The organism is Paraburkholderia sp. BL6665CI2N2, assembly GCF_004366535.1.
GTDB lineage: Bacteria > Pseudomonadota > Gammaproteobacteria > Burkholderiales > Burkholderiaceae > Paraburkholderia.
In genome coordinates, this window is the sequence record NZ_SORC01000001.1 from 2351395 (window position 1) to 2466737 (window position 115343).

At 56.3% G+C, this 115343-nt stretch carries 79 protein-coding genes and 13 pseudogenes (1 of these 92 running past the window's edge); 48 read left to right on the plus strand and 44 right to left on the minus strand.

Translation table 11 applies throughout. The features are described 5' to 3' along the window. The 4 genes in view from B0G81_RS10545 to fabI are tightly spaced (at most 51 nt apart) and all read left to right on the plus strand, a layout consistent with a single transcriptional unit that may run on beyond the window. Positions 1-359, plus strand: the 3' end of a protein-coding gene (locus B0G81_RS10545) for a DUF3141 domain-containing protein (RefSeq protein WP_134143059.1). Its footprint begins 1984 nt before the window's first position; the window shows 359 of its 2343 coding nt (coding positions 1985-2343); the start codon falls outside the window, past its left edge; it ends in the stop codon at positions 357-359. Between the two features lie 51 nt (positions 360-410). Next, complete coding sequence (locus tag B0G81_RS10550; RefSeq protein ID WP_134135084.1) at positions 411-1349, plus strand: phosphate acetyltransferase; 939 nt, start codon at positions 411-413, stop codon at positions 1347-1349. Between the two features lie 4 nt (positions 1350-1353). After that, on the plus strand, positions 1354-2538 hold the full coding sequence (locus B0G81_RS10555; protein WP_134135087.1) for an acetate/propionate family kinase: 1185 nt from the start codon (positions 1354-1356) through the stop codon (positions 2536-2538). Between the two features lie 30 nt (positions 2539-2568). Further along, positions 2569-3351: an enoyl-ACP reductase FabI gene (fabI, locus tag B0G81_RS10560; protein ID WP_134135090.1), complete on the plus strand. Its 783-nt coding sequence runs from the start codon at positions 2569-2571 to the stop codon at positions 3349-3351. Between the two features lie 58 nt (positions 3352-3409). On the opposite strand, the gene B0G81_RS10565 is transcribed toward fabI, so the two are convergent. Further along, a complete protein-coding gene (locus tag B0G81_RS10565; RefSeq protein WP_106277853.1) occupies positions 3410-3913 on the minus strand; it encodes a hypothetical protein in 504 nt (167 codons plus the stop codon). Positions 3914-4091: 178 nt separating this feature from the next. Beyond that, positions 4092-4349: a hypothetical protein gene (locus B0G81_RS10570; RefSeq protein WP_106277851.1), complete on the minus strand. Its 258-nt coding sequence runs from the start codon at positions 4347-4349 to the stop codon at positions 4092-4094. A gap of 501 nt (positions 4350-4850) precedes the next feature. Between B0G81_RS10570 and B0G81_RS10580 the strand changes: the two genes are divergently transcribed. The 3 genes from B0G81_RS10580 to B0G81_RS10590 all read left to right on the plus strand — a co-directional run bounded on the left by B0G81_RS10580 (position 4851) and on the right by B0G81_RS10590 (position 9957). Beyond that, positions 4851-6443 (plus strand): TrkA C-terminal domain-containing protein, encoded by a 1593-nt coding sequence (locus B0G81_RS10580; RefSeq protein WP_134135094.1) that lies wholly within the window; start codon positions 4851-4853, stop codon positions 6441-6443. A gap of 46 nt (positions 6444-6489) precedes the next feature. After that, a complete protein-coding gene (locus B0G81_RS10585) occupies positions 6490-7485 on the plus strand; it encodes a 2-hydroxyacid dehydrogenase (RefSeq protein WP_134135097.1) in 996 nt (331 codons plus the stop codon). Between the two features lie 114 nt (positions 7486-7599). Beyond that, positions 7600-9957, plus strand: a complete 2358-nt coding sequence (locus B0G81_RS10590; protein ID WP_243856755.1) for a mechanosensitive ion channel family protein — start codon at positions 7600-7602, stop codon at positions 9955-9957. Positions 9958-9995: 38 nt separating this feature from the next. On the opposite strand, the gene B0G81_RS10595 is transcribed toward B0G81_RS10590, so the two are convergent. Both B0G81_RS10595 and B0G81_RS10600 read right to left on the minus strand, forming a co-directional pair. Beyond that, positions 9996-10268 (minus strand): hypothetical protein, encoded by a 273-nt coding sequence (locus tag B0G81_RS10595; RefSeq protein ID WP_106277844.1) that lies wholly within the window; start codon positions 10266-10268, stop codon positions 9996-9998. Positions 10269-10454: 186 nt separating this feature from the next. Then, positions 10455-11441 (minus strand): hypothetical protein, encoded by a 987-nt coding sequence (locus tag B0G81_RS10600; RefSeq protein WP_243856756.1) that lies wholly within the window; start codon positions 11439-11441, stop codon positions 10455-10457. 384 nt (positions 11442-11825) lie between these two features. Here B0G81_RS10600 and B0G81_RS10605 point away from each other — a divergent pair, with 384 nt between their 5' ends. The 3 genes from B0G81_RS10605 (at position 11826) to hpnI (ending at position 15839) form a co-directional block, all read left to right on the plus strand. Next, positions 11826-13214, plus strand: coding sequence for a DUF2254 domain-containing protein (locus B0G81_RS10605; protein WP_243856413.1), 1389 nt, complete (start codon positions 11826-11828; stop codon positions 13212-13214). Positions 13215-13231: 17 nt separating this feature from the next. After that, complete coding sequence (locus B0G81_RS10610; RefSeq protein ID WP_106277838.1) at positions 13232-13909, plus strand: carbonic anhydrase; 678 nt, start codon at positions 13232-13234, stop codon at positions 13907-13909. A gap of 757 nt (positions 13910-14666) precedes the next feature. Next, on the plus strand, positions 14667-15839 hold the full coding sequence (gene hpnI, locus B0G81_RS10615; RefSeq protein WP_166678950.1) for a bacteriohopanetetrol glucosamine biosynthesis glycosyltransferase HpnI: 1173 nt from the start codon (positions 14667-14669) through the stop codon (positions 15837-15839). A 177-nt stretch (positions 15840-16016) separates the two neighbouring features. Here the strand turns inward: hpnI and B0G81_RS10620 are convergent, their stop codons facing one another. Continuing rightward, positions 16017-16358 (minus strand): hypothetical protein, encoded by a 342-nt coding sequence (locus B0G81_RS10620; protein ID WP_106277833.1) that lies wholly within the window; start codon positions 16356-16358, stop codon positions 16017-16019. Between the two features lie 623 nt (positions 16359-16981). On the opposite strand from B0G81_RS10620, the gene hpnJ reads away from it, so the two are divergent. Beyond that, positions 16982-18403, plus strand: a complete 1422-nt coding sequence (hpnJ, locus tag B0G81_RS10625) for a hopanoid biosynthesis associated radical SAM protein HpnJ (protein ID WP_134135104.1) — start codon at positions 16982-16984, stop codon at positions 18401-18403. 483 nt (positions 18404-18886) lie between these two features. Here the strand turns inward: hpnJ and B0G81_RS10630 are convergent, their stop codons facing one another. Both B0G81_RS10630 and B0G81_RS10635 read right to left on the minus strand, forming a co-directional pair. Further along, entirely contained in the window at positions 18887-20521 is a 1635-nt protein-coding gene (locus B0G81_RS10630) for a hypothetical protein (protein WP_134135109.1), read from the minus strand. 311 nt (positions 20522-20832) lie between these two features. After that, positions 20833-21261 carry a helix-turn-helix transcriptional regulator gene (locus tag B0G81_RS10635; RefSeq protein ID WP_134135114.1) on the minus strand — a complete coding sequence of 143 codons (429 nt, stop codon included), beginning with the start codon at positions 21259-21261 and terminating at the stop codon, positions 20833-20835. Between the two features lie 248 nt (positions 21262-21509). Here B0G81_RS10635 and B0G81_RS10640 point away from each other — a divergent pair, with 248 nt between their 5' ends. The 4 genes from B0G81_RS10640 to B0G81_RS43560 all read left to right on the plus strand — a co-directional run bounded on the left by B0G81_RS10640 (position 21510) and on the right by B0G81_RS43560 (position 25348). After that, positions 21510-22082 carry a hypothetical protein gene (locus tag B0G81_RS10640; RefSeq protein WP_134135118.1) on the plus strand — a complete coding sequence of 191 codons (573 nt, stop codon included), beginning with the start codon at positions 21510-21512 and terminating at the stop codon, positions 22080-22082. A gap of 24 nt (positions 22083-22106) precedes the next feature. Then, complete coding sequence (locus B0G81_RS10645; protein WP_134135121.1) at positions 22107-22889, plus strand: metallophosphoesterase; 783 nt, start codon at positions 22107-22109, stop codon at positions 22887-22889. 22 nt (positions 22890-22911) lie between these two features. Further along, entirely contained in the window at positions 22912-23790 is an 879-nt protein-coding gene (locus B0G81_RS44135) for a hypothetical protein (RefSeq protein ID WP_208328523.1), read from the plus strand. A 1381-nt stretch (positions 23791-25171) separates the two neighbouring features. Continuing rightward, positions 25172-25348, plus strand: coding sequence for a hypothetical protein (locus tag B0G81_RS43560; protein ID WP_166678951.1), 177 nt, complete (start codon positions 25172-25174; stop codon positions 25346-25348). A 25-nt stretch (positions 25349-25373) separates the two neighbouring features. Here the strand turns inward: B0G81_RS43560 and B0G81_RS10655 are convergent, their stop codons facing one another. Genes B0G81_RS10655 through B0G81_RS10675 form a run of 5 tightly spaced genes read right to left on the minus strand, consistent with a single transcriptional unit; the run spans position 25374 to position 30366 of the window. Continuing rightward, entirely contained in the window at positions 25374-26924 is a 1551-nt protein-coding gene (locus tag B0G81_RS10655) for a class I adenylate-forming enzyme family protein (RefSeq protein WP_134135125.1), read from the minus strand. Then, complete coding sequence (locus tag B0G81_RS10660; protein ID WP_134135127.1) at positions 26921-27655, minus strand: CoA-transferase; 735 nt, start codon at positions 27653-27655, stop codon at positions 26921-26923. The genes B0G81_RS10655 and B0G81_RS10660 overlap by 4 nt, the downstream gene beginning before the upstream one ends. Further along, positions 27648-28481, minus strand: coding sequence for a CoA transferase (locus tag B0G81_RS10665; protein ID WP_134135129.1), 834 nt, complete (start codon positions 28479-28481; stop codon positions 27648-27650). Before B0G81_RS10665 ends, B0G81_RS10660 begins: the two co-directional genes overlap by 8 nt. An 11-nt stretch (positions 28482-28492) precedes the next feature. Then, positions 28493-29221 (minus strand): enoyl-CoA hydratase/isomerase family protein, encoded by a 729-nt coding sequence (locus B0G81_RS10670; protein ID WP_134135131.1) that lies wholly within the window; start codon positions 29219-29221, stop codon positions 28493-28495. Next, positions 29218-30366, minus strand: coding sequence for a CoA transferase (locus B0G81_RS10675; RefSeq protein WP_134143062.1), 1149 nt, complete (start codon positions 30364-30366; stop codon positions 29218-29220). Before B0G81_RS10675 ends, B0G81_RS10670 begins: the two co-directional genes overlap by 4 nt. A 304-nt stretch (positions 30367-30670) precedes the next feature. On the opposite strand from B0G81_RS10675, the gene B0G81_RS10680 reads away from it, so the two are divergent. Beyond that, positions 30671-31432 carry an IclR family transcriptional regulator gene (locus B0G81_RS10680; RefSeq protein ID WP_134135134.1) on the plus strand — a complete coding sequence of 254 codons (762 nt, stop codon included), beginning with the start codon at positions 30671-30673 and terminating at the stop codon, positions 31430-31432. A 97-nt stretch (positions 31433-31529) separates the two neighbouring features. Here the strand turns inward: B0G81_RS10680 and B0G81_RS10685 are convergent, their stop codons facing one another. Next, positions 31530-32825 carry an MFS transporter gene (locus tag B0G81_RS10685; protein WP_134143063.1) on the minus strand — a complete coding sequence of 432 codons (1296 nt, stop codon included), beginning with the start codon at positions 32823-32825 and terminating at the stop codon, positions 31530-31532. Positions 32826-34422: 1597 nt separating this feature from the next. On the opposite strand from B0G81_RS10685, the gene B0G81_RS10700 reads away from it, so the two are divergent. Beyond that, positions 34423-36540: an EAL domain-containing protein gene (locus B0G81_RS10700; RefSeq protein WP_134135143.1), complete on the plus strand. Its 2118-nt coding sequence runs from the start codon at positions 34423-34425 to the stop codon at positions 36538-36540. A gap of 493 nt (positions 36541-37033) precedes the next feature. Here B0G81_RS10700 and B0G81_RS44540 read toward each other — a convergent pair. Together B0G81_RS44540 and B0G81_RS10710 are read right to left on the minus strand one after the other, a co-directional pair. Beyond that, positions 37034-37462, minus strand: a pseudogene (locus B0G81_RS44540) (hypothetical protein); the annotation flags it as partial. Between the two features lie 221 nt (positions 37463-37683). Then, positions 37684-38634: a DJ-1/PfpI family protein gene (locus B0G81_RS10710; protein ID WP_134135148.1), complete on the minus strand. Its 951-nt coding sequence runs from the start codon at positions 38632-38634 to the stop codon at positions 37684-37686. 575 nt (positions 38635-39209) lie between these two features. On the opposite strand from B0G81_RS10710, the gene B0G81_RS45355 reads away from it, so the two are divergent. From B0G81_RS45355 to B0G81_RS10725, 3 genes and pseudogenes are all read left to right on the plus strand, one after another. Continuing rightward, a complete protein-coding gene (locus tag B0G81_RS45355; RefSeq protein ID WP_134135152.1) occupies positions 39210-39605 on the plus strand; it encodes a transposase in 396 nt (131 codons plus the stop codon). Between the two features lie 50 nt (positions 39606-39655). After that, positions 39656-39948, plus strand: a pseudogene (gene tnpB / locus B0G81_RS10720) (IS66 family insertion sequence element accessory protein TnpB). A 51-nt stretch (positions 39949-39999) separates the two neighbouring features. Continuing rightward, positions 40000-41598 carry an IS66 family transposase gene (locus tag B0G81_RS10725; protein ID WP_134135155.1) on the plus strand — a complete coding sequence of 533 codons (1599 nt, stop codon included), beginning with the start codon at positions 40000-40002 and terminating at the stop codon, positions 41596-41598. Between the two features lie 112 nt (positions 41599-41710). Here B0G81_RS10725 and B0G81_RS10730 read toward each other — a convergent pair whose 3' ends face one another. Together B0G81_RS10730 and B0G81_RS10735 are read right to left on the minus strand one after the other, a co-directional pair. Next, a complete protein-coding gene (locus B0G81_RS10730; RefSeq protein WP_134135158.1) occupies positions 41711-41917 on the minus strand; it encodes a hypothetical protein in 207 nt (68 codons plus the stop codon). Positions 41918-42589: 672 nt separating this feature from the next. Beyond that, positions 42590-42883 (minus strand): DUF1272 domain-containing protein, encoded by a 294-nt coding sequence (locus B0G81_RS10735; protein WP_134143064.1) that lies wholly within the window; start codon positions 42881-42883, stop codon positions 42590-42592. 479 nt (positions 42884-43362) lie between these two features. Here B0G81_RS10735 and B0G81_RS10740 point away from each other — a divergent pair, with 479 nt between their 5' ends. After that, positions 43363-43608 (plus strand): hypothetical protein, encoded by a 246-nt coding sequence (locus B0G81_RS10740; protein WP_134135162.1) that lies wholly within the window; start codon positions 43363-43365, stop codon positions 43606-43608. Between the two features lie 166 nt (positions 43609-43774). Here B0G81_RS10740 and B0G81_RS43565 read toward each other — a convergent pair whose 3' ends face one another. Next, on the minus strand, positions 43775-43912 hold the full coding sequence (locus B0G81_RS43565; RefSeq protein WP_166678952.1) for a hypothetical protein: 138 nt from the start codon (positions 43910-43912) through the stop codon (positions 43775-43777). Between the two features lie 44 nt (positions 43913-43956). Between B0G81_RS43565 and B0G81_RS10745 the strand changes: the two genes are divergently transcribed. The 4 genes and pseudogenes from B0G81_RS10745 to B0G81_RS10760 all read left to right on the plus strand — a co-directional run. Beyond that, positions 43957-44427 carry a hypothetical protein gene (locus B0G81_RS10745; protein ID WP_134135166.1) on the plus strand — a complete coding sequence of 157 codons (471 nt, stop codon included), beginning with the start codon at positions 43957-43959 and terminating at the stop codon, positions 44425-44427. Positions 44428-44914: 487 nt separating this feature from the next. Then, entirely contained in the window at positions 44915-45427 is a 513-nt protein-coding gene (locus tag B0G81_RS10750) for an HAD domain-containing protein (protein WP_134135170.1), read from the plus strand. Between the two features lie 292 nt (positions 45428-45719). Continuing rightward, positions 45720-46052, plus strand: a complete 333-nt coding sequence (locus tag B0G81_RS10755; protein ID WP_243856414.1) for a DMT family transporter — start codon at positions 45720-45722, stop codon at positions 46050-46052. A 640-nt stretch (positions 46053-46692) separates the two neighbouring features. Further along, positions 46693-48639: pseudogene (locus B0G81_RS10760) on the plus strand (response regulator); the annotation flags it as partial. Positions 48640-49042: 403 nt separating this feature from the next. Here B0G81_RS10760 and B0G81_RS10765 read toward each other — a convergent pair. Continuing rightward, positions 49043-49996 (minus strand): IS5 family transposase, encoded by a 954-nt coding sequence (locus B0G81_RS10765; RefSeq protein WP_132374016.1) that lies wholly within the window; start codon positions 49994-49996, stop codon positions 49043-49045. Positions 49997-50362: 366 nt separating this feature from the next. Between B0G81_RS10765 and B0G81_RS10770 the strand changes: the two genes are divergently transcribed. From B0G81_RS10770 to istB, 5 genes are all read left to right on the plus strand, one after another. Then, positions 50363-51049, plus strand: coding sequence for a hypothetical protein (locus tag B0G81_RS10770; protein ID WP_134135174.1), 687 nt, complete (start codon positions 50363-50365; stop codon positions 51047-51049). 611 nt (positions 51050-51660) lie between these two features. Further along, the gene (gene ltrA, locus B0G81_RS10780) at positions 51661-53049 is read left to right on the plus strand and encodes a group II intron reverse transcriptase/maturase (RefSeq protein WP_134135176.1); all 1389 of its coding nucleotides are present in this window, start codon (positions 51661-51663) and stop codon (positions 53047-53049) included. Between the two features lie 869 nt (positions 53050-53918). Next, the gene (locus B0G81_RS10790) at positions 53919-55178 is read left to right on the plus strand and encodes a GGDEF domain-containing protein (RefSeq protein WP_243856416.1); all 1260 of its coding nucleotides are present in this window, start codon (positions 53919-53921) and stop codon (positions 55176-55178) included. Between the two features lie 705 nt (positions 55179-55883). Continuing rightward, entirely contained in the window at positions 55884-57410 is a 1527-nt protein-coding gene (gene istA, locus B0G81_RS10795; protein WP_208328607.1) for an IS21 family transposase, read from the plus strand. Between the two features lie 5 nt (positions 57411-57415). Beyond that, positions 57416-58204: an IS21-like element helper ATPase IstB gene (istB, locus tag B0G81_RS10800; RefSeq protein WP_134135178.1), complete on the plus strand. Its 789-nt coding sequence runs from the start codon at positions 57416-57418 to the stop codon at positions 58202-58204. On the opposite strand, the gene B0G81_RS10805 is transcribed toward istB, so the two are convergent. The 3 genes from B0G81_RS10805 to B0G81_RS10810 are packed head-to-tail and all read right to left on the minus strand — an operon-like array spanning position 58088 to position 59807. Beyond that, complete coding sequence (locus B0G81_RS10805) at positions 58088-59050, minus strand: MFS transporter (RefSeq protein ID WP_347877446.1); 963 nt, start codon at positions 59048-59050, stop codon at positions 58088-58090. The two genes, istB and B0G81_RS10805, sit on opposite strands and share 117 nt — an antisense overlap. Then, positions 59051-59218, minus strand: coding sequence for an MFS transporter (locus B0G81_RS43575; RefSeq protein ID WP_166678955.1), 168 nt, complete (start codon positions 59216-59218; stop codon positions 59051-59053). It lies immediately after the preceding gene. Positions 59219-59243: 25 nt separating this feature from the next. Then, positions 59244-59807 carry a DNA cytosine methyltransferase gene (locus B0G81_RS10810; RefSeq protein ID WP_243856417.1) on the minus strand — a complete coding sequence of 188 codons (564 nt, stop codon included), beginning with the start codon at positions 59805-59807 and terminating at the stop codon, positions 59244-59246. A 220-nt stretch (positions 59808-60027) separates the two neighbouring features. Here B0G81_RS10810 and B0G81_RS10815 point away from each other — a divergent pair, with 220 nt between their 5' ends. Then, complete coding sequence (locus B0G81_RS10815) at positions 60028-60435, plus strand: HU family DNA-binding protein (protein ID WP_166678956.1); 408 nt, start codon at positions 60028-60030, stop codon at positions 60433-60435. 89 nt (positions 60436-60524) lie between these two features. On the opposite strand, the gene B0G81_RS10820 is transcribed toward B0G81_RS10815, so the two are convergent. The 5 genes from B0G81_RS10820 to B0G81_RS10840 form a co-directional block, all read right to left on the minus strand. Continuing rightward, the gene (locus tag B0G81_RS10820; protein ID WP_134135190.1) at positions 60525-62102 is read right to left on the minus strand and encodes a hypothetical protein; all 1578 of its coding nucleotides are present in this window, start codon (positions 62100-62102) and stop codon (positions 60525-60527) included. Between the two features lie 687 nt (positions 62103-62789). Beyond that, positions 62790-63863 carry a DUF3800 domain-containing protein gene (locus B0G81_RS10825; protein ID WP_134135194.1) on the minus strand — a complete coding sequence of 358 codons (1074 nt, stop codon included), beginning with the start codon at positions 63861-63863 and terminating at the stop codon, positions 62790-62792. Positions 63864-64300: 437 nt separating this feature from the next. Further along, complete coding sequence (locus B0G81_RS10830; protein ID WP_134135198.1) at positions 64301-64807, minus strand: Mov34/MPN/PAD-1 family protein; 507 nt, start codon at positions 64805-64807, stop codon at positions 64301-64303. Beyond that, entirely contained in the window at positions 64789-66492 is a 1704-nt protein-coding gene (locus B0G81_RS10835; protein ID WP_243856418.1) for a ThiF family adenylyltransferase, read from the minus strand. The genes B0G81_RS10830 and B0G81_RS10835 overlap by 19 nt, the downstream gene beginning before the upstream one ends. Next, positions 66482-67648, minus strand: coding sequence for a cyclic GMP-AMP synthase DncV-like nucleotidyltransferase (locus B0G81_RS10840; RefSeq protein ID WP_134135204.1), 1167 nt, complete (start codon positions 67646-67648; stop codon positions 66482-66484). Before B0G81_RS10840 ends, B0G81_RS10835 begins: the two co-directional genes overlap by 11 nt. A gap of 392 nt (positions 67649-68040) precedes the next feature. On the opposite strand from B0G81_RS10840, the gene B0G81_RS10845 reads away from it, so the two are divergent. Next, positions 68041-69018, plus strand: a complete 978-nt coding sequence (locus B0G81_RS10845) for a patatin-like phospholipase family protein (protein WP_134135207.1) — start codon at positions 68041-68043, stop codon at positions 69016-69018. Next, positions 69015-69398, plus strand: a complete 384-nt coding sequence (locus B0G81_RS10850; protein WP_134135212.1) for a hypothetical protein — start codon at positions 69015-69017, stop codon at positions 69396-69398. Before B0G81_RS10845 ends, B0G81_RS10850 begins: the two co-directional genes overlap by 4 nt. 504 nt (positions 69399-69902) lie before the next feature. On the opposite strand, the gene B0G81_RS10855 is transcribed toward B0G81_RS10850, so the two are convergent. Next, entirely contained in the window at positions 69903-70466 is a 564-nt protein-coding gene (locus tag B0G81_RS10855) for a hypothetical protein (RefSeq protein WP_134135216.1), read from the minus strand. A gap of 160 nt (positions 70467-70626) precedes the next feature. Next, positions 70627-71181, minus strand: a complete 555-nt coding sequence (locus tag B0G81_RS10860) for a hypothetical protein (RefSeq protein WP_134135220.1) — start codon at positions 71179-71181, stop codon at positions 70627-70629. Between the two features lie 557 nt (positions 71182-71738). Between B0G81_RS10860 and B0G81_RS10865 the strand changes: the two genes are divergently transcribed. After that, positions 71739-72044 carry a hypothetical protein gene (locus B0G81_RS10865; RefSeq protein ID WP_134135225.1) on the plus strand — a complete coding sequence of 102 codons (306 nt, stop codon included), beginning with the start codon at positions 71739-71741 and terminating at the stop codon, positions 72042-72044. 972 nt (positions 72045-73016) lie between these two features. Next, positions 73017-74189 (plus strand): hypothetical protein, encoded by a 1173-nt coding sequence (locus B0G81_RS10870; RefSeq protein ID WP_134135229.1) that lies wholly within the window; start codon positions 73017-73019, stop codon positions 74187-74189. Between the two features lie 1218 nt (positions 74190-75407). Here the strand turns inward: B0G81_RS10870 and B0G81_RS10875 are convergent. Both B0G81_RS10875 and B0G81_RS10880 read right to left on the minus strand, forming a co-directional pair. Beyond that, positions 75408-77046 (minus strand): annotated as a pseudogene (locus tag B0G81_RS10875) (AMP-binding protein). Positions 77047-77787: 741 nt separating this feature from the next. After that, positions 77788-78264 (minus strand): hypothetical protein, encoded by a 477-nt coding sequence (locus B0G81_RS10880; protein ID WP_134135233.1) that lies wholly within the window; start codon positions 78262-78264, stop codon positions 77788-77790. A gap of 455 nt (positions 78265-78719) precedes the next feature. Here B0G81_RS10880 and B0G81_RS10885 point away from each other — a divergent pair. The 5 genes and pseudogenes from B0G81_RS10885 to B0G81_RS44555 form a co-directional block, all read left to right on the plus strand. Then, positions 78720-79855, plus strand: a pseudogene (locus tag B0G81_RS10885) (PA0069 family radical SAM protein). Positions 79856-80911: 1056 nt separating this feature from the next. Next, positions 80912-81865, plus strand: a pseudogene (locus B0G81_RS10895) (IS5 family transposase). 997 nt (positions 81866-82862) lie between these two features. Beyond that, positions 82863-84710 carry an FAD-dependent oxidoreductase gene (locus B0G81_RS10900; protein ID WP_243856419.1) on the plus strand — a complete coding sequence of 616 codons (1848 nt, stop codon included), beginning with the start codon at positions 82863-82865 and terminating at the stop codon, positions 84708-84710. Positions 84711-85553: 843 nt separating this feature from the next. Then, positions 85554-85613 (plus strand): annotated as a pseudogene (locus tag B0G81_RS44550) (hypothetical protein); the annotation flags it as partial. Between the two features lie 57 nt (positions 85614-85670). Then, positions 85671-85885 (plus strand): annotated as a pseudogene (locus B0G81_RS44555) (TIGR00366 family protein); the annotation flags it as partial. Between the two features lie 427 nt (positions 85886-86312). Here B0G81_RS44555 and B0G81_RS10910 read toward each other — a convergent pair. Further along, positions 86313-86996: a gamma-glutamylcyclotransferase gene (locus B0G81_RS10910; RefSeq protein ID WP_134135239.1), complete on the minus strand. Its 684-nt coding sequence runs from the start codon at positions 86994-86996 to the stop codon at positions 86313-86315. A gap of 657 nt (positions 86997-87653) precedes the next feature. After that, entirely contained in the window at positions 87654-88301 is a 648-nt protein-coding gene (locus B0G81_RS10915; RefSeq protein WP_134135241.1) for a DNA-3-methyladenine glycosylase I, read from the minus strand. A 224-nt stretch (positions 88302-88525) separates the two neighbouring features. On the opposite strand from B0G81_RS10915, the gene B0G81_RS10920 reads away from it, so the two are divergent. From B0G81_RS10920 to B0G81_RS10935, 4 genes are all read left to right on the plus strand, one after another. Continuing rightward, positions 88526-88840, plus strand: a complete 315-nt coding sequence (locus tag B0G81_RS10920; protein WP_134135243.1) for a hypothetical protein — start codon at positions 88526-88528, stop codon at positions 88838-88840. 1338 nt (positions 88841-90178) lie between these two features. Continuing rightward, complete coding sequence (locus B0G81_RS10925; protein ID WP_243856421.1) at positions 90179-90865, plus strand: haloacid dehalogenase type II; 687 nt, start codon at positions 90179-90181, stop codon at positions 90863-90865. Between the two features lie 1878 nt (positions 90866-92743). Then, the gene (locus tag B0G81_RS10930) at positions 92744-94483 is read left to right on the plus strand and encodes a methyl-accepting chemotaxis protein (protein WP_347877447.1); all 1740 of its coding nucleotides are present in this window, start codon (positions 92744-92746) and stop codon (positions 94481-94483) included. After that, positions 94468-94794 carry a hypothetical protein gene (locus tag B0G81_RS10935; protein ID WP_134135247.1) on the plus strand — a complete coding sequence of 109 codons (327 nt, stop codon included), beginning with the start codon at positions 94468-94470 and terminating at the stop codon, positions 94792-94794. Before B0G81_RS10930 ends, B0G81_RS10935 begins: the two co-directional genes overlap by 16 nt. Before the next feature lie 238 nt (positions 94795-95032). On the opposite strand, the pseudogene B0G81_RS10940 reads toward B0G81_RS10935, so the two are convergent. The 3 pseudogenes from B0G81_RS10940 to B0G81_RS10950 all read right to left on the minus strand — a co-directional run. Further along, positions 95033-95875, minus strand: a pseudogene (locus tag B0G81_RS10940) (hypothetical protein); the annotation flags it as partial. 112 nt (positions 95876-95987) lie between these two features. Next, positions 95988-96411: pseudogene (locus tag B0G81_RS10945) on the minus strand (VOC family protein). An 831-nt stretch (positions 96412-97242) separates the two neighbouring features. Then, positions 97243-98451: pseudogene (locus B0G81_RS10950) on the minus strand (IS3 family transposase). A gap of 92 nt (positions 98452-98543) precedes the next feature. Here B0G81_RS10950 and B0G81_RS44560 point away from each other — a divergent pair. The 3 genes and pseudogenes from B0G81_RS44560 to B0G81_RS43580 all read left to right on the plus strand — a co-directional run. Further along, positions 98544-98753, plus strand: a pseudogene (locus B0G81_RS44560) (hypothetical protein); the annotation flags it as partial. Positions 98754-99002: 249 nt separating this feature from the next. Continuing rightward, on the plus strand, positions 99003-99701 hold the full coding sequence (locus B0G81_RS10955; RefSeq protein ID WP_134135249.1) for a M15 family metallopeptidase: 699 nt from the start codon (positions 99003-99005) through the stop codon (positions 99699-99701). Positions 99702-99937: 236 nt separating this feature from the next. Then, complete coding sequence (locus B0G81_RS43580; RefSeq protein WP_166678958.1) at positions 99938-100141, plus strand: hypothetical protein; 204 nt, start codon at positions 99938-99940, stop codon at positions 100139-100141. A gap of 1549 nt (positions 100142-101690) precedes the next feature. On the opposite strand, the pseudogene B0G81_RS44145 reads toward B0G81_RS43580, so the two are convergent. The 7 genes and pseudogenes from B0G81_RS44145 to B0G81_RS11000 all read right to left on the minus strand — a co-directional run bounded on the left by B0G81_RS44145 (position 101691) and on the right by B0G81_RS11000 (position 113000). Continuing rightward, positions 101691-101953, minus strand: a pseudogene (locus B0G81_RS44145) (DUF1272 domain-containing protein). An 805-nt stretch (positions 101954-102758) separates the two neighbouring features. Further along, the gene (locus B0G81_RS10975) at positions 102759-103196 is read right to left on the minus strand and encodes a MarR family winged helix-turn-helix transcriptional regulator (RefSeq protein WP_134135254.1); all 438 of its coding nucleotides are present in this window, start codon (positions 103194-103196) and stop codon (positions 102759-102761) included. 1313 nt (positions 103197-104509) lie between these two features. Beyond that, positions 104510-105421, minus strand: coding sequence for a LysR family transcriptional regulator (locus tag B0G81_RS10980; RefSeq protein ID WP_134135256.1), 912 nt, complete (start codon positions 105419-105421; stop codon positions 104510-104512). 479 nt (positions 105422-105900) lie between these two features. Continuing rightward, on the minus strand, positions 105901-106647 hold the full coding sequence (locus B0G81_RS10985) for an SDR family oxidoreductase (RefSeq protein ID WP_134135258.1): 747 nt from the start codon (positions 106645-106647) through the stop codon (positions 105901-105903). A gap of 457 nt (positions 106648-107104) precedes the next feature. Continuing rightward, positions 107105-108580 (minus strand): efflux transporter outer membrane subunit, encoded by a 1476-nt coding sequence (locus tag B0G81_RS10990; protein ID WP_134135262.1) that lies wholly within the window; start codon positions 108578-108580, stop codon positions 107105-107107. Then, positions 108577-111753, minus strand: a complete 3177-nt coding sequence (locus B0G81_RS10995; RefSeq protein ID WP_134135264.1) for a multidrug efflux RND transporter permease subunit — start codon at positions 111751-111753, stop codon at positions 108577-108579. The genes B0G81_RS10990 and B0G81_RS10995 overlap by 4 nt, the downstream gene beginning before the upstream one ends. Continuing rightward, on the minus strand, positions 111750-113000 hold the full coding sequence (locus B0G81_RS11000; RefSeq protein ID WP_134135267.1) for an efflux RND transporter periplasmic adaptor subunit: 1251 nt from the start codon (positions 112998-113000) through the stop codon (positions 111750-111752). The genes B0G81_RS10995 and B0G81_RS11000 overlap by 4 nt, the downstream gene beginning before the upstream one ends. Before the next feature lie 384 nt (positions 113001-113384). Between B0G81_RS11000 and B0G81_RS11005 the strand changes: the two genes are divergently transcribed. Next, the gene (locus tag B0G81_RS11005) at positions 113385-113981 is read left to right on the plus strand and encodes a TetR/AcrR family transcriptional regulator (protein ID WP_134135270.1); all 597 of its coding nucleotides are present in this window, start codon (positions 113385-113387) and stop codon (positions 113979-113981) included. A gap of 72 nt (positions 113982-114053) precedes the next feature. Here the strand turns inward: B0G81_RS11005 and B0G81_RS11010 are convergent, their stop codons facing one another. Then, positions 114054-115256 carry an alkene reductase gene (locus B0G81_RS11010; protein ID WP_347877448.1) on the minus strand — a complete coding sequence of 401 codons (1203 nt, stop codon included), beginning with the start codon at positions 115254-115256 and terminating at the stop codon, positions 114054-114056. Positions 115257-115343 lie beyond the last annotated feature (87 nt).

Below are 115343 nucleotides of genomic sequence, written 5' to 3' on the forward strand. Positions count from 1 at the left end.
TGCTGGCGCGGCGAGGCGAAGCACTTCCGCTTGCGCGGCTGGTGTTGCGCCAGCAACTCGCCGAGGATTACGCGGAGTACCTGCCGCAACTTCCGCCGGATCAGTGGCGGCGCATTCGCGGCGAGCAGGAAATCATCGTGTCCTACGAGCCGGATCAGGCGCTTGCGACGCTTCCCGTCCTGCTCGGCGACCGCGAAGATCGCAGCAAACTGCTCGGGCTGATCGCCAAGCTGCTTGCCGATAGCCGCGTGCAAGGCGCAGAGCCAACGCCCGCACAGTTGAGCATGCTAGAAGGCATTCAATCGATTCTACCTGTGAAGGCCCAGCGCGGGCCTCAAGCGTCGGCATCCGCGCGTTAGGTCCTTGACAGCGACGCCAGCCAGCCGGGCCTCCGGCACGAAGGAGATCTCATGGACCGCGAGCATGACAAGTATCAACGGCTCATCGACTTTTGCCGCACGCAGCAGCCAGTCATCACCGCAGTCGCGCACCCATGCGATCGAAGCTCGCTGGAAGGGGTGGTTCAGGCGGCGGAGCTTGGGCTGATCATACCGATTCTCGTTGGGCCGCAGCAGCGCATCCGGACGATCGCCGCGCAAGAGAACCTGGACATCGCGGACTTCACCCTTGTCGATGCATCGCACAGTCACGCCGCCGCTGCAAAGGCAGTCGAACTGGTGCGCGAAGGCAAAGCGGAGGCGCTGATGAAGGGCAGTCTGCACACGGACGAACTGATGGGTGCGGTCGTGAGCCGTGAAAGGGGGCTGCGCACGGCGCGCCGGGTAAGCCATTGTTTCGTGATGGACGTGCCTGGGCACGAGAACGCGCTGATCATCACGGACGCCGCCATTAACATCGCGCCCACGCTTGCGGAGAAAGTCGACATTCTGCAGAACGCCATTGATCTTGGGCACGCGATGCAGATGCCTGAGGTGCGCGTGGCTATCCTGTCGGCGATCGAAACAGTGAGTCCGAAGGTGCCATCGACGATCGAGGCCGCGGCCTTGTGCAAGATGGTCGACCGCCATCAGATCACGGGCGCGCTCGTCGATGGCCCTCTTGCGCTCGACAATGCAATCGATCTCGAAGCGGCACGAACCAAGAAGATCGACTCGGCAGTAGCCGGCCGCGCGAACGTGCTGATGGTACCCGATCTGGAAGCGGGCAACATGCTGGCAAAAAGTCTGTCGTTTCTTGCGGGCGCGGATGCTGCGGGCATCGTGCTCGGCGCGCGCGTGCCGATCATTCTGACGAGTCGCGCGGATTCGGTCAGGACACGGCTAGCGTCCTGTGCGGTCGCGTCGATGGTGGCGCGGATGCGCAAGGAAGAAGCCAGACTCATGGGGTGAAGCGATGGCCGATGTCATTCTCGTACTCAATGCCGGCTCGTCCAGCATCAAATTCAGCGCCTTCGATGCCGGGTCGCAGGATCTGGCGCTGGTGCTGCGTGGCCAGATCGAAGGCCTTTTCTCCGCGCCCCGGTTCCTGGCGTTCGACCAGTCCGGCGAGCAACTCGGCGTCAAAGAGTGGGGCGCTGCCGCACGGCTCGAACATGAAGGCGCGATTGCCTATATCGGTGAGTTCTTGCGCAGCAATCGCGGCGGCAATCGCCTTATCGCAGTGGGGCATCGCGTCGTGCATGGAGGCCAGCATTTCGCGCAACCGGCGCTTGCCACCCCGGACGTACTCGACGAACTCGATAAGCTTGCGCCACTGGCGCCGTTACATCAGGTCCACAATCTGAAGCCGATTCGCATCATCGCGACGCAGAATCCGGCGATGCCTCAGGTGGCCTGTTTCGATACCGCATTTCACGCAACCCAGGGGGAACTCGCTTACGCCTTCGCACTGCCCGAGTCGATTACGTCGTGCGGCGTGCGGCGCTATGGTTTCCACGGTCTTTCATACGAATACATCGCGAAAGCGTTGCCGCACATCTCACCGGAGGCCGCGAAAGGGCGCACCGTGGTCGCGCATCTGGGCAACGGCGCGAGCATGTGCGCCATGTTGGGAGGCCGCAGCATCGCGAGCACGATGGGCTTCACCGCTGTAGACGGACTGCCGATGGGCACGCGCTGCGGCAATCTCGATCCCGGCGTCATCCTGTATCTGTTCGACGAACTGGGCATGAACGCGCGCGAGGTGGAAGACCTGGTGTATCGCCGCTCAGGTCTATTGGGTGTGTCCGGCATATCGAGCGATATGCGCACTCTGCTCGCGAGCGACGACGCCCGCGCGCGTTTTGCGATCGAGCTGTACACGTACCGGATCGGGCGCGAACTCGGATCGCTCGTGGCCGCGCTCGATGGACTCGATGCACTGGTCTTCACGGCCGGCATCGGCGAGCGGTCGGCGGAAATCCGCCGGCGCGTCGCTGAAAAGGCGCGTTGGTGTGGCATCGAACTCGACGAGAACGCAAACGCTGCGGACGGTCCACGCATCAGTGCTGCTTCGAGCAAAGTCAGCGTATTGGTCATTCCCACCAATGAGGAACTGATGATCGCGCGGCACACCCGTAATCTGATTGGCGCTCACTGAACGAGCGTGAGAGTGTAAGGAGATCTTGTGATGAGTCTGGAACATCCACAGCCTGTTCTGCAAGGCGCGAAAGCGCTCGTGACGGGTATTGCGAACGAACACTCGATCGCTTATGGCTGCGCGAAGGCGTTTCGCGAACTGGGCGCCGAACTGGCCATTACCTACGCCGATGAAAAGGCGAAGCCCCATGTCGAACCGCTTGCCACGGGTCTTAACGCGCCGATTTTCATGCCGCTCGACGCGTCGAGCCAGAAAGAGCTGGAAGCAGTATTCGGGCGGATCACGAGTGAATGGAATCATCTGGACATCATGGTGCATTCCATCGCGTGGGCGCCGAAGGCCGACCTTCAGGGAGGGCTGCTCAACAGTTCGTCTGAAGGGTTTGGCGCCGCGATGGATATCTCCTGCCATTCGTTCGTGCGCATGGCGCGGCTTGCCGCACCCTTAATGAAAAATGGAGGCTCGATGTTCACCATGAGCTATCACGGTGCGAACAAGGTCGTCCCGAACTACAACCTGATGGGCCCCGTCAAGGCTGCGCTCGAAGCTTGCGCGCGCTATCTTGCCTATGAACTCGGACCGCAGGGTATCCGCGTACATGCGATCTCGCCGGGCCCGTTGAAGACGCGTGCAGCATCGGGCCTGAAGGACTTCGACCTTCTGCTGACAGAAGCGGCCGAGCGCGCACCGCTCGGCGAGCTGGTCGACATCATGGACGTCGGTTTCACCTGTGCCTTTCTCGCGACGCCGTATGCGCGACGTCTCTCGGGTGAGACGTTATATGTCGATGGAGGGGTGCACATCATGGCGTGATCCGCTCGATGCGGTTAACCTCAAACGCATCGACCTGACAGAGATGATCGGTTTGCCGCTAGAACCGGTTGCGCATGCTGGGATCGAATCTCGGATCGGGCTGTCTCTGCGTCTGCCGCAAGATGCCCTGATCATCGAAGTAGAAGTGGTAGAGCAGATGGTCGATATTGTTCTCCAGATACCGGTATGACCAGACCTCCCGGTTCGTTCGCTTGAAGTAGGCGGTTTCGAAGGGGCGGCCAAAGTTGACGAGCACGTCGTTGCGGGTCCACTTACCTATCTCCGCGCGATGGAACTCATTGTCCTGAAGTACTTGTCGAACACCCAGCACCTTGCCGGAAGCGTCGATGTCGGCTGCGGTAGTCGTCGTACCCATGGGCTGGGTCGGCCACATCAGCCGCTTGCCGCCGTTCGGCAAATCGTAAGTTTCCTTGGGCGGACCCAACCGGCCGATAAGTACGGACTGGTCTGCACCAGCCTCGACCTGCCGGTGCGGTTCCGTGCAAGCCGCGAGAAACAGCGCCGCGGTACATGCCGTTAAAAATGCGAGTCGATTAAGCATGTGAGTGCTCCGGTACGGGTGATCAGACCTGACAGTCTCTGTTCTCACCGAACATTCGCGCCGCGCTTAACAGACGAATGCAGGCATGGGTTGCTATCGGACGTGCTTGCTACGCTCGAAACAACGAGGCTGCGGTAATCTGACGACGCTCAGTTTGGTGACGGGCATCGATCCAGACTCAGTACTTGATGTTTCGGGCCGCCTGGCGTCCCTGCTCCTTGGTGTGTCGCTTGTCCTGCCGGCATTGCGAATTGCTTTGCTGATTGGCGGCGCGGCAATCCTGCTTGGTGTGTCGCGCGCCCTGGCGAGTGTCCTGGCGAACATCGCGTCCGGCGCGGCGTTGCTGCGCCTGCTCCGTCGCCCAGCACGCTCCCGTCGAAGCCGTTAGAAGCGTTGCGACTACAAGCCCGGTGAATCGACGGTTCCATTTAGACATGGCATGACCTCCAGTAGGGTGCGTGGGCCGCTGCTGAAGGACTGGGTTGCGGGGACGTCGGCCGCCTTCGGGGCCGCAGTGTCGAACCGGGACGCATCGATCAGCACGACACGCAGGCGCGTGGCAGCAAGCGCTTCAAACTTCTGGATGTTGGCGCCGCGAGCGCAGCGCGGATGTCGGGCTCGTACTTCTGCGCTTCCACGTCTGGTTTGACGCGCCCTGAATAATAGGCACCGACTTGATGGTTCGTTCCACAAATTAATTCTCTGACTCCGCTTACCATCGTAGTTCAAGCTACGAGTCTGCGCCTGCCGTTAGGGCATCGGACCATGGTCGTATTGTCATTCCAGGCCTTTAAACCTAGATTGAAATTTCGCCTTCAGACAGTCGAAAAGCTTCAATCCCAGCTAATGTGACCGGGCGAGCCTCAAGCGGGTGGAGCGACCAAGGCGCGGCGGTTCGATAGGCCGCAGCGTCCTTGTGCCTCGAAAGGAAACTGTTATGGATGCACTCAGGACGTTGCTCGAAACCCAGCAACTCTTCACGCTGTTTCTGACGGTCGCGTTGGGTTATCTGGTCGGCGAGATCAGCATCAAGGGGGTGTCGCTCGGCGCCGGGGCGGTGCTGTTCGTCGGGTTGGCTATCGGCGGTTTCGCGCCCAAGGCTGCACCGCCCGCGCTGCTCGGCACGCTCGGGCTGCTGCTCTTTCTCTACGGCATCGGCATCCAGTACGGCGACCAGTTCTTCAAGGGCCTGACGAGCATCGAGGGTCTCAAGGCCAATGCGGCTGCGGTGCTCGGGGTGGTGATCGGCGGGCTTGTGTCCGTTGCATTGGTGCCGCTCTTCGGCGTGAAGCTGGAGGAGGCGCTAGGCATGTTCGCGGGCGCGGGCACCAGCACCGCGAGCCTGCAAGCCGCGATGGCCGCCATGAAGAGCGACGGCCCGACGGTGGGCTACAGCGTCGCGTATCCGGTGGGCGTCGCGGGGCCGATCCTCTTCCTGTATGCCCTTAGCGCACTGCTCAAGCCGAACATCGCGCGGCCGCCGCCCAAGCTCGTCGAAACCGCCGAGATCGCCTTGAGAAATCCGGCGTTCATCGGTGTGACGCTGGCGGAGTTCGCGGCACGCATGCCGTCAGGGCTTGGGATCGCCGCGGTTCGCCGCGACCACCACAATCGACCGCCCGCCGACGATCTCGTCCTCGCCGCCGACGATGTCCTTCTCGCCACCGCCACGGACCCCGCCGTGCTGCGCGAGGCCACCTCGATGTCCGGCGAACTGCAGCCCGGCCGCATGGCGAGCCATCGGGAGGATCTCGACTACGCGCGTGTGTTCGCGTCGAGCCGGGGCGTGGTTGGACGCATGTTGCGCGACATCCGTTTCCCCGAGGGCGTCGTCTGCACGATCGCACACGTGCGCCGCGGCGACGCCGACCTCATGCCGAACCCGGAGCTCGTCCTCGAATTCGGCGACCGGGTCGGCGTGCTCGTCAATCGCGCGCATCTCAAGCCGATTCGTGCTCTATTCGGCGATTCCATCAAGGGCACGGCCGAGCTGAACTTCATCTCGATTGGCGCCGGCGCGGCGCTGGGCCTCCTGGTAGGCGCGATTCCGCTCACGATTCCGGGTGTCGGCAAGCTCGCGCTCGGGCTCGCGGCGCTCCTTCTGACGGCGCTCGTCCTCGGCCGCGTGCGGCGCTTCGGGCCGTTCGTCTGGACGATGCCGCTCTCGGCCAATCTCGTACTGCGCAACTTCGGCCTGACTATCTTCCTTGCGCAGGTGGGCATTACCTCTGGCCCAAAATTCTTCGCGACCGTCGGCGTAACGGGCGTGTCGTTTCTGCTCTATGGCGTCGCCATCCTTCTCGCGCTCGTCGTCGTTACGGCGCTTGTCTGCCTATGGATTTTCAGGCTGCCGTTCGACATGACGGTGGGCGTCATCAGCGGCGCGACGGGTAATCCGGCGATCCTCGCATTCGCTAACCGTGTCGCACCGACCGATCGGCCCGACGTCGGCTACGCAATGATTTTCCCGTCGATGACCATTGTGAAAATCCTGTTCGTGCAGGTTGCCGTGCTACTGACGGGCGGATAGTGCGTCAGCCGAACCCCCGAACCTCGACCAGCCACGGAGGCCCTCGATGGACATAGCCGTCTTCAGCGCGAAGCCTTACGACCGCGAGTATCTCAACGCCGCGAACGCGGCGCATCGCCACCGTCTTCAGTACTTCGACGTGCCCCTCGACGTCGAGACGGCGGCGCTCGCCGCAGGGCACGGCGCCGTGTGCATCTTCGTCAATGACCTCGCGGACTCGCCCGTACTTCAGGCGCTAAAGCAGGGCGGTACGAAGCTTGTCGCTTTGCGCTGCACCGGGTTCAACAACGTCGATCTGAAAGCGGCGGAGAGCCTCGGGATCAAGGTGGTTCGCGTGGTGGACTACTCGCCGAACTCGGTGGCCGAGCACGCTGTCGCGCTGCTGATGGCGATCAACCGCAAGATCCACCGCGCCTACAATCGCACGCGCGACTTCAATTTTTCCCTCGACGGTCTGATGGGCTTCGACTTGTGCGGCAAGACGGTCGCCGTCATCGGCACAGGGAAGATCGGGCGGGTCTTCGGTAAGATCATGGTGGGGTTCGGCTGTAACGTGATCGGCTATGACAAGTTTCCGTCGCCGGAATTCGAGGCGTTAGGAGCGCGTTACGCGCTGCCGGGAGAAATCGGCGTGAGCGCGGACATCATCTCGCTGCATTGTCCGCTTACCCCCGAGACTTATCACGTGATAGACGCCGATACGCTTTCGCGCGCGAAGCCCGGCGCGCTGCTGATCAATACGAGCCGCGGCGCGCTCATCGACACCGAGGCGGTGATTGCCGCGCTGAGAACTGGCCAGTTGGGCGGTCTTGCGATCGATGTGTACGAGCAGGAGGCAGAGTTGTTTTTTCGCGACCTGTCCGGCACCATCATCGCGGACGACGTACTGCAGCGGCTCATCACATTCCCGAACGTGATCGTGACGGGACACCAGGCCTTTCTCACGCGCGAGGCGGTCACGACGATCTGCGCAACGACCCTGCAAAGCGTCACGGAGTTCGAGACGGGCAAGCCGCTTTCGAACCAGATTAGCGCGAGCTGAATGCAACCCTCTGCGGACGTAACGTGCGGGCGGGTGAGTTTCGCCTGCTTATGGCTGAGCGTGACAGGCTTTTTCGTTCTGTCGGCGGCGCTCATCAATCCGGCGGCTGCCGCGTTGCCATCCGGGTTGCAAAACCTCGTCGACAATGCGACGGGTGGCTCTGCACCGACCGCCTCGGCGGCACAGGCTGCATCGACGCCAGCGCTCGCGAGTCAGGCCGAATTGGCGCGCTCGCTGGACAGTCTGATCGGCACGCTCGAGAGCGACCCAGAGCGCAAAGCGCTGGTCGCCCAGTTGAAGGGGCTTCGTGCAGGCACCCAAAGTGCCGCACCCGTGGTGCCGGCATCGTCCGCACAGGACAACAGCGATCTGCTCGGCGCGATTGCCTCAGGCATTGCGTCTGTCGAGACGGATTTGAGCGAGGGCCGCACACCGTTGCATTACTGGGCGGCTCGTTCGAGCGCGGCGGCCAACGATCTTGGGACCATTCTCAGAGGCGCAAGCGGCGAGTCGTTCGGCAACGTCCTGCTTGGCCTGATCGGGACGCTTGCGGGCTGGGCCGCGTGCGCCGGCCTGTTGATCTATCTCGGGCGGAGCGTCAGTGCACGTTATGGCTGGAAGGTCACGCTCGAACCGAGTCCAACTTCATTCGAACTTTTGAGTTTTGCATTTTGGCGCACGGCGCCATGGATCGTCGCATTCGTGGCGGTGGCGCTGTTCATGCGAGGCATGCCTGACGCGCTCGGCAGCACGTTAGGGCTTGTGATCGTTTATACAATAGTCGCAGGCTCGATTTTCTCGGCGCTCTGCCTGATCGTGTTCTCGGCGTTCAATACGGCGCACCGGCGTGTCGCGGTTCACCAGTTGCTCGCGCAAAGCCGCTGGCCGCTTTTCGCGATCGGTGCATGTGGCGCGCTCGGCGACGCGACGGCCAATCCGGACGTCACGGGCCTGCTCGGCGTGAATCTCGCCGGGCTCGTGTCGGCATCCGCCAACGTGGCAGCGGCCGTCCTGATCGGTTATTTCGCAATCGCTTACCGCCGGCCGGTCACGCATCTGATACGCAATCGCCCGTATGCGGGAAGGCGTGACCACAAACTCGCCACGGAGGCGCTCGATATCCTCGCATCGCTGTGGCACATCCCGATCCTTTTAATCGCGATCGCTTCGGTCGTTGCGATTATCGATGCGCGCGGTTCGGAAGAAAACGTATTGCAGCCGTCGCTTCTCAGTGCGCTGTTACTCGTGCTCACGCTGTTCGTGTCGGCGCTGCTGATGCACCTGACGCGCCGAAGGGACACCCGCGCGCACCGCCGCGCGCCTCACCTGATGCGACTCTTGCGCTTCGCGAGCACGCTACTCGTTCTTTTGATGTGGCTTGCGTTCATTCAATTCGAACTGGACCTGTGGAGCGGTCCGATTGCGCGGATGATCAAGCACGGCACGATGACACCCAGTTTCAAGCACGCGCTGGTTACAGTCATCGCGACGGTTTTCTGCGCCTGGTTCATATGGATACTTTGCGATACCGCAATCCTTAACGCGCTGGGCCCGAGCAGTTCGCGAAACAAAGCACTCGATCCCGGCGTGCGGGCACGCACGATGTTGCCGCTCGTACGCAACGCTGTTTCCGTGACGGTTGTGACGCTCGCCGCCATCGTTGCCGCTGCCACCCTGGGCGTCAATCTGACACCCCTCCTTGCGGGTGCGGGCGTAATCGGTCTCGCAGTCGGCTTTGGTGCGAAGGCACTCGTCACTGATCTGATCACGGGGCTCTTCATCATTATCGAGGAGACGATCTCGGTCGGCGACTGGATTGAGATTGACGGCAGCCATGCTGGCGCCGTTATGGACCTGACGATCCGCACGGTCCGGTTGCGCGACGGACAAGGTGCGGTTCACACCATTCCCTTCTCGCAGATCAAGATCGTGAAGAACCTCTCGCGCGACTTCGCCAACGCGGTGTTCGAGGTACGGGTGCCCTTCGCCGTTGAACTCGATGACGTCACACGCATGATTGTGGAAGTGGGCGCCGATCTGCAGGAAGATTTTCGCCTGCGCAACGAAATACTTGCGCCCGTCGAAGTGTGGGGGCTAGACCGATTCGAGGCTAACTGGATGGTCGTGAAAGGGCAGATCAAGACGCGGCCGTTGCAGCAGTGGAGCGTGGCGCGCGCTTTTAACGCTCGACTCAAGCGCAAGATGGATGAAGCGGGTATTGAAATTCCTGTACCGCATATGCGGCTTCATACCCCGGCAAACGGGCCCAATGCATCGTCGCAGTCTGACGAGGACGCCGAGAACGACAGCGGGCAAGCGAACGACGCGAACAGTGAGGCAGCGCGCAGTCCGGCCCGTACCGTGCCTGTGGAACCGCGGGTGCTCAAGGAGCCGCCCGCAACTCAGCCCGTGGTCCAGACAGGTTCCAAATCGTCCATCAATTCCCCCGGTAGCGATACCGGACGTCTTTAAGATGCGGTACGTGAGCCATTGAAAAAATCAGAATACTTTTACTGGCTCGTGCCGTGTTGGGCGGCTTCAACCGCAGTGTCACGCTTCTTTTTCGCTTCCGCTTTCTTGTGGTCGTAGACTTTTTTGGCAGCCGCGACCTCACGGTTGTATTCGCGATTCGCTGCGGCAACCTGCTGGTGCATCCTGACGATCTCATCAGGATGTTCAGAGGTTGACGATGAACTCGCGCCGGAACTTTGTTGCGCCCAGGCGCCAGGAAGGGACAACAGTGCAGCGGAAGCCGTAATGACGGCCGCGATGGTGCTTTTCATGAATATCTCCGCGTTGGTCTGCCAGGCAGCGGACTTCAGCCTATACAGATTGAGCGAGATGTTATATAGGACTTTGGTCCAATGAGGCGGGTTGGACCGCCTGCACGCTGTGCGGAGTCGGCCAGCTGCTCGCAACGTGCTGCTGATGCTGACAAACCGGGATTTGAGGGCGACGGTCCAAAAGAGCTAGAAACTCATTGCAAACCCGAATGAAACGCCATGCACGTTGTGTCCGAACACGTACCGCACCATCGCGCGCGTGCGCGTGATGATGATGGGATACCTGCTGCTATCGAGTTCAAGCCCGGCTCCCAACGACGTGAGGTCGTTGAACCCCAGCACGCCGGCGCTGTCGCCGTAATAGTGCGAGTACGCGGCTTCCAGCACATAGCGGATCGGCCGGTCCAGCGCGTGCCAGCCGGTGGGGGCTCGCCAGCGTGTCCACAGGCTCAGTTGCTGCGCCATGGCCGATCCCTGAACTGCCTCCGATGAACCGCCGAAGCTGCGCAGGTAGATGTCGGTGGCACGCAGTTCGGCATCGATTTCGTAGTTTTCGCGATAATGCTCGTAGTCGAGCATGAGTGAGCCACCGTAGCCGTACGCGTCCAGCGAGCCGTTCTCGAGAAACTGTAGATTGCGATCAGTGACGTGATTGAAGATCGACTGCCCCACCTTCAGATCGCTTGAAACACGTCCGATCGTACCGTTCAGGATCGGACGGAACACCAGTTCATTTGTGATCCGGAAATCCCAGCCGAGGCCCACCGTGCCGCTGAAAGTGTTCCATCGTGTCGGCACCGGACGCTGCTCCGCGCCCTCTGTAGCCACAAAGGTCGGATCGTAACGACTATAGGCGAGCGTGCCCTCCATGTACAACGGGAACGACTTGCTGATAGTGAAGCCGCCCCCGAACTGCGTCTGACCGAAGCCGGGATTGCCCGTAGTGCCGTTATTGACCGACAGGTTACTGGTCGTAACGTCGGGCACTGTTGTGTAGGTCATGATGGAGAGCACAGCGTTGGCATGTTGCTTCACATTGCCACCGACCGCGGCACTCCCCGTCGGTTGGTTCGGCGCGGTCTGCGCGTTCGACGGGCACGGCAGCAGGGCGAAGGTCAGAGCGCCGTACACCCATGCAGCGCGGCGGGGCCGACGCGTCGGGAGCGCGGGCATTTCAAGCGACCTCGCCATCGCCCGCACAATTGCAACCTGCCACACAGCGTACCGAACGAGCATGACACACTCCTGTCAGTTAGATCGTTCTGCTTGTCTTCCACGAGACCGCCATTCCGTGCCAGCACAATAGTTCGAGACAACCGACCTGGCGCGTCACGACCGCTCAACCGTTCGCAGCACCAGGAGCAGGCTACATCGAAGCCCGCCCAATTGTATCGCTGAACGAGCCGATAGATTTCAGCGCCAATTACTGTAGCTGAGCTCGACGTCCCTATCCTGTGGGCCTAAGGTCTCATTGACCGGCCTGAAGTTCAGGGAACATATTGTGTCAGGGAGGTCCGTCTGTCCGCCGGTCGCGCACCGCGGCTAGAGAAGGAGGTCATGGACGTTCCCGCAGCGCTGGACTGGACACCGACGGGTGTCCGCTGCAATATGAATCGTAGGGAGATAGCAGGCATGGGCTGGAATCGCTGGTACAGTTTGAAGAGCTATCTGAGATCTTCGCTGTGGACCGTGCCGCTCTTCGCCGTCGCGATCTATGCCGTGGTGAAGCCTGTGGCCGAAATGGTGGGCAGGTGGATGATCAGGCAGGGGAGCCTTGATCCTAAGACCGGCTTTCTTGGGCTGTCCATGACTGGCGCGCGGTCGTTGCTCGGTGACATCGTTTCCGCCGACATGGCGTTTCTGGTGTTTACGTTCGGTTCGCTGCTCGTCGCGATCCAGGTCGCTGGCGGTCAGTACACCCCGCGCATCATCGCGACGACACTGCTGCGCGACAACATCATTCGTGGCATCTCGGGATTATTCGTTTTCACACTGCTGTTTGCAAATAGAACGCTGGCGTGGATGGGGGAAAATGAGGTACACCAGCTTCAGTTGTTCATTGCGGCGCTATTTGGGTTCGCTTCGGTCGTCGCTTTCCTTTTCCTGATTGATTACGCCGCGAAATTTCTGCGTCCCGTGAGTCTTGTGGCTCGCGTCGGAGAGCAGGGGATCGCCGTCATCGAGAGCGTTTATCCAACCCTGACTGCGGACGGAGCGACTCCCGCGAAACGTGACAAAGAGCGAGACGTGCCGGACCACATTGTTCGTCACCAAGGCAAGTCCGGCATCGTTCTGGCCTTGAATCTGAAAATGCTGGTGGCCAAGGCAAGGCGTGCCGACGTAGTCATCGAATTCGTGCCGCAAGTCGGTGATTTCGTTGCGATGGGCGAACCCTTGTTCCATTTGTACGGGAACTCTGGCGCAATCGACGACAGCAGGCTGCGCGCGCTCGTTGCTTTCGGAACGGAGCGCACGATGGAGCAGGACCCTATGTTCGCGTTTCGCATCCTGGTGGATATTGCGCTGAAAGCGCTTTCGGCAGCGATCAACGATCCCACCACAGCGGTGCTTGCGATCGATCAGTTGCACCGGCTATTGCGGGTGGTGGGCAAACGGTCTTTGCACATCGAAGAGATGGTGGATGGATCGGGACGGGTGCGTGTGATCTTGTGGACGCCCAAATGGGAAGACTTCGTGCACATTAGTTTCCGCGAGATACGACAGTGCGGCGCGGGGAGCATTCAAATCGCGCGGCGTCTGCGCGCGGCGATAGAGAACCTCATCCAGAGGCTGCCGGAGCATCGTCATGCCGCGTTGCTCGTCGAGCTGATGCTGCTCGATCGCGCGATCGCGTTGAAGCATCCGTTTCCGGAGGACCTGGCGTTGGCACGTATCCCTGACTCGCAAGGGCTTGGGGGTTCGGCAGCCTCGCCGGCGAACAACTAGCCTTGCGGAGGCAAGCCATGCGCAAACTCATATTGGGTATCGTCGAATTCCGCGAGAAAATGCTGCCGCAATACGCGAAGCAGTTCAGCAAGCTCGCGCTTTCGCAAGCGCCTGACGCGCTCTTCATCACGTGCTCGGACAGCCGGGTTGTACCCGATCTGCTTGCCTCGACCCATCCGGGCGATCTGTTCACGATGCGCAACGTCGGCAACCTGGTACCGCCGGCGACCGCAGAGGGAGTGTCTACCGGGGACCTCTCCGAGGCGAGCGCGATCGAGTACGCAGTGCTGGTGTTGAAAGTCGCGAATATTGTTGTGTGCGGGCATTCCGGGTGCGGCGCGATGAAAGCCGTGTCTACACGCAACGCCAAGCTGAAAACGCCGAACCTCGATAAATGGCTGTGCCACGCCAACACCGCGGCGTTTCGCCTCGAACACGAAGGTCCGCTCGATGACAGGCTGAAACCGCACGATCAATTGTCGCAACTCAACGTACTTGTGCAACTCGAGCATCTCATGACTTACCCGATTGTGCGCCAGCAGGTCACTGCCGGGGCGCTGGTGCTGAGCGGCTGGTGGTTCGACATCGCGACTGGCGACATGTATGCCTACCTGCGCATGAGCCGCTCATTCGAAGTCATCGACCGCGCGATGGCTGACCGGATCATTGAGCGCCTTGCCGCACGGGCACGGTGAATGGTTTTGTCGCAGTACGGTTCGCGGAGTAAAGTCGAATCGATATGCAAAGTATTGCTTGCGTTGCCAGATCGTTAACCGCCGTTCACGCGTTGCTGATAGCCAGTTTGAAATGATGCATCGTATTAGCCCATTTTGGTCTAGGATGTAAAAGCCAGAAAGCGAATGGCCCGGTGTCGGCACGGGTCACAAGCACCGGGAGGCACGCTCAATGGGCTTTGTGTTGTCAGCCGTGATTTTTCTAACGTCGACTGGATTCCTTGTCGACGCTGCGCTAGCGCCGACCCCGCCGGCGGTGATTGTGCCAGCCGCCGCTCCCGGTGCAAGCGAAGGCGGCACCACGGTCCCGCAGTTAAGCCCGGAGGGCTCCGGCGAAGCCACCGCTCCCTAGGCAGGCTCTAGTTTTACCTCCATCTACACGGCGCAGTTCGTCCAGAGCGAGTTTTTACTTGCAAGCATTTCATTGGTCAAAAAAAACTGTAAGCGCACTAGCGGTGCTTACGCGAGGCTTCATGAAAACTTCATTCTTGCAGGCGCCGTTGTACGACGTTTTCGATAAATATTTCGATCCTGCGTTTGCTTTCATCGAGAGGACGGAGGAACCATGTGCAGTGGAGTTTGATGCCCAGCCTGCGTCAGTCGCCGCCGATGCGCAGGTGCTTTGCGCGCCGCGCCGTGTGCGGGCACGACGTTTTGCAACGAGGCGGTGCCTTCGCGAGGGCGTCAGGTTCTTCCACTTCCTGCCTGGCCACGCAGCGTGAGCGCCGTGCGTCTTTTGATCGCGGCCATGGCGGTGGCGTGCGGCGCGGGGGCGGTATTCGGAATCGCCTATACGATCGTCGCGGCCCTGCTAATCAGACGTTTTTTCCGGCGCTCGGCGTGCGTGCCGAGCAGCTATCCGCCAGTCACCATCGTCAAACCGCTGTATGGCGACGAGCGGGGACTGCTCGCCAATCTTTCGAGCTTTTGCCACCAGGACTATCCCGGCCCGGTGCAGTTTCTGTTCGGCGTGAACGACCCGGCGGATCCGGCGCTACTCACGGTCGATGCCCTCCGGCGCCTGCATCCCGAAGCACACGTCACCGTGGTCGCCGATGCGCGGCTGTATGGGCCGAACCGCAAGATCAGCAACATCCTGAACATGATGCCGCAAGCGCGATACGACGTACTGGTGTTCGCTGACAGCGACGTGAGCGTTGCACCGGACTACCTGGGCAAGGTCGTCGGCGAGTTGCAGAAGCCGGGCGTCGGACTCGTCACGTGCATGTATTGCGGCAAACCCGAGGCGGGTTTCTGGCCGCGCCTTTCGGCGAAAGCCACCAACTACCAGTTCCTTCCCGGCGTGGTAATCGCCCTCGAACTGGGCCTCGCGCGGCCGTGTTTTGGGCAGACCATCGCGATGCGACGCACGACGCTCGACAAGATCGGCGGCTTTGAGCAATTCGCCAGGCATCTGGCCGAGGATCATGCAATCGGTGAGGCGGTGCGGCTCGCCGGCGAAAAGGTGTCGATCCCGCCCTTCACGGTCGCGCATGCCTGCGTTGAAAGCAGTGCGTGCCAGCTGATCGCGCACGAACTGCGTTGGAGCCGCACGATCCGCCGTGTCGATCCACTCGGGTATCTAGGGTCGGTGCTCGTTCACCCGCTCGCATTCGCACTGTTTGCCGTGATGTTGTCCGGCGCCGCCGCGTGGTCGTGGCAACTCGTCCTCGCGACAATGGGCGCCAGGCTCGCGCTCGAGCTGGTGTCGGACCGCGTTCTGCGTCATGCACATTGCGACCTATGGCTGTCGCCGCTGTGGGATATCGTTTCCTTTGCGATATTCGTCGCGAGTTTCTGGTCGTCGCGTGTGACATGGCGCGGCTTCCGTTTTGAAGTCGATAGTGACGGCCTGTTGTCGTCCGTTCAGGACGAACGGGTAATCGATTGATGAAGCAAAAGCGATTCGCGCGCACAAGTCGGGCTATGCGGGAGCCGGGTTGCTTCGAAGTGCGGGCATCGCTGCTGCGGCGGGTTCTGATGCGCAAATAGCCCGTACTGACGAACTGTTTGCTATAGATGGGATGGATTATCGAGCCGACGCGCGGACGTTCGTCGAAGAGCGCGTCTACGGGTCCACCTCCAGCGTTACGCCGGCGCATCGAAGCACGTGCAGGTAAGCGACCGTATCCCCGACGGCAGCGGCGGCCTGCTCAGCAAGCATCCGCATGTACGCCGACTTCTCGGCGCGCGCCATCATCGTCTCGAGCGCGTCCGAATCTGCGAATCCGTGAGCTGCCGCTGCCCCGAGTACGGCATCGAGAACGCGTCGGGCCGCAACTCGGGCGGCAATCGGCGCCAGCGGGGCGCGATAGGTAAGAAAGCCTGCCATCAGCAAAAATTCGGTCGGGCTGATGTGCTTGCCATTACCAAGAGGAACACCGTCGGTATTGACTCGATCTTGCATCATGGTTCGTCTCCGGCTTTGCAGCAGCAAGCGCTGTGATTGCGCGAATCCGTGTCGCTATTGCCGCTGGCCGTTCCGTAGGGGATTCGACGACGGCCCGGTGCTGCGCGGCGCCGGACGCCCTTTGATGTCCGGGGTGAGTCTCGGGCGGCGCAGAGATAGTCTAGTACAGGATGAATCGCCAATGCCGTCGAAAGCGGCTAGGATTGCCACAGCGTTGTCTTTTAAGTGTGTGTTTCGCTAAGCTGGGCATCGACACCGAGTTGATACGACCTTCCACTTCCAACGTATTCGCGCCGTGACGACCGGCAGGTTAATAGGTCAATTTTTTTGCCATGCCGACACCCTAAGTCGTAGTATTCTTGTTCCGCCTCCTGCTCCCCAGCTTTAGCCGCTGACTCACTACTTCGCGTCGACTGTCGTGCGGCTCTGAGAATATGATGGTGCGGCGAATCGCTGCACACCAGTTCCCCCGGGGCCCATAGGAGACGACGACGTCCAAAGCAACTCCAGCCATTGTCATCTTTTTGAAGGCTTCGAAACACTTGGCGAACATCGCCGAGGCCTGGCGAGTCCGTGCGGGTGACCGATCCCGGCCACGCAGACTATTCTCTTCGAGGGCATCCATGAAAACGCTGTTTCTGCAGGCACCTTCATATGAAGGCTTCGACGGCGGAGCGGGTTCACGCTTCCAAACGAAGCGCGAGATTCGATCATTCTGGTATCCAACGTGGCTAGTCCAGCCCGCTGCGCTGATTGAGGATAGCCGCGTCGTGGATGCTCCCGCGGACGGCCTGTCGCTGGAAACGACACTCGATATTGCTCAGCAATACGAACTGGTCATTATTCACACAAGCTCCCCATCGTTCCAGAGCGATGTTCAATTCGCAGAGCACTTAAAGCAGCGCAAGCCCTCAATCCTCATCGGGATGATCGGGGCAAAAGTCGCCGTCGATCCTCAGGGCTCATTAGCCGCGAGCGACGCACTCGACTTCGTGTGCCGTGAAGAATTCGACTTCACTTGTCGCGAGATCGCACAGGGCCTCCCGTTCGCATCGATTCTCGGTCTCAGCTATCGCCTGCCTGACGGCGGGATCACGCACAACGAGGCCCGGCCGATTCTCGAAGACATGGACCAGTTACCGTTCGTCTCGCCGATCTACAAGCGCGACCTGACGCCTGAGAACTACTTCAGCGGCTATCTCAAGCATCCGTATCTGTCGCTCTACACAGGGCGAGGCTGCAAATCCAGGTGCACCTTTTGCCTCTGGCCGCATACGGTCGGGGGGCATCGCTACCGCACGCGTTCGGTTGAGAACGTCCTCGCAGAAGTGAAATGGATCAGGGACAACATGCCCGAAATCAGGGAGATCATGTTCGACGACGATACCTTTACGGATCTCAGACCGAGAGCCGAGGAGATCGCTCGTGGTCTTGGCAAGTTAGGGGTGACGTGGTCGTGCAACGCAAAGGCGAACGTGCCGTATTCAACCCTCAAGGTCATGAAAGAAAATGGGCTGCGGCTCCTGCTCGTCGGGTACGAATCCGGCGACGACCAGATTCTCGTGAACGTCAAAAAGGGCTTGCGGACCGATATGGCTCGCCAGTTCAGTGACGATTGCCGCAAGCTCGGCATCAAGATCCACGGCACGTTCATTCTCGGGCTTCCCGGCGAGACGCGCGAAACGATCCAGAAGACGATCGAATACGCGAAAGAGATCAACCCCCACACGATTCAGGTTTCACTCGCTGCGCCCTATCCGGGAACCGTCCTTCATAAGCAGGCGGTCGAGAATGGATGGTTGAATGAAGGGAAGGTCATCGCCCTCATCAATTCGACTGGCACCCAAGCTTCCACTATCGGCTATCCGCATCTGTCGCGCGAAGAGATCTACCTTGGCGTTGAGGAATTCTACAAACGCTTTTATTTCAGACCGACAAAGATCTGGGAAATCGTCCGCGAGATGCTGATAAGTTGGGAGATGATGAAACGGCGCCTGCAGGAAGGCGTAGAGTTTTTCAGATATCTTCACTCGCGCAGGGCATGAAGCGCTATTCTGGTTCTCTAAATCTCCCTACCTAGTTCGCAGAATCCCCATACTCTTCCCGAAAAAACCGCTCTCCGGGGGAAGTCCGGAGATTTCGCGAGCCAAGATCGGCTAGTTTCGACTGGTAAACAATATTTTTGTAAATTTTTCAATGAATTCGCAGACAAAGACTGGAGATTTTGAGAATTGCAATGGTCCGACGGAGGTAGGTTTCGTAGGAAGACGACGTGGAGGATGAGCCAATTCCGGCTCATTGCTTGATCGCCGCACGCAGACCCTCAGGGTAGCCCGGCCAAATCTCTCTCACGGTTTTCTGGCTCGGACGCGCAGAGCCTTATCGGGCGGCCCTTCGGCCGAGCGCTTGACTGTGCGGAGCTAAGCGGTAGGGAGATTTGCAGAACTGAGCGGGGCTGCCTTATTGCGGATGTAGCCAAAAAGATGCGCAATGCTGCCAAATCTTAAGGCAATGGAGCCGAAACGACGTCAGCCGAGCGAGCGGCTGCCCGGGTACAGCCTTTCAATCGGGAAATTCTCTGCGGCAGGCGAAACGACAACGCCCTCGGAATAAAACAGTTGCGAGGCAGGTTCTGTCGCTTCAGGCAGTCGCGCGAAGGGGACGACCTGGTCTGGGGTCAGCCATCTCAATCGAGAACGTTGGAGCGGCTCACATCGCTGCATGGTCATTGCGGACAAGACTATGTTGTAGTAGGCGAGAATGACAGCCTTAACAGGAAGTCGTTGCATTCCGCCAAGCGTTGAGAGCCGGCTGAACTTGTGCCGTACGTCGTCGACTGCTAGCGACTCCCATTCGTGAGAAAAATTTCGCGGACGCTCACAGAACATCCGAACAAAGACGAATGCCATGCTCTTCAACTGTTCGCGCTCGGTTCTGATTATGCTATTCAAATCGAGATCGGTGAAGCTGGCGTCGTCATACATATGTCCGTCATTGGCGAACGATGCAATCGATCGTAAGGCGGATAGATAAACGGATCCAGAAGTCTGCATCCATGAGTTTGAATTTGCCTCGGTTGAGCCTGCTACGTCTTCGCCTGCTGCAAGCCTTAGCGACCATGGCAACGCATAGAGGGGTTGCCTGAGCACGGTCGTGCGCGCCGAGGGGAGTGGATGAAAGCTGTCCACCAGACGTTTTCTGTCGCATCCCCACTGGCCCCAGTCGTATGCTGAATTACGATTCTGTCGTATCAGCTGTTCGACTGGCCACAGCCTGGCTTGGGCCTGCGAAAGCCAGTCCATAGACTGTTGGAAACGTTCACCGGAACTCGCCAGCGACTGACGGAATTCAAGATGAGATCTGTACGACGATGCATTTCCGTAAATCAGCTTTTTGCACCGTCCGCAAACATAAGCCTTGTAGCCCTTTTGTAGGACCGATTCGATTGTGCCGACGGGAGATGCACAGTGAACACAGACTTCCAGAATTGGAGTTGCATGCAACAAGCATGTATCAGCTGTAGCGAGTTGATGGAATGTGCTGTGAAATTGATCTTCGAGGCAATGGCGACAGAAGCGGAAGTTGTCGGGTAGCAGCAGCCCAACGGTGTAGGGCAATTCGAAAGACAGGCGTTGATCGAGAGTTTCGGACCACTCGCGGGCAGTCAATTCCTCGTCGAAAGCGACAATCGCCGGGCGCCAGTGGGGGCCGGGTGATTGTTGCAAGCGCATCCCAATCGCTTCTTCGCCCTGCTTCAGCGAGAAGGCGTTTGACGCGAGAAAGCGAAGCGCAACCGAGAGCGACGATTCAGTTGGTGCTGGCATCTCCGCGCGGCCAACCATACCTGACCGCAAATCCGCAGAGTTAATTCGTTTGGTCACGCTAACTGACCTCAGTGCGTCAGCATGCGTCGTGACGTCCCGTAAACTAATTGCGTGCCCAACCGGAGCATCATTACGCGGGATATCTGACGACGCGCTGCTCCATAGGCTGATGGCCGCATAGACAGCATCGAGCTGGTCTTCTGAGACCGCCCTCATCGCGTCACGCGCCAGTAACTCCAGCGCGGCCGACTCGCCAGTTCGCACTGCAATGTTAGGCAGTAGCTCGTGCTGTAGATTATGGGGAATGCCTGTGCAACGCTCGATTGACGTGGCGGACATACCGCTGCCCCTGAGCCTCAGAGCACGAACGCAGTATTCAAAAGTGGGGTAGAGCGACGGATGCATACTGATGACTCAACGGTTAACCATCAATGTTCACATCTGTTCCCTCAGCATCACTAGCAACTACCATCGAGGTATGGCCGGCGGCATGCTTAGGCCTCCATTGCAACTAGTGAAGCGAGGGTAAGCGCGGAAGCAAACGGTGAAGACCTTCGTGGGTTCCGAGGGGTCGGCCGCAATCGGACTGATCGCGTGCCACCTCTCAAATCGCAGTACGCGGATGGCGCAAACGGGCCGCAACCTCAGCTCTAGAGAAACTCGAGGGGTGAGATGCCCAACGCATTGGCAAATCTCTCGATTGTCTCCAGTGTGACGTTTTTCCTTCCCGACTCCACGACGCTGACACGGTTCCGATCGACTTCGACCTTTTCGGCGAGCTCTCGCTGATTCAGTCCGTTTTCAGCACGCCACTTCCGGATGCGCGTTGCCATGCCTTCGGTTATCTGCTGCGCAGTCTTATCGCTTCTTTCGCCGCCGACCATTTCGCTAACGCTGGTTTTTAAAGCGCTAGCTATAAGGACGGCTTTTGAAATCGAAAGATTGGGTGCGCTCTTCTCGATGCGGCTCACCGCACTTCGGTCAAGTCCTAACGGGACGCCGAAGGCCTCCTGGGTCAGACCCAGGTTGTCCCGACGGATACGCATCTCTTCCGCGAACAGCTTCGCAAGTTCCGCCATGCACAGCCCTGCATTGAAAAGCCGTCATCATTGGGCTTTGCAGGCAATTCGTCTACAACATCGGAATTGTAAAGCTTGATGTTGAAAACTTAAATGTCATAAAGTTTTATGTTGTAGACGTTGAGATTTACAATTTATTTGTCTACAATCGCATCACCAACACCCCTAGGCCAGCGAGTGGCCTCGTCGCACGCCGCCGTCGGTGCGCGGCGACAGGATGTCCATCAGCTTTTGAAGGTCAGATAGATATGGTTCTTGTGTTCATCTGTCTCGACTGGATCGCACCATACGATCCAGCTCAGGCAATCGGAGAAAACGAGCTAGGCGTTCTAAAGCCCGCTGATGCCCGAGAGGAGTGTATTTCCGTGCTCGCCTCCTGTATTGACCAGTTTGCAGGCGCGTACACGGTACTAGCGACGAGACGCATGATGGGCCGCAGGCTTTCGGGAATTCAGGGCACTCTCGGCGAGCTGACTGGGAAAATCCGTGACTCGGTTAACACAGTTGGTGATTCGGCATACGAGTTGATCAGTGACTTCCTGGTGGCTAGTAGCTTTACGACCGGTCAGTCCTTCGAGTGGGTGGCTTTTGTCCACACCGGGGAAGATTTCCCGCAAGAACACCGGCATCGAATTGCGGAATTTAGTGGGCACGCGGAGCGCTTTGCGTCGGCGTGCGGCGAACTGACGCGGCGTATAGCTCGCAGCGGTGACTCGGCATTCACCGAGCCCACCGCGCAGGAGATGTCCGCTCTGCTTGGTGACCGCCGTACGGTTGATGCGATTCGAAAACGTATGACGCGCACGCGAACGTATTCCTGAAATTTCAAACTCCAGATTGTGCTTATGCGAATTCAGATTGCCTCCGATCTTCACCACGAGAGTCCCTCCAGTGACAGTTCGTTAGCACGCGCCTTGACACCAGCGCCGGGAGCCGACGCGTTAGTCCTGGCCGGCGATATTCACGTGGGTACGGCGGCCATGAATCTGTACCAGAACTACGCGATTCTTGTGATCTACGTGCACGGTAACCAGGAGCCGATGCAGAACTGCTATCCGGCGTTGATCGATGAGTTCGAACAGCGTTCGAGCGGGACATCGGTCAGATTTCTCCAGAACGACGAGGTCGTACTCTCAGGGACGCGTTTTCTCGGCGCATGCCTATGGAGCGACTACCTGCTTTTTCCATTGCGTTTTAGCGATTCTCTTGAACACGCTCGACATGCCATTACCGACTACAAGCTGGTACGGAAAGCAGATGGCAAGTCTTTTCGTCCGGAGGATGCGATAGGACATCAGCGAGAAACACTACTCTGGCTGCGAGAGCGGCTAGATGCACCGTTTGCGGGCAAAACGGTGGTCGTAATTCACCATCTGCCAAGCGGCAGGTCTGTAGAACCCAGGCATCGAGAGCACAAACTGGCGCCTGCCTGTGCATCCGATCTCGAACTCCTTGTTGAGAGAGCGGACCTATGGATTCATGGCCATGCTCATTGGTCGGCTGACTACCAGATTGGCAAGTGCCGGGTCGTATGCAACCCGCGAGGACGTCCAGGGCGAAACGGAACCAACTTGGCTACTCGGTACGAAAACGCCCATTTCAACCCGACTCTGACTGTCGACATCTAGACACTTTCTTCGAGGCCACACGATGCCTGTTGGCGTTTATACATGCAGCGACGACGTAGTACTTGAGCGCTGGTCAATCAGAGAAACTGACACTGGTACAAGGCATTTTGTTGGATTCAACATCGTCAATCGAGAGGGAAGGGTGAGTACGCCAATTCTGACGTTCGACCCTGACTCGCGCACGGGAACAACAGAAAGCGGAAGCACCTACACGCTGGTTGGGCGAGCCGGCCGTGACAGCGACGGAGAATATGTGTGGGGCCATGCAGCGAGAGCGTGGAAAGTAAAAAACTGGAGGGACGTTACGCCAGAGTTGGTGCCCGACTGGCGCATGTGGCTGCCAAAATGCAAGCAAAATGACCACGGGGACAGCGAGGGCGAACTTCTGTCGTACTGGGACCTGACTGCGCAGCCCGCTCAATCGAACGACGGATTTCGAGTAGATGCAGTGCGATATCGAGCGAGCATCTACACGCGACGCTATGGTGACAAGGTGAATACTTCCGAGCCGATTTCAATTATTAATGGAAATGGTTCAGTTGTGTTTTTTCGCCCGGTTCCCGCTAATAATAAATTGCAGTTTCTGGTCGCAATGCGAGCTCTGTTGGTGGAAAGATTGAAGCGAGCCCAGTTGATCGACGAGATTTCGCATATGCAGCCCTGCCTGACTGTGATCCTTGAGAATTCGTCTCGTGTGAACGATGAAATCGGCGAGCAGGTAGCCCGACTTAATCTTACCATCCATGACGGAAGCTTAAGCGGACGAATGGTAATCGCGGATCATCTTGACCTGAATTACGGACCTGTATCATTACGCAGACGACGAGGAGTCTGGGATGCAGTGCTCCGGATGCTGCCAGATTGGGGTGACGTTGGCTTGATTTCCCGAATGGATTATTGAATGAATCGCGATCAAGCAGTGTTCTGACGCGCACGCACCTATCAGGGAAGTGTCTTTGGTCCGGAGGTGCCACCACCCATAATTTCAGTGGTCTCAGGTAAGGCCGAACTCACTTCGAGCTCATCGCCGGAAGACTGTTTCAACGAGCATGTCGTCTCTCACGTACGTTGCGCCGTCGAAGCCGCAATCAACTCCGCAGACATGCGCGTGGTCGACGCGGCGGCTCCCTTGAGCCCCTTTATGACGATCGAAATTGATACGTTCACCAGCGAGGCTGAAGAGCACAGAGGAGACTGGAGTCAAGTGGCGCGGCTTGATTTTATTACAGACGGACGTGTCGTTCACGCTGGGATTTGGATGAACGAGGGGCCAGAGAAGCTTCTGCCTACCATCCCTGTGTTAGACGGAGATACGGCCTGGTCCGTATTCGTCCGGTTACTCGAACGGCAGAGTGACTCGTGTACCGACGGTTGACACAATCTGCCGTGAATGACCGAAGGCGCGTTGGCGATCGGCTCCGTTCGAATTAAATCCTACTCGCGAGCCAATTTAGCGTCTTCCTGTTTGGAGCAACTGGAGGCACGATTGAAGGTAGGTCGAAAAGAAAGCACGAAACCACGGACTATTCCTAAATTCAGCTTTGGAGAGAAACGCAGGATTCTGCGTGCCGTCCGGTCGACTCTGACGTCAGCGACAGTTAGAGCAGCGCTTTACGCTTTGTCCGACGAGAAGCTGGGGCGAGAGTTCAAGCGTGCATTGCGGCGAGTGCTTCGAATGTCCAGGCGCTCACGACGGCTTGCCCGACGGGCCAGTATAAGAGCAAGGGTCGACTCAGGAAAGGAGTGACAATGACGATCCCAATCGAGCGCAGCGTTGCAGTGTTAAGAGCACGTGACCTCCTGATTGAGCTGGCAACTAAATCAAACGTTGATAGCAGAAAGGCGTTGCGAGAGCGGGCACGCTCGCTACTCCGGCACTATCCTGAACCGCTTCATCTCAGAATTTCGTCTGCGTGGCTGCCAGAGATTTGGGCGGATCCCGGCTCAAAGTGGCAAGACTGATGGTGCAGGAGCGAACCGTCGCTCTTCATCGAAGGGGGAGGCGACTGCGCGCCGTGAAGATGTCCCTCGACTCTTCGGTGGAAAACGTAGCTGGCCGGGTGATAGCCAGCCAGAGCAGTTACCGCCCAGTTTGCGCCGGAAGAGGCCCAGTCTACGCGGCTGGAACTCAGCAAAAACCCGATGTTCGACGCACAAAGATCTGCAACACTACGGCATCTAAGGCTTGATGAGGGTGGACTTCGCTGATTCGGTCGAATTGCCCAACGAAGGCGGAGTTCGGCGAAGGATGCGTTGCATGCGAATTCTACTGCGTGTAAATCATGTCGTTAGTCAACAAAATTAAGGCGTTCGAAGGCGTCTTTGTCGTGCTCGATGTTTCTTGCATTGATGAGATGGATAGCGATCAGGTACGTTTCAACGTGGATCCTGCTCGATCAATGCTGACATTCGTCGTTTTGTCCCGCTTTGGCGGGAAGAAGGAGTGGCGCTTCCCGTGACTCCCGGAACCATTGCGCGTCTTGCTTACAGCGCTGCCTGCTTTCCATCGTAGAAGCCACTGGCAAGGCGAGCTGAGAGGGTCTTGCGATCAATTTTGCCTACCGCCGTTTCGGGCAGCGAATCCACAAATAGCACCTCGTGTGGCACATAGATGCGCGAGAGGCGTCTTTTCACAGCATCCTGTACTTGTTGCACGCTTGTCGTACCTGGATTTTTCGATACAACGAATGCAACCGGCACTTCGCCGAGATCCTTTTCCGCACGCCCAACCACGCAGCACGAGATAACATCTTCTTCTGCGACGATCACACTTTCGATCAGCAAAGGTGACAGGTTCTCGCCGCCTCGAATGATTACGTCCTTGATGCGACCTGTTACGTAAAGATAGCCGTCGTCATCAAAACGACCGAGGTCGCCTGTGCGCAGCCACCCGTCGATGACGGTGCGGGCGGTGGCATCGTCTGCGCCAAGATATTTGTTCATCAGGTTTGGCCCGGAGATGCAGATTTCACCTTCGACGCCGGGCGTATCGCTGATCGTGCCATCAACGGTGCGCAATCCTACGGTCTGTCCCGACAACACCTTACCGACCGACCCAATGCGCCGTGCGGCTGGCGGATTCAGAGTACTCGTACAGGTCGCCTCCGATAAGCCATACGAAATTACCAGCGGACAGCCAAGCTTCGCTTCCACCTCGCGATGCAAGGCTTCTGTGATCGGTGCCGAGCCGCAGCGAGCCATGCGCAAGGTCGAGAGCGTGTCGGCGTCGAAATGCTGCGCGAGCATGCGCGAGTACATCGTCGGCACTCCGGTGATGACAGTCGGCTTGAAGCGGGCCATCAGATCGGGCATGTCTTCTGCACGAAATCGAGAGCAAAACGCTACCAAAGAGCCAGAGAGTAACGGCGCGAAGAGCTGGTTGTTCACACCGTTTGTGTGATAGATCGGCATAACGTGCAGCAAGCGGTCGTCCGTTGATAGCATGCTTTGTTCGACCACACCGAGGGCGTTGTTCACGAGCGCGGCCTGAGTAAGCTGCACGACCTTTGGCCGACCCGTGCTGCCGGATGTGAAGAGCAGAAGCGCGGGACAATCAGCCGTGACATTGATTGTAGAAAAATACCATGGTTCCGTCAGGCACGCGAAGCTCAGAACCGTAACAACATAGCGTGTCGAAAGTGATTCAACGAAGGCCGTATTCTCCGCATCATGCACGAGGAAGCGCGCACGCGTTTCGACCAGCCGTGCACTCACTTCGCCCGAAGCGAGTCCGGGTTCGAAGATGCAAGGGCACAGTCCAGCGCGAATCGACGCCAGCAGGAGCACTACCGCGTCGAGTGAACGGTCCATCAGGATCGCGACGACATCGCCGGGACTCGCATCGCGGCTCAAAAGCCCCGTTGCAACGGCGTCTGTAGCTTCAGCAAGCTCGGCGTACGTCAGAGTGCGCGTGCCATCGGTCAGTGCAGGGAGGCTCGCCACGCCGCTTGCATGCCAGTACTGGTCGAAAGCTTGTGCAAGGCTCGTCGGTCTGGCGTCCAGGTTCAATGCGGTGAATGTCTTCAATGTCGTCATCTGAGTTGGACGGCTGCATCGCGTTCGAATTTCCCGCGCGGGTCCAGCGAAGTGAGCGCCTCTTGCTCCCTTCGGGTGGGCGGTGTGGTGGGTCCGGCGCCAGACGCGTCAAACGCGAATCCGGTTCGCTCACGCACTTCCTCCAGGCTTGAATTCGGGTGCCATGATTGCAGCGCGAGCCCGCCCTCTCGCTTCACGAATACCGCGATTGGCGTGACGACGCCGTGCATACCGCCCCACGACGTAACGAAGTCGAGCTTCTCCACGAGCGTCCGCTTCGAATGCTCCGTGCGCCACGTACAGGCGCGTTTCGCAGTGGGAAGCATCACCGCCCCGCCTCCACCTCCGGGCAGGCGCACTTTCGGATGCGCCCAGTCCCCGATGCAGGAGTTATTCGCGTTGCCTTGGCCATCAAGTTGCGCCGCGCCCAGGAAAGTCAGGTCCATGCGGCCGCGCGTGCAAAGGTCGTAGAAATCCTCGTTGGCAAAGATCGAGGATGAGCCTTCGGCCAGCAGCGGGTCGGAACTTGATATAGGGATTGAGGAGGGCGACGGGTCGACACCGCCTGCGACGTTGATATAGACGAAGTCCCAGTCATATGCTTTTTTGGCTAGCAGGCATGCGAGCATCGGCAGCGTCGAATTCACGCCGCTGAAGGTAATCTCGTTCGGGCGGATGAAGCGCGAGAGGTTCGTGACAATGTAGGAAAAGCCATTCCATTGCTCAGCCATGTTGACTCACCTCCATCTCAGGTGCTGCGTCGAGATGACGAACCAGTGCTGCCGGGTCTTCATCGAGATATGCTTCGACGGCCGGATAGTCGATTGCATAAGAGGGCCAGCATGAGCCTGGCCACGCACCGTTCTTGACGATCGCGTAGTTCTGCACCATGAAGTAAGGCACAACGGTAAGTTCAGGTTGATCCGCGAAATTTTCCTCGGACACTTCTTCAGCGACGACGAGTACGCTCTTCGCGGCACGACTCATGATGCGGTCCCAGTGATAGGTGCCCGCGACGCGCACATTGCCTAGCCGGTCGACGCTCGATGCGTGTATCGCGGCAAAGTCGGGGGAAATCGCTGGAATTACATAGGTTTTCTGGTCGCTGCCGTAAGGGTCGTCGAGGCACTTCCAGCCGTTGACCCGGACCAGCTCACTGCCGTGCAAGCCACCACACGGCATGAAAGGTACGCCAAACGCCGCCGCGCGCAATCCTGCGGTAAGGCTCGCACACGCATGCTCTTCGAGTTCGAGATGCCCTTTTTCCACTGCACGCCGGTACGAAGGGGCGAGTCCAAAATTCCCTTCCATCGCGACGATGCCGCAGCGCGCACGCGACGCGACACCTGCACGGCACAAAATATCAATGTCATAACCCGGCGACTGTTTGATGATCTCGATGTCGCGCTTTTCCTGACGGATCAATTCGCGCACGAACGCGAAAGGTCCGCGATGCAGGAAGCTGCCGCCCAGCCCCAGCGATGCGCCGTTCGGCACAAGCGCTACGAGCTCGACGAGTGAGAGTTCCTTTTCCTTACTGGCGAATCCCGAGTTCATGTTGATGTCTCCTACACCTTCTTCGACGATGCGAGATAGGCTTCGATGCGTTTATGAATACCGGGCGTGGCGGCCGAACGTACTAGCGCGGCGAGATCTGTATCTGCCTGCTCGGTGTTGAGGGCGCGCTGCAGCAAGGCACGGCTTTCGGCCGACAGGGCGTTTGCGCGCTCTAGGGCGTCCTCGATCACCGTGATGTGCTCTTCCGGGTCCGCGATGCGTTCGATGAAACCGTTCGCGCTGCCGCGCTCGACATCGAATGTCGCGGCCGTTTCGAGAATGCGCTGCGCCTCGAGCGCGCCGACGATGCGGGCGAAGCGCGCCGAGCCGAGCACAAGCCCGAATTTCAATCCAGGCATGCGAAACGTTGACCCCGGCGCGGCGACGCGCAGATTGCATGCTGCAATCAGATCGACGCCCGCGCCAAAGTTGCGGCCATGCGCGAGCGCCACAGTGAAGCAGGAAGAGGTAGCGATCCTGTTTAGCAGCGTCTCGATGCGGATGAAGCGCAGCACGACGTCGCCCTCTGTCTGCGATTGCACTTCGCTCATGTCGAAGCCTGCGCTGAAGCAGCGACCCTCACCCTGAAGTGCGATGAGCGGTGTGTGCGTAGCCTCGGCATCGTCGAGCGCATAAATCAAGTCTTCGACGATATCTGCGGACAGCGCATTCAGTTTGTCAGGGCGATTGAGCGTGATTGTCCAGTGCGTCGGCTGCCTGTCAATGATGACGTTGCTCATACCTCAACCGCCGACTTCGTCAGCAATTCGTCGTTGTGTTCGCCAAGTCCCGGAGGGCGCATGCGGATCTCGGAATTTTGGCCCGAAAATCTGACGGGAGAAGCAAATGTCCTCGTCAGTACGCCATTGGGCAATTCAAGCGGTTGCACCCATTGCATATGCTCGACCTGCGTGTCCGTCAGTACTTGCGAATATGTGTTGATCGGCGCGCATGGTACGCCAGCTTCGCGAAAGCGTGCGATCCAGTGCTCGGCGTCATGATTCGCGAAGATAGATTCGAGTGTATCGCGCAATTCGAGCTGATGCTGCGCGCGCAGCGTGGTGGACGTGTACCGTGCGTCGCCTTCGAGCTCCGGCCGTTCGACGACGCTACACACAGATTTCCACAAGGCATTATTGCCCGCTGCCATGCCGAAATATGTGTCGCGCGCTTTGAACGCTTGATAGGGTGCATTGCGCGGATGGGCCGAGCCGAGCTTCTGCGGGTCGCGTCCGGAGCCAAAATATTCAGAGGTCTGTAGTGCGGCGATGGCGAGTGTTGCGCCGAGCATCGGCACGTCAATGTGCGTACCTTGACCTGTTTGCGCAACGCCGCGTAGCGCGGACGCCACCGAGAATGCGGCATAGAGGCCTGCCGAGAAATCTGCGAGCGGCACGCCGCATTTGACGGGCACGCCGCCAGGCTCTCCGGTGACACTCATGATGCCGCTCATGGCCTGAACAGTCAGGTCGAAGCCACCTTCCTGTGAACGCGGACCGGTTTGTCCATATGCGGAAATCGAGCAATAGACGATGCCAGGTTTCATTGCACGAATGGTTTCGTAGCCGAGACCGAGACGACTCATCACCCCGGGACGATTGTTCTCAATGACAACCTCAGCGGTAGCGATAAGCGCCTTGGCTCGCTCGATATCTTCGGGATTCTTCAGATCCAGTGTGACCGAGCGTTTGTTGCGATTGAGCGAAGCAAAATTCTCGCTATAACCGTCGGAAATTGGCGGCCAGGCGCGCAGCGTATCGCCGCCCTGAGGATGCTCGACCTTGATGACGTCCGCGCCCATGTCTGCGAGCAACATACCGCAATACGGGCCCGCTGCGACATTGCAAAACTCGATGACCCTGATTCCCTGAAGCGGCTGATTCATTCGTTTTCTCCGACAGTCTGTTGGCGTGCGGTGGCGCGTCTCTGCGCTCGTCCGGTTCGGCGCAATTCTCCGAATTCGCTGAGGAGCATTGTGACGTGCAGTTGCACGCATGTAAACTATAAAATGAAACACGCATCCTATAAAATAGGATTTACGGGGTTTGGGAAGCGGTGACTTGGTGTTTAAATATCCACCACGCGCGCCCTTTCACACGGTAGTCGGCAGCACTCATGGCATTGGTAATGCTGGTTATATGCCCGCTGGCACAGTGTAGAATGAGCTTTTAATCCTAAGATTTAGGACCATGGACAAGACGTTGCTGAAGGGCCTGATGCTGCTGGAGGCGCTGGCCGACCAGAACGGCAAGCCAATCCCCATTCCTGTGCTGGCGGAAGAGGTAGGGCTCACTAAAAGCAATACGCACCGCACCTTGCAAACGCTCGCCCACGCGGGCTATGCGACCCGCGACGAGGTCACTGGCAACTATCGCAGCACATTCAAGCTGTTTGAGCTCGGGGCCAAGCAGATGGCGAACATCGACGTGCGGCAGTTTGCGGCGAGTCATATGCGCACGCTAGTCGATCTGACGCAGGAAACGGTGCATCTGTCCATCCTTGATGGTGGCTCAGTCGTCTATGTCGACAAAATTGAGAGCGCGCAGCCCGTGCGTGCATATTCCGTGCTCGGCGGTCATGCTCCCGCCTACTGCGTTGCGACTGGCAAGATCCTTCTCGCGCAGCAGAGTCAGGAGTTTCTGAAACGTCATCTCACGAACCTTGAGGCGTATACGGCTGCGACCATTACGGATCTGCCGATGCTCAAGGCTGAATTGGCGCGCGCGGCGGCCAACGGCTACGCGATGAACCGTGGAGAGTGGCGCGAGAGCGTGGGCGGTGTCGCGGCGCCGATCTTCGATGCGTTCGGCGCGCCCGCTGCCGCCATTGGGATCTCGGGGCCGTTGGAGCGCCTGAGCGCCAAACGGATGAAGGAACTCGCACCCGCCGTGCAGGAGGCGGCATTGAACATCTCCCGTGCGATGGGTTATCGGAAGTCGTCCACCGAGTAGATAAAACACGACGCCGCGACGGATGGCGATTTGCAAAGCCTCATCATCGCATGGGTTCCCTGCATCTGACCCCCGCACGGCTCGCTTCTCATGCCCACTACACGGCTGGCGCTGAGACTTCTCCGATCACATGGTTGCTCCTGCGCACAATCATGAGTGTCGCGAACAACGCGGACAATGCTCCCATTACGAGCCATGCTCCTGGCATCGCCTTGTTCGACGTTGCGTGGATCAGCGCCGTGCAGATGGCCGGCGTGAATCCGCCGAACACTGCTTGAGACAGGCTGTACGCAAGCGAAAAGCCGGTGCCACGTACATTGGCAGGGATGATCTCGGTAAGCGTGACGACAAGCGCAGCCTGATACGACGCGTACAGGAGCGCGAAACCCACTTCAACGACCAGGAGACTCATGAACGACGGCGCAGCGACGAGCCACGTCATCGCGGGCCACGCGACGATTGCAATCGTCAGCGATGCGCCGATCAACAGCGGTCTGCGTCCGACGCGATCGGATACCGCTGCCATCACGGGGATCATCACGAAGGTCGTGAGCGCAACGCAGATTGTCACGTAGAACGTGTCGATGGGCCTGAGGCCGAGTTCCGTGCGACCAAAAGTCGGCGTATACGCGGTAATTAAATAGAACATGATGCTGGTCAGGCTGACGAGCATCGTCGACCACAGAATGACACGCCAGTTAAGTGCAAGCGATCTGAAGATCTCGCCGATGCTTTGGCGTTTCTGTGACGTGAAAACATGCGACTCTGTGACCGAACGGCGAATCCAGAACAGTACCGGTACGATTGAGCATCCGAGCAAAAACGGGATTCGCCAACCCCATGCATCCATCTGCTCGTTCGTCAGTGCGAAGCGCAGCCCGACGCCGAGAACGGCTGCGAGCAACACAGAAACCTGTTGGCTCGCTGACTGCCACGACACGTAAAATCCGCGACGTCCGGGTGGCGCGATTTCAGACAGATAGACCGACACGCCGCCGGATTCCGCACCCGCAGAAAACCCTTGTAACAGGCGCCCGATGATGACCAGCACCGGTGCGAGCGCGCCAATGCTCGCGTACGTCGGCGTGACGGCGATCATCAGCACGCCGATAGACATGAGCGTTAGCGTGAGGATGAGTCCGGCGCGCCGGCCGTGTCTGTCCATATACGAGCCGAGAACAATAGCGCCCAGTGGGCGCATCAGGAAGCCGACGCCAAAAGTGGCCAGTGAGAGCATCAGGGAGATGAACTCGCTGTCGCTGGGAAACATGGCTTTGGCAATCGACGATGCGTAGAAGCCGTAGACCATGAAGTCGTACATCTCAAGGAAGTTGCCGCTCACGACGCGCACTACGTTCGTAACGCTCGCCTGTCCTTTTGCCTCGTTGCTCATTGGGTCTCCTGATTCGGTCTGATAATGACTCTTAAGTCCTAAAAAATAGGATGATAGTTTCAATTTATGAGTTAATGTATGCTTGCACCACACGAAGAGGTGGTCAAGGAACTTCGAAGAAATCGAGGGAATTCCCTGATGAAGCCAGACTGCTACGAGCTTCGACTGCTCGGAAGCGCGAAAGCGGCCCGCAGCGAGGAAGGAAGGGTAGCTACTGGAGCACGTTTGAGTTAATCGAATTGCGCCGGGGCGAAGCGCAGATGGTGCAGATTGACATGCAATAGTTCGCGACAAGCCGCATGCGGGGAACTCGGCGAGATCACAAGGGAAACCGCGCACCTGTCCATTCTGCCTGGCTGTTTTGTTGTCTACAAAGATCAGACTGAGAGCTTGCGCTCGGCGCGCGCATGCGCATATGCGCGGGTATCACATGGAGGCAGGGAAGGTCTGCTGACATATCAGAGGGAGGGGCTTCTCGCGCAGCCTTTGGTGAACCTCGCGGCTTGTACAAAATCTACCAATGCAGATTTTGCTGCGCCGAGAGTGCAACTCGCAAACGCAGCGCACGACAGCTACGCAATCAATCACCGGGAACAAGAAGAACGAGTAGTCAGGGTCGCGACACCCATTTCCGACATGCTCAAGTCGCCTGTTGCAGCCGTTGACAGATCGGGGCTGCTCGAGGCGAAGCGGTGAAACCCATCGGGAGCATACATTCGATGATATGCGGTGTGGTCGGCGACATTTCGCACGCGTTGGAGTGCGTCGAAGTTAAAACCAATGAAAACTAGCACCAGGATGTCCCAGAAGAGGTACATGCCGAACGGCTGTGGGGAATACCTCCAGACGGCTATAAAGAGCGCCAAGCGTATGCTCTATCAGCGATTCTGACTTCACGATATGCGTCGAAGAACGCTGGATCATGGTGACGTTCACGCCTGCCTCCCATAGCGCTCCACATATGTCATCAGGAAATTCAGCAGGTACGCCGCCCGGCGCGACGCGATTGAACACGGGCCTGAAAACGTCGCACTTTGATGTCCTTCGCGACCAGCTTGTCTAACATGCGCGGCTGACTAGGGGAAAAGAAGTCATCTAGAAAAGAGCTTCTCGGCCCAATGCTCCGAATAGCGGACATCGCATCATCTAATCGAAAATGAACAGCTATCAAAATACATAGCGTCCTTTCCTCGTCAGTGTGCAGGCTACTGGAGTTATGCAGTAACGCAATTTTTCTCTGCTGTTTGGTATATTCTCTGTTTGGATTGGCTTATAACGGCAGTTGATGAAGCGTTTGCTAGTCAGTAAAGAAGCTGCTGGATTTTGCTAGAAAAATTTTATTTTATGCAGTAAAAGCGATTACGTGCTCCATGCATCGATTGTGACCAAAATCCTAATAAGATGCAAGAGGATGGGGCGACGGGGTGGCATCATAAATATTTCGCCGGCAATGATCGATTGCAAAATTTAATTAATGAAAAATCGCCTTAAAAGCCAGAAGAGATTCTTGTTTTTATTAACGACGACGTATTGAATGGCATGTGCGCGCGATGGAGAGAATTCGGTTGACTGATTTTAATTAATCGGCGGGGATAATATGAAATATAACGAAGAAAGCGTCCGACAATACATGGCGCTGTACGAGACCACTCCAGCAATACTTCACTCGATTAATAGTGAATTCCGCCTGATCCATGTTAGCGATCTCTGGCTTAAGACGTTTGGTTATGGCAGGGAAGAAATTGTCGGGCAGGTGTGGACTGGAATGCTGACCGATCAATCCAGAAAATACGCCGAAGAGACCGCGCTCCCGGAACTTTTTCGTCTAGGTTACATGGAGGGAGTCGAGTATGAGGTTATGCGGAAAGATGGCAACATTCTGAATGTTGTGGTCTCGTCAGTGATGACGTACGACGCCGCTGGTGTACCTCTCCTATCGATAACGGCGATAACCGATATCACGGCAAACAAGCGATTACGAGCAGCGCTAGAAAACCAGCACGAACATCTGCGGATCACGTTAGATTCTATCAGTGATGGAGTAATCACCGTTTGCAAAGGCGGAAAAATTACTTATCTAAATGCGGCTGCTGAACAACTTACTGGCTGGAAGGCAGCTGATGCGCAAGGACAGCGCTGCGAAAACGTTATTTCAGTTTCAGATCAGATAACCAATCGCTCATCTAAAAGTCTTATAAATAATTGGCTAACTGGCGGAGATGGATTTGCAGCAAGCAAAGAAGTTATTCTGGCTAGTCGTGATGGAAAAAGCGAGTATCACGTCGAAGTTTCAAGTGCCGAAATAAGGTCGATAGCAGGCAACGAAGTTGGTATTGTTATTGTCTTTCGAAATGTGTCGGAGCAGCATCATCTTCAAAAAGAATTGCTTTTTCGCGCCACGCATGACGAACTGACTGGAATTCTGAATCGAGGTGAGTTTGATCGTCGCCTGCATCGAACGCTTCAGGCAATGAGTAACCGGGACGAAACCAGTTCGGCGGTTCTCTATATGGACCTTGATGGTTTTAAAGTGGTAAATGATGCTGCAGGTCATGCTACAGGGGATCGTCTTCTAAAGCAGGTCGTCGGTATTTTGAGTCGAATTGTACGCAAAACAGATACTTTGGCTCGCCTTGGCGGCGATGAATTTGGTGTCGTCTTCGAACACTGTTCGATGTCGGTTGTACGAGGAATAGCGCAGAAGATTTGCGACCAGATCGATGCACTCCGTTTCCAGCATGAGGGCCAACGGTTGCATATCAGTGCCAGCATAGGTCTTGTTCAGATTGACGAGTATTGGCAGTCGGCTGCGAGCGTCCTCGGCGCGGCAGACAGTGCTTGCTACGTCGCGAAAGAGAGCGGGCGAAATCGCGTGCACACATATTCGGTTGACGATCGCATGATCAAAGGGAGATTAAGTGATATGAACTGGGTTCGTAAGATTGAGGCAGCGTTGGATCACGAACGGTTCGTTCTATATTGGCAGGAAATTAAACCTTTAAGTGAGCCGGACAGTGGATACATTCATGGAGAAATCCTACTGCGACTCATCGGTGATGAGAATGAATTGATATTGCCATCTGCGTTTCTCGCCGCTGCAGAAAGATTTCGTATTGTGTCTCGCATTGATAGATGGGTGGTTAGAAAGGTGTTTCGTTGGATGGCCGAACATCACGACGAAATACGGCACGTGCAGACCATGGCAATAAATCTTTCCGGTCTATCAATCAACGATGGAGATTTTCACGCATATGTCTATGAGCTTCTCGATGCTATAGATTTTGATCACCGGAAAATTTGCTTCGAAATAACGGAAACGTCAGCAATTCAGCATCTGGAAGAATCAGTGTCATTTATTGAGTCATTGAACAAATATGGGGTCCGTTTTTCGCTGGATGACTTCGGTAGTGGTGCTTCATCTTTTGGTTACCTGAAAGAGTTGCCTGTGGATTTTCTGAAAATAGATGGGCAATTCATCCGTGGATTGACGGAAGATCCGATCGGACAGGCGACGGTCCGCTGCATAAACGAAGTCGCAAGAATCACAGGTAAGCGAACTATCGCGGAGTTCGTCGAAACGGAGGCAGTGGAGAAATTGCTTAAGCAGATGGGGGTTAATTACACGCAGGGGTATCTCCGACATCGTCCTGCGGAGCTTGATCTCATATTGCGACCATTTTCGCCAGCCGGTGAAACTGCGCGAAGTACGCATTAGGGAACGTATTGGTTGCGATGATCAGACTATTCTTTAGCATGGACGAGGTGTTAGCGAGCACCAGGCGTTTTTCGCACAACGAGTAGTGTGCTTCGAAGCGGGCAGTCATCCGATCTTGCATGTAGGTAAAGGAGGATATGTGAATACGGTCCATTTTATAAGCAGCGGTCCAAAAGTGTCGCTCCAAGATAACCGATCCTCAAAGTTAGAGATCGATGATTTGTGTATGGTTCTCTTTGATAGATGGTGCGAGCGAAGGAGCATTTTACCACTGGCTTATCTGATGCATAGCTGGCCCATGCCAACCAAGGCGTTTCAGGTAATCCAGAGATTATCAGGAACGCTCAAAGAATTGGAATTGTTCCACGCAGACACACTAACCGCCGAGGAGCGGAGACTTCTTGGTGATCTCGTTGATCTGATCACCTTGACACTTCGGCGCACTCTCGAGCAAAACCCTGCGCTCTATAGCTCCGGAGGTCGACCAATCGATTCAGCCTGAATATTGATGTATGGCATCTTCCGGGAACAGGAATCGCGCAGAGCAGTGCGAGTCCCTTATCTTGCACAGTTGGGTAATGATATCTGGTCGATCCTGAACAATTCGCATTATCGGCCGATCAACACACGCTGTTGATACGGCAACGACTGAGTTGAACAAAGCGATGAGAGCGAGGGCGTAAAAAGCCCTCAGCTTCCTGAGGATCATCCGCAGGTTGTACTGCGCCGCACAGCACCGCGTGGACCGCATCACCCCGGCGTGCCTTTAACCTATTTGGATCCATGTTTCCGTCTGTCTTCATTTGCCGAATCGCTGTGTCGTTGCGATTGACACTTTCACGTCGAACTCGTAGGCAATGCATGCCTTCTCATTGGCCAGACACTCGACTTCCGATGCGTGCAGCACATAGAGCTTGTTCTTATGCAGTTGCCGCAGGACGGCTCTCCGTCCGTCGCGAACTATGTGCTTCAGCATCTTGGTCTCTGACGAAAAAGCAGGCAGTTATATCGACAGCTTATTTGTGGTCCTCGACGAAACCAGCGCAGAGCGTTTGCTTGCTTTGTCGCCAGCTGCGCGACTAAGCATCCAAACCGATGTCTGCACATGGTCCATCAAAGATTTTAGTTGGAGAGCCGGCTCCCTCACAGTCTGAATCTTGCTCTTATCTCGCTCGGCGTGATGTGAGCCTGGCGCAGAAAAGCCCGTCGCATACGCTGCTCATCGCCAAATCCGTATCGAGTCGCTATTGCACTGAGCGAGGTATCGCTCTGCTCGATTGATTCGCGAGCCGCCTGCACTCGCATGATCTCAACTGCCTTCGCCGGAGGTAGACCGATACGAGACACGCATGTGCGCGCAAACGTCCTTGAACTCATACCAACTCTCTCCGCCAGAACCTCGGCACGGAGATCAGCCCCAAGATTATTTGCGATCCAAGCGAAGAGCGATTCCAGTGGACCGCCTGCATCCGCTATCTGCCCAGAGAGGACCGTACTGAATTGCGATTGGCCCCCCGGTCGTTTGAGGAAGACCACCAACTCTCGAGCCACCTCAAGCGCAATCGCAATTCCATAATCCTTCTCGATAAGCGCCAAAGTGAGATCCACTCCTGCGCTGACGCCTGCCGAGGACCAGATTGTGCCGTCTTGCACCCAGATTCGATCTCGTTCCAGTTCGATGTCAATAAAACGATCAGCAAACTGATCACAATATCGCCAATGAGTTGCGGCTCGACGTCCTTTTAGTAGGCCTGCTTCTGCAGCAAGGAATGCACCCGTACAGACACACGCAATCCGCCCGGAGCGGGCTGCGAGGCGCTTGACCAGACGTACGAGCGTGGCATCTTTTGCCGCCGTTGGCGCATCGGTACCGCCTGGGATGATAAGGGTGTCAATCGGCCCATTCGCTCTGTCCGCGCGGATGCTTCCGAATGCGAGTCCCTGGCAGTCACTCTCCACAAGTCCGCCCGACACCGAGGTAATGGTCACGCTATACCTGCCACCGCCTGCTGCGGCCAGAGCCCGTGCAGGACCGGCGACATCGTATGAAGCGACTCCCGGATAGATGAGAAAGCAGACCCGATGGGGTTTCACAGTGTCCAGCTTGTCGAAAAATTAACCAGCACCACAATTTAGTCCGAATCACTGAAGACAGGCGAAGCATTTTAGCCCAAAATATTGGACCAAAGGAAATCGTGGTTGCCGTTGAGCCGGTAGATACACGGAGGGCTGGGTCTCGCAATCGTCGGATGCAAGGAAATGACGTTGTGCGGCTGAGTGACACTATGCATAACTATCAGACGCCGAGGATGATTTGATCGAAAATGAAAGACGCACACGTAGCCATTCGATCCAGATGGCGTGCTTCTGGATTGTTGGAATCTGGTTGCGCAGGAGAGTAACGCAAAACATCCAGAGCATCTTTCAGGGAAGTCTGCACATCAACTCTAAGAACTATATCTGCATCAGTAAATTTGGCACCTCATTCGTCAAGCGCTGATTTCATACGACGACTTCCTCGCGGTCGCCAGACACCATTCGATTGCACTGATACGTTGAGAATGCTGATGCGATCAGAGTAACCGTCCGCCCCTGACCGTATAGACGCCTGATGAAGGCGACGCCATGCTTTCCGGGGGCACAAATGTGACTGTGTCCACAAAGGAATCATGGACACAGTGACTGAATTCACCGAAGTCAAAGGCGCCCGGAAATATCGCCGGCGTACCGTGGACGAGAAACGCCAGATCGTCGAAGAGACGTTATCCAGTAGACGTTCGGTGGCGGAGATTGCACGCAGTCACGAAGTGAACGCGAATCAGCTGTTTGACTGGCGCAAGCAGTATCTGGAGGGGCGCCTTGGCGTGAACGGTCGCGAATGCGCCTTGCTGCCGGTCACCGTGAATGAGGCCAGCGACAGCGGCGCGGCCGAACCGGCTGCATCTACGCCTGCGGCACAGGCGCCCGGCACGATCCGGATCCAGTTGCCACGAGGCGAGGTACACGTTGAGGGGAGTGTCGATCCCGACACGCTGCGCGTAGTGATCCAGTGCCTGAGCCGATGATTGGTCCGCTGGCAAACGCGCGCATCTGGGTTGCCGCCGGATTTACGGATATGCGCTGCGGCTTCGACGGCCTGGCCGCGAAGGTGCAGACCGTGCTGGCGAAGGATCCATTCTCTGGTCACATCTTCGTGTTCAGGGGCAAACGTGGCGACCTCATCAATGCCTGTACTGGCGCGACGGCGGCCTATGCCTGTTCGCCAAACGCCTGGAGCGTGGGCGCTTTGCGTGGCCTCGTGCTGACGGCGGTGTTGTTTCGCTGACCAGCGCTCAACTCGGCCTTCTGCTCGAAGGATTCGACTGGCGACAGCCCGTCGATGCAGCGCGCCCCTCCAGCGCTTTGTAAACGTATGTGACAACGCGGGCATAGCGCAATGCACGCGCGTAAACTGCCGGCATGGCATCCAGCGACGCTACCCTTCCGGACGACATCGAGGCCTTGAAGGCTCTCTTGCTCGCGCGTGAGGCGGCGTTACGTGAGCGCGAAGGCGACCTCGCGGATCTGCGTGACACCGTAACGACGCTCCAGAAGACACTCTCCGACCGGGCGCTCGAGATCGAGCACCTGAAGCTGTGGATCGCGAAGCTCCAGCGCATGCAATTCGGGCGCAAGTCGGAGAAGATTGATCGCCAGATCGAGCAACTGGAATTGCGTCTCGAAGATCTGCAGGCCGACGACGGCGCGGCGATGGTCGACACACCGACAAGTTCCCGCTCAGAAGCGGGCAAGCCGACGGGACGCAAGCCACTTCCGGAACATCTGCCGCGCGAAGACGTTGTTCATCAGCCCGACGACGCGAGCTGTCCGCAATGCGGCGGCGCGCTTGGCGATCTCGGCGAGGACGTTTCCGAACAACTCGACTATGTACCGGGGCATTGGCGAGTGATTCGTCACCGGCGACTCAAGAAGGCTTGTACCTGCTGTGACTGCATTGTGCAGGGCGCCGCGCCCAGCCGGCCAATCGATCGCGGCATGCCCGGTCCCGGGTTGCTCGCGCATGTTCTGGTCGCTAAATTCTGTGATCACCTTCCACTGTATCGACAATCAGTGATTTACGCGCGCGACGGCGTGGACCTCAGCCGTTCGACACTCGCGGACTGGGTCGGCCAGTGCAGTGCGTTGCTCCGGCCACTTGTAGAGGTCGTTCGCCGGTACGTGATGGCCGCCTCGAAGATCCACGCGGATGACACGCCGGTACCTGTGCTCGACCCGGGGAACGGCAAGACCCGTACCGCCCGGCTCTGGACGTATGTTCGGGATGACCGGCCAGCTGGTTCGAAGGAGGCGCCGGCGGTCTGGTTCGCATACAGTCCCACGCGGGCTGGTGAATATCCACAAGCCCATCTGAAGGACTTCAGAGGAACATTGCAGGCCGATGCGTTCGCGGGGTACAACGCGATCTACGAGGATGATGATGTGCGCGAGGCTGCATGCATGGCGCACGCGCGCCGTAAATTCCACGATCTGTTCGTCGCACGCAGGAACGAGATCAACACTGAAGCGTTGCGCCGGATCGGCGAACTGTACGCAATTGAGGCCGCGATTCGCGGCAAGCCACCAGACGAACGAAGACGTGTCAGGCAGGAGCAGGCGCGTCCGCTACTCGATGCGTTCGGGATCTGGCTGCGCTCGACATTGGGTACGGTTTCGCAGAAAGGCGATACCGCCAAAGCCATCAACTACGCTCTGAATCAGTGGGCGGCGCTCACGCTGTACGTCGATGACGGCGCCGTGGAAATCGACAACAACGCAGCCGAACGCGCTTTACGTGCCGTCGCTCTCGGCCGAAAAAACTTCCTGCACTTCGGTTCCGACAGCGGCGGCGAACGCGGGGCCGCAATCTACACTCTGGTCGGTACTGCCAAACTGAATGGCCTTGATCCCGAGGCCTACCTGCGCCACGTCATCGCTCGCATCGCCGAGCATCCCGTCAATCGCGTCGACGAACTGTTGCCATGGGTCGTTGCCGATCACCTTCACCACAACATCGCCTGAACTCAACGCGCTGCGTTTAACTGCTCGATATCAACACGCCGTCAAGAACGGTCGCGGTCGGACGGTTACCGATCAGAACGGCTTCCTTCAGGACCAACATGCTTCATGTCGGTCAATGGAAAGTTGGCAAATCTGCTGAAATTCCACAATCGGTGCAATAAAGGTGCACATCCTCCGAACTAGTACCAATCATCACTTTCCGGAAACCCTTCGGTGCTACGAAAGAAATCGGATCGATCTTGCCTTGATCAATTTCGATAGATTTCTCTTCAATAATTGCGATCTTCCCGCAATTCGCGCAGGTAATTGCTATAGACATGGCTTAATATTTCCAAATTAAATTTGATAAAAGTTTCAAGGGAAACTCAGCTGGAACTGGCTTCATTCTTTGCCGGCTATCTGTTCCCCGTCGGTCTATGGAAATATGCAGCTGTTAAAGAAAGCTTACTGGTCCGCAAGCCTAAGGACTATCGTGCAAGCGCCGTCCGGCGATTTTGACGATGGTAGTATTCAATTTCGTATCAGCGCTTCATCGGACAGTCACATATTTGCGAGCGGATGATTGTAAGGAAATCGCAGCACATTCGGATTTCGCGATACTTGTATGCCGAGCCATCAGTCGGTACTTGTCATTGCGTGTTCATGGAACAAAGGCTCTCTTGCTGCGCAAGATACAGAGGAACTTGATGTGAATCGATGTCTCAGTCCTTCTTGCAGACAGCACGTCAGTCTCGTCCAGCATGATCCCGGCGTTCGATACAGCAACATTTGCTCGGCTTGAAAACTCCAACAAAATGGCCAGACGGAATCGGATAGCCGAGAATCAAAGACTCACCCCGTGTCGGGATTTCAGCACCCTGCTGCACAGAACGATTACCGAGCGATTCAGCTTGTCCCAAGCTGTCCACGCATCCAAGTAGACGTGCGTTGCCTGAGTACGGACAGGTGAAATGATGCCGCTGAAGATGAGCTCGATCGGTTATGCACTGCTTTACTCCCAGTTTTCATCGCCCCGGCTTGGGTCTGGAGTCGAAAGACATCCCCCATCCTTCACAACACGCGTCTTCGATGCGGGGTGTTTCTTCAGACCTCCGACCGGCCCTGCGTTTGGTCGTGTCGGCCTGCGCTGAAGGTCACCCAGACAGTTAGGGCAGTGGCCGGACAGCACGCCGGTGGTGCATGTCGGGCAGAAGGTACATTCGTAACTACAGATATAGGCCTCATCCGTAGGGCGTAGGTCCGTGTCACAGCATTCACAATTCGGTCTGAGATCCAATACAGCCATAATGACTTTCTCCAAGATGCCGTTCTAAAAGGCAAACGCTCCAGACCACACTGCCAACACGCCTGTGCATGTATTCGTGGGGCACGATTTCGGGATCCACACCTGTTTGGCCTCTGCTCGTTCCCTCACCAAAGAGGCACTGCTTCAGATGAGAAGGTACCGGGTCGGTGAGTTGGCGTAAAGGTCAAGTAAGCGTCATTTTTTGCCATGACGGGACACGTTGAAATGGTCGCTCTGCGATTGAAACTTGCCTGTGGTGAATTCATTCGCGCGTCCGATCGCGCGCTTATCTTCTGGGCTTTTCATACGCAGTGCTGCCTACGCAAATCTCACCCAGATCGCCTCGTCGTGACTCTTACGTACCTAGTGATTTAGTCATTAAACTTTTCAGCAGGAACGCTGCGCAGTGCAATTCTGCGTTGATCTGCCTGCCAGGGACATCGTCCCTTGGTTCGCGCGCTACCGGGAGGGTTACATCGATGGTTGAGGTGCTTTCGCTGGTTGTTTTGCCGGAAACGACGGACTTTTACGTTACTGCGCTCCAAGGACGGTCTGCCGACGATCCCGGCGTCAGCATTCGTTCGGTAACAAAGGTAGACGCTTTGCCTCCGTCGTTCCTTACGTATACGCTGGACGATGGCAATCAGTTTGCAATTGTTGATGACGGCGAGCCGCACAAAATGCAGATGTGTATCGATATGGATAAAGGTCCGGACCAGTCGTAGATCCAGGAGATTGCCAACGCAAAAGCAGGCGTCGCGAGGCCGATTATTCGGGAGCTAATTTTTCAAGAATGCTAGATAGGAAACTATGATTTATGTTGCAGTTGTAAATCATTGCATATTTTTAACAAATGTTTAGTAATGCTATGGGATGACTAGCGGATACGTGTTATCCGGAGCAGGCGATGACGTCGTGCGCCTGCTGGTGATTGTTCTTGCGCTGCGTCCGCGTGCAATAGAGTGTGGCGACTGCCGTGGCAACGTTGACTTCCTTGCCGACACGAGTGAGGAAAGCTGCAGTGGACACAGTGCAACTACTTTCATACTTTCGAAAGCATAGGAGCTAAGTTGATGGAACAAGTTCGCGTTGCCGAGCGATGCTCGGAACTGACCCGGCAAAGCTTATTGCCCATTAAAGTATCTGATGGCGCTTTTTTTCATGTGCGCTACAGCCGAAACACTGATGATGCTACAGAAAGTGCGTTCATAGCTCACACGTACGATAGCGTGCGAACTTTGCTGGCTGCATCGAACTGCGCCACACCCGCTGTGTATCTTTGCTCAAAGACAGTTGGTGGAGACATGGCCGTCCGGCGAATAGCTCTGATCAGAAAAATCCCACATACCGGCTTGTGCATCCTTGAATTCGAAGACGGGCGAGGCGTGCTTTGGGATGAGAGCAGGTATCTTGGGGCGGTGAGCTGTTACGTCGAAATAGACACGCCGCAGAGCGTGGGGCAATTGGCGACCATTGCTGCGCGTTTGGCAAGCACCAGCAACGCAGAATGCGAACCCAATGACGCGCGTCAAGACGGAGGCTGATTTTTAGTTGCTGCTATGAATGGGAAAAGAGGCAAGGCGGGGAAGGTGGGGTTGAGTCGACAGGTCCTATTTCTCGATTTTGACGGTGTCCTTCACAGGCTCGACACCGTGCGGACGCGGAAAGGCATTTCAAGCACCTCTCTGTGCATTCGACTTCTCGAATTTTCCCCGATTCTTATTGACTATCTTGCGTCCGACGTCAGTGCGAAAATTGTTCTTTCCACGTCGTGGGGGTATCACTTGCGCTACCAACGAGCGAAGAACGCGTTGCCTGCCGAGCTCAGTGAGCGTGTAGTCGGTGCAACGTTTCACTCGAAATATTTCGATGCTGCGACATGGGAATCGAAGCTCCGTGGGGTCAGGTTCTGTGCTATGTCCAGACGCATCGGCTAATGAGACGGCCCGCAATCGACGACGAAATTCACACGATACTCTGCACTCGACTCGCAGAGCATTTCGGTTGACAAAGTTTAAGGAGAGAAGACAAATGCGACGTGTGCTCTTTCTTGATATCGATGGAGTGCTTCATCGAGGTATCGCTCGTCGCTCTGGAAACCGTGTGATGAGCAGTGCGCCTAACATCAAGCTGTTTGAATATGCCGATGTGCTCGATAGCTTGCTACTTCCATATCCTGACGTCGAGATTGTGCTTTCAAGTGACTGGTCGGTGGTCTTCGGAATGGAATCGACGCGTAACGCAATTCCGTCTTCAGGTCTGCGGGACCGCATCACCGGCGCGACGTGGGATGGATTCACATTAGATCCAATTGTTTGGTCGGTTCTCCCACGTGGTGCGCAGGTTCTCGACTACGTCAGAAGGAACAAGCCGCTGAGATGGTTGGCTGTTGACGACCGCGCAGATGGGTTTGAGGCGCACCGACAGAGGCTCGTGCACTGTCAAACCGATGTGGGCTTGGGAGACTCTGCGGTCGTCGAGCAATTCCGCGAGCGTCTACAACAATGCCTCACGCATGCACCGAAATATGAGTCCGAGAACTGACACACATACGAAAGTTAAGGCGCGTAACGAAAGCGCTAGCTCCGTATCTAAGCCAAAACTGGGCCGGCGGGTTGAGAAACAACTCTCCGTAGCAATCGAGCATGGTCTTGCTCTTATCGTAGGAGAGCTGACTCCGCGCCGCTACGTAGAGTGGATGACAACATCGGACGCCGAGATTGGTCGAGCACTCAAGCAAGCCATTTTAGACGTGCAGTTTGAGCGGCGACGGAAGGCAAGATCAAAGGCCGGTTGGTAGCCGGAAACAACGCTGAAAGAGAAAGAATGTCTAACCGTGCTCTTCTTCACGGCCTTTGGGACCGTTGTTACTGGCCTTTCTCTATTATTTGCGTGGCGGACGCCGACCCTCAAGGATCTGTTCATCATGGCGTCAGTGGCAACGTTCTCTACTGCGGACCAACTTCTATTTACTGTTGCAGTAAGGCGCGAAAGCGCCGCACGACTCGCCCCTTACACTTACGCAAGCATCGTCTGGGCAACGCTTTTCGGCTTCTTCGTGTGGGACGAGACGTTAGGCCTCGTGTCAGTCATTGGAATAGCCGCGATCGTCGGCAGCTCGATCGCTGTCGCTGTTCGCGAGGAGCCGCCTGAGGGTCCTGCGTTCTAGAAACGATGTTCGGGGACATTGGACCGGCTTAATCAGTTGGCTCAGTTCACCATCTGATTGCCACCAGCCGGACTGCAGAACCGGCAGGGGTGAACTACCCCGGCCTGAAGGCCGGAGCTTCCCCTTGAAGAGCCATTTTCAATGGAGCCTTGTAAGACTTCGCTACCGGTGTAAGGGATTCAGTTAAACCACCGGTCGCGGGTCGCCATCGCTCAAGCAACGCACCCTTGACCGCCTTGTACTGCATCGGTCTTGGTGAGAGGCGTCCATAAACATAAACTATGTTCAATTCGTCCGGACATGGTCGAGGCGCTGATGGACGGCAGCCAGTTTTGTCGAGTTGGCGACTTGGGGCACCGCCGACAAACGTGCCAAGCGTACTTCCTTGCTAAAATACATTGCTCGTTGCGTCGCTGACCACATGCGACCGGCTCCACGAGAGTGCACTCGGGGCGAGCGCATCATACGATGGGGAAAAGAGCGATGACACCAGCCAGTGACTTTCCGTCTCCCGGCCTTGACGGCCAGGCGCGGGCGGAGTTGCTCTGCTACCTTGTCGCCGCCCAGCTTCTGGGCCGCACCAGAAGCGGCTCGCGGTTACGTACGGACCATCTGGTCGAATCGATGCGGATGTGGGCCAGTAACCGATTACTCAATCTTCATGCTGTCCCGCGAGGGACACGTGACGAACTGGAATCTGGGCGCCGCACGCATCAAGGGCTATCAGGCCAGCGAGGTGATCGGGACGCACTTCCGGCGGTTCTATACACCAGAAGACGCGGCCCAGGGGCTGCCCGAACTTGGCCTGCAGACGGCGACGATAGAAGGGCGGTTCGAGACCGAGGGCTGGCGGGTCCGGAAAGATGGCAGCCGGTTTTGGGCCAATGTGGTCATTGATGCAATCCGGGACGAACAAGGCGAGCTGGTTGGCTTCGCCAAGATCGCCCGCGACATCACGGAGCGCAAGACTGCTCACGAGCAGCTGGAAAAAGCGCGAGCGGCGCTGCTTCAGTCGCAGAAGATGGAGGCGCTCGGGAAGCTGACGGGCGGCGTCGCGCACGATTTCAACAACGTGCTGCAGGTGTTACGCGGCAACCTCGAACTGCTCGAAGGCCGTCACGGGCGCGATGCCTGGACACACGAGCGTCTGTACAAGGCAATCGAAGCCGTCGACCACGGCGCCAAGCTCGCCTCCCAACTGCTCACATTCGGCCGCCGTCAGGCATTGCAGCCGCTTGTCGTGAACCTGGCGGTCATGCTGCGCGGCATGGACGACCTGCTCAGGGGGGCGTTGGGTGAAGTCATTGACGTCGAGACCGTCATCGCGGGCGGGCTGTGGAACACACTGGTCGACCCTAACCATCTCGAGAATGTGGTGTTGAATCTGGCCATCAATGCGCGCGATGCCATGCCCGACGGCGGCAAGCTGACGCTCGAACTGTCCAACGCCATGCTGGACGAGCACTATACCGCCTTGACCGAGGATGTTCGCGACGGACAATACGTGTTAATGGCCGTCACCGACACGGGCACCGGGATGACGCGCGAGGTCCTCGATCGGGCCTTTGATCCCTTCTTTACGACCAAGCCGGAAGGACAGGGCACCGGCCTGGGCCTGAGCATGGCGTACGGTTTCATCAAGCAGAGCGGAGGTCACGTCAGGATTTACAGCGAAGCTGGCCACGGGACAACCGTGAAGATCTACCTGCCCCGCTCGATGGAAAAAGCCGTCGATCTCGAACCTGCTCAGCCCGTCGCGCTCACTGGCGGGGTCGAGACGATTCTTGTTGTCGAAGACGACAGACGCGTCCAGGCCACGGCCGTCGAAACGCTCAGGCAACTGGGTTACACGGTCCTCAAGGCAGATGACGCCCAGAGCGCGCTCGTGATCATTCAAAGCGGGGTGCATATCGATCTGATGTTCACCGACGTGGTGATGCCCGGAACCATGCGCACCACCGAACTCGCCAAACTGGCGACCCGGCTGCTGCCACATCTGAAGGTGCTGTTCACCTCGGGCTATACCCAGAATGCAATCGTCCATGGCGGTCGGCTAGATCCAGGCGTGCAACTGCTGGGCAAGCCCTACAGCCGGGAGCAGCTCGCATCAAAAATCCGCCGGATACTGGGAGCGAACGACACCGCAAGCGCGCAACCGTCGCTTCCCTCGTCGCCGGCCGTCCCGCTTCGACAAGAGCCGTCGCGAGTGCCCGCAAGCCTGACAATCCTCGTCGTGGATGATGACCACAGCTCGCGGGAGGCGACCAGTGAATTGCTCATCAGCATAGGGTACGAAGTGCGTCAGGCTGCCGATGCAGAGACAGGGCTCGGCGTCTTGATGACTGGAAAGATTGACGTGCTTCTGACGGATATCGTCCTGCCTGGACGGTCGGGCGTTGAACTCGCCAAAGAGGCCATTGAACGCCGTCCGGGCATCAGGATAGTCTTTGTATCAGGTGGTACTGCACCGACGCCGGAAGAGGTGGGGTTCGATTGCGCGTCGCTGCGCAAGCCGTTCACGATCGGGCAATTGCATGCGCTTCTCACAGCGATGCAGGGAGCCGGCAGCGAGCGACGAGACAGGTGAGTCGTCGGCAGTCGACCTGGAATATCGCCTGCTGGCCTGCTGGCAGGCATGTCAGGTAAGCTCGATGCTTCGTGAGGTTTTCGCCAGTCGCCCAAGCGGCTGCATGAACAGATGAGTGTTCTTGGTCTCATCGGTGCTCGCAAATGCTGCGAGCGTCTTGCTAACGGCAACCTGCAGATGCTCGTACTCGGTGCGATTGCCGACCACGCCTTTGGCGAGTTCACGTCAGATGGTTTCCGCGCGGGAGATCTAAGGAAGGTCTGCACAACTCGTTTTCAGAGCGCTGATTTTTTGACACTTGGGGCGTATCAGCCGTAAGCGTCTGCTGGCAGGTTGTTCGTCTGGCTTTTCAGGTATGACGACCTCCGTTTGCCGAGACTCACGGCCTTTACCTCCGAGCGTTTCACGCCTTGCGTAATGCCTTGCGTGCCATCCAGAGGTTGCCCAGCGCAAACAGTGTCGTGATCTGCGCGGTGTTCTTCAACAATCCCCGGTACCGCGTCTTCGTATAGCCAAACTGCTGCTTGAGCACGCGGAACGGATGTTCAACCTTGGCGCGCACGCCAGCCTTCAGACGCTCAATCTGGTTGTATATCGCGTCCAGACGATTGTTCAGGTCCAGTTGTCGACGCTTGCCTGGTCGCATCGCTACATGCCAGCGTACCGGGTTCGCCTGACAGCGCTTCTCAATACCCTGATATCCGGCGTCAGCGTACACATCCTTTTCCTGGCCGTGCAACAGCGCTTCGGCCGCAATGATGTCGTGGACGTTGGCCGCCGTACCAATGACGGTGTGGACCAGACCCGACTCCGCGTCCACGCCGATGTGGGCTTTCATCCCGAAGTACCATTGATTTCCCTTCTTCGTCTGGTGCATCTCCGGGTCCCGTGTACCGGAGCCGTTCTTCGTCGAACTGGGTGCGGAAATCAAGGTCGCGTCGACCGCCGACCCTGCCTTCAACATCAAGCCTTTCTCGGTCAGGATCTCATTGACCAGCGTGAGCATCTGCGCGGCCAGGCCGTGCGTTTCGAGAAGGTGCCGGAACCGCAGAATCGTGCTCTCGTCCGGCAAACGCGTCATACCTTCGTTCAGCCCCGCAAACTCGCGATACAGCGGCACGTCATAAAGCGCCTCTTCCATCGCAGGGTCTGACAGACCAAACCACTGCTGCATGAAGTGGATCTGCAGCATCGTCGCAACCGGAAATGGTGGCCTTCCAGTCTTGCCCCTCGGATAGTGCGGTTCGATCAACGCAATCAACCTTGACCATGGCACAACGCGCCTCATCTCATCGAGAAATTCCCGCTTGCGCGTACGTTTCGTTGAAAGATCCAGACCAAGACCGAGCTGTGTCATCGACGAACTCCTTTAACTCGCGTTCTCCCAGGATAGGCCAACCAGACTTCAACGCCAGGACTTTTGCAGACTTTCCCTAAAACAGGATGTACACCGAGAAACGTTTCCCGGTCGTTCGCCCACCCCAGTTGCCAAGCCGCCAGCGAATGCCGTTGGACCGAGATCGGCCAACTATAGCCGTTGGTTCGCGCCTTCACTCGGCCATTGAGACGTCGGCTTCACCCCGCACAACGGACCCATACGTCCCGGTCGTGTGCCCACCTACTGCTGCGCACAAGGCCTGCACGAATTGCTGTCTCTCGCGATATGATCAGTGCGAGACCGATCTCAAACCATAAGACCAATTCTAATTGAAGGGAACCGTCAATGTACGAAGTAACGCGAGATTGGCAAATACTCTTGAAATTTGGGCAACGCCAGCACATCGAATCTTTTCATCGCGAGGGTCTGTTGTACATGAATCCGAGTCACTATTTTTCAATACTCGAAGACGACCATGTTAGAGCGGATCGTTTCGAAAGCACGGATCAAATTCAACAACCACATGACTTTGCACATATTCGTGTCGAAGCTGTCGATGACGGTAAAGTTATTTGGATAAAACCGGAGGATTTGGTCGGGCCGGTTCTTTTCAATTTTGGCCGGCCTGACCACAATATCTTTTGTATGTTTGCAGTTGGACACCCGGGAGATGATTTCATCGTCGATGAGAGGAATTTTGCGTTCGGCGACTCGTTCATTATCGTTCTTAACACTCAAGCGTTTATTGATCGAGTTTGCGCAGCTGCTGTCGTAGCTGGTTTCGAGTGCCAATATGGGCCGATCGAGTACTACGACGTCAACACGCATTCAGGCGAAACGGGCTCGTTCCGGAAACCCTCGCATTTCGCCTATCAGCAGGAATTCCGATTTGCGCTTTCTCCGGGTGTGAAGACGCCAGTCAGACTTACCCTTGGCGATCTATCGGATATTACCAGTCCAATCCATGCCTTATCGGATATTAATACGTTGGTCACTTGGAGCACTGAGCGTTCGCGAGAGGCCGACCTTTAAGCTACGGTTCAAGCGAGCAAGCCGCCATAAATGCTCTAGTAGTTGGCAATCGGTCGTTCATCGGCCATATGCAAAGCTTTCCATATGGCCGACGAAGTGCCGACCGACTCGATGAAATGAATGACCGCAGCGCCCTAAAAGCTGCCAAAGAGGCGTCGCCTGATCCAAGGTCCCTTGAGGGTGTGCGCCGTGAAAAGGCGGCGTTTTCCAGCGGGTGCAAGCCCCGCCCGGCAACCGCTCCAGCCGGAAGCAACTGAAGCAGTCATGGAGGTAACGAAGTGGCTGAAGCCTCTGGTAATGCGTGTCACGAATAGGTGACAGCGCGAGTGTGCAGGCCGTAACGCGAGTGAACGCCGAGCAAACCTCGAAAAGGACGATGCGCAGGCCGACCCGGCAACCCTATCGGGGAAGGCTGATACGACTGGGTGAATGAGCAGGCTGGACGCCCAGTCGCTGCGCCGGGGTAGTGGCGACAGCATGTACACAAGGAAAGCGTACGCAACACGGGAAGTCCCTCGGCGTGGTCAGGGATGACCAACCGGACGCCCGCGAGGGACAGGCCGGGCGCCTTGGGATGACGGAGAGGCCCGTAGTACCGGTGAAGCCGGGTAATGCCGGTGGAGGGAAGGGGCCTCAGTTCAAGACAGACGCAATACGTAGTGAGGACGTGGAGATTGGGCAACCTATCAACTCCGATTCGTGTTCAGAAGCTGCAGATGGCGTTACACGCGAAAGCGAAGGCAGAAGCCGGGTATCGCTTTTACGCGCTGTACGACAAGATCTATCGCGAGGATGTGCTGGCGCATGCGTACGCACAGTGTCGATCGAACAAGGGCGCACCGGGTGTCGATCGACAGGACTTCGCGGAGGTCGAAGCGTACGGGGTGCAGAAGTGCCTCGGCGAACTGGCGCTTGCGCTCAGGCAGGAGACTTACCGGCCGGACCCTATCAGAAGAGTGTTTATCCCGAAGGCCAACGGCAAGCTGAGGCCATTGGGTATCTCGACCCTGCGGGATCGGGTGTGCATGACAGCAGCGATGCTGGTGCTCGAACCGATCTTCGAAGCGGACCTTCCACCGGAGCAGTACGCTTATCGTGCGGGCCGCAATGCCCAGCAGGCGGTGATCGAGGTGGAGGAGCGGTTGCATCGAGGGCAAACGGACGTTGTTGACGCTGATCTCGCGGACTACTTTGGAAGTATTCCGCACGCCGATTTGATGTTGTCGCTCGCGCGACGCATCGTTGATCGGCGTGTGCTGCATCTGATCAGGATGTGGCTGGAATGCCCCGTTGAAGAAACCGATGACCGAGGTCGGCAGAAACGGACGACGGAGGCTCGAGACAATCGGCGCGGGATTCCACAGGGCTCCCCCATCGCACCACTGCTGGCGAATGTTTACATGCGCCGGTTCGTGCTGGCGTGGAAGAAGCTCGGGCTTCAGCGCAGTCTTGGCAGTCGAATAGTGACCTACGCAGACGATCTCGTGATCCTGTGCAAGCGAGGCAAGGCTGAAGAGGCGTTGCTGAAACTGCGCGAGATCATGAGCAAGCTGAAGCTGACGGTCAACGAGGAGAAGACGCGAATCTGCAAGGTGCCAGAAGGTGAGTTCGACTTCCTGGGTTTTACGTTTGGGCGGATGTACTCGGCAACGACTGGTCAGGCCCGTATGGGCATGAAGCCGTCGAAGAAGAGTATCCGGCGCATGGTCGAAAAGATTCATGCAATGACCGCCCTCAGGACGGTATGGCAAGAGACCACGGAGTTGGTGGGCAAGTTGAACCGCACGTTGCGCGGCTGGGCGAATTACTTCCAGGTAGGAAGCGTCAGCCGGGCATACCGAGCAATCGACAGCTACACCGCGACGCGGTTGCGCCGGTGGCTACGCAACAAGTACAAGCTCAGACGTCGCAGGGGCGGGACTTATCCATCCCCGCATCTCTACGGGTACTTCGGTCTCGTACGTCTGAGCGCACGTGGGGGCGTAGCCTGGCGTGTGTGAAGGCGTGATGTCTTGTCCGAGAGCCCAGTGCGGGAGATCTGCACGCTGGGTTCGATGAGCGGGATGTGGAAACGGGGTTACGGCGAGGTTATTGGGGCACCGCCAGACGAAAGCGGCGGTAACAGACAAACCGAGCCTACCGCTACCGCGCCACATCTCGACTCTACCGGTTTGACGCGTTGCCGTTGGGCCGGGTTCGGCGAAGGCGACGAATGCGTACAGTCGGCCAGGAAATCCGTGTGCCGTTCAAGGGCCGTCACCACGTGCTTGAGCTTCCTGCAAGGAAAGCAAGAGATTCGCGTGCGCCCGCCTGGATGGACATTCACAAGGCGTATAGAGGTGAAGGTGCGCGAGCTGTTAAAAGCCACACGGAAAGGCAGAAGCTTGCCGCGCGGCAGTGCGAAAGGCAACCTTGATGGGGGCGTTCACGTCTCTGTCCTTCTGCAGGATCGGCCGCGAGCCAGCGAACAATGTGAACAGATTCGTACACACTAAAACTAGCGGTCGAATATGCCTTTTGCATGGAATCCCGCGCCTGCGAGGATCGATGCGCTCGGTCGTCGGACGCCGGTCGGCGAGGAGCATAGGTCGAGGTTGTCGTTCAGTTTGGCTAACGGGGGCCCGTTTGCCCTCTCTCTATGGCCGCCGTGCGGGAAGGCAATTGCGGCCGGAACTGCTTCAAGCCGGCCAATAAGGGACCTTCGCCGACGACAGAAGAATCGCTGAATCCTGCTCACAACAGTGTCGGACTCGAGGCCCGATGCAACACTCTCGCATTATCCCGAGGGCTCCCCTCACCGGGCGTACAATCCTCTGACCATATCGGGCGCCCACTCAATTTTTGAGGGAGTCGCAAATGACAACTGACGGTGCGCACCCCGAAAACCATCACTCCACAGGCCCTGCGATGTCGTGGCCGGCAGCGGAGAACGAGCCACACGCCCGCTCAGATAACGCCCAATCAAATCGTTCAATTGATCATCCCAGGGATCGCGGCAGTTTTTTCGCTCGGTTTTGCCTGCGCATGGATCTACGATAGGCGACTGCGCTATCTGCGCTTTCTCGCCGCATCATTCGTTGCATTCGCACTTGGCTCAGCGGTGCAGATCTGTCACCTGCCGGATGAATGGCGATTGAACGCGCTTGTATCGGCAACGTTTTATATCTCAAGCATTCAGCTGTTGGCAGAAGGTGTTCTGCGCAGAGCGGGGCTTCACTTGCGGCTAGTGACGCATACGTCGATATTCGTTCTGGTGCTGGGCGGCATGTATTATTTTTCCTTTGTGACGTCGAACCTGCTCGTGCGAGTCTACATCTTGAATCTCAGCGCCGGGGTGCTGATGATGTTGACCGCGCTCCGTTTCAGGAAACACTGCAATGGACGCACTGTCAATCGCGTTCTTCTCTGGGCGCTGCTGATCTTCGGCGCCAGTTTCTTCATCAGCACGCCGCTCACCACGATCCGCCCCCTGCCTCATAGCACTGCACCGTTCGGGCAGACCCTTTTCTGGGTCTTGCTTCAATTGTCGCTCGCTCTGATGGGCGCTGTGTTAGGGCTCGTGCTGCTTGCCGCCGCGATGTCGGATGTGATTGACAGACTGAAGCTTGAGCGTGATCTCGACCCACTTACCGAAACGTTCAACCGGCGTGCGTTCGAACGTCTGGCGCGCCGCTGTGTCGCGGACAAGCAAAGCTATCCGCTCGCGCTGATCGCTTTCGACATCGATAAATTCAAATCCATCAACGACCGTTACGGGCATGCAGCCGGCGACGTAGTACTACGCCAGTTCGCCGCAATCCTGCGCACCGCAGTGCGCGAGAAGGACGTGGTGGCGCGCATCGGCGGCGAGGAGTTTGTGCTGCTGCTGCACGTTGACGACAAACTCGCGTATCAGACCGCCGAGCGCGTGCGTACCGTCCTGGAGTCTTCACGCTTCGATCAAATCGACACTAGGCTGTGCGTCACGACGAGTGCCGGGATTGCCCGGTATCGGCCCGGCGAGGCGGTCGGGGAGTTGCTAGCGCGGGCCGATCACCTGCTCTATGCGGCGAAGCGTGCAGGAAGGAACCGGGTGGTCACGGAGCTGTCAGGTCAGAGGTGGGATGTCCCCGAGCTTGACATCGTGTGATCGCTCCAAGGCCGGCAAGCACTCAAACCGTTCCGTAGGGAGGAGAGGGCATGCGTAAATCGGTTCGCGGTCCAGTTCAGTTGAGTCCTCCTGAGTGCCGTAATTGGGACGTGTCGCCTTGTCAGCTCTTCACGGGCCAGAGCGCGAGGTCACAAAAGGTCCTGCACTATTGCACTAGGTTTCCTGGCTGTTTTTTCGGGCTCTGGCAGGCCAATTGGGACATTCGACTGAGGCAGCAAGACCGTTGACATCTAGCGCAGCGCCTCTACCTTAGGAGCATCGAAGTCCGACGAAGTGTTTTCGGAAGAATCAGTGCGGCTCCCGCGAAGCTCATCGCAGCAACACTTCCAAGCGTCGCCCACGTTTCGAGCGACATCGCGTTCAGGATTAGCCAGCTTCCGGCATAGTAACCGGCTGCGCCACTCAACGCGCCTGCAGCACTCAACACGCCGAAGGACGTGTGTCACTGACCGGCGTTATGGAGCCATTCCGGGATCGGCGTAAAGGAGCCACCCGATGATCGGCGCATAGGCGCCAGCGCAGGATCGGCGTTATGGCGCCAGTCCGTGACCGGCGTAAAGAAGCCAGTCGATGATCGGCGTATAGGCGCCACCCGCGCCGGGTGTTGAATGCGATTCGAACTTTCCAGATGGGTACGCTCCGTTCTTTCTGAACGGAGTGTCCATGACCAACCGGAGGTTCGAATTGTTTGAGTACCGTCAAGTCCTTGTCCGCATGCGGCAAGGCGATTCCGATCGCGACATTGGGCGTAGCGGCCTGATGGGTCGCAAGAAGTTGACCGCTGTTCGTCGTATGGCCGGCGAGCGTGGCTGGCTAAATCCCGGGCAGCCGTTGCCTGACGATACCGTGATCGCCGGCGTGTTCGGCCGCACTCCACACTTGCCGAGCACGTGCGTGTCCACGCTCGAGCCGTTTCGTGAGCAGATCCGTGACTGGCATGACGCCGGCGTGCAGGGCACGACGATTCACCACGCGCTGAAACGCAACCATGGCTATACCGGCAGCTACTCGGCGGTGCGCCGTATCCTGTTGGGCCTGAAGGCCGAACGCGGCGTACCGACCACGACGATCCTTGAGTTCGCGCCGGCTGAGGCCGCACAGGTCGACTTCGGCGCCGGGCCGGTACTGGCGCATGAATCGGGCGCACAGATCAAGACGTGGTTCTTCGTCATGACCCTGTGCTGGTCACGGCACCAGTATGTCGAGCTCGTGCTGGACCAGACCGTTGAGACATGGCTGGCCTGCCACCGTCGCGCCTTTGAGTGGCTTGGCGGCTGCCCGGGCCGCATCATCATCGACAACGCGAAGTGCGCGATCACCAAAGCCTGCATGTACAGCCCGGAGGTCCAGCGCTCATATGCCGCGCTCGCCGAGGGATACGGCTTCCGGATCGACGCGTGCCCACCGCATGACCCACAGAAGAAGGGAATCGTTGAATCGGGCGTCAAGTATGTCAAGAAATCCTTTATGCCGCTGCGCACGTTCCGCGACCTGACCGATGCCAACCGGCAGTTGCGCGAATGGATCATGCAGCAGGCCAGTACCCGCGAGCACGGCACGACACGCGAGCAGCCGCTGGCGCGCTTCGCCATCGAGAAGCCGCTGCTCACGACGCTGCCTGACGTTGCGCCGGTGCTGGCTGTATGGAGCGAGGTCAAGGTGCATACGGACGGACACATCGTCTACAGGAAGGCGCTGTACTCCGCGCCGTTCACGCTGGTTGGCAAGAGCCTGTGGCTCAAGTCCACCGATACGATTGTGCAGCTATTCCACCAGCACGAACTCGTCGCGACCCATCCGCGGCTGCGCAAGCCCGGTGATCGCCACACGGTGCGTGACCATCAGCCGCCGGCGGCGCAGGCGTGGCTCGAACACGATCCGCAGTGGTGCCTGGCCCGGGCGAAGGAGATCGGGCCATCCTGTCACGCGCTGGTCCTTGCGATGTTCAACGACAAGGTGCTGGTCAACCTGCGTGGCGTACAGGGCATCGTCCGTATGCGCGAGAAGTTCGGCGATCAACGACTGGACGCCGCGTGCGAGCGTGCGCTTGCATTCGCGAGCCCGAAGTACCGCACCGTCAAGACCATTCTCGACAAGGGACTGGACAGCCAGCCCGCCGCAGCAGCAGCGCAAACGTCAGCGGCGCCTGCTGACACCTACGTCAACGGCGGCCGCTTCGGTCGTGACCTCCATTCCCTTCTCCTTCACTGACCATCATGAATCCGAGTCCTGAACTCAATACGATCCTCAAGCAACTGCGCCTGTCCGGCGTACTCGACTCGCTCGAGCAGCGCAACCGTCAGGCGATCGACGGACAGCTCGCCTACACCGAATTCCTCGCCATGCTCCTGCATGATGAGGTCGCGCGGCGGGACCAGAAGAAGCTCGGCGCGCGTCTCGTGCGCGCCGGCTTCGGGCTAGGCAAGACGCTGGAGACGTTCAACTTCGACCGGCTGCCGAAGCTCAACCGCGCGCACATCCACGATCTCGCCACCGGTCGTTACATCGACGAGAAGGTGGCAATCCTGATGGTCGGTCAAACGGGCGTCGGCAAGTCCCACATTGCCCAGGCGCTGGGTCACTGCGCTGCGCGTCAGGGGCGTGACGTGCTGTTCGTCACGCAAACCGACCTGATCAGGAAGCTGCATGCGGCCCGCGCCACGGGCCTCTACGAGCGTAAGTTCCAGCAGTTCGTGCGCGTGCCGCTGCTGATCATTGACGACTTCGCGCTCAAACCCCTGCGCGCGCCACACGACGAAGACTTCCACGACCTGGTGGCGGCCAGGTATGAGCGGGCGGCTACCATCCTGACATCCAATCTCGATCTCAGCGAATGGGGCGATGCCTTCCCCGACAACCGGGTTCTCGGCGCCGCGACACTCGACCGGCTACGCCATGGTGCCTATCGCATCGTCATCGAGGGCGAGAGCTTCCGCAAGCCCAAACCGATGCCTGAAAGCGGCGAAAACGCCGTTGCAAAATCCAGTAAAAAACCGCATTCTTGAGGCCGTTCGAATCCGCGTTTGACACCACTTCCAACTGGCGCCATTACGGCGATCATCCCCGGCGTCATTACGCCGATCCGTGACAGACGTGGCCTGATTTCCATCGACCGCTAGCGAGCCGGTCATCGTTTCCAGTGCCGGAAGCATGACTGTCTCGATGATCGTATATCCTGCGATGAATGGCAGAAACCATGCGAGATCATTGCACGCAGCCACGCTGGCGAAGGCGACCGCAGCAGCCAGATAGGCATACATCGTTGAGATCGCTGGGTTTATCCGGGCAAGCCAGCGCTTCGCAGCCAGCATGAATGCCAGTCCGATCACGCCATTCACAACATAGACAGCTGATGCGGCGTACGGACCCGCGAGACGCTCGGCATGCAAGGGAAACGCGACATAAACCTGCGGAAACAGAAAGAACCACGGCAAAGAAACCACGATCAAGCGCCATAGATTGCGATTAGTCGCAGCGGCGCGCAGATTGACCAGAACGGCACGGCGATTCGCTGTCTCGGATGACCCGATTGTTGATCGGGACATAGTCGCACCCAGCACGCCAAATAAAAGTGCACTCGCAGCGAAGGCGAAACGGGCATCGATCAGGGCCGCCATTCCGTCGACCATGGGGCCGACCGCCGTGCCCATGTTCAGCATCTGGTTGTTCGCTGCGAACAGGGCAGAATGCGATGCCTTCGGCTGGCGGCCGAAAGTTCCGTACAGACCAGCCTCGTAACATGCAACGCCCGACCCAGCCGCGAAAGCGAAGCACACCCAGGCGGTCACATCGTTCGTGACGCTGAATCCGAGAAATCCCAATCCTCTCAACCAAAGCCCTAAGGCCAACATTCACCGGGAGCCGAAGCGGTCAGCGACCGCGCCGGCAATCAGCGGCAACGTCTGGGCGGAAAGCAGATTCGCCGACATTACGGTCGCAAGCGCCACGGAGCTGAAGTGCAGCGTCATCGACATGCGCAGCGCAAGAAGCGGAACGGTCATGAAGTGTGAGGCGTTCATCACGCCTTGCATCCGCAACAATGCCCTAATGTCGCGTGAAAAAGTCGGACTGGTCGAATGGGTATTGGCGAGCATCTTGCATCCTTGTAATTGAAAGGATGACCGCAAAGTCCCGATCTCGACACGACGCAGGTGAAGAGAGGATGCGGTCGACGTTCTCAAGGATGAGATATTTGACTGGCGCTCTGTCATCCAGGCGTTGCCTCAGCAGCTTCGCGATGGACCACCACAGGACCCCCTTCTTGCTAGCGAGACCGTCCGACGATGAGAGCGGCTTTGCGACGCTATAGTCCTGACACGGAAATCCGCCAACGACGACATCCGGACGCGCATTGCGGATTGCATCACGACCGGACTCAGATTCGAGAACCTGAAAGATGTCTTCGTTAATGTGCGGGTCTGCTGGCCAGTGCGACCGGTAAATGTCGCTTGCGTGCTGCTTTTTCCTCAAGGGCTCAAACTGGTTGCTCAAGGTGACCTGGAACGGAGCGCCGTGCACGGCTTCCAGTCCCAGACGGAAGCCACCGACACGCGCGAAAAGTTCGATGACGTTGAGCTGTTCATTATTTTGCTGCTTCTGCGCTGACATCCTGTTTCCTTGTAGAGATGGAAACAGGTGCAGCGACCGGGTTTTAGCCGGGACGACTCCTTATTGTGCGGTATCGGCCATTGGCGGCTGGTTCAGGAGCGCGGAAAAACCGGCAGTTGACAGTTCAAAATGGAAGCGTAAGCGACAGGCCGGTACGGCGGTACGTGTCACTGCGCAATGCGGTTATCGCACCTCGCACTGGCTGGAAGCGTGTGTAGAAATGCTCGCGTGGCTGTGGCGTGCCGAGTATGGACTGCACGAGGACGTCTCACTCCATGCACCACATTGCATCGCAAGCTCGATTCGATGTAGTGTTCAACCTGTTCATAAACAACATACTAGAGGAGCGACAATGAACAAGCAGGAGCTGATTGACGCCGTGGCATCTGTCACCGGTGGTGGGAAGGCATTCACCGGTGAAACGATTGATGCGATTGATGCGACGGTGTCGAATGCTGTGTCGAATGGAGAGGCGGTCCAACTGATTGGATTTGGTTCGTTCTCGACGGGAACGCGGGCGGCGCGTACGGAGCGTAATCCGTCCACCGGTGAGAAAATTCATATCCTCGCTGTCAAGACCGTCAAATTTTCGCCGGGTAAGGCATTTAAGAATCCGCTCAACACATAGTGTCAGCCGGCGCAGCGCCACACTGCGCCGTTCGTTCTATCTCTGCGCCGTCAAATACGGAGCGCATACCAACGCGGATTTCATCTGATTCAATTTGTGGTACTTGCGATAGGGTGACTCGCTTCCGGCTTAACGTTCGACGTCAGGTCCCGTACTTCACTAAGAATTACCGGCTTCAATAGCGTACCGTCAGGCAGCGCTGTCAGATAGTCTCTGGCGTGATATCGCCATTCACCTTCCTCGATAGTTGCGCCCGGGAGATGTCGCAGCGGCGTATCGATGACTTTCTGCAAATCGACGAACCGATTAAATTTATAGTTCGCTAACAGGCAGCAAGATTCAAAGACGTAAACGACCGGAAGGCGGCGCGCAAACCTGTAAAGATAAGGAAGCAGTTTCTCTTCGGGCGCCCAGAACGCGCGATTGGGTGTCAGGTTGAGGCGGAATTCGCTTCCACCGGGACTCTGAGACACGATTCGCTGAATACCCATGTTGGCTGAGAGCGTGTCCTGCAGTTGCAGCCACGGCTCGGGTAGCCTGATGACGAGGCAGTGCTTATTGCTCGTATAGACATAGGGTGACCCGAAGAGGTCAGCGGTGTCGACGAGGTAGCACGTTTCAGTTGCTGCAATGTCGTGTCGTATCGAATCAATGTGAGGGGCGTTATCGAGAGGCAACGGTAGAAGCGACGGCGCGTTGTCGAATGTCGGGCCGAGCCGCCGGCAGAACATCCAGTACACGCCGATATGATTGTTGCTTCGTGAGGAAGTGGAATCGTGAGCTTCGAGAAGCGTCTTAATGATGCGCATTGTCTCTCTCGGCCCGGCAGAGGTCGCAAGCAGTGAACGCAGTGGTGCGCCCAGTTCTCGCCATCCCTGTTCGGTTTCACGCATGACATCAAGCTCTTGCAGCAAAACCGCTTTGAGTTCCTCCATGCGGCCGTCTTCCGCAACACGCGCCATGTCAATAGGCAAATCTAGCTCGGCACAGCGCATCAGCACTGATATATCTACGGTCAGCCAATAGTCGGTATGTCGTCCGAAATCTTCATCGACCAGACCCTGCATCATGAAGTCAACTACGGTTTCGACCGGGTCGTCCCCAAGGTAAGGCTCGACCATGGCTGCCCGGAAGAATTCGTACTCGGTCTGGTGGATGCAAACGGCTTCAGCGGCGACGTCGTCATTTGCCGCCGGTATTGGTTCATGGTCGCCCCATTCGATTGTGTCCATCTCCTCGAGCCGGCGCCGGACTCCGGGTATGATGGAACTGAAGATGCTTTTGAATGTGGCACCGACAGGAGCGTCTCTGATGTCCAGAGCAGCCTCAAGGTCATCGAAGATGATCCGTACCGGAAATTCGGAATATCCTGAAGGCTGTACGATGACGCTTCTTCCTCTGAATGCCTGGAACGAGAGGGCGTGTCTGCGGAGCTTTCCGTAATCTGCGATTAACTCTGAGAGAACGGGGCGCAGGTCGCCGTCATTCAGAGTGAGCATGAGGGCCTGATTGGTCTGCTCCATCATCCAAATGATGACCTCAGGGACGACGGGGGAACTTCCCGTGGGCAATGATTCGTCGAAGTCGGCAATCGTTGAGATTGCGACCAGAAGTGCCCGGGAGAGGAGTTCGTCATGTGGAGTTAGCGTCGATTGCATCGTGAGCATGGGGTGGTTAAATGGCCGAGATTCAATCTGTAGCGCCTGTTTTTAGCCGACGCTTTCGCCTTCATTCCGACAAGGTCCACCGGCGCGACATGGCCCGCCGGGACCGAGATAGTCCGGCGTGCGACTCTAACGGCATGGGGAATGCGTGGCGGCGAATAGGGCCGCGCATAAATAGGCCACTGGCCCGGGGCGCGACGAGGCAGCGGCTGATCCGTCGCTACCGAATCAGCTAAATCAGCGGATTCAGCTCGGAATGAGCGAATGAGCAGATACTTCAGGCCTTATTGCCGCACGAAATAAGCGTAGGTGGCTAAGCAGGATTCCGGGCAGGTTTTGCCCTGTGGAGCAGAAAGTGCGGCTCGCCAGGAGTACCACTTTTGCTGGCCGCGATGGACGGCGCGCCCGCCGGATGCATTGGGTGTCCGTTTTCGTGCGGTATGCCCATGACCGGGCGAAGCTGGTCAAGCAGTTCCGTCCGCAGCCGCTGACATACTTCGCGCACGAGGGCTGTATTGCCATCGAACGGTCCGTCCGGCGCGCGTTCGGAGAAGGAAGGCACGACACCCGAATGGTATGCGACGGTGCGAAACCGCCGGTTTAGGGATCGGAGTCTCGTGGTGGTTTTATCGAACCATGATCTCTCTGCCATGCTCGCGACAGACTGCGGACTCAAATGTCTTGCCCTGGTCAATGATCGAAGTAACCAGAATCCCTGAAAAACTGCATCTGGCCATCGACCAGGCTGCCCTCGCCCGGTTGGGGATCAGATGCTGCGCCGCCGATGTTGCTGACGCTCGGCCACATCGGACCAACCACAAGAGCATACGGCGCCTCACGCACCCGTTCCCAGTCTGCCGCCTCGTCTTCCGTGCGCGATGGCGAAAAGGCGGCAACAGCGGCCCCGGCCACTATGTCCGCAAGCTGCAATTGGGAATGAGCCCTCGAATCCCCAAATTCGAGCGTGCTGACTCGCAACGGAAGTTCGGCCTGTCTACCCCTGAAGCCGATTATTCGATTCGATACGTCCCGCCGCATCAGCTGCCGCAGGAAGTCCTCTGGCAGCTTCATTGGTTTCGACTGGTCGTGCGTGATATCAAGATATCCGTCCGACTCGCGCATCCACGCCTGTACCAGTATCGCAAACAGATCTAGAGCGGGATCGAAGGTCGCCGTATTCACGAAGCCTTTCAGGAGTTTTTTTGCCTGAGGCGCCGCCAGCATCAACGGCATCGAAAATTCGGCAGAGTCCGGTATCGCGTTTGATACCGCCAGCGCAGCGGTGCGGTCCAACGCCCGATAGCTTTCGTCCGAAGGGCCGCGAATTGCCCCGAGAAATGCGTTGAGCAACGCGTCCCAATGGCCGTTTGGGAAAATGTGAGATCCGGCAAAGTACAGGACGTTCGCGTACGCGACATGAGCATCCTTCGCGTAGAGGTCGACACCCAGGTCGTAGTGGACAGGCTCGGTCAGCTTGTCGACGTAGTGTGAAATCAGGTAATACCGCTTATCCGCGATTGCGAACTTTGCCGTGCGTGGCGTGAGCGCGTCGGAATCGATGAGCCGAATGACGGCCTGCCTGCCCTCAGCGGTGCGGCGTAGTTTCGAAAATTTGACCTCGGACTGGCCGGGGCGCATCAGTTCAGCGAGCAACCCATTTGCCTCGTCGGCCGATATGTTGATCGACGAAAGTGCGAAAATGGGTTGTTGGGAGTCCGAGAGGTTCGTGCCAGTATTTCCAGATTCGTCGAAAAAGAGCCGCATACCTGTCTTAGGGTTCAAAAAGTGGGCGCAATGAGGCCTCGGTCGCTGCGCATGTTAACGATGGCTCGTATTATGAGCGCGAAAGTCATCATCATACGTGTGCTCTTTCGTCGACCGTACGTCGTCGATAGACTGCGCGAACACTCAATCGGGAGGGAATTTGAAGCGTTTGCCCAGGCAGCCGGAGAGATTTGATGCGTTGGACAGCCGGCACCAGACCGGCTGGTCGAAAAGTGGAGTAGCGAGGCCGGCATCAAATAGCCCAAACCTGTGCGGCGCAAGCGGCAGTCGACGCAGTGAGGCAGTTGGCAAGGGGCAAATTGGGGCGCATGCGCGGGCGCTGTTGGCCGTTGCCCGATCTGTACATCGCGAGTACGGACGCGGCCGTAAAAATGCCCGCCGGAGAAGCGGGCCTCTGTGGACAATGCGCGCGATGTTCAGCGGTCGCAGGCATTCGTCCGGGCTACTGCCGGCGGCGAACAGTTTGTACCCTCCAGTCGCGACCCGCAGCCGACACCGACCCAAACGTGTGACGACCAGCCAAGAATGACGAAGAGCATAGGTACGGCGCGCGGTTCGTAAATCTTGCGCCATTCAGCGGTGTCGAGGCTCGATGGTGATGGCATGCTTTCAGGGTGGGTGTGCCATTCTCCCAGGTAGTCGACTGTCCCTGAGGTCTCTTTCCAGCGCTGAAGAGCGATGTGCTGATGCGATTGTTTTGCGCGAGTAAAGCGGAACCGGGAGCGGCGGTCACCCGGCTGCGGAAAGGTCGCGTCGACAACGTGAAGATGCGCGCCGCGACGATAGCCTAGCAGGATCCCGCCCGCCTCGGTGGCAGCGCTGTGCGCCTGCCGGAAAGGGATGATCGTTTCCCAGACCTGTTGCTCGACCAGTACCTTTCCCGCTCCAAGAAGGGAGTTTTCGGTTACGAACTCGTCTGGCATGCCGGACATCTCTTGATAGGAGGCAGATCCTGATTGGAAAGGCGACGAGTGTTAGCGTTCTCGATATGGCGTGTCCGAAAGCGCGGCGCCGGATTTCCTTTCAGCCAGTCGATTACAACATCGGTGGCGAGTGCGGCTGCTGAAAGCGAACTCGATACCGCGTAAGGAGTGAAAGATGCACAGCCACGAAAACGCGTGACAGGGGCCGACTTCAGAACGGGAAATCGCTCTTCGAGATAGTTTCCACCTTCTCCCTGTCTCAGGCATCTGAAGCAGGCGTGTTGCGGAGAGTCGGACAGCAGCGTTTGCACACATTCTCCGTTCCCCCTGATTCGGACGTAGAGAACCGGACACAGTCGACGCTTCAGGTGGTAGAAGTTGAGCTTCTCGTTGTGAGCTTCGTTACCCGTGGCGTCAATAACGAGGTCAGTTGCGAAGAACTCGTCCGTGTAAGGTCGTTGTTCGCCGCTCGCGACAATATCGAGGTAAGGAAACTGGCTTACGAGCTCAGTTCGAAGTGCCTCAGCCTTATTGCGAAATAACGCTCGAAATCCTAGCGTATGCCGCCCGAGGTTGTCTGGCTCCAAGGTGCCTGGATCACACAGAAAGAGTCGGCCGCCTTTCCCCGTGCCCGCACCAAGGCGTACCAGTGCGGCAGCGAGATACCCGCCGATGGCTCCGCATCCAATAAGCTTTATCCGTTTTCCTGCCAGGCTTTCGAACTCTAGGTTCCGCGAGTGTATATAGGGCGCGCCGATTTCGTCGAGCCTGAGGCGGACGATGGCAGTTTTGCGGCCTTTCTTGCCATGCAGGAAATTGCAATACTCGGCCGGATTCCGTCGAAGCCCCAGCCGATGAACCCGGTCATGCCGGAATTCTGCGCCGAACCGGCCCGACGGGGTCGAAAATGCCAGAACGCAACGTTCCTGTGCGAGATATTCCTTGTGAGATGCCAATCGTGCCCGGATGCTGCGAAGAAGCGGACGGTCCCACGTGCCAATCCATGTGAAGAGCTCGTGTATCGTTCCCGGAAATGCGCCAGCGGGCGCAGCTGGAATTTGCTCTGACGCAAATAGAAGGCAGGTGTAAGCGAGTTCAGTTGTGCGGCTGTAGCCAAGAGCACTGATAAGCCTGCGCGCGTGTTCGGAGTCCTCGCAGATTACGGCATGGTGGTCTTCATCTGGGCCATCGAACGAGAAGTACGACGCTTCACTCGCCTGTGGGGGAAGGTCATCGATAATCACAGACTTCGCCGGTGGCAACTGCCCGAACGACCAGTAGGCGACAAATTCGTTTTCGACATCTGCGCTGGCTTCCTCGTCATCGTTCAGTGCCTTGTTCAGCACGGACTCGATGGCATGAAGACATTGATGGACTGCAATGGATGGTCTGTACCGATCGAGTACTACGGATTCGGGGGTGAAATAGCAGAGCCCGCCCAACGCGTCAACGTGCGCGTAGATACGATGGCCGTCCGGAAATTTGTCAAGAAGGTAGGCTCGGGGATATTTTTCGAAATCCCAGTCGGAGATCTCGAGTCGGATTGGGACGTCGCCACGAACCGTCGCGATCGGGCCTTCGAACGCGCGAATGTTCCCTCGCGCACGCGCCGGACGAAGCCCGTATCTGCGGATTATCTTGACAATTTCTCCGTAGACTTCGCTTGAATATTCTTCAACCTGCACTGGTTGCACCAACGGCAGGCGGAGGCACGCGGCTAGCCGGTACCTGCCGCACGTCATCTGCGCCGGAATCGATTTCGACCCAGTCTGCCCGGTTCGGAATGCGCGGCCCGAGGTGTGTGGTCAGAGTCGAAATTGCCTCGTGTTTCTGTGCGACGTTATAACCGCGTGCTGTCCGAATGGCCTGCCCCAGGCGCGAGGCACGCAAAGCTGGTTCGACTCGTTCGTCAGCATTCAGATTATTGAAATTCGCCTCGCCGCCATCGATTCCATCCTCGCGTACATCCTTGAGTAACTCAATTGACAGGTGCATAGCCGCGCGTTCAACCGCAATATCGTCGCGACCGTCGCATTTTTCGAAATTTCGCGCAACGATTACCATCATCGCCACGGAGGAAGGACCGCCTTCGGGCCATTGCTGGTCGCGCCATGCCTTGACATACCGGGAAACGCGGCGCAACTGTTGGCCATGTTCGTGAATGTGATTTTCGAACCACCTGGCGACATTGTTAGGATCTGAGCGAATCCATTCGCCGGAACGGTTCGCCAGAACGACGCCTTCGAGGTCGTCCCACGTCTGTTCGTCCGCGCTCTCCATCGCTATCTCGAGCGATTTGGTAAGCGCAGAATCCATCACAGCACGTGCTGCGACGGCATGCCTTTCAACGATCTTGACGAATTGCTCCTCGGCTGCAGCGTACAGCGGGACGTCGATGTGAGCGGCCTTCGAAATGCGAACCCGGCTACACGTCTTCTTTGACTTGTCAAGTGTCCAGCCCTTGTCATCGCAAAGCTCTGACAGGAGACCTTCGACGAGATCGAAATACGCTTTAGCCATAGCGCGGGGAGGGCCGTTTTCCTCCCACACGGTCGTAGGGAGGTAGACGCCGAAATCCCAGTCCATCTCCTGTGGCGGGTTAAAGGCTGGACGGACACACGTGTCATAACGCCATGAACCCTGGGTCCGGAAACGGGGAGTTACCGGATGCTCCATACTGAGGACGTTGACGGTTGCCTCGCGGATGCCTTCGCGCAAGTGATCACGAATGGCATTTTTCGCATCCATCAACACATTGCGATCGTCGGCGGTGGGACAGATCCTCGCTGCGAACGTCGTATCCTCGCCGAGCGAATAGAACAGTTTGTTCAGTTTCAGCATGTCTGGTCTCTTGTTTGGCCGGCTCTGCCGGTGCACGACGGTCGTGCCACCCATTGCCCGATCGCACAGTAATCGACGGGTTCGGTTTTACGACTCTATTTCTCAGATTGAAGAAAAGATTACCGAGAAAACGAGAGCGCGTCAAGCATGAATAACAAAATAGCAGGTACAATTACAACAATGACACAATATCTTGTGTTATGGGTGCATTAAAAGGGACGTATCAACTATTGCTTTTGGGACGATTGCTCGCAGCGCAGGCGAGGGTGGTTTTGTTCCCGAGGCCCATCCCCGACCCGGAGACAAGGCAGGCGTGCCTTGTTGCACGTCCTGGACCGAACGAGCGGGATCGCAGGCCTACCAAAGACGAGTGAAAAATAACGGGACCTTCAATGAGTGACGATTCAGGACGCGAGCCGGGGAATACCGGGCTATCTGATGGCAAATGCAGAATCCTTGCGCTGGACGGTGGAGGTGCGAAAGGTTTTTACACGTTAGGAGTGCTCAAGCAGATAGAGCTTATGCTGGGATGCCCTCTCCATGAGCGATTCGACTATGTATACGGCACGAGTACAGGGGCGATCATCGCAACTCTCGTGGCGCTTGGGTATTCCATTGACGCAATACATGAGCTGTACAAGAAGCATGTGCCGACAATCATGTCGTGCCGGAACCCCAAGGATAAGACGGCCGCTCTCGCAAGACTGTCGCAGGAAGTTTTCGGCAAACATAAGGCGAGCGATTTCAAGACGGGGATTGGCGTGGTTGCGACGCGCTGGTTAATGGAGCAGCCGATGATTTTCAAAGGCAGCAAAGATCAGCTACACGGGCGGACGGCCTCATTCTTGCCTTTTCACGGCGTCCCCATTGCCGATGCTGTTCAGGCGTCGTGCTCCGCATATCCCTTCTTTGAGAAGAAGGTTGTTGTAACCGGCCATGGCGATCATGTTGAGCTGATTGATGGAGGCTACTGTGCCAACAATCCGTCGCTTTACGCGATTGCTGATGCCGTTGGGGCACTTGGAATGAAGCAGGAAGACATCCGGCTTGTCAGTATTGGCGTGGGTGTGTACCCGGAGAAGAAGCCAGACCTGAAAACCCGGCTATTCAAGATGCTCCTGAGTGTTCAGCTATTGCAGAAGACGCTGGAAATCAACACACAGTCCATGGACCAGCTACGACGAGTGCTGTTTAAAGGTATTCCGACGGTGCGGATCAACGAGACATTCAACTCACCTGAACTGGCGACGGACTTGCTTGAACACAATCTGACCAAATTGAATTCACTGCGACAGTATGGGGGGAAGTCGTTTGCCGGACACGAGGAACAGGTAAGAGAGTTTTTGATGTGTGCAGTGCCGTTAGCATGAGTCAAGACGAAATCTGGAGTTCGGAGGCGGTCGTCACGCCTGACGAACTGTTCGTCGTTGAGGGCAGCCGAGGTACGGCTGAGAACCGGCGCGCTTACGTCTGGCAGTTCTTTCGGTCAGAGACCAACCGCGAGATCGAATCCATCTTCTGGCCGTTGGTATCGCAGAGTCGAGCGAAGGAGGGCGCGAGCGTTGATCTGGTGGCACGCCTGATTGACGAGCAGAAGATTGGCCAGCGCGAATCACAAGAGACAGGCTGTGTGATGACCGCCCGTCGGGAATACGGATTGAAGCTCACGAATGGCTTCGTAATCATTGAGCAGGACGATCTTCGTGGCCTGAATATCGGTAGTCTATGCTTCAATGAAATAGTCAAATAGGCTCGCCGTGCCGTGCCGCGCCGGACGACGTTGTATCACCGATAACGCTTCTGGAGAGCCATGTCGGCGCTTACGGAGCGCAGAATGTTGAGAGACGATACCGTTTTTACAGGCAGTTTGGGCTCGATTTCGATTTCAAACGTGACACAGAAAATGCGCTAGCAGGCGGGTGGTCTCGACCCGTTGCCGGTCGTGACCTTGTTAGTCGTCCGGGTTCCAAATATTCGAATATTGAAGAGATTGATGTTGTCTCTACTGGCCGAGAAATGGAGCAGGGAAGCTGGAATCGAGCCGAAAAATCAGCAGAACAACCGAGGCGCGAGCACAGGCAATGCAGATGAACAAGATCCGCAGTCCCCACGGCAAGAATGAGCATAGTCTGACCTACTGCTGCGATCCGGCATGCGTCGTATCCGGGTGGAATGAATTGTTGAGCGAGGAAATAGATGAAGAAGCGGAGGGCGTTGCCCTCCGCCGATGGAAAATTTGCTCTGTCGCGGCCCGCTAGACTGCCGTCTCGATAAACGTGAAGCAGTTGAGCACTTCAATCACGCCTGCCTCGGCATCCACGTCGATATTCGCCTCCGCTCCGTAGTCTGTTTCGTGCCGGTGACCATCGGCGACGGACGACACGAGCCAAAGCCGCTGCTCGGTGTCATCTTCATACGGATAGTGACGCATTGCCATTCTGTCCTTAAACACCCAAAGCACAGTGAGCCGCCCCGACGTCAGTGGTTGGGCCTCGTTGAGCGCGTGCGCGTTCACCGCAACCTGGTTGTTGGCGAAGAGCGCGCATGCCACGGGGCTTCCTTTTGGGGTCACGCGTACCTGCTCATTGATATGCGCGACTGAGAGGTCGATAGCCTCGGACGCAAGCTCCGGCAAGACCAAGACGAGGCAACGTTCGTCGGTCTCGACCATCTGGCCCAGGATATCCGAGACGGTAGCAACGTATGAAGTCGGTGTGCCTTCAGCTAGAGTGTGTTGGCGGGCTGACTCAACGAATTCGGCGTTGGCGGTTAGCAGCAGAGCGTGGCCGTTGAGCGTGTGAAATTCAATATCCTGCATACAATTGTCCTGATTGATTTGCGAGTCGGCGTGTGTCAGAACTGACCTGACGATACGTATAGCGACGGCGCGACGTCATGCGTCAAATGAAATCCTGTCACTCTGGCCAACGCCTTTCCACACAAGGTCTTGAACGCCTGGTCTTGGCTCGTGGCCCTGATTAGGCGGTCATACCGACCATTTTTTCACGGATGTAGCGAATCGCTTTCACGCCGTCGAGCTCGAGATACTTGAGGTGCGTCGATTCGCCGGTCCTACGAAGATGGCTGTGAAGCAGGTCGTACACCTCTTCGTCGTCATCCGATGCCAGACCCAGCGGCTGTGAAGCCAGCGAGAGAGCACAAAATTCATCGAATTGCTTCGTGCGAATCGAGTTGATCAGGTCTTCGTGAAACGGCCCGCATCCCCATTGCTCCCATGACGAGACCAAGTCGTCCATATACGCCGGATTTTGATTCTGCAACGCAGCAACGAAACGTTCGGCATCAACATGGAACCAGAACCTCGTCGCCGGCGCAAATGCTCGCTCAATCGCCTCAGTGAAATGGCTCGGCAGTACCTTCGACGGATGAAGGTGAAGCGGAATCGCCCGCTTCGCGAGTTCGGCCTCGGGGATGAAATTCGCGATTGGCGGGTTAGTCGATGTGCTGTCCGACGTCGGTCCAGAAGACTGCTCCAGCGGGGTATCGGAAAAGTGATTTTGCTCGTTATTCATGGCTAGCTGTATAAATTCGTCGAAGGGCGGACCGTGAGTTCATTGATGTCGTCGCCGACGCGTAACACACGGATTCAATGAGCGGGAATTTAATAGATTGGATTCGAGAGAGTCAACGTATAAATTGCCTCCCTTTTGATTTATCATAAGTGAGTTTTTGCATGCCATTGATTCAGTTTGGTTTTCCGTTGTTGGTATAAAAACTTAATGCCAAAATGGAAAAAAGATCTGGTGCTATATTGACTCGGCATTCTCGGATGGAGGGGTGAAAATATTATGGGGTGCGATGGCGTCGAGACACTGGATTGGTCGGCGGAGATTGAGACAGGTCCAGTGAGTTTCACTCCTGTTCATCCAGTATTTGCTGAGATGAGGCTGCGGCGTGCCCGCCAACGGGAGCGTTGCAAAAGAGGATATCTGGTCTCAGTCGGGGGGGCCTGCGAGCAGGATGAAATGTGTCGGGAGTTATCGGCGCTCTGTTAGGGCGATGCCAGTTGCCATGAGGATGGGAGCACCCTGGTCGGAGTGACCGTTCGAACGCTTAAAAGGAGATGGAGATGACGGTGCGCGAACTGATAGCCCTTCTGCAACGGGCTGACCCCGAAAGCGTAGTTTTATTTCTTGACGACTACGCCGACCTGTCGGAGGCGGATGAGCTGTTCGACGTTGTTATTCCAGAGCACGCGTGGACACACGAGCGTGGAAGCTGCGGCGGGGAGGAATACAGTGCACGTTACCCGGATGCATTCGAGCCACGCGACGAGAATTATGTCGATGTCACTCACGATCTGGAGCGTGTTGTGTTGGTCACGAATGGCCCGAGCAACTATCGACGTATGAATCTGCCTGAACGACGAGTCTGACGAAATCTGTTGCCCCGCTGCAGAGAGCCGTTTGGAGGGAGCGTCGCGGTTGTAGCAGAATCTGACGCCGCCTCGGAACGATGACCACATTCACCTTCGTGGTCGGAAAGTGCAGTGTCAACTCGCCAATCGATAGCCAGACGGCGAGCGCTTTATTGCGCGTGGGGTGTCGGATTCGACCAATGTGGAAGCGGTTGAAACACGCTGGAGAGCGCTGGTTGTCTAGTCAGATCATGAACACTACGATTGACATAGACGTGGCGAGGCAGGTTGCTGCGTCGTCAATTGAATCCTCAATAGCTTCGCTGCTCCCGCGAGGAAACGCTTGGCACAATGCTGCTCGGACAGAGTCGCTGCCGTACGACATGTCCACACGCCGCGCGACCGCTTGCTCCTCGGCCTCTTTGAGCCAACCGTTAGTCGTTCTTGGTTCGCTGCGAGGAATAAAAGTCTGCCAAGTCGGCGGGCAAAATATTCGGTAATGCCTGACTCGTCGAGCTGATTCGCGAATCAGGGATGGTTGTCGCGTACCCATGCGAGAAAGGTCGCAACCTCTACTTGTGCGTCGCGATATTCGGAATTTCGACTGCAAAGGTCAGCAAGAAACCTCGCGGCATGTTTGAGCCCAACTCTGATGGTCTCGGTGGTTCCGATATCGGAATTAGGGAGTGCAACTGACATTTGTGAAAAAGTGTTGGTTAACGGTCTGGGCAGTGCGCCATTTTTCGAGAAGACTACGAGAGCGAAACCGATAAATCAATACATTAGCAAAATATCCAACTATTTATTAATCTCACAGCGAAGAGCTTGCCGATGTGAGCGGGGAAGGCAGAGATTGTTGAAAAACAAGAAATTCGATAAAAAGGCTAAAAGAGGGTTCTACACACGATATTCAGACGATGCAATCATGTCACCGCATTGTTCGGGAATGACCCGTATCTGAATATTTATCCAGCTTAATAGGACAAGCAAATGAACTCGATCTACAGCAAAGAATTTCCTGCGCGCCAAGCAAGCACTGTGCCGAAAATCGTGGAGCTATTCCGGCAGCCGTGGATTCCGCGCGCACCGGTGTGCATCATTGACCCCAAGCGCTCGCCGCGCGACAAGAGTGGTGTGATTGATGACCAGAATCTGATTCTCGTAAAGGTTGATGAAGAAAGCTTCGACCTGCTCGTCCAGTATCCGGGTCGCATGAGGGTTGAATTGCATGAAACGATTTTCGGCGAATCAGCGTGTGTCCTTTCTCTCGGGGATGGAGTCGTTCTACTGCCGGCCGAAGAAATCGCAACCTGCTTTTGGGGGCCCGAAATCTGTGAGAGCATCATTGGTTTCGTTAGCGAAACTCGTTACGCGTCTGTACGGTATCAATGTGATGAACCCATCCGTCAGATGTTGAGTGCAGGAATAACGGAGGCGCGTTGCGATGAGCGCCGCAAAAAGGGGACTTCGATTGAGGAGATTGTGCTACGTGATTCGTACGTCAATGGCATTGTCGGCGGGATATTCGCCATTGACCTGGGCAATCTTGACGACGCAGCGCGTCCACTTCACCGAGTTTTTTCAAATACGTTCCAGGAATTTTCGAAATCGTCTTTGGTAAGTAGCGTGGTCGGAGTCCTGCGTGAGTTCCGTTCCTCAGGCATAGAGCTCACCTCCCTGGTCGTCGCGTCTGCAATGGAAGTTGTTTACGACGCGCACTTCTCGACACAGCCCTTTAAGCAAGTTTCGAGGCACTTTTGGCGATATATCCGGTTTGAGGATGTTCTGGATGTACTGGAGGCATTCGACAGCGAGTACGCGCGGGTGCCTGCGCTGCGAGATGAACTCGGGAATTTTAAGGCGGAAATTGCTGCCTTTCTCGTCAAGAATTACTTCGCGGAGCGCTGCGTCGAACTGCTACCGTCTTATCCAAAGTCGAAGGCGTTATGGGCAGCGGGCGCAGACGAGGTGTTGGCCGTGGTTTTACCGGCAATCTCTGGACAGCCGGATGAGCAATTGCTGAGACAGGCCATCGGTCAGTACGGCGCGGGTATCGTTGGTCGCGCGACGGAAATGCAAAGACGTCTCGCTTTGATGGACGCGTGCAATGAATCTGACCAATTGGGGTTCCAGCCCAAGAGCTTCGCAAACTGGTGTCTGTGAGCGTTAGAGGTGCTGTCGTACTAAGCGGCGAGGCGAACTCAAGGGGACGAGCGACCAGTCTGCCGTTCTTTGGGAAGGGCTGAGCGGGTGATGCGCCCAAAGGTCTGAGCTGAATGAGGCACTACTGCGGGAACAGTATGAGCGTTGGTCGGCACTCGGTGGCACACCGAGGAAGTGGGGTGATTCTATTTAAAATTGGGGCTGAGTCATCTGTCAATCGCCTGTAATTGAGGGAGGGAAGTTTAACGGGAGGCGGTGGGACAAGGGTTTTGGTCTTAAGTTGACAGTCTCTGACCAGGAGAAATGATGGCTATTGACTGCCGGCGTGTTACTTCACAAAGAGCTTCACCTTGACGGCCATCCTCATCGCAAGGTAATTCATGAAAGTTTGCGTTCTGCGCAGGGCATCGCTCATACATCTGTTGAGTATTGCAGTACAGTGAACGATCTGAAAGGTAATAGCTGATGAGGCCCAGCTCGCTACGAGGATCACCCGGACACGATCACCACCGTGACGCGCAGAGTGAGATTCGGGCGAGAGATAGATATGAGCAGACCGACTGAAGAATGTGGAACCAGCATTGCGGGAACGGAGGTAGTTCTGGGTTCTTCCAGGCTACTCGCAACACACGAGTTATGGCGCGTTTAACCCCCGGCCTATGATTGGGAACGATTGTAGGTCGTAATTTATGGATCTCGCGCGCGGTTGCGCTGGTTTGGTACCCGCACTGCGCCGCATATCGCGACTCCTCGCTTGCCGCATACCCTACGTAGAAAAGGCAGGTTTTGAGCGCGTTTGAGAAAACCCTGTTACCTTGCATTTGGCGGATTAACCTCCAGGCTGTTGTTCTTGCTCCCGAACAGTCGTCCGCCGTCCTTGTAACCCCGGTATCTAGTGCGTCCGCTGGATACCGGGCTTTTTTTAGTCATCGTGCCATGGACGCATCTGAACATTGTATTTGCGATAGATATTCCATTAAGGAGGCGATTCTGTAGAGCGGATCGTGCTTAGATGTAACAGGAGATAGGCGAACGAAAAAGGCCGCTGTTGATATAGACGACACCATCAGACTTTTGACGAATGCGATAGCCTGGACATGTAGCGCATCGTCTCCGCATCACCTCAGTAGATAGTCCTGTACGCCGAGTACCGCAGCTGTCTGATGTCGCAAAGCTCGTCCAGTACAGTGCGACCCAGCAATCAGGCTATGAAGCGCGTCACGGGTTAGGTGTTTTTTGGGCTTCCATCTGACGCAGAATGAAGCGCTGTACTTTGCCGCTGGGCGTCTTTGGTAGCGCGTCGACAAACTCGATTGCACGTGGGTATGCGTGTGCTGATAACCGTCGCTTTACGTGCTGATTCAGTTCCTCTGCCAGCGCGGGGCTAGCCCAATACTCCCGCAACAGCACAACGAACGCCTTGACGATTTCTGTGCGCTCGGCATCGGGCACTCCGACGACCGCTGCTTCGCTAACGGCCGGGTGCTCGATCAACGCGCTTTCAACATCGAATGAGCCGATGCGATACCCCGACGAGGTGATTACGTCGTCGGCCCGTCCGATAAAGCTGACACTGCCGTCGGGTTCCACCTCGACATTGTCGCCGGTACGGCAGTAGCCGCCCGCGATTGCTGGTGTTTCCTGACGCCAGTATCCGGTGAACCAGAGGAGTGGCGAGCGGGTGATGTCAATCGCGAGCTCTCCTGGCTGGTTCGGCAGAAGTTCGTTGTTACTGCCGTCAAGCACCGTGACACGATAGCCTGGCATCGCAAATCCCGCCGAGCCAGTCCGCATGGGATGCACGAACCCGTGATGATTGTTCACTACCATACCTAGTTCGGTCGGACCGTAATGATCGTGGATGGGCGCAGAGAGTGCCGAATCCAACCAGCGCACAACCTCCGGGTTCAGCGGCTCGCCCGCGCTGCTGACGACACGCAGTTTTCCTTTGATCCGTGCGGCCACATCCGCGCCCGCTGCCATCAAGTGTCGATAAGCTGTCTGAGAGCCGGCAAGGCTGGTGATGTCTAGTCGCTCGATGACCTCGCATGTGCTTTCGACGGTGAAGCTGCCTTCGTATAGCGTAGTTGTATGACCCATCAGCAGCGGTCCAATGATCGCGTAGTAGAGCCCGTAAGTTCAGCCCGGGTCGGCAATGTTTCAGAATCGAGCTTCGGGACGTAGATCTACAGCGTCACGCATATAGGCGCCGAATGCCACCAACGCCCGCAGTGGTACTGGCACGCCCTTAGGGATTCCTGTTATACCTGACGTTGACATCACCAGGAAAGGATCCGTGCTCTTGCGCATAACCAGCCCGAATGTCGCAGATTGCACTTCAAGCGCGTCGTAGAAGTCAATGTCTCCCTCAGGCAGACGTTGACCAAACTCAAGCACCGTCCCCGACCGAGGGCAACTGATAATATCGACAAGCTTGCCCCGGTTAGTTATATCGGTGATGACAAGCTTTGCGCCGCTCATGTGCAGCCGGTGCTCAATCGCTTTTGGTCCGAAAGCGGTGAAAAGCGGCTGATAGACCGCTCCCGCGCGCCACGTACAGAGAATCGTGACAACAAGTTCGGGGGGCGGTAGAAGGCCAACGACCACATCGCCGGGCCTTATGCCGTGTGGAACCAGCGAGTTGGCTACCCGTGCCGAAAGCGCCTGCATCTGCGCGAAGCTGAAACTACGATGATGACCAGCCACGCCGACCCGATTGAGCGACGTTGCGTCGGTGGTTGCGTATCGATCGCAACATTAGACGCACGCGTTCAAGCCGGCGTTCGAGATCACAGCACAGATGCGCGACTGCCGTTTCGATGCTGAACCCGGCCACCGCGTCGGCACAGGCCGGCATGGAACGGATAACTTCTTCTTGACGGGAGTGTCTCCACAAGATTTTCTTCGTGATTTTCGCACTAATGCAACAAACGCAACAGACGCAACAGACGCAACAGACCTGCCTGCGATAGTAGACGGCCCGAATCTTACGATCAACGATTCATGCAAACTCCCGGAGAGGTCGGCCGCACAAGATTTCACTGTGCGCGCGGACCACTGATGGCGAAGCCGTCATTGACGCGGGCTGAAGCATTCGGGCCGCCAAATTCAGTCCACGCAAGCTGCGCAGCCACTCTTGCCGCGAAAACATCAACGGCGGCAGTCGGCGCCGGTTTTTCTAAGACATTTGCTATTCGAAGCCGTGGACGTGCGCACATCCTAGGAAAACCGTTGGTACATTGAGCGTTGGCATTGCGAATGCACAATTTCTGCATCGATGGCGATGGTGTCGAGGCGAACGCGCATGTCGAAGCGTTGATATACGAGCAGCCTCAGCAGGGACAACCGTTTGCCCCGCGAAGACAATCTGCATGTGCAGATTTGTGCACGTTAAAACAGACGGTGCCCGGAAGCATCTCTGGAGACGTAAGGTGAATCAACAAGAAGGCGTTTAAGTGGAGGAGACCGGGAAGCGACCCGAAAGATGAAGAGGGGAAAATCGGCACGGCCCGATACGCAAAGCCGGGCGTGTATTAAAACCGCCGTCGCCAGGAAAGCTGTGGATATGTCAGAGCCGGTCCTCGGGACTTCGATATCGTCAAGCGTAGATCGTTTCTTCGCCACGACGAGTATAGTCCCAACTTGACGCAGCTTCGGCGATCAAGGTTTCAGCAAGCTCGGCAACACGCGCATAGTTACCTCCAGTAGAGAAAGTTGAAATCTGTTCCAATCCCAGGACGACATCCGCGTCTTCGCCGCGCGGCGTTAGTGTCACGGTGAGGATTACGTCTGCGATCTGCCGCGTTGCACCGAAGAAACGTACACCAATAGCAAAGAGCAGTTTTTTGTTTCGAATTGTCGCCAAGTCTTGCGTCGAGTTCACCTCCACCCACGAGTCTCTCCGCCGATCCATCAAGTAGATGGCCGCAGGTAATGTCGCCGGAATGCCTTCAGGAAATAGCTGCGCCTCAAGTGCGTTGAACAGATGTTGAGCAGCTAGTTTCGCAACTTGCTCGGTCAAAGAGAAGATCGAGACATGACGCTGGATCAATGCATCGATGTTTTCATATGGCATAGGTCTTTACATGTCTTGATTGCGTACCAACCCGATTGAGCTGATTGAAGCAAATAAATCGCCAAACTGTTCGTTGAGCGCAAATAATTCAATTGCGCTGTAAATGCAGAATACGATGGCACCGGTAGTTGGACAAGCATTTCAGTTGCACTCAGGCGCAGTCGCCTTTGTGCTGCAGCATGAGATGCAACGGACTCCAGCTTGCGTTAAGCACATATTTCGCCATTCGCGCATGCCCAAACGGCGATGCGCTTACATCCCTTGGTGGCAGTCTGATTATGCAGATTATTAGATTATAAACATAATTCAACTCACAAGATGCTGTGCGGTGACACATTAGCCTGCGGCCAAGTAGCTTTTGCCATGGAGACTAAGCTACTGTCCGATATATATGAATTTGTACAGCATCGAGCATTGTTTGTTATGTACTGGAGCGCCGTCTTTTACAACGTCTTATGACCAAATTCGGCACAAATATTCCAGAGTATCCGATCGCTCCGCCTGTCCGTCGCAAAGGACGGGGTGCGGTGTCCAACATGCGGGGCCGCATTGGGTCGACCAGCGGGAAGCGGTCGACAATGGTTGGGCTTCCTCGGCCGAAGAAGAGAGCGGACGGCCTGCGCTACGAACGCAGGTGTTCGAGGAACAGGCAAAAAACATTTTAACGCACAATCAGTCGCTCGATATTGCGTTTAAGGTGTCGCTGAACCCCTATCTCGGATGTGAGCACGGCTGCATCTATTGCTTCGTGCGTGCAACGCATAGTTATCTGGGGCTGGCTCCAGGCCTGGATTTCGAAAGTCGCATCTATGCGAAAGTCGATGCCCTCGAGCTGCTCGCGCGCGAAATGTCGAAGAAGTCATATGTCCCACAGCCAATTGCCCTGGGCGTCGACACGAATGCGGGGCAACCAGTCGAGCACGACCTGCAGCTGACACGGCGAGTAATTCAGGTTATGAGTAAATACAACCAGCCTTTCGCGGCAATCACAAAAAGCTCGCTGATCGAGCGTGAGATTGACCTGTTGGCGCCGATGGCCGAGCGTGGTCAGATGATGCCCGCAATCACAATCACTACGCTCGACGCCGATATCGCGCGCACGCTCGAACCACGCGCAACCACTCCAGCAAGGCTGGCTACGAACGATTCGCACATTAAGTGAATCGGGCATACCAGTCGGCGTAAGCATAGCGCCGGTAATACCGTTTATCACCGACCAGACCTGAAGCGTGTTCTTGAGGCCTGCGCAGAAGCAGGTGCGAAGAATGCGAGCTACATTGTCTGGCGTTTGCCGTGGGAGGTCGCTCCATTGTTCAAGGATTGGCTGGCCACGTATTTTCCAGATCGAGCAGAGCGCATGATGAATCGCGTACGCGATGTGTGCAGTGGCAAAGATTATGATTCATCGTTTGGCGCTCGGCTAAAAGGGGAGGGTTTGTGGGCGGATCTCCTTAAGCAGCGCTTCGCCAATGCTACGCGGCGGTTGGGGCTAGAGATGCGGTATCACCGGACTTTGGATATGTCGCGCTTTCAGCAGGTCGAAGCACAACGTTCGGTGCCGCAAGACATGTCGCAACTCAGCCTGTTTTGACCGGACAGATCGCCGGCAGGTAGCGCCAAGGGTTTCCTTTCCCGCCGGTCGCACGTGGCAATCATGATCTGATAGCAGAGAGAAGGTCCGCTGGAACGAAATGTTTTCCCGCAAGGTAATCAGAGCTGTCGTCACACGATTGTCGCACTGAGCGACTTTTTGACTTACTCAGGAAATTCTTCGCCACGACGCCGGTCGAAGTGTTTGAATGGGAAAGGGCGCCCGCTTAGCGGGGACCCACCAATTGGTCGGGACGATACCCGAGGAAAACCTCGTGTGCCTGAAGCCACAGTGCGTTGGGCGCATGCGACGACGAGTGCGCGCGGCGGCGGCTGGTAGGCGGCCTGATTGTGGCGCTTGCATCACTTTGAGAGAATCGCTGGGCATTGCTGGCCAGAGACCCGTTGTGGCCGATGATGCCCCCGGACATGGCAATGACGCGGATATGAAAGGAGCCAATCACCAAAGGGGGGCACTCGACGAGAGATCTGGCCGTTGGAGGTGTCGCACTATGCCACTCCAAAAGGCCACCGAAAAATTCCATACGGCACGTCCAGGACGGATCGCGCAACACACACCCCGCCGCAAAGGTATCGTCCTCAAGCGTAAGCGCCCAAAAATCTCCCGCCAGCAGTTTTCTATTCGAATATGGAATAAAGGGAATGCGCGTCGTCGCATGCATCAGGCGGTCCTTCGAGTCGTGGATTTCCTTTGGCGCCAAGCAGGCATGTGACCGCTCGCCGACGTGCTGTTGGGCTTCGAATCAGGGCACGACCAAAATATTGTTGAGCGCGACTTCGCACGTCAAGAGGGGCGCTTGAATTTGTTACTGCATAACGGCGGTGAAGTGGGATGTCCAGCCATCGATAGGTAGCAACGGCGGTTTCGGGTCCGAAGGCACGAGCGCTCAGATTGAGCCACCGGGATTTGGCCCAGCTTTCCATGACATCTGACGAACTTCGGATCTCAACAAGGCTAGGGAAGGTCTGCAAAAGTCCTGGCGTCGACGTACGGGTGGACTATCCAGGTAGATAGGAAGGGTTAAGGGGTTCTTCGATGACGCAACTTGGTCTTGGTCTGGATCTTTCAACGAAACGCACGCGCAAGCGGGAATTTCTCGATGAGATGAGGCGGGTTGTGCCATGGTCGAGGTTGATTGCGTTGATCGAACCGCACTATCCGAAGGGTAAGACTGGAAGGCCGCCGTTTCCGATTGCGACGATGCTGCAGATCCACTTCATGCAGCAATGGTTTGGTCTGTCAGACCCGGCGATGGAAGAGGCGCTTTATGACGTGCCGCTGTATCTTGAGTTTGCGGGGCTGGACGAGGGTATGACGCGTTTGCCTGACGAGAGCACGATTCTCCGGTTCCGTCACCTTCTCGAAACGCACGACCTGGCGGCGCAGATGCTCACGCTGGTCAATGAGATCCTGAGCGGGAAAGGCTTGATGCTTAAAACAGGGTCGGCGGTCGACGCCACCTTGATCGCTGCACCCAGTTCGACGAAGAACGGCTCTGGTACACGAGACCCGGAAATGCACCAGACGAAGAAGGGAAATCAGTGGTACTTCGGGATGAAAGCGCATGTCGGCGTGGACGCAGAGTCGGGGCTGGTGCACACCGTCATCGGTACTGCAGCCAACGTTCACGACATCAATGCGGCCGAAGCGTTGTTGCACGGCCAGGAAACGGATGTGTACGCTGACGCCGGGTATCGATGGTATCGAAAAGCGCTGCAAGGCAAACACGGTTCGCTGGCATGTCGCGATGCGGCCAGGCAGGCGTAGACAACTGGACCTGAATGATCGTCTGGACGCGATATTCGATCAGATTGAACGTCTGGAGGCCGGCATCCGCGCCAAGGTCGAACATCCGTTCCGAGTCCTCAAACAGCAGTTTGGCTACACGAAGACCCGGTACCGGGTGTGATGAAAAACACCGCCCAGATCACGACACTATTTGCGCTGGGCAACCTGTGGATGGCACGCAAGGCTTTGCGGAAAGCGTGAAATGCTCGGAGATTGAGGCCACAAGTCTCAGCAAACAAGGGGCGTCGCGGTTCAAAAGCCGGACGACCAACCTGTCGGCAGATTCTCATCTCTGACTCGGTTCAAGTGGCAAGAAATCGGCGCTCTGAAAACGCGTTGTGCAGACCTTCCCTAGATGGACCGACGGATGAGTTCATCAGGGTACGAATGAAGCTCGGCGCGCCCAGAAAGACCGTGGAAATTGGTCTTTTCGCCAGCGTGGTTACGCTCAGGGCTCCAAGCCGTCACGGCGTCGGCCGCGTCAACAAGACTCTGGTATTCGGTCGGTCGACAGTCAAATTGTCAGGATGCTCGAGTTTTAGCGACACTCTGTCCGTGCGCAGTATCTCTATGCGTTACAAGGCCCGGCGCGGCAATGCCGTATTGGCTGCAAAAAACGCGCGTCCCGTGCGATCGAGTTTGCCACTTTGGATACCTAAAGCGCTCCAAACAGCGAAGCGGTGCCTCAGCCGAATTATCGGTGACCAATCTCCTTTGGCGGCACCAATAAAATAGAATGCGGCGACGCATGCGAGAAGCTTCCTGCTCATCTGATGCCGTTCGGGTGTCTCTATCTATTAAGATTATAAATGAAATCTTAATGGAGAGCGAATGTGCTATCTCGGCATACTTTCTCTGAGTTTTTGAATTTGTCTTTACATAGCGTTGTACCAATCAGGATCGGCAGGCACAGACAAAGGGCTGCAAGAACATTGTCTCGGTACCTGTGGCATGATGCTGGGGCGGCTCCCAAAATGTGAGCTTCGCGGGGCCGATCACTAGCTGAAGAAAATAATCTAAATATTGATATTTGCGCATTCCAAATCTGGTGAATATTTGCTACACCAGCGGTCTCCGACTAAGCTACAACAGATACTGTTTATTTTTAATTTTCAGATTGAGAAGTCCGTTGGTACGTCGGCTGCCGATAGGATATGTAAAAGCTACCTTCTGACTCAATTTCTGCTGAGGCGCACTTATGACTGACTACGACGGATCAGACGGTGAGACGATGACAATCATCGGCACCAGGACCGCCTCGAATGCAGCAGAGCTTCTGACCAAGCGTCATCTAGGCGACGCTTCCAATGTCGTTTTGCGGCATAGCGCTGCGGAAATAGAGGCGATCGAATCAGATGCGGCGTTCTCTCCGCTGTCCTGTCGAATTCATCAGATGTTCCCGTCCCTATCGGCACGCGAAGTTAGCCGAATGCGTCCGTTTGGAACTGAAACTAGGTGGAAGGCCGGGGAGATGCTTTTCAGCATGGGTTTCCCCAGCCCCGGGCTAATAGTTATTCTCGCAGGATTAGTCCGGGTCTCGCGACGAGATGCCATCGGCAAGGTGCATCGTGTGGTTGAACAGCACGCGGGGCACTTTCTAGGGGAGATTGCCCAATTATACGGCCATCCGGCCCTTGGTGATGGCTTGGCCGTCGAGGACACAGAAGGCATCGTCATCTCATCTGCGAATCTACGTAACCTGCTAGTGACCGAGGCCGAACTGGGTGAAAAAATCATGCGCTCGCTCATCCTGCGACGCGTTGGACTTATCGAGAATGGAAGTGGGCCCGTGCTTGTCGGCGACACGACAGATGCACGGATGGTCTCGCTCCAAGGGCTGCTTCAACGCAATGCCTATCCCCACACAGTCATCGACGCCCGCAACGACCCGGAGACGGTCGAGTTGCTAGAGCGTATTTCCGCATCGAAGGCCGATTTTCCGATCGTAATCTGTCTGGACGGAACTATCTTACGATCGCCCGACGAAAACCTTGTGGCAGCGCATCTTGGCTGGCTGCCCGAATTCGATCCAAGTCACACATACGACGTGGCGATTGTTGGCGCAGGGCCAGCTGGTTTGGCCTCAGCAGTCTACGCAGCGTCCGAGGGATTAGCCGTGGTTATTTTCGATAGTCGTGGGCCAGGAGGGCAGGCGAGTGCGAGTGCTCGCATCGAGAACTATCTTGGCTTTCCGACTGGAATTTCCGGTCAGGCACTGACCGGGAGGGCATTCGTACAAGCCCAAAAGTTCGGCGTGGATCTCTGTATTCCCACGCAGATAAAGGCTTTACGGTGCGATCGCACGCCGATTGAAGTCCAGCTGGCTGACGGTAAAACTGTCTCAGCCCATACCGTGGTGATAGCTTCGGGGGCCGCCTACAGGAAGCCTGAGATCGAGGGGCTTGAGCGGTATATCGGGCGTGGGGTTTTCTTCGGTACATCGCCGGTTGAGGCGAAGCTATGCAAGGGTCTCGAGGTCGTGATCGTCGGCGGCGGCAACTCTGCTGGCCAAGGTGTTGTCTATCTGGCATCTCATGCCAATCATGTCCATCTGCTCGTCCGCGCGCGTGGATTGGAATCGACCATGTCGCGATATCTGATTGATCGGATAGCACGGCTGCCGAACGTGACTTTGCACACGTCGACGGAGATTACGTCGCTCGACGGTGATGATGGTGGCCTGTCAAAGGTGAACTGCAAGGCACCAAACGGCAGCTTCTCGTTCGACATACGACATCTTTTCTTGTTCACGGGCGCTGTTCCGAACACCGAGTGGCTTAAAGGTTGTAACGTTACAACGGACGAGAAAGGATTTGTGCTGACAGGTTCACGCGCTCATCAACGGCAGGACGAAGGTGATAAAACACTGGAAACGAGCGTTCCCGGCGTCTTTGCCATCGGCGATGTCCGGTCCGGTTCGACTAAGCGTGTCGCGGCGGCTGTCGGTGAAGGAGCTGCGGTTGTTGGTCAAATTCATGAAGTGTTGCTCGAGCGCCAGCAACTCACGCTTGACAAACAATCTGCTGAGCTTCAGACGATTGGCTAATCCATTGGCTCGCATGTCTGTTCGTCAATTCTCGTTCCAGCGGGGTGTGGTTGTAAAGTGAGTTGCCAGAAACATTTTGCAACACGATTGCACAGACTGCGTGTCGGATACTGACAAAGCTTTCTGCGTACCTGCCGTCATCCGGTGTTTGAACATCAAACCTCAAAAAACTCTTTCAAGGAGTGTTGGCCCTATCTCGAGGCAAAGGCTTTGGCGGCCACCAAGAATTGTGGCCATTCCGAATGGCCATGGGAAAGGCAAGTTCCACCGATTTCTTCCTGCGCGCCCAGGTGGAACCGGGAATTGGAAGAGTTTGTTAGGATCCGTGGTGGGCCTTCGACGGCCCGCTGAGTCAAGCACGGCTGACCGATAACCAGAATCTGGTGCCCACGTGGGTCGCCAGAGACCAACGTTGGAAGTCTCGGTTATCTTGGTACTAGATAGCAGCGCCAATGCATGGCGAGTAGCAGATTCGGTCTGCATTCCTGACGCTGTACGCCCGCAAGACGGCGGGCGGCTGCCTGCCCATGCCACATCAGTTTTCAAACTGAGTCGCATAGCAGATGCGAGCATTGTGTTCCTGACTGCAGTGGCCGGTTGCCCTAGCGAAAAGTCGGAGGCCATCAGGTTCTGAATGCACGAAGTCGTGGCCAACATAACTTACGCATCAATAATATTTATCGAGGCCGAAATCGATTCGCACATATCTCCAGCACTCGATGTCGCTTGGCGACGAAGGAGTAGACGCGGTGCCTGACGCGGCAGAAATTCTTGTTGTGTGAAAAATCTGCGCGCGCGGCTCTCCGCCTATAACAATGACGGCAGACCGAATCCACATGAGTGATGAGTAGTAGACAGTTGATTCAGCGAATTTCCGCCTTTTTTACCCAGGTGGTGCACCGGGTTTTGCCGGATCCCTTGATTTTCGCCATCCTTTTGACCGTTGTGACCTTCACGCCGTCAGCACTTATAAACTTCGCGGCGCCGTCGGGCGGTGGACATTGGGTCGTTCAGGGGCCGTTCGTTATGCCGGCAGCGCAGGCGCTTGGTGCAGATCTCGGCAAGTCAGCCATGGCGATTGCGTATGGAGAGGCGTGGACAAATATGGCGCAGCCGTTCTGGGCGCTGCCTGCACGGGCTATCGCGGGTTTGGGTGTTCGCGACACATGGGCTAATGCGTCACAGCGCTGCTGTTCTCGGGAGTAGTTTTCGTCGCAGGCTTGTACCTGTTCTAGGAAATCCGGCGGCTTGTCTCGCGAGAGAGCGGTCGCCATGCACGCAGTACATATGCATACAGTTAGTCGAAGCGTAGTGCTATCCGCCATCTTTAACATCCTGTCGAATCTCTTCGGGGCCCGACATATCGCCGAGGCTGAAAAACAGATCCGCGAAACGGCCGCGTGCCTGTCTTCAATGCCTTAAAGACTGGTGGAATTTTTCCAATCGCCACGTCGTCAGTCATGCCTTTGCTCGAAATCTGACGGAACAGATTCCAAATTGTTCTTGAATGACACGTCCCCATCGCGTTTGACGCCACCGTGGCATGAAGATCCCTACGATCGTCAAATATGCTGAGAGAGAGTCAGCAGCACGAACGGACGGTCAGGCGTTCTTGGCAGCAGAAAGGCGGTCTAGTTCGGCTGCTAGCGCGTTGACATACGGATCTGGCATGTTGCAGTCCAGCAAAGAAGACTGCAATTTTCGCACGTAGTCTACGTTGGTTCCAATGGGACCCGAGGCAGCGGAAATGAGAGGAGCGATGTGCGAGACGTCCGAATTGGACTCGTGATATGGGTGAGAGGGATCTGCTACGAAGACGAGTGCCTTGATTTTACGCTCATCGACAAGAGTGACGTCTGCCCATGTCGGGCTGTACGCGCCAGTCACCATTTCTCGGATCCAGATCATCCGGAGTTCATCGTCAATGCTTTCTTTGGGCAGACGTAGGGCAACCCCGACCGTGAATCCCCCAGGCTCAAGCGACAACATTCTCCCTGGAGCCTCGGCGGTTCCTCGACCTCCGATCGTACGTAGGCAAAAGCTTCGGTGCCATCCATGGAGGGTTGCCCTTTCCCTGGAGTCGTATTCAAAAAGAGGATTCCAGATTAATGAACCGTATCCGAAAAGCCAGACTTCACCGTTAGCCGGGCGTGATTTCATGGCCGAACCAAGCGACGCGTCAATTTTCTCGAGAGACCACAAGATGCCCTCGGGAACGCCTGCGAAAGCCTCAAAGTATGCCCCCGACAGAATCGATTTTCTAGATAGCACTTTCGACTCCGACATCACTCAGTTCACGTTGTTGTCATTGACGTTGAGGATATCGCAAATTGGTAACTCGGGTCCGCAGTCGTACACATGGACAGTGTTCAAACTTGAAACATCGCGATTGAAACGAGTTAGCGATCACCCTTAGAGCTCAGAAAACGTTTGGCTTGCGCGGATTAGCGTCGTCGACCAGACCGAGTGCAGTCGCTAAATTTCCGGGACATAGCAGGCGTCGATTGCACACACAAAATCAGCTTCGCTAGCAACTATTAGCGAACAGTCGTAGCGCCATGTGTCGCCTGCCCATTGGACATCTACCTGGCTGATGCCAGCTCAAGCGGCGACCGGGATCGGCGCCGTCCAAAGCTTGTTGCAGACTCAGAGTAAAACAAACGACAGGGGTAAGGAGAATAGTGAGCAGCGAAGCCAGCTTTCGCTAATTTTTCAAGGCGAATCAAGAGTGTGCCCATGAGGAGAAATAGCTCTCGCGCATCATCATCGTGGCGATGACGACGCCGTCTTACAGAAGAAATTCCCGTTCTTCGTTCGCCCAGCGCTGCGTCCATAGGCGGAGGGCGGAGGGCGATCAAATCGTTTCTGTGTTCACGACGTCCTGTGTCCGCTCGATAACGCATACGTGGAGCCGTCGGATTAGGGTGCGAATCCCTCAGAACGCTATTTCTTGCTGCGCGCCTGTTTCGGTTTTTCAACGCTCCAGATGCCGGAACTTCCGCGTCTATGGCTTCCAACAAGGTGAGTATCAACGATGCCTATGGCTTCCATGAGAGCGAACATGTTCGTCGGTCCAACAAATTTAAATCCCAGGGCGCGAAGTGCTGCGCTCAGCTCAGTAGATTCCTTCGATGATGTAGGAATATCGCTAAAATTTTGCGGCGCTGGTGTCGTAGCCGGTTTGAACGACCAGATGAACTTGGCAAGGCCGCCGTCTTCGCGTAGGCGCCGGGCTGATGCCGCATTACTGATCGTTGCAGAGATTTTCGCGCCATTGCGAATTATCTCGCTGTTCGACTTCAGCCTTTGAACGTCCGCATCAGTGTATCCGGCCACGATATCGGGATCGAAGCCATCGAATGCGACTCGGAACGCTTCACGTTTTCTCAGGATCGTTGCCCATGAGAGGCCACTCTGAAATACTTCAAGAGAGAGCCTCTCAAACATCCCGCGCTCGTCGTGGACGGGCATTCCCCATTCAGTGTCATAGTACGCTTGTAACATACCTTCAGTGGCCCACGCGGGTCGTGCGAGGCCATCTGATCCGACAATTGGACCGTCAGGGTTTGCCTGGATAGCTAGGTTGCTCATAAGTGAGGGTGGGTAGCTTGAAAGGTTGCCTGAAGAATTGACAACGGGTTCCGCTGCGTGAGCGATGGCAACGTGGGTCAGGATGATTGCGACGTGAGAATTCTATCAAAGTGTGCCTGTCTCGCGCTCGCGGAAGTCCAGATGTGCTGTGAACGAATCTACGCGCCATTTTTGAATACTGCATCTATACTTGATATATATTTGGCGAGCATCCGATTCGACTCATGTCCGAGGGAAAACGAGAGGATTATGCCCAGGAATCCGGCATAGCGTTCAAGCGGCATACTGGGTTGTTTTGCAGCAGCCAGGAAGAGGCGATTTCTCGGGTGCGAGACAGTATGTTTTTCACTCGACGGGGAGATAATATGAAAGTTTGGAACATTCGCGAGAGCAACCCTCACGGCGCATTGCTGGACGTAGTGACGTCTTCCGACGATAAAACCGCCAAAGATGTTTGTGCTGCCTGGGCGGCATCCGCTCAGGCTAAATACATTGCGCACATGCATGCGGTTGCTGTCGCTGCTCCGCATTACGAATGATCCTGTTTTGCAGGGGACGCCTGAAAACCGACGCCCACGGAACGTACTGTTCGTAGATTTGTGGTTCCAGAGCAGTCGAGTGAATCGGTCTAGGACGTCGCTTTTTCTGGTAGGCCCAAGGCTCACGGACCAAGGTCAGTGAGCCTTGGCGAGCGTGAGTCGGCTATCCAACATAGAGCGATGTCAATTAGAGCGCCGACGACGCAACGGGGAAATCTCCAACTCTCTAGGATGGAACTGTTTGCGGGCATCATTCGATATACATTCTTCCGGCCCTTGGAGCCAGTGTCGGGAACTATCACGCTGATCTCTCTACTCGCGGAATTGTCATCATCAAAATCTCGCCATAATTAGAAAGCGGTTGCAAAAGAACTGTCTGTAGCGAAATCGGTACCTCGTTCATGCCCGCGCACTGAAAAGTCTCAAATGACATTCGCTCAAACGTGGGTTCGATCTTCCTAAATTCATAGATCGCGCCTTGATGTACAGCCAGAAGCTCGCTGACACATCGCGCAGCCTCCTGTCCAGGGGGGGGCGGAATCAGTGCGTGCAGGCCAAACTCCGCCACGTAATCGTCTGCAAATACCACCGCCGCTCCTTCCTGTAGCACTGAGCGTCTAATTGGCTCTGTACGGGACAGCAGATGAACACATCCGTAAGCAAGCTCATGGAGTGTCCGTGAAAACGAATCTTCTGTGCGCAACGACAATAGTATTGTCGCCTCCCCGATGCTTCCATCCGAGAACTGAATGCAAAGTCCTCTACGGTCAAGCTCCACATTCAGCAGGGTCCAGTGCTGCTCGGGAGGCCATATCTGCCTTCAAGTTCTTCGAAAATATGGTGCGTTAACGTCGCCATCGAATACTGGCCGACGCGATCGTGGCTGTTAAACCTGTTCGATATCGAAGATTTGTTCGTCCTTGCAAGCTCGAAGACTAAAAGTAGATCGCGGGCGTGACGTGCATGTGAAGTATCTTACGACTGAGGAGGCATTGCTTCAGCGACAGATCTCAGCCCATACATCGTTGAAATTCGGTCGTGATGCGGTTCATTGCGCATCTGGCTGTCCGCCAAGATCGTGTGTAGGGAAAGACGGCGGACAGGATAAAGTCAGATGTCAATCGGTCACTTCGCAACGACATGCGATCGATTCCAGCGTAGATGCGCTGGCGCTTCATATTTGCAAGCGATTACGCTGCATATCGCGGTGAACTGGAATGATGCTGCGGGAGCGGCGGTTCGGAAATTATGAAGGATTGTTTTTTTCTATGATGCGGCGATCTTGACTGTTGGGCTTTGCTGATGTCATATCTGTTCAACAAGCGAAAGGAGACGACGGTGAAATCAGTGAAGATCTGTATCTTTGACGCGTACGGTACGCTATTTGACGTGCACTCAGCAGTCATGCGAAACGCAGAGGAACTCGGCGAATGCTCGGAGGCATTGTCTGCATTGTGGCGTCAAAGACAGCTTGAGTACTCATGGACCCGTACATTGATGTGCAGGTACACCGACTTCTGGGAAATCACGGGGTACTCGCTGGATTTTGCGCTTAAAACTTACAAACTGGAGCGGGTCGAAGGTTTGAAGGGCCGTTTGATGAATGCATACCGGGAGTTGAGTGCGTATCCAGATGCTGCGGAGACACTGCGTGCTTTGAAAGCGATGGATCTCCAGACTGCCATACTGTCAAATGAAACGGCAAGCATGCTCGATGCAGCGCTGAAGGCAAGCAACCTCTCGATACTCCTTGATGCCTGCCTATCAGTTGACAGCTTGAAAATCTACAAGCCCGATCCGGAAGTTTATCAACTGGCGTGCGACAGGTTTCTGGTTCGTCCTGACGAGATTTGCTTCATATCATCCAATGCATGGGATGTAGGTGGCGCTGCTTCTTTTAGATTCAATGCTGTGCGTATCAATCGTCAAGGTGCTCCTCTGGAGTATGAATTTGCACCGTCAAGTGATCAGCTTCAGTCCCTTCATGAACTGCCTGCGCTTTTGCTTCGCAGCAACAGTATCTAGGTCACGTGCGGCTATCCAGATGCTGTTGACGGCATCCTCGCCACCGCTTGTGATCGCTGTACCGCACATGGAGAGAGTCGGGCTCCTTTTGCTGGGCAGCAACGTTCGAGCGCCTGGTTGCTCTACACCGGGACGATGTTGCAATGAAAGTGTGCGTACGCCCACTCTCACATTTCGGCCTCGGCCTGGTTTTTTAGTCGATGCGCCTCTTGCAGCGATAGCACATATTAGGTGAATGCGCCTCCTCCACATCGCGAGGCCTTAGGTCAGCACAAAGCTCGTGAACTGCAACAAGGTGCCACGCGAGCCCGAGCTAGCGTCGGCCACTGTCGTCGCCATCCTTGCATGCAGTGCCTTCGCCAATTCTTACGCGCTACCTGTGGCGGCGCCGCAGGCCAACGGTGCGTTGGTCGCCAAGTGCAGCAAAGTCCTTCGGTCGTGTATCTACACCAACAGAGCTCATAGTGTCGCTGCGGGCGAAGCTCCTGCTTCGGCCTCGATTTCACAGACATTGCCAAACGACCGGCTGCGCATGTCTCCGCAGACGCTGCCGGTGCCTGGTTCATCGTCAGCAAGGCTATAGTTGTTCACAGCGATAGGGTTATCTTGTCAACAACGACGCCTCATTGCGATATTGGACTGCCTTCTCTCGGACGAGATCCGGCCACATGAACGGCGTTTGTCGCCAAATGCCCCGGGAGGCTGCACAAGACAGCATTTTTGTCTTGTGGGGTGGTAACTCTTCAATCGCCGGATGCAGTAACCAGTGAGTTGCCGGGCCTCATCTCCGACATAGGAATTGCCCGATCGGGCACGCTGGGACGACTGGACTGGAATCGCGGTCATGAGGCATGGGATTCGCGCGCGGCGTAATCAGTTCGCCAGGGACGGTGCAGATTATCAGTGGATGAGCCAGGGGCAGCACGCCTGCATCGCAGCGTTTGCCAAAATGCCTACATCCCGCTGTGCCGTGAACGAAACGCACGATAGTCGACGAAAGGGCGGCGTATGTGGTGGTTGCCCGCTTCAATCCAGAAAATTCTCAGGGCAGCGGCGCCATCCTGAATTGGCAGCCGCTCTACTTGTGAAGCATCGTTGCACCAACGGAAAACCGACCGCTTACAGCTTGTGTTCATCGCCGATTCAAGGGCAGCAGTTTTTGCTTCATTTGATCATCTTAGCGCTGACCGAGATTCGTAGAATGCCGAGACAAGAGGAGAGATCGAGAGGGCGATGCAGCGAATTAAAAATTGACTGATGGATTAGATTGAGAAGCTGTACCAAACAATCGATGCAAGTTTCAGCCGAGACGACAACCGAGATTTAGAGGTAACGGTCGAGCAGGGCGAGGTTGAGACCGGGCTCCGAAAGCCAATCATCTCCGTACAGACTCCCGGAATCTGGAAATTTGAGCTGGTCTTGTTACTGCGTAACGGTCGAATGAGATTAAGCGATTGAAAAAGTGCACCGTTAACGAAGTGTCTGCAGACAAATAGATTGACCGTCTTTCAAAAACAGACAGTTGACAATACAAGAATCATCCATGGCACTTTCAAATTCTGAGCGGCAGAGACGATATCGCAAGCGACGTCTCGGACTGGGGGGGAAGCATGAGCGCATTAGTTGCTTGGTGTGCATCTCAACGAAACGAAATCTGGAACGCCTTGCTTGCTATTTCGACTGCACGATCACTGAAATGATCGAGCGTCTGATTAACGAAAGGACGTCCGACGTGCTGAGCAAACTTGATGAGGAAAGTCAAGATCGGTTCCTTGCGCAGGGCGAGCTCGCCGAGGACACCTAGTCAGCAAATTTCGTTCCCTCACTACCGGATGCAAGTCTGCAGAAGAACACTCGCAGATCCACTACTTGATACCTATGAACATGACAATTTCTCGGCGCTTGGTGCTTACGCTGGCCTTTGCCTTAATTTCGATGCTCCTCGTCGGAGCTTTCGGAATCTGGCAACTCAACCGGTCTCAGCAACGATTCGAAAGCTTTCAGAATAACGTTGCGCGTAATGTAGACACCCTATCAGACGCCGTCGCCTCGCTTTACCAGTCCCGCATTCTTGTGTTTCGGTACGCGACCCAGACCGATCCGGGTCTCCGCGCAAAAATTGGCGTGCAGCTGACAAGTGCCGTCGACGGTATGAACTCGTCGTTGGACAAATATGGCCGGGAAGATGTCACAGATGACGATGACAGGAACTTGCTGGAGAAAGATAAGGCAGCCGTTGCGCCGTTTCTCAAAAGCCAGCAGCAATTTCTCGATCTGGTAAAGAATAATGAAATGGCTGCTGCCTATGCCCTGCAAGAGGACGGAGCACCTCTACGCGTCACCGCACTAGCGCTCCAGCAGGCGTTGACGGCACACATCAAACGCAGCTTTCAGTCAGGCGAGAAATTGCGTGCTGAGAACACCTCGGCATATTCGCAGTCCCTATGGGTTCTGATTGAAGCGGTATGCTGCGCGACGCTGTTCAGTGGCGGAATGGGCCTAGTCCTGCAACGAATGATTGGCCGAAGCCTGAGCGGTATACGGCGGGCTCTGACAACTGCACAGGCTAATCTTGATCTCACCTGTCAAGCCCCTGTTGAGAGAATGGACGAGGTGGGACAGACCGCCAGCGCATTCAATGACCTCCAGAGCCGGATCAGGAGCGTTCTCGAATCCGTTCGTCTATCGGCTGACGCAGTTGCAGTAGCGTCAAAAGAGATCGCAAGCGGTAATACAGACCTTTCTTCCCGGACGGAAGAGCAAGCGGCCTCGCTGGAGGAAACCGCCTCAAGCATGACTCAGTTGACCGAGACCGTTAAACAGAATGCCGATAGTGCCCGGCAGGCAAATATGCTCGCCGGCAACGCGACGGAACTCGCAGATTCGGGTGACGTGTCGGTGACCGCGATGGTCGATACCATTCGCAGGATCACTGAGAGCTCCGGCAAGATATCGGAAATTACAGGCGTCATTGAAGGCATCGCATTCCAGACCAACATACTTGCGTTGAATGCGGCAGTAGAAGCCGCGCGTGCTGGCGAGCAAGGGCGCGGTTTCGCGGTTGTGGCGAGCGAAGTGCGTAGCCTTGCGCAGAGGTCATCAACTGCTGCGAAGGAAATCAAAGGGTTGATTGAGGCGTCTGCAGCTACGGTGCACGGAGGCGCGCAGCAGGCCACGGAAGTGGGAGTGACCATGGGGAAAGTCAAACACGCTATCAAGCAGGTATCCGATATCGTCGGCGATATTGCTGCGGCCTCGGAAGAGCAGAGTGCTGGGATCGAGCAGATAAATCGGGCAGTTAGCCAGATGGATGAAGTTACGCAGCAGAATGCGGCGCTTGTTGAACAGGCAGCTGCCGCTGCGCAATCTCTGGAGACGCAGGCCAGCGCTCTCAATGACTCCGTCGGCCAGTTCAAGCTGGGAGACAGTCGGACATTTGGCCAGCCAGCGCGAGCCGTACCTCTCGAGCCGCGCAGGGCTATCCCTGTGAAAGCGATCTCGCGTCTGCCTGTCGCGCAAGAGACTACCCCGGCCCCACGTCTAGCAGCAGCGGGGAATTCCCGACGGGGCGGCACTAATGTAAGCGCTGAGTCGACTGGTGAATGGCAGTCATTTTGAGGGGGCGTAAAATGCAGGACATTGATGGGTTGGTAGAGTCGGTAAACAATCTTGCGGCGCACAGCAAGCGGGTATCGTCGTCGTTGGGTGCGCGTGCGCTGGTATTGGGAAAATTTTTGGAGGTAGCGACGCCGCACCTCACCATTGCGCAGTGCAGCGTGATCGGTCAGGCGTTTAAGCGAGGTATTGAAGATGTCATGGCGTTGATGGATGACACTGCGCTTCCCCAAGAATTCCATTCTGAGCTTTTATCGTTGACGAACACGATCGCTGCAGATTTGGAGGGGCAATCTGGGCGCGCCGGGCGCTGAGTTGCGCATCGGGACGACAGATCGCTTTTGCGAGACTCCGGCCTTCTTCATGAATCAGTTCGCGTGTGCCATCGATGAGGCCCTGTATCTCGACGGCCGGCGCATTGAACATGCGCGCGGAAATGTCGTACTGCCGACAGCAGGGCGCCGTCTTGTGCGATTACGCCTTGCGGCTGCCGGCCTCAACCACGCGTAAAGCTTGATTGCGTTGGACTTCCGCGAGGCTAATTTTCTCATATCAAACTCTGCGGCATGGTCCTTTACAATGGCCAACCGAAGTTGGAGCGCGCTCATGCGAATTGTTCGCCCTCGCACGGAGCGCTCCGAATGCAACCGATTGGGCGTTCACGAATCTCTTATGCGGCAGAACGAAAGATGCCACGAAGGAGATGACAATGTTGATTGAGAGTGCGATCAGACCTATGTCCAGCGGCCATGCTTCACCGCCAGCATGGAGCGGATACACTGGCTTTAGCCCCTGTGAAATGGCGAGACCTGTTCCCAGAACAATCTCTGCCAGCCAGCCAAGAAACAGACCCGGCGTGCCAAGGCAGCGAGTGTAGAGCGAGAAGACGATGGCAGGAAAAATCTGCAGAATCCAGACACCACCTAGTAACTGCAGATCAATCGCATACTGCGTCGGCAGAAATACAATGAAGAGCAGCGACCCGAATTTCACAACCAGAGAAACAATCTTTGCCGTCGCTGCTTCCTGCGCCGATCCCATGTCAGGTGAGAAGAGCGGTCTCCATAGATTGCGCGTGAAAAGATTGGCGGCGCCTATGGACATGATCGCCGCCGGCACTAGCGCACTGATCGCGATCGCGGCTGCAGCAAAGCCGACGAACCATGACGGAAACAGGGTATTGAACAACGCCGGCACGATATCTGATGCCGACCTCACACGCACGCCCGCCGCGATTGCCATATAACCAAGCAGCGCAATCAGATCCAGCAGCAGTGTGTACGCCGTTAGGAAAATTGCATTCTTGCGAACTGTGCTCGCCGACGATGAAGATAGCACCGCCGTCATCGTGTGCGGATACATAAAGGCGGCAAGTGCGGAACCTAGGAGTGAGGCAAGTACCACGAGCGACGGTGGCAACGCCGTCCTCCTCAGCAGGGACTACCGTTACACCTGCGACAACAATCTGCATGTGCAGGTTTGTGCACCATTAAGCTAACGGGACATGTCAACGAGCCTTGGCACCCGGATTGAAATCGAACTCCAGCCGAATGCCGCCTGGTTCGTAGATCATCGTGTGCTTCTTGGGGTCCTTCCCAAGAAGCTCGGGCGCAAATTCAATTCTTGCGCCTGGCCATTTAGAGACCCGATCGAAGATTTCGTTTAACGCATCTTCACTCTCAACGCGCAGTGCCAAATGATGAAGGCCGATATTGGATGATCGATCAAAATCCACTAGTCCGCCATGATTTTTGACTTCTCAAAGAGTCAGCTTGATATGTCCGTCAGATACAAAAAAGGCAGGATAGTCTGGTGCGTCGCCAACTTTTTTCCAACCGAGGCACTCTGTAAAAAAACCCATAGGTTTGTTCCAGATTCCGAACCGTCAATCCGATGTGATCGATCCCGCAAGTAATCGAAGTGGTTGTCATCGTCGCGTTCCTGTTTGATTGCATTATTAGAGCATTGGATGCTTGAGCGGTCACACGTCTTGTTGGCTGGCAAGAATTCTCTGGCAACCGATTTCATGCCTCCCTTGCTCGATCGGTGTTCCTTTCCGTTGTCGGTCATCATTCTGCAAAAAATGAAGATCGATCTGGACGCCGACCGGCATTCGCGAGAACCCGTCGGAAGACGCATGGTGTCGGGGATACTTTTGTATTCAGATTCGACAGCGCTACAGGGCAGCGTAGCAGGCGTAATGCTCGATCTGAGTCTAGTCTCGTCAATGCCAAGCAGTCAAGATAGCAAAGGGAGGATTCGGTTCTCAGAATGGCAACCCCTTCCGGATACTGACTATTGAGATCGGTACGCAGAGTTCGCGACTAGTACTCCTGACGAGCTGCCAGCAACTCTGCTTGGCACGAATCCCATTGAAGAGCTCGTCGAATTCAGCGCTTGGAGGTATCGTGACACGCAGAGTGTCCGGCCTGCCTGAGGAGCGAACCGATCCTTGATTGACTCGGCCTGATACGTCGACCATAGGTGCGATGAAATACATAGGGTGACAGGGCTGTAGTGTGCTTGCTGCTGCAGCGAGCCTCATCGCGCGTCGCGGGACAGAAGTTAACTGAACGTCTGCCACGTGCCGGTAGTCGCAAGTAAGTCCTAGAGAGACACTATTCTCAAGCTTCATGAAAATGGACACATAGTGAATTTGTCCACTGGTTCCGGATATCACATCAAAGACCGGTAGATGCCGTTGCGCTGGAGGCCGGACGCGGGAAAGGTATGGATTTGCCCCCGTACTTCCGGACACCGCCTCACACTTGAGTTGATGAATCGGTTCTGCGCCTGAACTCGCGTGGCAAGCGATATATCAGTGCACTGTGGGGATGCTGCTCGTTGTAATGCTCGAACGCGACGGCGAGGTTGCACGCTGCGGTTGCGGCGTCCGGCTTGGGCATGAATGCCACGTAGTCACGCTTCATCGTCTTCACGAAGCTTTCTGCCATGCCGTTACTTTGCGGGTTGTACACCGGTGTAGTCAATGGCTTCAGGCCAATGCCAGACGCGAAGGCCCTGGTCCTTTCCGCCGTGTACCCCGAGCCGTTGTCCGTCAGCCATTCGATTTCCGACGGCGCCTTAAGGACGTTGCCAAAGCGATTCTCGACGGCAGCCAGCATCACGTCACGCACCACATCGCCGCTGTGGCCGCCGGTCGTCGTCGCCCAACTCATTGCTTCACGGTCACAGCAATCCAGCGCAAACGTCACGCGCAATGGTTCGCCGTTGTCGCAACGAAACTCAAAGCCGTCAGAACACCAGCGCTGGTTGCTCTTCGCCACTGCGACCTTGCCATCATGCCGACGTTGAGGTCGTGGGGGAGCGGTCTGCGTTGTAGCAGCAAGCCGTGAACGCACATCACCCGATACACACGTTTGGCATTGACGGGAGCAGCACCTCGGCCCTCCCGCTGACGACGCAACATGCCCCAGACTCGACGATAACCATAGCTCGGCAGGTCAGTGACGGTCAGCCGTATATCTTCGAGCAGCCCGGCATCGTCCGTCTTCCTGGTGCTGCGTCCATCCTGCCAGTCGGCAGGACGTGCAAGCCTCGCCGTCACGTTTGAGCGCGCTACACCGAGAACGTCGCAGACCTGCTTCACTGGTCGCCCCCGGCAATGATGGTGAGCGCGCAATCCATTTTCGCGACTTCGCTACCTCCACCGCTTCACGAAGAATCTCGTTCTCCATGGTCTTCTTTCCCAGCAAGCGCTGCAGTTCCCTGATTTGTTTCAGCGCATCGCTCAACTCGGACGCCAGGACCACTTCCTCGCCGGCGCTGACTGCCGACAGGCTGCCGTCCTGATACAGCTTGCGCCAGTGAAACAGCTGATTCGGATTTACGCCGTGCTGGCGTGCAACCATCGAGACCGATTTGCCCGGCCCGAAACTCTCTCGTATCATCGTCAGCTTTTCTTCCGCTGACCATCGCCGCCGGCGCTCCGGCCCCGTCAACACTTCCATCACTTCTTGTTTGTTGTTAGTCAAAAACACAGTCGTATGCCTACCCGCTATTGTAAGTGCGAGACTGTGTCCGGAGTTTCAGGGGGCCGCTCCAGCGGCAACGCCCGCTTCAACATCAAAGCGGGGGTTGGATCAGCTATCTTATGACGCGTAACGGGCCTGAGCCGATCGAGGCCGTCACAGCTCCCATTGACTATGATCATTACATTACTCGTCAATTGCAGCCAGTCGCCGACGCGATTCTTCTTTTGGTCGCTGATAGCTTTAGCTCGCTGGTCGATGAGCAGGGTAGTCTGTTTTAGCCATGTGACGGCGGGAAGCATTCTGCGCTATTTGTTCCCGAACACGATAGATTCGAGCCGATGCGGCCGCCAAACCCTATGTAACGGCGGTGTAAAAATTGGCGTATAAATAGCTGATATAACTAGTCATGCCGTGCTAGATTCTCGCGTATGCGGGGGGGCATCGTAGTACGCCCAAATGCGCAATGTTCCCAAGGCCTGTGGCGTTGCATTCCAACGCTGCGCGACGACGCTTGCCGGATCCCGACTATGTCACGAACGCTAGATGAACGGGAGCTTACTGGACGCACACGGACACATGTCGTTCAGTTTTCTGAGCCCAGATTCGCAGTACAGCCCGAGGTCGGTAAGGCATTTTTAGCAATGCGTGCAGACGCACGACGCGCCGGAATTGATTTGCTTCCATACAGCAGTTTCAGGGATTTTCATGCCCAATTGCGGATTTGGAACGGTAAATTCAGCGGGAAAAAGCCACTGTACGATATCGATGGCCGCCCACGCGATTTCGGTTCGCTGTCGCCATCCGAGATTATTGATTGCATTCTCAACTGGTCGGCACTACCAGGAGGCAGCCGTCACCAGTGGGGTACTGAAATCGATGTAGTTGACGGCGCGACCATGCCGGAAGGATATGTTGTGAAATTGCTCCCGGAGGAAGTGACGTCCGACGGGGTATTTGCACGTCTGCATGGCTGGCTTGACGATAACGCGTACGGATATGGTTTTTTTAGGCCTTACAAAGTCTACAAAGGCGGCATGTACCCCGAACCATGGCATCTCAGCTATGGGGCGCTATCAATGCCGGCGATGCGGCAGGTAACACCGGAACTGCTTACCGAGGTCGTTCGACGATCGAGCATCCTTGGAAAAGAGCTGATCCTTGAGAGGATTCAATGTGTCTATCAAAACCACATTCTTAATATCTCACTGCCAGTGGAGCAGTGGTGAATCAGTTTCAGACGAAGCATGCATCTCCGGCAATGGTCATTTCCTCGGGAAACACCTTGTTCAATCAGTTGTTGTCTCAAAACATGCCGGACGATACCAGGGAGTGAGATTCGGTTGCGTTTTTCCACATGGCACTCGCCGCGAACTCATCGGTCAGCAAATAGCGAGTCGGGGCATGCGGTAATCGGCGCTTCTCAGGGTCATGATGTAGCGGACGCTCCAGCGTCGATCCTGCTTTGCAACTCCTCGGCCGCGAGCACGATCCGTTCACCGCTAACTGGGAGGCCTCTCTGCTGAACTGCGTGAAGAAGCCGCCTTCGGCCAAGCTCGAAGGCGAGCATCAGTTGCTTTGGCGAGTCATTCGCAGCACCGAGCTGGTCGCACGTGATATTTGCTGGAAGTTCAAAGGAACAATATCCCCAGCCGAATCCATATGCTGAAAACCACAGGGCAGAATCGGGTGATAGAAGCGGATCGGTGAGCTTGGTGTTGCTCGATTCCATAGTTCTTGCATCCTGTGGGAAGTGGATGACTTTGCCGAGCGATGCGTTGAAGCACCGGAGTCTCGCAACCGTCCTTACCCTGCTTGCTGCTGGCGGAACTTCTTGCTCTGCGCTTCTTCTGCGTGTCTCTACACGTATCCGATATTCATAGAATATAGTCGAAATGTTGCCGAGCATAAATATTCTCTACGTGGATGCCCGGTAGAGTGGGGACCGTGGGCCGGCTGGTCGCAGCAAGAGGCAGTCGGCACGGGTGCCTAGCGGCTGACATAACACGCTTTCGCATTAGAACTGGTGGCGACGTAGATGATGCATGCAATCAATGACGATTACGACTCGATGCGATCTTTCTCGAGGAAATCGATACGTTCTTGAGTTGGACAGCGTCCGTAGGTAGCGTTGCACAACGCACAGGTGCGAGCATATCCAGATTGTTTGACGTTGAGGCCATTCGAGTTCGTGTGCAGATTGGTGCCCAGAAGCTTTGCGCAGGAAGGGGCTGGTCGATCTGTCTCGAAGACGTTTCTGTTCATTCAACCTATCGGGGGTTCGGGTTTCTCACAATGCTCCTGAATGCAATCGTCGGAGACGCAAACATCCCGTTCGACCGCGTCGAGATTGAGTCTCGGTGTAACGATCGGTTTTCAGCCTGGCTGGTAAGGCGTGGATTTGAAATTGACGGGACGTCAGAAACAAGGAGATCGAAGAAATCCCTGAAATAGGTCGCTCTTTTTCAGATGCATCGCAAGGCTTTGACGTGATTGCTGAGACTTTGCTGTCGCATTGCCTGGACAAGAAATGGGTATGACAAGGCACAGATGAGTCGATGGGAGGTTCGAGGAGCTATCGTGGCCAAGGCCCGCTGCGCGTGTGGACTGGCAAGATTTCGCGGATTAAGCCGGTCCGACGGAGCCAATTTCCGATACATAAGCCAGAGTCTCTCCCAGATTCAGCATCGGGCCACTTGCCCGTATTCTCGGAAAGACCTTGGTATTCAGGTCAATATTGAAAGGCATCCTGTCGGCGTCGAAATCATCTAGCACTTCGTGGTCCGCTCAGGCCTGGAGAGTGACCACGCGCGGATTTTTGAAAGAGACGGATCCTTGGTCATCGAGGACGTGGCTGCTCCTAGCGAGGCGAAACCGCTGTGACCAGTGGTTGCGTTGTTGCGTCACTCGCTGGCACTACGTCAGATGGGACAAGCGGGGGTGTTGCCGCGCTCTTCGCTGTAGCGGCTGGTTTCACAGCATCGACAATAGCGGGCGCCGCAACGTAGGGAACAAACGCCGCTACAGCAACCATGATGACGAATGCAAACATGTCGATTCACCTATCATTCCGGTTGTGCGATCGCGATCAGGAGGACCGCCCTGATCCAATCGTGATGCCCTCGTGTGAGTATGTCCCTGGATTGAACCGTACAGTATTTCGTACGGACGGTCTAATTGAGGGGAGGGCTGGAGTTCTCACATCACATCTAATGCCATTAATGCCTCTTGCTGGCAGCGTGCTGCTCTTGGCACGTCGGGTTGAAAACCCGATCTTTTGATACTGGAAACTTCTCTAAGTTGCCGCTCAGACGCCTGGGGCGTGCTACCAGTTAGCCTTCATAGTTTGGACATCTGCCCCTAACAGATTTTCCGTGCAGTGGCCGCAAAAAGTGCGGTCGACCGAGCAAATAAATGCATCTGCGGAATCAAATGGCAGGTCTTTATCGCAGCATTCACAATTAGGTCGTATGTCGAGCATCTTCCGTCTCCTTGAGTCAGCATTGACGTTTAAGAAAGCCGCCGGTCTCCAGGAAGAAGAGCGCGACGACGCACCATCCAAAAAGATACTTAACATCATCCAGAAAGTGTCAGTATGCTACCTACCGCGCGCACGAGCTTCGATCATATCGGTAAGTGAAAAAACTTGCGTCGCAAGCGTTCTTTTGCGAACTGTCGACTTTTGAAAATCAGGGTCTGCAGCAGTAATCGTTGAGTCTGCGCGAACCTGAACATGGCATTTAAGAACGGGTCTTACACCCGGTATCCTAGTGGAGTTACCGGATGCGACTTCTATCAATTGGCGAGACGGCGGCAGAACTGGGCATAGCGGTGTGCACGCTGCGACGCTGGCATCGACAGGGCCTGTTGATGCCTTTCGTCCGGACTGTCGGCTGCCATCGGCGATGCTAGCGTGACACGGTACGCGCCGCCCTGGGCATCGGGTCGGCTACCGCAGGCAGGATCGTCTGCTGCGCCTATGTTTCCTCGCACGACCAGGCTGGGCAGATGAAGACGCAGGCGACCCGACTCGAGCGCCATCGCATCAATTCAGGTTCCGCTGATGTCGAGGTCATTACCGACCCAGGCAGTGGTCTGATTTACCGTAAAAAATGGTTGCGCTGGCTATTGACCGACATTCCCGTGGGCAGGTGGCGCGTCTCATACCGGTCACGAAGGATTGGTTGCTGCGCTTTGATAGCGAATTGGATGCTCATCTACTGTCGGCCAATGTTTTCCAATAGGCAACAGTCGGCGGTGCAAACCGCTAGTTTGAAAAAATAGACTTAAATAATTGAATCTGACTCTGGGCGCGATGCGTTAGCGACGGGTAACAAGCTGTCGCGAATTGTCAGAATGCAATGACGCGCGAATATCCCCTCAATCTCCGACTCCGCAGATCGGATGAAAGCTGAAGCGGCCTCCACATGTTGATGTCCTTTGTCTGCGAGTTGATACAACAAACGCTTCTTGCGAGACGGGTCGGCCATCGACTGAACAAAACCTGCTGCAATGAGGGGCTTCACCGATCGGAGCAATGCCGTCCGTTCAATCACAAGTCGCTCGGCAAGGTCTTGCACGACAATTGGACCGGACTGCGCGATCGACACTAGAATGCCATATTGACTAACTGTCAGGGATACATCTGCGAGGTGACGGTTGTATATCCGCGAGATATAACGGGTAGCGCGCGCAAACACAAAGCCATATCCTTCGTAATGCATGGTCGTCTCCAATTACGAACGTCTTAAATGCCAAATGCGCTGGTTTGCTTTTCTTGGCTGCGCAATCTCTACCGAGTGCATTTGAAGACCGGGCGAGGAGCTGCTAGCTGCAGTGGTTTGTGTTCAGTGAGCTGAGACGAGCCACACTTCAGTCTCGATCTCATAACGGGAAACATGCGGTCCGTCAGAACTGGCATCAGCGCATTTGCGAGCCCGAGAAAAATATTCGGCTGCGCAATTGTCACGAACTCAATAAACGCAATTGCTCTCATGATGCTCAACAATACTTGCTTGCGCGAAAAACGCGTCGAACGTGCGGCAATGACAGGCGCCCAAAGTGCGCGCAGAAAAGCGTAAACGGGCAGTTTCTGCTCAGTTCTGGTGACGCGACGAAGAACGCTCCGAACCAGCGAGGGAAAGACCCGGAGAAAGACAGTGTTGTCAATTCTCAGCGTGGGAATCACTGAGGAAAGAAGTAGAACAAAGAGGTACATAGTGATTTCTCTTGCCGTGAATTGCGCGATGCAATGGTGTGTATAGACTATAGAAAAACTGGCGTGAACGCGCTACTGGGACAATCTGGGAAAGAGCTCCCCAGAATTTGGGCAAGGCTTGACAGCGGTGGGTCGGGAAAGCCTGCGGACAAGAGAACGGAAATGTGCCATGCAACGCACTGTGTGAGCATGACATCAATAGGTAGCGGGACGCTGTCGCGATTGGCAATGACCAATGAGCATGAAGAAATCCCTTCCTTGCGAGCCTGAAGGACGCCGGGAGGAAATCCGCATTTTGGAGGCCAAGAAGGAGAGCCTATGTAGGTGCCGCATTTGAGATGGCGCCAATCTCGCCACACAGCTGACGCAGAGGAATATATCTAGCGCAAAAAACGTATCTAATAATTTGCTATCCGTAATGCTAAGATCAGCCTGATCAGGTATTTGCAGTTTCCTCCAGTTCTGGTGAAGACTGTCAGCCAGGGAATTCAGCCGGCCCGCGAGGCGGGTTTTTTGTGGCGTCGCGAGTCGTATCACTAAAGGCCGAGCAGAAGTCGGTATTACAATGCATCGAGGGCTGCTAACCTAGGCTTGTTGTATCAGTAGGGCTGTTAGTCGTCAGAGTACGGAGACTGGAGCAGTCTGTCGACAAATGCCCAGATCAGATTTAATGGCGCTCCAATCAGTGTGGGCAGCGGCGGTGATCGGCCGGTTTCGCAGTCGCGAGAACAGCAGCTCCCGACTTTTTCACGGAGAGCTAGCCTCAGCGGGTGCGTGATTATTTGCCATGAGAGCGCAGTTTCGGCGTCTTTGATGAGGTTATTGCTTACCGAACCGAGACAGTGATTCTCGAAGCTTTGGAGCGGCGAAATCAATAAAATGGCGCAACTTGATTGTCATTATGCTGCGCGATACATGAACGATATGGACCGGAATTGGCTCTATCTCGAATTCCTGGAGCACGATCTGAAGCTGCCCCGACCGAATTGCCTCGTCTGCGTCGTGTTCCAACACAAGCGTAATACCGACGCCGTCAACAGCTGCGGCGACTGCCGCGTCCGGTGCGGAGACCTGAAGCCGAGGTTCTACCGTTAGAGTAAGCGGCGTGCGCGTCGTCGGCATGCGGAAACGCCAAGGCGACAGGTAAGGGCTGTTGAACACGACGCACGGTAGCTTTTTGAGATCGTCTAGTTCGCGGGGAACCCCGTGCTTATCCAGAAACGCAGGGCTAGCGCAGACAATCGTGCGCAGCGAGCCGATACGGGTTGCGATCATGCTGCTGTCGGCCAATTGTCCAATACGTACCGCAAGGTCAGCGTGTGCATCGATCAGATCGAGATTGCGATCGGACTGGAGCAAGCGGACTGTGATATCTGGAAACAGGGTCAGAAACTGGTTGATGACCGGCAACACATGCTGACGACCGAGCTGCACGGGCGTCGTCACGACTAATTCGCCCCGTGCGGTAGTGAATTCTCCCGTCGCGGCTCGTTCCTGGTCGGCGACTAAACTTAGTATATTCCGCGCTGCAGCAATGTACTCAACACCCGCATCCGTTAGCGTCAGCTTGCGCGTGGTACGCATGAGCAATCTTGTGCCCAGGAGCTCTTCGAGCTCGGTTACCTTACGGGTAAGCGTTGACACTGGGATTTTCAGTTCACGCGCCGCAGCCGAGAGGCTGCCCTTGTCAACTGCGCTTAGCAACAACTCCATGGCTTCAAGGCGGTCCAAGTCATTCTTCCGTCGACTGTGAGACGCCATTGTAGGGGATTTATCCACGGCTTGGCCTGATAACCTCGGCCTTCAGGCCGGGGATGAAAGGCGGGTGTAGACAGCGCAGCGCGGATGTCGTGATTATTTAACATGGAATTCGAGGTATGCCTATACGGAGAAACAACCGTATCGGCACATGCAGCAGACCACCCGCGTACTCCACCTCCGACTTAAAGACTGGCACGCCCGTGCGCTGCAGGAGCAAGCATCTTCTTTCTACAACTCGCATGCTCCAAGACGATGCATCTTCTTTGGTTTCAAGGCGGATTGCAACAACGAAAGAGTCGCCAAAAAAGCTGGCGACTTTTCTTTGGGCAAAATTGCGCTCATATCTTTGCCGATCAGTTACGTCCGCCGGCGGTGCGTTTAAGCGCGCAGGTCGTTCGTGTCAATCGTCCCGGAGAAGTACGCGCACCGGGACGACTAGGCCGAGCACGTTAGAACTGGGTCAACCCACCATCAACCACCAGCTCAGTGCCGGTCGTGTATGACGAATCATCGCTCGCGAGGAACAGGACTGTTTTCGCAAGTTCAGCTGCGTGACCAAAGCGTTTCAGTGCGACTTTTTCCTGAAGCCCGGCGGCAACTGCCGACAACTGATCTTCACTCAGACCGACTTTGCCGTAGAACGGCGTCGAAATCGCACCTGGGCTGATAGCGTTCACACGGATGCCACGCGGAGCGAGCTCCGCGCCCAGTGTCCGAACCAACGAGCGCGCAGCGGCTTTAGTCGCGGCGAGGATCGACAGACCAGGCATTCCGATGGTATTCAGAAACGACGTCGTCACAATGATGCTCCCGCCGCTGGGGATGAGCGGGGCGGTCTTCTGGATCGTGAAGAACGTTCCAGTGAAGTTCAAAGTCAGATTGTCTTCAATATATTCCGGCGTCACAGCTTCGAGCGGAACGACGGTGGAAGCACCAGCATTTGCGAAGACGATGTCGATCCGACCGAATTTTGCGCGCGTTTCCTCGACGGCGAGCTCGATGTCTGAAACCTTGCGCAAATCTGCCTGAATCAGCAGCGCCTCATCGCCAAGTTCCTTCCCGGCTGCTTTCAGGCGTTCGGCGTTAGAACCCAGGATAACTACCTTAGCACCTTCTGCACGGAAAAGCTTTGCGGTCTCCAATCCGATTCCTGACGTGCCACCAGTGATGAAAGCAACCTTGTTACTCAGTTTCATGTCAATCTCCTCAAAGCAAGAAAAATATGGATGGAAAACAGATGAGAGCCTTCGGTTTCGACTGCGTCCAAAGATCCAAAGCGCAAGTCAAGTGCCTAAAATCACGAGAAAAAAACATAAGTACAGCTAACGGCGAAACCAAGACATCAACCTCAATTTCAGCTTGTGGACAGCGTAACGCGCATGTGGTCGAGCCTCGTAGCCTTAGCTCGCACGCCCAGTTTCGTCACGCTTACCGCATTTGCCTGAGGAGAATCATGCCTCCCGGCAGGCTTTTGCGGAAGTCGTCGAAACTGGGCAACATCTAACCAAAAAGTGGTTAATCGGAGTTCAGATATCTCAAGCGAGCCCCCGGTCGGTCTGAACAGGGCCTCAAAGCTCGACTAGCGCTCGCCTGTTGACTATGCCCAGAGCGTCCGTCTCCGCATAATCAGCGCATAGACGGACTTTCCGACTGTCAATTCGCTTGGGCGACCTGCTGTGGCAAGTCCCAGCCACCTCCCAGTGCGCGGAATGTACGGACGGCTGCTCGGGCCGCGTCTGCCTTGGTGGCATCAAGATCGTCTCGCGCGACAAGAAGCTGTCGGTCTGCGTCCAGCACATCCGTAAGCGTGATAGAGCCGGCACGGTACGCTCTTTCGGACAGATCACGGGCGCGCGTAAGCGCCACGACCTCCTGCTGGAGCTCCTGCGACCGAATTTCCGTTTGAGAGAGGGCCATGAACGCATTCTCCACATCCTCTGTGGCCTCAAGCGCTGCTTCCTTGTACTGTGCCAGCGCCTCGCCATACGCGCCACGAGCCTGCTTGACCTCGGCATCCACCTTGCCAAAGTCAAACAGTCGCCATTGAAGCGCACCGGTGCCGACGGGCTGGAATGACTTGGCACTAAAAAGATGATTGCTCGTTATGCTGTCAAAGCCCAGCGCTCCAGATAAGGATATCTTCGGATAGTAGTCGGCAATCGCGACGCCGATTTGTTCATTGGACGCGGCGAGATGACGCTCCGCCGCGATGATATCCGGACGTCGACGCAGAACATCGACAGGCTGATCTCCCGTCCCAATTGCGGGCACATCAGGGATAACGGCCGCGTTCTCGCCCAGCTCTGTTGCATACGTTCCGGGCTGTGCGCCCATCAGCACATCGAGCCGGTTCAACTGAGCTTCAAGAGATACCCGCAGTGAGGGCATCGATGAACGGGCCTGTCGCATCAAAGCCTCGGCCTGTGCGACCTCGCGCTCGTCGGCTGCACCCAGACGCTTTCGCGCCTGCACGAGTTCCAGAAGACGCGCATCGGTATCGATCTGGTCCTGCGTGACTGCAATTCTTGCCTGCAGCCCCCTGACCTGCAGATAGGCATCTGCCGCATCGGCCGCAACCGTGATGCGTGTTCCAAGCTGGGCTGCCTCTGCGGCTTGCTCCTCGTCCCGTGCGGCTGCATGGGCACGTCTGAGTCCGCCTGCCAGATCAATCTCCCAGCTTGCCGTTGCGCCGACGATGTACTCCTTCTGGTCTCGACTGTAGTTCGGGAATGCGCTGGCCAATGCTCCAAGTGGGCTTGTCGTGCTCTGATGCATCGCTGTGGCAGACGCGCCGGCGTCAACCGTGGGAAGGAGTTGAGCACCAACTGCCTGGGCGGCCGCTCGAGCCTGTGCCACCCGCGCGAGCGCTGCCTGGAGGCTAAGGTTCTGATCAAGCGCACGCTGGACAACCTTTTCCAACATCGGATCATTGAACCCGGTCCACCAGTTGTCCAGGTGAGGGGCCGCTAACGTTGTTTGCCGGTTAGCGACTGCATCCGTATTGTGAAACGGCGCCAACTCCGTCTTCGGCGCGACGTAGTCGGGTCCGACGGCGCAGCCGGCCAGGGCCGCACCGACAATCAGACTGCCTATGACCGCCTTAGATGTTCGGGATAGAAAGTGGGTCATTTGGTCTCTCCGCTACCAAGCTTCTGGGGCAGGGGTGAAATGTCCTTGGTACCGAGGTTGCGGACAAAGGTGTAGAACGCCGGCGTGAAGAGCAGGCCGAAAATGGTCACTCCGAGCATGCCAAAGAACACTGTGGTTCCGAGCGATTGCCGCATCTCTGCGCCCGCGCCGGTGGCCACGGCGAGCGGTGCGACACCCGCGATGAAGGCGAAAGAAGTCATCAAGATCGGCCGCAATCGCACATGTGCCGAATGCACCGCTGCTTCCTCTGCTTCAACTCCATCCTCGTCCTGCCGCTGCTTTGCAAACTCTACGATCAGGATTGCGTTTTTGGCCGCAAGTCCGACAAGCACCACAAATCCGATCTGCGCGAGGATGTCGATCGGCATACCTCGAATATCAAGACCGATCGCGGATGCAAGCAGACACATAGGTACGATCAGCACGATTGCCAGCGGTGTCTTCCAGCTCTCGTACTGAGCTGCGAGTACGAGGAACACAAACAGCGCGGAAGCCGCAAAAATCATCAACGGAGACGTGCTCTGCTGTTCCTGCTGATGAGCGAGGTCTGTCCATTCGAAAGTGACGCCGTTCGGAAGCACCTGTGCAGCGAGTTCTTCCATACGCTTTATTGCATCACCCGACGCAATCCCCGGAGCAGCTGCACCCATGATCTCGGCCGCTGGGTAAAGATTGTAGCGAGGCACACGATACGGGGCAGTCGTGTCTTTGAATGTCGCCACCGTGCCAATCGGTACCATCTCGCCAGAAGCGTTACGCACTTTGAGTCGGGATATATCCTCAGGTGTCTTCCGGAACGCCTCGTCGCCCTGAACGAGCACCTGATAGGTGCGGCCCAGATAGTTGAAATCATTCACGTATTGCGACCCGAGGTAGAGTTGCAAGGTCGAAAATACGTCGGTCGGAGTCAGCCCAACTTTTTCAGCTTTCAGGCGGTCGATGTCCGTGTAGACCGAAGGTGCACCGGCGTTGTAAAGGGTGAACACCCCCCCGAACGCCTTGTCCTTGTTGGCTGCAGCGACCAGTGTGTTGGCAGCATTAGCAAGCGCCTGAGGTCCAAGACCAGCGCGATCTTCCAGCATCATCTTGAAGCCCCCGGCAGCGCCCAAGCCCTGAACCGCTGGTGGGTTGATCACAATGACAACAGCGTCCTTGATGCCTGATAGACGTTGACGCAACTTCACTAGCATCGTCGCGGCCGTAATACCGGGGATGTGCTTGCCGTACAACGATGGTAAAGCTGTGAAGATCGTACCAACGTTGGGTGCTATCGTGCTGGTCGTGACATCAAAGCCCGTTGTCGGCGAAGTGTGTTCGATGCCCGGTGTTTTAAGAATGATATCGTTCACTTCTCGAACAACCTTGTCGGTGCGCTCAAGGCTTGAACCGGGCGGCAGAAAGACAATAACTGCCTGATAACCGATATCCTGATCAGGAATAAAGCCTGTAGACATCCTAGACATCTGCAGCCCTGTTGCAGCGATCAAGCCAGCATAGATCACCAGCATGACAGTCGTAGCACGGACGAAGCGTCCTGTCATCTTGCCATAGCGCGACGATAGCCAATCAAAAGCTACGTTGAATCGACCAAATATTGCATCGTGAATGCGGCCGATTCCGTGCGATTCGCCGTGTGTCTTCCCAATCTCATGCGGCTTTAGAAGAACTGCGCATAGAGCAGGGCTCAACGTAAGTGAGACGAAACACGATATCACTGTGGAGGCTGCGATAGTGATTGCGAATTGCTTGAAGAACAGCCCCGTGATGCCAGACATAAGTGCTGCCGGTCCGAACACTGCGCACAGCGTGAGCGCGATGGCGATGAGCGCAGTCGATACCTCGTTCATCGTCTGGTGGGCGGCCTCCCTTGGTGACATGCCAAGCGCCATATTCCGTTCGACGTTCTCAACAACCACGATGGCATCGTCCACGACAATCCCCACCGCCAGCACCAGGCCGAACAACGACAGATTGTTAATTGATGCGCCGAAGATAGCAAGAATGGAGAAGGTGCCGATCAGCGATACTGGTATGGCAACGACTGGAATCAGAGTTGCCCGCCAGTTTTGCAGGAACAGGTAGACGACGCCAACAACAAGCAGCACTGCAATGAAAATCGTTTTGATGACCTCTTCGATGGAACGGCTAACAAAAGTGGTCGGATCGTAGATGTTGATGTAATCCATACCGGGCGGAAATTTCTTCTTGAGCTCGGCCATCTTGTCCCACACTGCGTGCTCAACCTGCACGACATTCGCACCGGGCGTGGCAATGACCCACCAGGGAGCTGATACATAGCGGTCTGCATAGGCTTTGGAACCGTAATCCACCGAACCTAATTCAACGCGGCCAATGTCACGAATGCGCGTAACCCGTCCCTGTGTGTCTGACTTTACGATGATGTTGCCGAACTGCTCAGGCGTGGAAAGACGACCAAGCGCTTCAACGTTGATCTGATAGGCTGCGCTACTGGCAACTGGAGGCTGATTCAGCACGCCCGCCGAGACCTGGGCGTTTTGTGCCCTTAGTACGCCAAGAATTTCGCTCGCACTGATGTTATACGAAGCGGCCTTGTCGGGATCAATCCATATGCGCATGGCGAATTGCCGGTCGCCCAATACCCAGAAGTCAGCTACGCCAGGCAGTCGTGCAATTTCGTCCCTGACATGAAGCATGTAGTTGGACATATATTCAGCACTGCGCGATCCGTCCGGGGAATAGACGTGCACACCCAGCAACAAGGCCTGGATCGTCTTCTTGACCTGGACACCTTGCAGCTGGACTTCCTGGGGCAGCCGCGACAGCGTATCCTGCACGCGGTTGCGAGTCAGCATGAGGGCGACGTTTGGGTCCGTGCCGACCTTGAAGATCACTGTAATCGTGAGCTGACCATTCCCAGTCGATTGGCTGGTGATGTAATCCATGTTCTCGACGCCGTTCACTGACTGTTCGAGCGGGGTCGCCACGGTTCGGGCAATCGTCTCGGCAGATGCGCCAGGATAAGTAGTGGTTATCTGTACGGTTGTGGGAACAATATTCGGATACTGCGCAACCGGTAGGGACACCATGGTTGCCAGACCCAACAGGACAAGGAAAATATTGAGCACCGCCGCGAAGCGCGGATGTTCAATGAAAAAGTGGGTCAATTTCATGATTTCGCCCCGCCGTCGTTTTGCTCAGATGTGAACTGAACCGACCCGGGATGCGGCGATACTTTGGAGCCCGGTCTGACAGTAGGAATACCGTCGATGATTACCTTGTCGGTCGGAGCGAGGCCCGATCGGATGACTCGCAGCCCTCCGCGAAGATCGCCAATCTCGACCTGCTTCGACGTTGCAACATCGTCCGGACCCACGACGAAGACCATGTGTTCTGATTGATCCGCGAGCACGGCAGCATCAGGTACGAGCAAAGTCGGCTGAGGCGCCGATACTGCCAGTCGAACCCGGGCAAAGCCGCCTGGCGTCAGGAACAGGTCACTGTTCGGCACAGTGGCCCGTGCGTGAATGGTGCCGCTGGAGCGATCGAGCGCGTTATCGATGAAGTTGAGCGTGCCCTGCCGATTGAAATCTTTTTCGTCGCCCAGTGAAATCTTCACAGAGTTAGCGAGCACACCCTTTTCATTTTCACGCGCTCTCTGGAACGCGATGTAGTCGGCCTCGCTCATGTCGAAGTCAAGATAGATGGGATCGATCGAGACGATTGTCGCGAGGAGCGTAGTGGGGCTCGTGGCGGCCCGGCTACCTGCTACAAGATTTCCAATCGAGACGAGGTGGGTGCCAATGCGCCCAGTGAACGGCGCCGTGACTTTGCAATGGTCCAGGTCAAACCGCGCATCGTGAACTAGTGCTTTTGCGCCATCGACCGCAGCTTCGGCTGCATGCTGCTCCGCTACCCGTTGATCTACATTTTCGACGGTTCCGGCGTCAGCCTTCTGTAATTCTTGCGCACGCGCCAACTGCCGAGTCGCAAGCGACAGCCGTGCATTCGCCACTTCGAGTTCCGCCGTCGCCTGACTCATCCTGATTTGATAGGGCTCAGGGTCGATTTCGAAGAGGAGATCGCCTTTGCGAACGATGTCGCCGTCCTTGAAGTGAATCTGCGTAAGCGTTCCACCAACCTGGGCGCGCAACTCAACGCGATTGACCGCCGAGAACTGGCCGAGGAAACCGAGCCGGGATTCAAGGTCGCGCTGGATGGGCGCGCTGACAGCAACCGAGGGCGGCGGCGGTGCCGCAGTTGCAGCAGAACCTGATCCATGCAGGTGATATGCCGTTGCGATGGCAACGACAAGCACGGTCAGCGCGACTATGGACCCTACCCGAATCCGGCGCCCGGAGTTGACAGGTCTCTGGGGGACAATTGCTCCGGCTTCGGACCGGTTAATGCTGTCGTTCATGGCATTCCTCATAGCGTTTATTGAGAAGTCCGCGTCGCTACACCAAAGGTGTCGCACTGCGATCGATGCGTCGGCACAACCCCACGACTGCCTGTAGCTCGCTCGCCGTTTCGCGCGACGATAGATGATTAGCTGATACTATCCTTGGTCAAGATAATAGCCATAATCTAAAATGTCAAGCGGTGGTGAGATGATCGAAACACCGGCAGACCGACTATATTTTCGAATTGTCCCTGCTTTGACAAAGCGATAGATGATCGTCTATCGCTAAAAAATAGATTATATTTACAATCCTCGGTGGATCGGTTTGAAATTCTGTAAGCGGGCGCTACCATAAGTGACGCGCGACAAGTGACCGCGAAACGTCGCGGCAAGGACTACCTGATGAAGAAGTCGAAGGTTGAAACTGCGGAAACACGGAAGCGGATTGTGGAAGCTGCTGCTCGAACGTTTCGAAACAACGGGATACATGCGACAGGTGTCGCGGAGATCATGTCCGCTGCCGGAATGACACATGGCGGCTTCTATCGACACTTCGCGTCCAAAGACCAATTGGTCGCCGAAGCATGCGCTGCTAGCATGGAGACGATAGTCCACTCGGCCGAAGCTGCAGGCAAAGGAGGCGAGGAAGCTTTCCTTAAGCATTTGGTGACTTCTCTTTCGGACGAGTATCGTGACGATTGCTTGGGCGGCTGTCCGCTCGTTGCTGTGGGTAGCGAGTTGGCTCGAGCTGACATGGAGACACGTCGCGCAGCATCTCAAGGTTTTCGAGAATTGATAGATGTCATAGTCAAACAGATCTCCTTCGATGACCCAGCATCAGCAAAAGGCGAAGCTATATTTGCGGTGTCGGCGATAATTGGCGCGGTAACCTTATCGAGAATCGTTGACGATCCGGAGCTTTCCGACCTTGTTCTCGAAGAGTCCAGAAAGCGTGTAGCCGAATTATGGGCAAAATCTCCGCAAGGCGCCTTGGATTGACAGTAGTGGGTTGACTATATGCCTGTCTCGCTGCCTCTTCAGCCCACTGGTCTTCACGAAAGCGTGGTTACTCTACGCAGGCCATGGGGCACTTGATGAGGTGGTGGTCTCGGCTTCCTCACCAAAGAACGGATAATCTATGTAACCGAATTCCGTTCCGCCGAGGAATGTCGAACGGTCGTAAGGGTTGAAGGGTAAGTTGCGGCGAATACGTCGCGGCAGATCCGGGTTGGCAGCGAAGTGGCGTCCGAATGCAACCAGATCTGCGTCTCCTGCCTGAATGATCGCTTCTGCCGAATGGCCGTCAAAGCCACCAGCCGCGATGATGACGCCTGGAAGGTGTTGTCTGAAATACCGGGTGGCAACCGGGTTTTGGTCGACACATTTGTCCTCAGCAACACCGTTGATGCGCGGTTCGATCAGGTGCAGGTATGCAATATTTAGCTTGGCAAGCTCTTGTACGACGTAAGTAAAGAGGGCGATCGGATCGTTATCGCACATCTCGCCAAATCTGCCGCTTGGGCTAAGATGAACCGCCACTCGGTCGTCGCCCCAGACAGAAATGAGGGCGCGTGTGGTCTCAATAAGCAGCCGCGCGCGATTTTCAAACGAGCCACCGTAAATATCAGTCCGTTTGTTGCTTCCATTCTGAAGGAATGCATCGAAGAGGTAACCATTTGCTCCGTGCAACTCAACGCCATCGAAACCGGCAGCGAGGGCGCGCCGGGCGGCAGTGCGGAATCCCTCCACGATTGCTGAAATCTCGTTGGTATCAAGCACGCGATTTGGTGTAGCGGCAACCCATCCGTTTTCCGTAAAGGCTACACCAGTGGGAGCCACTTCCGATGGCCCAGCAGGCTGACCGCCGTTTGGTTGCAAATCTGCATGTGACTGACGGCCAGCATGATAGAGCTGCGAGAAGATTCGACCGCTTTTCGCGTGGACTGCATCGGTTACGCTGCGCCAACCGGCAATCTGGCTGTTGTCGTACATGCCCGGAGAGCCTAGATAGCCGTTCCCGTCCGCCGTTGCAGCCGTCCCTTCAGTGAGAAGAAAGCCGCCGAGCGAGATACGTTGGCCATAATATTCAGCCATCAGTGGGCCAGGAATGCCGCCATCTTCTGCCCGCATCCGCGTCAGCGGGCAAGAACGACACGATGTGGAAATTCGTACGGGCCGATTCTGACGCTTGCAAAAAGTCTGGACATAATTTTCTCGCAAAAATAAAGTCTCTGGGTCATGACGAGGATGATGGATATCCAGATGCAATTTCAAGTCGATTTGTCCAGTCGGTCTTGTCGCTAACTCAGTGAGCAGAGTTTATGTGCACAGTTGCGAAAACTGTATCCAGCCATGCTAGGA

What these genes read in the sequence shown, in the direction of transcription:
- B0G81_RS10550 (WP_134135084.1), top strand. Translation starts at nt 411, where the DNA reads ATGGACCGCGAGCATGACAAGTATCAACGGCTCATCGACTTTTGCCGC.
- B0G81_RS10555 (WP_134135087.1), top strand. Translation starts at nt 1,354, where the DNA reads ATGGCCGATGTCATTCTCGTACTCAATGCCGGCTCGTCCAGCATCAAA.
- fabI (WP_134135090.1), top strand. Translation starts at nt 2,569, where the DNA reads ATGAGTCTGGAACATCCACAGCCTGTTCTGCAAGGCGCGAAAGCGCTC.
- B0G81_RS10565 (WP_106277853.1), bottom strand. Translation starts at nt 3,913, where the DNA reads ATGCTTAATCGACTCGCATTTTTAACGGCATGTACCGCGGCGCTGTTT.
- B0G81_RS10570 (WP_106277851.1), bottom strand. Translation starts at nt 4,349, where the DNA reads ATGTCTAAATGGAACCGTCGATTCACCGGGCTTGTAGTCGCAACGCTT.
- B0G81_RS10580 (WP_134135094.1), top strand. Translation starts at nt 4,851, where the DNA reads ATGGATGCACTCAGGACGTTGCTCGAAACCCAGCAACTCTTCACGCTG.
- B0G81_RS10585 (WP_134135097.1), top strand. Translation starts at nt 6,490, where the DNA reads ATGGACATAGCCGTCTTCAGCGCGAAGCCTTACGACCGCGAGTATCTC.
- B0G81_RS10595 (WP_106277844.1), bottom strand. Translation starts at nt 10,268, where the DNA reads ATGAAAAGCACCATCGCGGCCGTCATTACGGCTTCCGCTGCACTGTTG.
- B0G81_RS10600 (WP_243856756.1), bottom strand. Translation starts at nt 11,441, where the DNA reads ATGCCCGCGCTCCCGACGCGTCGGCCCCGCCGCGCTGCATGGGTGTAC.
- B0G81_RS10605 (WP_243856413.1), top strand. Translation starts at nt 11,826, where the DNA reads ATGGACGTTCCCGCAGCGCTGGACTGGACACCGACGGGTGTCCGCTGC.
- B0G81_RS10610 (WP_106277838.1), top strand. Translation starts at nt 13,232, where the DNA reads ATGCGCAAACTCATATTGGGTATCGTCGAATTCCGCGAGAAAATGCTG.
- B0G81_RS10620 (WP_106277833.1), bottom strand. Translation starts at nt 16,358, where the DNA reads ATGATGCAAGATCGAGTCAATACCGACGGTGTTCCTCTTGGTAATGGC.
- hpnJ (WP_134135104.1), top strand. Translation starts at nt 16,982, where the DNA reads ATGAAAACGCTGTTTCTGCAGGCACCTTCATATGAAGGCTTCGACGGC.
- B0G81_RS10630 (WP_134135109.1), bottom strand. Translation starts at nt 20,521, where the DNA reads ATGTCCGCCACGTCAATCGAGCGTTGCACAGGCATTCCCCATAATCTA.
- B0G81_RS10635 (WP_134135114.1), bottom strand. Translation starts at nt 21,261, where the DNA reads ATGGCGGAACTTGCGAAGCTGTTCGCGGAAGAGATGCGTATCCGTCGG.
- B0G81_RS10640 (WP_134135118.1), top strand. Translation starts at nt 21,510, where the DNA reads ATGGTTCTTGTGTTCATCTGTCTCGACTGGATCGCACCATACGATCCA.
- B0G81_RS10645 (WP_134135121.1), top strand. Translation starts at nt 22,107, where the DNA reads ATGCGAATTCAGATTGCCTCCGATCTTCACCACGAGAGTCCCTCCAGT.
- B0G81_RS44135 (WP_208328523.1), top strand. Translation starts at nt 22,912, where the DNA reads ATGCCTGTTGGCGTTTATACATGCAGCGACGACGTAGTACTTGAGCGC.
- B0G81_RS43560 (WP_166678951.1), top strand. Translation starts at nt 25,172, where the DNA reads ATGTCGTTAGTCAACAAAATTAAGGCGTTCGAAGGCGTCTTTGTCGTG.
- B0G81_RS10655 (WP_134135125.1), bottom strand. Translation starts at nt 26,924, where the DNA reads ATGACGACATTGAAGACATTCACCGCATTGAACCTGGACGCCAGACCG.
- B0G81_RS10660 (WP_134135127.1), bottom strand. Translation starts at nt 27,655, where the DNA reads ATGGCTGAGCAATGGAATGGCTTTTCCTACATTGTCACGAACCTCTCG.
- B0G81_RS10665 (WP_134135129.1), bottom strand. Translation starts at nt 28,481, where the DNA reads ATGAACTCGGGATTCGCCAGTAAGGAAAAGGAACTCTCACTCGTCGAG.
- B0G81_RS10670 (WP_134135131.1), bottom strand. Translation starts at nt 29,221, where the DNA reads ATGAGCAACGTCATCATTGACAGGCAGCCGACGCACTGGACAATCACG.
- B0G81_RS10675 (WP_134143062.1), bottom strand. Translation starts at nt 30,366, where the DNA reads ATGAATCAGCCGCTTCAGGGAATCAGGGTCATCGAGTTTTGCAATGTC.
- B0G81_RS10680 (WP_134135134.1), top strand. Translation starts at nt 30,671, where the DNA reads ATGGACAAGACGTTGCTGAAGGGCCTGATGCTGCTGGAGGCGCTGGCC.
- B0G81_RS10685 (WP_134143063.1), bottom strand. Translation starts at nt 32,825, where the DNA reads ATGAGCAACGAGGCAAAAGGACAGGCGAGCGTTACGAACGTAGTGCGC.
- B0G81_RS10700 (WP_134135143.1), top strand. Translation starts at nt 34,423, where the DNA reads ATGAAATATAACGAAGAAAGCGTCCGACAATACATGGCGCTGTACGAG.
- B0G81_RS45355 (WP_134135152.1), top strand. Translation starts at nt 39,210, where the DNA reads ATGGACACAGTGACTGAATTCACCGAAGTCAAAGGCGCCCGGAAATAT.
- B0G81_RS10725 (WP_134135155.1), top strand. Translation starts at nt 40,000, where the DNA reads ATGGCATCCAGCGACGCTACCCTTCCGGACGACATCGAGGCCTTGAAG.
- B0G81_RS10730 (WP_134135158.1), bottom strand. Translation starts at nt 41,917, where the DNA reads ATGTCTATAGCAATTACCTGCGCGAATTGCGGGAAGATCGCAATTATT.
- B0G81_RS10735 (WP_134143064.1), bottom strand. Translation starts at nt 42,883, where the DNA reads ATGGCTGTATTGGATCTCAGACCGAATTGTGAATGCTGTGACACGGAC.
- B0G81_RS10740 (WP_134135162.1), top strand. Translation starts at nt 43,363, where the DNA reads ATGGTTGAGGTGCTTTCGCTGGTTGTTTTGCCGGAAACGACGGACTTT.
- B0G81_RS10745 (WP_134135166.1), top strand. Translation starts at nt 43,957, where the DNA reads ATGGAACAAGTTCGCGTTGCCGAGCGATGCTCGGAACTGACCCGGCAA.
- B0G81_RS10750 (WP_134135170.1), top strand. Translation starts at nt 44,915, where the DNA reads ATGCGACGTGTGCTCTTTCTTGATATCGATGGAGTGCTTCATCGAGGT.
- B0G81_RS10765 (WP_132374016.1), bottom strand. Translation starts at nt 49,996, where the DNA reads ATGACACAGCTCGGTCTTGGTCTGGATCTTTCAACGAAACGTACGCGC.
- B0G81_RS10770 (WP_134135174.1), top strand. Translation starts at nt 50,363, where the DNA reads ATGTACGAAGTAACGCGAGATTGGCAAATACTCTTGAAATTTGGGCAA.
- ltrA (WP_134135176.1), top strand. Translation starts at nt 51,661, where the DNA reads ATGCCGGTGGAGGGAAGGGGCCTCAGTTCAAGACAGACGCAATACGTA.
- istB (WP_134135178.1), top strand. Translation starts at nt 57,416, where the DNA reads ATGAATCCGAGTCCTGAACTCAATACGATCCTCAAGCAACTGCGCCTG.
- B0G81_RS10805 (WP_347877446.1), bottom strand. Translation starts at nt 59,050, where the DNA reads ATGTTGGCCTTAGGGCTTTGGTTGAGAGGATTGGGATTTCTCGGATTC.
- B0G81_RS43575 (WP_166678955.1), bottom strand. Translation starts at nt 59,218, where the DNA reads ATGAACGCCTCACACTTCATGACCGTTCCGCTTCTTGCGCTGCGCATG.
- B0G81_RS10810 (WP_243856417.1), bottom strand. Translation starts at nt 59,807, where the DNA reads ATGTCAGCGCAGAAGCAGCAAAATAATGAACAGCTCAACGTCATCGAA.
- B0G81_RS10815 (WP_166678956.1), top strand. Translation starts at nt 60,028, where the DNA reads ATGCTCGCGTGGCTGTGGCGTGCCGAGTATGGACTGCACGAGGACGTC.
- B0G81_RS10820 (WP_134135190.1), bottom strand. Translation starts at nt 62,102, where the DNA reads ATGCTCACGATGCAATCGACGCTAACTCCACATGACGAACTCCTCTCC.
- B0G81_RS10825 (WP_134135194.1), bottom strand. Translation starts at nt 63,863, where the DNA reads ATGCGGCTCTTTTTCGACGAATCTGGAAATACTGGCACGAACCTCTCG.
- B0G81_RS10830 (WP_134135198.1), bottom strand. Translation starts at nt 64,807, where the DNA reads ATGCCAGACGAGTTCGTAACCGAAAACTCCCTTCTTGGAGCGGGAAAG.
- B0G81_RS10840 (WP_134135204.1), bottom strand. Translation starts at nt 67,648, where the DNA reads ATGCTGAAACTGAACAAACTGTTCTATTCGCTCGGCGAGGATACGACG.
- B0G81_RS10845 (WP_134135207.1), top strand. Translation starts at nt 68,041, where the DNA reads ATGAGTGACGATTCAGGACGCGAGCCGGGGAATACCGGGCTATCTGAT.
- B0G81_RS10850 (WP_134135212.1), top strand. Translation starts at nt 69,015, where the DNA reads ATGAGTCAAGACGAAATCTGGAGTTCGGAGGCGGTCGTCACGCCTGAC.
- B0G81_RS10855 (WP_134135216.1), bottom strand. Translation starts at nt 70,466, where the DNA reads ATGCAGGATATTGAATTTCACACGCTCAACGGCCACGCTCTGCTGCTA.
- B0G81_RS10860 (WP_134135220.1), bottom strand. Translation starts at nt 71,181, where the DNA reads ATGAATAACGAGCAAAATCACTTTTCCGATACCCCGCTGGAGCAGTCT.
- B0G81_RS10865 (WP_134135225.1), top strand. Translation starts at nt 71,739, where the DNA reads ATGACGGTGCGCGAACTGATAGCCCTTCTGCAACGGGCTGACCCCGAA.
- B0G81_RS10870 (WP_134135229.1), top strand. Translation starts at nt 73,017, where the DNA reads ATGAACTCGATCTACAGCAAAGAATTTCCTGCGCGCCAAGCAAGCACT.
- B0G81_RS10880 (WP_134135233.1), bottom strand. Translation starts at nt 78,264, where the DNA reads ATGCCATATGAAAACATCGATGCATTGATCCAGCGTCATGTCTCGATC.
- B0G81_RS10900 (WP_243856419.1), top strand. Translation starts at nt 82,863, where the DNA reads ATGACTGACTACGACGGATCAGACGGTGAGACGATGACAATCATCGGC.
- B0G81_RS10910 (WP_134135239.1), bottom strand. Translation starts at nt 86,996, where the DNA reads ATGTCGGAGTCGAAAGTGCTATCTAGAAAATCGATTCTGTCGGGGGCA.
- B0G81_RS10915 (WP_134135241.1), bottom strand. Translation starts at nt 88,301, where the DNA reads ATGAGCAACCTAGCTATCCAGGCAAACCCTGACGGTCCAATTGTCGGA.
- B0G81_RS10920 (WP_134135243.1), top strand. Translation starts at nt 88,526, where the DNA reads ATGTCCGAGGGAAAACGAGAGGATTATGCCCAGGAATCCGGCATAGCG.
- B0G81_RS10930 (WP_347877447.1), top strand. Translation starts at nt 92,744, where the DNA reads ATGAACATGACAATTTCTCGGCGCTTGGTGCTTACGCTGGCCTTTGCC.
- B0G81_RS10935 (WP_134135247.1), top strand. Translation starts at nt 94,468, where the DNA reads ATGGCAGTCATTTTGAGGGGGCGTAAAATGCAGGACATTGATGGGTTG.
- B0G81_RS10955 (WP_134135249.1), top strand. Translation starts at nt 99,003, where the DNA reads ATGTCACGAACGCTAGATGAACGGGAGCTTACTGGACGCACACGGACA.
- B0G81_RS10975 (WP_134135254.1), bottom strand. Translation starts at nt 103,196, where the DNA reads ATGCATTACGAAGGATATGGCTTTGTGTTTGCGCGCGCTACCCGTTAT.
- B0G81_RS10985 (WP_134135258.1), bottom strand. Translation starts at nt 106,647, where the DNA reads ATGAAACTGAGTAACAAGGTTGCTTTCATCACTGGTGGCACGTCAGGA.
- B0G81_RS10990 (WP_134135262.1), bottom strand. Translation starts at nt 108,580, where the DNA reads ATGACCCACTTTCTATCCCGAACATCTAAGGCGGTCATAGGCAGTCTG.
- B0G81_RS10995 (WP_134135264.1), bottom strand. Translation starts at nt 111,753, where the DNA reads ATGAAATTGACCCACTTTTTCATTGAACATCCGCGCTTCGCGGCGGTG.
- B0G81_RS11000 (WP_134135267.1), bottom strand. Translation starts at nt 113,000, where the DNA reads ATGAACGACAGCATTAACCGGTCCGAAGCCGGAGCAATTGTCCCCCAG.
- B0G81_RS11005 (WP_134135270.1), top strand. Translation starts at nt 113,385, where the DNA reads ATGAAGAAGTCGAAGGTTGAAACTGCGGAAACACGGAAGCGGATTGTG.